Annotated in this window: 113 protein-coding genes and 1 tRNA gene; 44 read left to right on the top strand and 70 right to left on the bottom strand. The window is 39.2% G+C overall.

From position 1 onward, the window contains the following. Nucleotides 1–268: 268 nt before the first annotated feature. The 8 genes from AC106S_RS23435 to AC106S_RS23400 form a co-directional block, all read right to left on the bottom strand. Nucleotides 269–595: a VanZ family protein gene (locus AC106S_RS23435; protein WP_482442352.1), complete on the bottom strand. Its 327-nt coding sequence runs from the start codon at nt 593–595 to the stop codon at nt 269–271. Nucleotides 596–620: 25 nt separating this feature from the next. After that, nucleotides 621–998, bottom strand: a complete 378-nt coding sequence (gene gcvH / locus AC106S_RS23430; protein ID WP_482442350.1) for a glycine cleavage system protein GcvH — start codon at nt 996–998, stop codon at nt 621–623. 112 nt (nt 999–1,110) lie between these two features. After that, nucleotides 1,111–8,160, bottom strand: coding sequence for a T9SS outer membrane translocon Sov/SprA (gene sov, locus AC106S_RS23425; RefSeq protein WP_482442357.1), 7,050 nt, complete (start codon nt 8,158–8,160; stop codon nt 1,111–1,113). 57 nt (nt 8,161–8,217) lie between these two features. Then, entirely contained in the window at nt 8,218–8,802 is a 585-nt protein-coding gene (gene ruvA, locus AC106S_RS23420) for a Holliday junction branch migration protein RuvA (RefSeq protein ID WP_062701760.1), read from the bottom strand. A gap of 182 nt (nt 8,803–8,984) precedes the next feature. Then, a complete protein-coding gene (locus AC106S_RS23415; RefSeq protein ID WP_482442348.1) occupies nt 8,985–9,179 on the bottom strand; it encodes a bacteriocin-like protein in 195 nt (64 codons plus the stop codon). A 295-nt stretch (nt 9,180–9,474) separates the two neighbouring features. After that, nucleotides 9,475–11,763: an NADP-dependent malic enzyme gene (locus AC106S_RS23410; protein ID WP_482442347.1), complete on the bottom strand. Its 2,289-nt coding sequence runs from the start codon at nt 11,761–11,763 to the stop codon at nt 9,475–9,477. A gap of 16 nt (nt 11,764–11,779) precedes the next feature. Continuing rightward, the gene (locus tag AC106S_RS23405) at nt 11,780–12,631 is read right to left on the bottom strand and encodes a BadF/BadG/BcrA/BcrD ATPase family protein (RefSeq protein ID WP_482442345.1); all 852 of its coding nucleotides are present in this window, start codon (nt 12,629–12,631) and stop codon (nt 11,780–11,782) included. An 85-nt stretch (nt 12,632–12,716) separates the two neighbouring features. Next, the gene (locus AC106S_RS23400) at nt 12,717–12,980 is read right to left on the bottom strand and encodes a hypothetical protein (protein ID WP_482442344.1); all 264 of its coding nucleotides are present in this window, start codon (nt 12,978–12,980) and stop codon (nt 12,717–12,719) included. 477 nt (nt 12,981–13,457) lie between these two features. On the opposite strand from AC106S_RS23400, the gene AC106S_RS23395 reads away from it, so the two are divergent. The 11 genes from AC106S_RS23395 to AC106S_RS23345 all read left to right on the top strand — a co-directional run bounded on the left by AC106S_RS23395 (nt 13,458) and on the right by AC106S_RS23345 (nt 24,206). Then, nucleotides 13,458–13,916, top strand: a complete 459-nt coding sequence (locus tag AC106S_RS23395; protein ID WP_482442343.1) for a GtrA family protein — start codon at nt 13,458–13,460, stop codon at nt 13,914–13,916. 3 nt (nt 13,917–13,919) lie between these two features. Beyond that, on the top strand, nt 13,920–14,648 hold the full coding sequence (locus tag AC106S_RS23390) for a lysophospholipid acyltransferase family protein (protein WP_482442342.1): 729 nt from the start codon (nt 13,920–13,922) through the stop codon (nt 14,646–14,648). 39 nt (nt 14,649–14,687) lie between these two features. Continuing rightward, nucleotides 14,688–16,133 (top strand): MFS transporter, encoded by a 1,446-nt coding sequence (locus AC106S_RS23385; RefSeq protein ID WP_482442341.1) that lies wholly within the window; start codon nt 14,688–14,690, stop codon nt 16,131–16,133. A 91-nt stretch (nt 16,134–16,224) separates the two neighbouring features. Further along, nucleotides 16,225–17,187 (top strand): DUF3810 domain-containing protein, encoded by a 963-nt coding sequence (locus tag AC106S_RS23380; RefSeq protein WP_482442340.1) that lies wholly within the window; start codon nt 16,225–16,227, stop codon nt 17,185–17,187. 822 nt (nt 17,188–18,009) lie between these two features. Next, nucleotides 18,010–19,518 (top strand): thioredoxin domain-containing protein, encoded by a 1,509-nt coding sequence (locus AC106S_RS23375; RefSeq protein WP_482442338.1) that lies wholly within the window; start codon nt 18,010–18,012, stop codon nt 19,516–19,518. A 117-nt stretch (nt 19,519–19,635) separates the two neighbouring features. Next, nucleotides 19,636–19,830, top strand: a complete 195-nt coding sequence (locus tag AC106S_RS23370; RefSeq protein ID WP_482442337.1) for a bacteriocin-like protein — start codon at nt 19,636–19,638, stop codon at nt 19,828–19,830. 39 nt (nt 19,831–19,869) lie between these two features. Continuing rightward, nucleotides 19,870–20,034: a bacteriocin-like protein gene (locus tag AC106S_RS23365; protein ID WP_482442336.1), complete on the top strand. Its 165-nt coding sequence runs from the start codon at nt 19,870–19,872 to the stop codon at nt 20,032–20,034. Between the two features lie 85 nt (nt 20,035–20,119). Then, on the top strand, nt 20,120–22,312 hold the full coding sequence (locus AC106S_RS23360) for a peptidase domain-containing ABC transporter (RefSeq protein ID WP_482442334.1): 2,193 nt from the start codon (nt 20,120–20,122) through the stop codon (nt 22,310–22,312). 72 nt (nt 22,313–22,384) lie between these two features. Further along, nucleotides 22,385–22,588 (top strand): bacteriocin-like protein, encoded by a 204-nt coding sequence (locus tag AC106S_RS23355; protein WP_482442333.1) that lies wholly within the window; start codon nt 22,385–22,387, stop codon nt 22,586–22,588. A gap of 40 nt (nt 22,589–22,628) precedes the next feature. Next, on the top strand, nt 22,629–22,835 hold the full coding sequence (locus tag AC106S_RS23350; RefSeq protein WP_482442332.1) for a hypothetical protein: 207 nt from the start codon (nt 22,629–22,631) through the stop codon (nt 22,833–22,835). A gap of 72 nt (nt 22,836–22,907) precedes the next feature. After that, complete coding sequence (locus AC106S_RS23345; protein WP_482442331.1) at nt 22,908–24,206, top strand: HlyD family secretion protein; 1,299 nt, start codon at nt 22,908–22,910, stop codon at nt 24,204–24,206. A 67-nt stretch (nt 24,207–24,273) separates the two neighbouring features. Here AC106S_RS23345 and AC106S_RS23340 read toward each other — a convergent pair whose 3' ends face one another. From AC106S_RS23340 to greA, 9 genes are all read right to left on the bottom strand, one after another. Further along, nucleotides 24,274–25,080, bottom strand: a complete 807-nt coding sequence (locus AC106S_RS23340; protein ID WP_482442330.1) for a copper chaperone — start codon at nt 25,078–25,080, stop codon at nt 24,274–24,276. Further along, nucleotides 25,077–26,588 carry a tyrosinase family protein gene (locus AC106S_RS23335; protein WP_482442329.1) on the bottom strand — a complete coding sequence of 504 codons (1,512 nt, stop codon included), beginning with the start codon at nt 26,586–26,588 and terminating at the stop codon, nt 25,077–25,079. The genes AC106S_RS23340 and AC106S_RS23335 overlap by 4 nt, the downstream gene beginning before the upstream one ends. A 426-nt stretch (nt 26,589–27,014) precedes the next feature. Beyond that, nucleotides 27,015–27,088: transfer RNA gene (locus AC106S_RS23330), tRNA-Met, on the bottom strand. Nucleotides 27,089–27,132: 44 nt separating this feature from the next. Next, the gene (locus AC106S_RS23325) at nt 27,133–28,425 is read right to left on the bottom strand and encodes a TlpA family protein disulfide reductase (RefSeq protein ID WP_482442328.1); all 1,293 of its coding nucleotides are present in this window, start codon (nt 28,423–28,425) and stop codon (nt 27,133–27,135) included. A 61-nt stretch (nt 28,426–28,486) separates the two neighbouring features. Beyond that, complete coding sequence (locus AC106S_RS23320; protein WP_482442326.1) at nt 28,487–28,711, bottom strand: signal peptidase; 225 nt, start codon at nt 28,709–28,711, stop codon at nt 28,487–28,489. A 5-nt stretch (nt 28,712–28,716) separates the two neighbouring features. Then, nucleotides 28,717–30,702 carry a T9SS type A sorting domain-containing protein gene (locus tag AC106S_RS23315; RefSeq protein WP_482442325.1) on the bottom strand — a complete coding sequence of 662 codons (1,986 nt, stop codon included), beginning with the start codon at nt 30,700–30,702 and terminating at the stop codon, nt 28,717–28,719. A 75-nt stretch (nt 30,703–30,777) separates the two neighbouring features. After that, the gene (clpX, locus tag AC106S_RS23310) at nt 30,778–31,965 is read right to left on the bottom strand and encodes an ATP-dependent Clp protease ATP-binding subunit ClpX (protein ID WP_482442323.1); all 1,188 of its coding nucleotides are present in this window, start codon (nt 31,963–31,965) and stop codon (nt 30,778–30,780) included. 67 nt (nt 31,966–32,032) lie between these two features. Next, on the bottom strand, nt 32,033–32,422 hold the full coding sequence (locus tag AC106S_RS23305) for an HIT family protein (protein WP_482442322.1): 390 nt from the start codon (nt 32,420–32,422) through the stop codon (nt 32,033–32,035). Between the two features lie 76 nt (nt 32,423–32,498). After that, entirely contained in the window at nt 32,499–32,969 is a 471-nt protein-coding gene (gene greA / locus AC106S_RS23300; RefSeq protein WP_482442320.1) for a transcription elongation factor GreA, read from the bottom strand. 109 nt (nt 32,970–33,078) lie between these two features. Between greA and AC106S_RS23295 the strand changes: the two genes are divergently transcribed. Then, nucleotides 33,079–33,534: a hypothetical protein gene (locus tag AC106S_RS23295; RefSeq protein ID WP_482442318.1), complete on the top strand. Its 456-nt coding sequence runs from the start codon at nt 33,079–33,081 to the stop codon at nt 33,532–33,534. A gap of 43 nt (nt 33,535–33,577) precedes the next feature. Here the strand turns inward: AC106S_RS23295 and AC106S_RS23290 are convergent, their stop codons facing one another. After that, nucleotides 33,578–34,414 (bottom strand): GLPGLI family protein, encoded by an 837-nt coding sequence (locus AC106S_RS23290; RefSeq protein ID WP_482442316.1) that lies wholly within the window; start codon nt 34,412–34,414, stop codon nt 33,578–33,580. Between the two features lie 150 nt (nt 34,415–34,564). Between AC106S_RS23290 and dtd the strand changes: the two genes are divergently transcribed. Then, on the top strand, nt 34,565–35,014 hold the full coding sequence (dtd, locus tag AC106S_RS23285) for a D-aminoacyl-tRNA deacylase (protein ID WP_482442314.1): 450 nt from the start codon (nt 34,565–34,567) through the stop codon (nt 35,012–35,014). A gap of 326 nt (nt 35,015–35,340) precedes the next feature. Then, nucleotides 35,341–36,993 carry a S8 family serine peptidase gene (locus AC106S_RS23280; RefSeq protein WP_482442313.1) on the top strand — a complete coding sequence of 551 codons (1,653 nt, stop codon included), beginning with the start codon at nt 35,341–35,343 and terminating at the stop codon, nt 36,991–36,993. A gap of 64 nt (nt 36,994–37,057) precedes the next feature. Here AC106S_RS23280 and AC106S_RS23275 read toward each other — a convergent pair whose 3' ends face one another. The 15 genes from AC106S_RS23275 to AC106S_RS23205 form a co-directional block, all read right to left on the bottom strand. After that, entirely contained in the window at nt 37,058–37,570 is a 513-nt protein-coding gene (locus AC106S_RS23275) for a hypothetical protein (protein ID WP_482442311.1), read from the bottom strand. Nucleotides 37,571–37,622: 52 nt separating this feature from the next. Then, a complete protein-coding gene (locus AC106S_RS23270) occupies nt 37,623–38,162 on the bottom strand; it encodes a hypothetical protein (RefSeq protein WP_482442309.1) in 540 nt (179 codons plus the stop codon). Nucleotides 38,163–38,289: 127 nt separating this feature from the next. Beyond that, nucleotides 38,290–38,967: a DUF1361 domain-containing protein gene (locus AC106S_RS23265; protein ID WP_482442308.1), complete on the bottom strand. Its 678-nt coding sequence runs from the start codon at nt 38,965–38,967 to the stop codon at nt 38,290–38,292. Between the two features lie 7 nt (nt 38,968–38,974). Continuing rightward, nucleotides 38,975–40,345: a DUF4153 domain-containing protein gene (locus tag AC106S_RS23260; RefSeq protein ID WP_482442306.1), complete on the bottom strand. Its 1,371-nt coding sequence runs from the start codon at nt 40,343–40,345 to the stop codon at nt 38,975–38,977. Between the two features lie 25 nt (nt 40,346–40,370). Beyond that, nucleotides 40,371–40,661 (bottom strand): hypothetical protein, encoded by a 291-nt coding sequence (locus AC106S_RS23255; RefSeq protein ID WP_482442304.1) that lies wholly within the window; start codon nt 40,659–40,661, stop codon nt 40,371–40,373. Nucleotides 40,662–40,677: 16 nt separating this feature from the next. Beyond that, entirely contained in the window at nt 40,678–41,163 is a 486-nt protein-coding gene (locus AC106S_RS23250; RefSeq protein ID WP_482442303.1) for a Coq4 family protein, read from the bottom strand. Between the two features lie 11 nt (nt 41,164–41,174). Continuing rightward, on the bottom strand, nt 41,175–41,468 hold the full coding sequence (locus AC106S_RS23245) for a hypothetical protein (protein WP_482442301.1): 294 nt from the start codon (nt 41,466–41,468) through the stop codon (nt 41,175–41,177). A 16-nt stretch (nt 41,469–41,484) separates the two neighbouring features. Then, entirely contained in the window at nt 41,485–41,784 is a 300-nt protein-coding gene (locus tag AC106S_RS23240) for a hypothetical protein (RefSeq protein WP_482442300.1), read from the bottom strand. 6 nt (nt 41,785–41,790) lie between these two features. Beyond that, on the bottom strand, nt 41,791–42,630 hold the full coding sequence (locus AC106S_RS23235) for a metallophosphoesterase (RefSeq protein ID WP_482442356.1): 840 nt from the start codon (nt 42,628–42,630) through the stop codon (nt 41,791–41,793). Between the two features lie 61 nt (nt 42,631–42,691). Further along, a complete protein-coding gene (locus AC106S_RS23230) occupies nt 42,692–42,982 on the bottom strand; it encodes a hypothetical protein (RefSeq protein ID WP_482442298.1) in 291 nt (96 codons plus the stop codon). Between the two features lie 66 nt (nt 42,983–43,048). Beyond that, nucleotides 43,049–43,339, bottom strand: a complete 291-nt coding sequence (locus AC106S_RS23225) for a winged helix-turn-helix domain-containing protein (RefSeq protein ID WP_153397903.1) — start codon at nt 43,337–43,339, stop codon at nt 43,049–43,051. A 190-nt stretch (nt 43,340–43,529) separates the two neighbouring features. Continuing rightward, complete coding sequence (locus AC106S_RS23220; protein WP_482442297.1) at nt 43,530–43,859, bottom strand: hypothetical protein; 330 nt, start codon at nt 43,857–43,859, stop codon at nt 43,530–43,532. 23 nt (nt 43,860–43,882) lie between these two features. After that, nucleotides 43,883–44,515, bottom strand: a complete 633-nt coding sequence (locus AC106S_RS23215; RefSeq protein ID WP_482442296.1) for a hypothetical protein — start codon at nt 44,513–44,515, stop codon at nt 43,883–43,885. Continuing rightward, a complete protein-coding gene (locus AC106S_RS23210; protein ID WP_482442294.1) occupies nt 44,515–45,132 on the bottom strand; it encodes a hypothetical protein in 618 nt (205 codons plus the stop codon). The genes AC106S_RS23215 and AC106S_RS23210 overlap by 1 nt, the downstream gene beginning before the upstream one ends. A 152-nt stretch (nt 45,133–45,284) precedes the next feature. Then, entirely contained in the window at nt 45,285–46,049 is a 765-nt protein-coding gene (locus tag AC106S_RS23205) for an enoyl-CoA hydratase/isomerase family protein (RefSeq protein ID WP_482442293.1), read from the bottom strand. 282 nt (nt 46,050–46,331) lie between these two features. Here AC106S_RS23205 and AC106S_RS23200 point away from each other — a divergent pair, with 282 nt between their 5' ends. After that, nucleotides 46,332–46,880, top strand: a complete 549-nt coding sequence (locus AC106S_RS23200; RefSeq protein WP_482442292.1) for a phage tail protein — start codon at nt 46,332–46,334, stop codon at nt 46,878–46,880. A 36-nt stretch (nt 46,881–46,916) separates the two neighbouring features. Next, complete coding sequence (locus AC106S_RS23195; protein ID WP_482442290.1) at nt 46,917–47,738, top strand: T9SS type A sorting domain-containing protein; 822 nt, start codon at nt 46,917–46,919, stop codon at nt 47,736–47,738. 78 nt (nt 47,739–47,816) lie between these two features. Here the strand turns inward: AC106S_RS23195 and AC106S_RS23190 are convergent, their stop codons facing one another. Genes AC106S_RS23190 through AC106S_RS23180 form a run of 3 tightly spaced genes read right to left on the bottom strand, consistent with a single transcriptional unit; the run spans nt 47,817 to nt 52,004 of the window. Continuing rightward, a complete protein-coding gene (locus AC106S_RS23190; protein ID WP_482442288.1) occupies nt 47,817–50,504 on the bottom strand; it encodes a DEAD/DEAH box helicase family protein in 2,688 nt (895 codons plus the stop codon). Nucleotides 50,505–50,542: 38 nt separating this feature from the next. Further along, nucleotides 50,543–51,229 carry an SMUG2 DNA glycosylase family protein gene (locus AC106S_RS23185; protein WP_482442286.1) on the bottom strand — a complete coding sequence of 229 codons (687 nt, stop codon included), beginning with the start codon at nt 51,227–51,229 and terminating at the stop codon, nt 50,543–50,545. A gap of 4 nt (nt 51,230–51,233) precedes the next feature. Beyond that, the gene (locus AC106S_RS23180) at nt 51,234–52,004 is read right to left on the bottom strand and encodes a DUF4241 domain-containing protein (protein WP_482442284.1); all 771 of its coding nucleotides are present in this window, start codon (nt 52,002–52,004) and stop codon (nt 51,234–51,236) included. Nucleotides 52,005–52,187: 183 nt separating this feature from the next. On the opposite strand from AC106S_RS23180, the gene AC106S_RS23175 reads away from it, so the two are divergent. Then, nucleotides 52,188–52,889 carry a CPBP family intramembrane glutamic endopeptidase gene (locus tag AC106S_RS23175; RefSeq protein ID WP_482442282.1) on the top strand — a complete coding sequence of 234 codons (702 nt, stop codon included), beginning with the start codon at nt 52,188–52,190 and terminating at the stop codon, nt 52,887–52,889. Between the two features lie 309 nt (nt 52,890–53,198). Here AC106S_RS23175 and paaZ read toward each other — a convergent pair whose 3' ends face one another. The 22 genes from paaZ to AC106S_RS23065 all read right to left on the bottom strand — a co-directional run bounded on the left by paaZ (nt 53,199) and on the right by AC106S_RS23065 (nt 72,431). Then, nucleotides 53,199–55,694, bottom strand: coding sequence for a phenylacetic acid degradation bifunctional protein PaaZ (gene paaZ / locus AC106S_RS23170; protein ID WP_482442281.1), 2,496 nt, complete (start codon nt 55,692–55,694; stop codon nt 53,199–53,201). A gap of 8 nt (nt 55,695–55,702) precedes the next feature. Then, nucleotides 55,703–55,981, bottom strand: a complete 279-nt coding sequence (locus tag AC106S_RS23165) for a hypothetical protein (RefSeq protein ID WP_482442280.1) — start codon at nt 55,979–55,981, stop codon at nt 55,703–55,705. Continuing rightward, a complete protein-coding gene (locus AC106S_RS23160; protein ID WP_482442279.1) occupies nt 55,978–56,664 on the bottom strand; it encodes a DUF6624 domain-containing protein in 687 nt (228 codons plus the stop codon). The genes AC106S_RS23165 and AC106S_RS23160 overlap by 4 nt, the downstream gene beginning before the upstream one ends. A 12-nt stretch (nt 56,665–56,676) precedes the next feature. After that, entirely contained in the window at nt 56,677–57,504 is an 828-nt protein-coding gene (locus AC106S_RS23155) for an alpha/beta hydrolase (RefSeq protein WP_482442277.1), read from the bottom strand. 35 nt (nt 57,505–57,539) lie between these two features. Next, nucleotides 57,540–57,872: a transposase gene (locus tag AC106S_RS23150; protein ID WP_482442276.1), complete on the bottom strand. Its 333-nt coding sequence runs from the start codon at nt 57,870–57,872 to the stop codon at nt 57,540–57,542. 231 nt (nt 57,873–58,103) lie between these two features. Continuing rightward, entirely contained in the window at nt 58,104–58,697 is a 594-nt protein-coding gene (locus tag AC106S_RS23145) for an acyltransferase (RefSeq protein WP_482442275.1), read from the bottom strand. A gap of 100 nt (nt 58,698–58,797) precedes the next feature. After that, nucleotides 58,798–60,003, bottom strand: a complete 1,206-nt coding sequence (pcaF, locus tag AC106S_RS23140) for a 3-oxoadipyl-CoA thiolase (protein ID WP_482442273.1) — start codon at nt 60,001–60,003, stop codon at nt 58,798–58,800. A 45-nt stretch (nt 60,004–60,048) separates the two neighbouring features. Next, entirely contained in the window at nt 60,049–60,315 is a 267-nt protein-coding gene (locus AC106S_RS23135) for a four helix bundle protein (protein WP_482442355.1), read from the bottom strand. 50 nt (nt 60,316–60,365) lie between these two features. Next, complete coding sequence (locus tag AC106S_RS23130; protein ID WP_482442354.1) at nt 60,366–60,779, bottom strand: PaaI family thioesterase; 414 nt, start codon at nt 60,777–60,779, stop codon at nt 60,366–60,368. 5 nt (nt 60,780–60,784) lie between these two features. Beyond that, entirely contained in the window at nt 60,785–61,093 is a 309-nt protein-coding gene (locus AC106S_RS23125; protein ID WP_482442271.1) for a hypothetical protein, read from the bottom strand. 23 nt (nt 61,094–61,116) lie between these two features. Beyond that, the gene (locus AC106S_RS23120) at nt 61,117–61,344 is read right to left on the bottom strand and encodes a hypothetical protein (protein WP_482442270.1); all 228 of its coding nucleotides are present in this window, start codon (nt 61,342–61,344) and stop codon (nt 61,117–61,119) included. Nucleotides 61,345–61,368: 24 nt separating this feature from the next. Next, nucleotides 61,369–62,517: a 3-hydroxyacyl-CoA dehydrogenase NAD-binding domain-containing protein gene (locus tag AC106S_RS23115; protein WP_482442268.1), complete on the bottom strand. Its 1,149-nt coding sequence runs from the start codon at nt 62,515–62,517 to the stop codon at nt 61,369–61,371. 128 nt (nt 62,518–62,645) lie between these two features. Next, on the bottom strand, nt 62,646–63,446 hold the full coding sequence (locus tag AC106S_RS23110) for an enoyl-CoA hydratase-related protein (protein WP_482442266.1): 801 nt from the start codon (nt 63,444–63,446) through the stop codon (nt 62,646–62,648). A 136-nt stretch (nt 63,447–63,582) separates the two neighbouring features. Continuing rightward, nucleotides 63,583–64,047: a 1,2-phenylacetyl-CoA epoxidase subunit PaaD gene (gene paaD, locus AC106S_RS23105; protein WP_482442265.1), complete on the bottom strand. Its 465-nt coding sequence runs from the start codon at nt 64,045–64,047 to the stop codon at nt 63,583–63,585. An 82-nt stretch (nt 64,048–64,129) separates the two neighbouring features. After that, on the bottom strand, nt 64,130–64,879 hold the full coding sequence (paaC, locus tag AC106S_RS23100) for a 1,2-phenylacetyl-CoA epoxidase subunit PaaC (protein ID WP_482442263.1): 750 nt from the start codon (nt 64,877–64,879) through the stop codon (nt 64,130–64,132). A 105-nt stretch (nt 64,880–64,984) separates the two neighbouring features. After that, the gene (gene paaB / locus AC106S_RS23095; protein WP_002981782.1) at nt 64,985–65,266 is read right to left on the bottom strand and encodes a 1,2-phenylacetyl-CoA epoxidase subunit PaaB; all 282 of its coding nucleotides are present in this window, start codon (nt 65,264–65,266) and stop codon (nt 64,985–64,987) included. A 111-nt stretch (nt 65,267–65,377) separates the two neighbouring features. Further along, the gene (gene paaA, locus AC106S_RS23090) at nt 65,378–66,316 is read right to left on the bottom strand and encodes a 1,2-phenylacetyl-CoA epoxidase subunit PaaA (protein WP_047098169.1); all 939 of its coding nucleotides are present in this window, start codon (nt 66,314–66,316) and stop codon (nt 65,378–65,380) included. A gap of 85 nt (nt 66,317–66,401) precedes the next feature. Further along, nucleotides 66,402–67,487, bottom strand: a complete 1,086-nt coding sequence (locus AC106S_RS23085) for a 2Fe-2S iron-sulfur cluster-binding protein (protein WP_482442260.1) — start codon at nt 67,485–67,487, stop codon at nt 66,402–66,404. After that, complete coding sequence (locus AC106S_RS23080; RefSeq protein WP_482442258.1) at nt 67,487–68,803, bottom strand: phenylacetate--CoA ligase family protein; 1,317 nt, start codon at nt 68,801–68,803, stop codon at nt 67,487–67,489. Before AC106S_RS23080 ends, AC106S_RS23085 begins: the two co-directional genes overlap by 1 nt. Nucleotides 68,804–69,271: 468 nt before the next feature. After that, entirely contained in the window at nt 69,272–69,850 is a 579-nt protein-coding gene (locus AC106S_RS23075) for a TetR/AcrR family transcriptional regulator (protein ID WP_482442256.1), read from the bottom strand. Nucleotides 69,851–69,855: 5 nt separating this feature from the next. Beyond that, nucleotides 69,856–71,292: a hypothetical protein gene (locus AC106S_RS23070; RefSeq protein ID WP_482442254.1), complete on the bottom strand. Its 1,437-nt coding sequence runs from the start codon at nt 71,290–71,292 to the stop codon at nt 69,856–69,858. Between the two features lie 5 nt (nt 71,293–71,297). Continuing rightward, nucleotides 71,298–72,431, bottom strand: a complete 1,134-nt coding sequence (locus AC106S_RS23065) for an ABC transporter ATP-binding protein (RefSeq protein WP_482442252.1) — start codon at nt 72,429–72,431, stop codon at nt 71,298–71,300. Between the two features lie 278 nt (nt 72,432–72,709). On the opposite strand from AC106S_RS23065, the gene clpB reads away from it, so the two are divergent. From clpB to AC106S_RS23030, 7 genes are all read left to right on the top strand, one after another. Further along, on the top strand, nt 72,710–75,304 hold the full coding sequence (gene clpB / locus AC106S_RS23060; protein ID WP_482442250.1) for an ATP-dependent chaperone ClpB: 2,595 nt from the start codon (nt 72,710–72,712) through the stop codon (nt 75,302–75,304). A 148-nt stretch (nt 75,305–75,452) separates the two neighbouring features. Beyond that, a complete protein-coding gene (locus AC106S_RS23055; RefSeq protein WP_482442248.1) occupies nt 75,453–75,599 on the top strand; it encodes a hypothetical protein in 147 nt (48 codons plus the stop codon). A gap of 191 nt (nt 75,600–75,790) precedes the next feature. Beyond that, on the top strand, nt 75,791–76,336 hold the full coding sequence (locus AC106S_RS23050) for a hypothetical protein (protein WP_482442247.1): 546 nt from the start codon (nt 75,791–75,793) through the stop codon (nt 76,334–76,336). Nucleotides 76,337–76,364: 28 nt separating this feature from the next. Further along, complete coding sequence (locus AC106S_RS23045; protein WP_482442245.1) at nt 76,365–77,015, top strand: hypothetical protein; 651 nt, start codon at nt 76,365–76,367, stop codon at nt 77,013–77,015. Then, nucleotides 76,991–77,776, top strand: a complete 786-nt coding sequence (locus AC106S_RS23040) for a sensor histidine kinase (RefSeq protein WP_482442243.1) — start codon at nt 76,991–76,993, stop codon at nt 77,774–77,776. The genes AC106S_RS23045 and AC106S_RS23040 overlap by 25 nt, the downstream gene beginning before the upstream one ends. After that, complete coding sequence (locus tag AC106S_RS23035) at nt 77,773–78,414, top strand: response regulator (RefSeq protein WP_482442241.1); 642 nt, start codon at nt 77,773–77,775, stop codon at nt 78,412–78,414. The genes AC106S_RS23040 and AC106S_RS23035 overlap by 4 nt, the downstream gene beginning before the upstream one ends. A 259-nt stretch (nt 78,415–78,673) precedes the next feature. Then, a complete protein-coding gene (locus AC106S_RS23030) occupies nt 78,674–79,672 on the top strand; it encodes a zinc metalloprotease (RefSeq protein ID WP_482442239.1) in 999 nt (332 codons plus the stop codon). Between the two features lie 103 nt (nt 79,673–79,775). Here the strand turns inward: AC106S_RS23030 and AC106S_RS23025 are convergent, their stop codons facing one another. Next, nucleotides 79,776–80,186 carry a DUF1573 domain-containing protein gene (locus AC106S_RS23025; protein WP_482442237.1) on the bottom strand — a complete coding sequence of 137 codons (411 nt, stop codon included), beginning with the start codon at nt 80,184–80,186 and terminating at the stop codon, nt 79,776–79,778. 172 nt (nt 80,187–80,358) lie between these two features. Here AC106S_RS23025 and AC106S_RS23020 point away from each other — a divergent pair, with 172 nt between their 5' ends. The 3 genes from AC106S_RS23020 to AC106S_RS23010 all read left to right on the top strand — a co-directional run bounded on the left by AC106S_RS23020 (nt 80,359) and on the right by AC106S_RS23010 (nt 84,789). Beyond that, nucleotides 80,359–81,606 carry a sensor histidine kinase gene (locus AC106S_RS23020; protein WP_482442235.1) on the top strand — a complete coding sequence of 416 codons (1,248 nt, stop codon included), beginning with the start codon at nt 80,359–80,361 and terminating at the stop codon, nt 81,604–81,606. Nucleotides 81,607–81,625: 19 nt separating this feature from the next. Next, nucleotides 81,626–82,309, top strand: a complete 684-nt coding sequence (locus AC106S_RS23015) for a response regulator transcription factor (RefSeq protein ID WP_482442233.1) — start codon at nt 81,626–81,628, stop codon at nt 82,307–82,309. Between the two features lie 176 nt (nt 82,310–82,485). Next, the gene (locus tag AC106S_RS23010) at nt 82,486–84,789 is read left to right on the top strand and encodes a GH92 family glycosyl hydrolase (protein WP_482442231.1); all 2,304 of its coding nucleotides are present in this window, start codon (nt 82,486–82,488) and stop codon (nt 84,787–84,789) included. A 74-nt stretch (nt 84,790–84,863) separates the two neighbouring features. On the opposite strand, the gene AC106S_RS23005 is transcribed toward AC106S_RS23010, so the two are convergent. Continuing rightward, nucleotides 84,864–86,198, bottom strand: a complete 1,335-nt coding sequence (locus AC106S_RS23005; protein WP_482442229.1) for a dihydroorotase — start codon at nt 86,196–86,198, stop codon at nt 84,864–84,866. A gap of 206 nt (nt 86,199–86,404) precedes the next feature. On the opposite strand from AC106S_RS23005, the gene AC106S_RS23000 reads away from it, so the two are divergent. The 8 genes from AC106S_RS23000 (at nt 86,405) to ribA (ending at nt 93,427) form a co-directional block, all read left to right on the top strand. Then, entirely contained in the window at nt 86,405–87,865 is a 1,461-nt protein-coding gene (locus AC106S_RS23000; protein WP_482442228.1) for a lipopolysaccharide biosynthesis protein, read from the top strand. 96 nt (nt 87,866–87,961) lie between these two features. After that, nucleotides 87,962–88,978: a sugar phosphate nucleotidyltransferase gene (locus AC106S_RS22995; protein ID WP_482442227.1), complete on the top strand. Its 1,017-nt coding sequence runs from the start codon at nt 87,962–87,964 to the stop codon at nt 88,976–88,978. Nucleotides 88,979–89,082: 104 nt separating this feature from the next. Continuing rightward, a complete protein-coding gene (gene lolB1, locus AC106S_RS22990) occupies nt 89,083–89,928 on the top strand; it encodes a lipoprotein insertase outer membrane protein LolB1 (RefSeq protein ID WP_482442226.1) in 846 nt (281 codons plus the stop codon). After that, complete coding sequence (locus AC106S_RS22985; protein ID WP_482442225.1) at nt 89,925–91,490, top strand: murein hydrolase activator EnvC family protein; 1,566 nt, start codon at nt 89,925–89,927, stop codon at nt 91,488–91,490. The genes lolB1 and AC106S_RS22985 overlap by 4 nt, the downstream gene beginning before the upstream one ends. Before the next feature lie 31 nt (nt 91,491–91,521). After that, on the top strand, nt 91,522–91,734 hold the full coding sequence (locus AC106S_RS22980; protein ID WP_482442224.1) for a twin-arginine translocase TatA/TatE family subunit: 213 nt from the start codon (nt 91,522–91,524) through the stop codon (nt 91,732–91,734). 14 nt (nt 91,735–91,748) lie between these two features. Further along, nucleotides 91,749–92,363 carry a DUF4254 domain-containing protein gene (locus AC106S_RS22975; RefSeq protein WP_482442222.1) on the top strand — a complete coding sequence of 205 codons (615 nt, stop codon included), beginning with the start codon at nt 91,749–91,751 and terminating at the stop codon, nt 92,361–92,363. Next, a complete protein-coding gene (locus AC106S_RS22970) occupies nt 92,360–92,812 on the top strand; it encodes a hypothetical protein (RefSeq protein ID WP_482442221.1) in 453 nt (150 codons plus the stop codon). The genes AC106S_RS22975 and AC106S_RS22970 overlap by 4 nt, the downstream gene beginning before the upstream one ends. A gap of 18 nt (nt 92,813–92,830) precedes the next feature. Then, nucleotides 92,831–93,427, top strand: a complete 597-nt coding sequence (gene ribA, locus AC106S_RS22965) for a GTP cyclohydrolase II (RefSeq protein WP_482442220.1) — start codon at nt 92,831–92,833, stop codon at nt 93,425–93,427. A 466-nt stretch (nt 93,428–93,893) separates the two neighbouring features. Here ribA and AC106S_RS22960 read toward each other — a convergent pair whose 3' ends face one another. After that, nucleotides 93,894–94,445: a hypothetical protein gene (locus AC106S_RS22960; RefSeq protein WP_482442219.1), complete on the bottom strand. Its 552-nt coding sequence runs from the start codon at nt 94,443–94,445 to the stop codon at nt 93,894–93,896. Between the two features lie 116 nt (nt 94,446–94,561). On the opposite strand from AC106S_RS22960, the gene AC106S_RS22955 reads away from it, so the two are divergent. The 5 genes from AC106S_RS22955 to AC106S_RS22935 all read left to right on the top strand — a co-directional run bounded on the left by AC106S_RS22955 (nt 94,562) and on the right by AC106S_RS22935 (nt 99,681). Then, nucleotides 94,562–96,292: a glycoside hydrolase family 3 protein gene (locus AC106S_RS22955; RefSeq protein WP_482442217.1), complete on the top strand. Its 1,731-nt coding sequence runs from the start codon at nt 94,562–94,564 to the stop codon at nt 96,290–96,292. A gap of 4 nt (nt 96,293–96,296) precedes the next feature. Beyond that, a complete protein-coding gene (gene bshA / locus AC106S_RS22950) occupies nt 96,297–97,451 on the top strand; it encodes an N-acetyl-alpha-D-glucosaminyl L-malate synthase BshA (protein WP_482442216.1) in 1,155 nt (384 codons plus the stop codon). 187 nt (nt 97,452–97,638) lie between these two features. After that, on the top strand, nt 97,639–98,952 hold the full coding sequence (locus tag AC106S_RS22945; protein WP_482442215.1) for a DUF2851 family protein: 1,314 nt from the start codon (nt 97,639–97,641) through the stop codon (nt 98,950–98,952). After that, complete coding sequence (locus AC106S_RS22940) at nt 98,945–99,166, top strand: PspC family transcriptional regulator (protein WP_034725857.1); 222 nt, start codon at nt 98,945–98,947, stop codon at nt 99,164–99,166. Before AC106S_RS22945 ends, AC106S_RS22940 begins: the two co-directional genes overlap by 8 nt. Nucleotides 99,167–99,168: 2 nt before the next feature. Then, complete coding sequence (locus AC106S_RS22935) at nt 99,169–99,681, top strand: GNAT family N-acetyltransferase (protein WP_482442214.1); 513 nt, start codon at nt 99,169–99,171, stop codon at nt 99,679–99,681. Between the two features lie 92 nt (nt 99,682–99,773). Here the strand turns inward: AC106S_RS22935 and AC106S_RS22930 are convergent, their stop codons facing one another. From AC106S_RS22930 to AC106S_RS22915, 4 genes are all read right to left on the bottom strand, one after another. Beyond that, the gene (locus AC106S_RS22930; protein ID WP_482442213.1) at nt 99,774–100,508 is read right to left on the bottom strand and encodes an SIMPL domain-containing protein; all 735 of its coding nucleotides are present in this window, start codon (nt 100,506–100,508) and stop codon (nt 99,774–99,776) included. Nucleotides 100,509–100,580: 72 nt separating this feature from the next. Beyond that, entirely contained in the window at nt 100,581–101,396 is an 816-nt protein-coding gene (locus AC106S_RS22925) for a carboxypeptidase-like regulatory domain-containing protein (protein ID WP_482442212.1), read from the bottom strand. Nucleotides 101,397–101,427: 31 nt separating this feature from the next. Continuing rightward, nucleotides 101,428–102,237 (bottom strand): hypothetical protein, encoded by an 810-nt coding sequence (locus tag AC106S_RS22920; RefSeq protein ID WP_482442211.1) that lies wholly within the window; start codon nt 102,235–102,237, stop codon nt 101,428–101,430. A 5-nt stretch (nt 102,238–102,242) separates the two neighbouring features. Continuing rightward, nucleotides 102,243–102,989, bottom strand: a complete 747-nt coding sequence (locus AC106S_RS22915; RefSeq protein WP_482442210.1) for a hypothetical protein — start codon at nt 102,987–102,989, stop codon at nt 102,243–102,245. A 183-nt stretch (nt 102,990–103,172) separates the two neighbouring features. On the opposite strand from AC106S_RS22915, the gene AC106S_RS22910 reads away from it, so the two are divergent. From AC106S_RS22910 to AC106S_RS22895, 4 genes are all read left to right on the top strand, one after another. Further along, nucleotides 103,173–106,313, top strand: coding sequence for a UvrD-helicase domain-containing protein (locus AC106S_RS22910; RefSeq protein ID WP_482442209.1), 3,141 nt, complete (start codon nt 103,173–103,175; stop codon nt 106,311–106,313). Between the two features lie 162 nt (nt 106,314–106,475). Then, on the top strand, nt 106,476–106,877 hold the full coding sequence (tssD, locus tag AC106S_RS22905) for a type VI secretion system tube protein TssD (protein ID WP_482442207.1): 402 nt from the start codon (nt 106,476–106,478) through the stop codon (nt 106,875–106,877). 144 nt (nt 106,878–107,021) lie between these two features. Next, nucleotides 107,022–107,246 (top strand): hypothetical protein, encoded by a 225-nt coding sequence (locus AC106S_RS22900; protein ID WP_482442206.1) that lies wholly within the window; start codon nt 107,022–107,024, stop codon nt 107,244–107,246. A 121-nt stretch (nt 107,247–107,367) separates the two neighbouring features. Further along, entirely contained in the window at nt 107,368–108,615 is a 1,248-nt protein-coding gene (locus AC106S_RS22895) for an erythromycin esterase family protein (protein ID WP_482442204.1), read from the top strand. A 61-nt stretch (nt 108,616–108,676) separates the two neighbouring features. Here AC106S_RS22895 and AC106S_RS22890 read toward each other — a convergent pair whose 3' ends face one another. The 5 genes from AC106S_RS22890 to AC106S_RS22870 form a co-directional block, all read right to left on the bottom strand. Beyond that, nucleotides 108,677–109,186 (bottom strand): ferritin, encoded by a 510-nt coding sequence (locus AC106S_RS22890; RefSeq protein WP_482442203.1) that lies wholly within the window; start codon nt 109,184–109,186, stop codon nt 108,677–108,679. A gap of 126 nt (nt 109,187–109,312) precedes the next feature. After that, nucleotides 109,313–109,759: a hypothetical protein gene (locus AC106S_RS22885; protein WP_482442202.1), complete on the bottom strand. Its 447-nt coding sequence runs from the start codon at nt 109,757–109,759 to the stop codon at nt 109,313–109,315. A gap of 176 nt (nt 109,760–109,935) precedes the next feature. After that, nucleotides 109,936–110,910: a hypothetical protein gene (locus AC106S_RS22880; RefSeq protein ID WP_482442201.1), complete on the bottom strand. Its 975-nt coding sequence runs from the start codon at nt 110,908–110,910 to the stop codon at nt 109,936–109,938. A 140-nt stretch (nt 110,911–111,050) separates the two neighbouring features. Beyond that, on the bottom strand, nt 111,051–113,705 hold the full coding sequence (locus tag AC106S_RS22875; protein ID WP_482442199.1) for a 4-alpha-glucanotransferase: 2,655 nt from the start codon (nt 113,703–113,705) through the stop codon (nt 111,051–111,053). Between the two features lie 151 nt (nt 113,706–113,856). Further along, a complete protein-coding gene (locus tag AC106S_RS22870) occupies nt 113,857–115,023 on the bottom strand; it encodes a T9SS type A sorting domain-containing protein (protein ID WP_482442197.1) in 1,167 nt (388 codons plus the stop codon). Nucleotides 115,024–115,343 lie beyond the last annotated feature (320 nt).

The following is a 115,343-nucleotide window of genomic DNA, read 5'->3' as shown; positions in this document are numbered from 1 at the left end:
TCTGTGTGAAACGACTTTATGATAAGAAGGCTGGAGGATAGGTTTTGCTGCTATTGAAAAATAATTGAGAAAAGAGGTGCAGGCAGACTGATTATGATACAATATACCCTACCCTAGCCCCGATCGCAGCGGTTACCCCGCAGCCGGAACCGGAAAAGCAAAAGGAATGAAGGGGCAAAGCATGGCGTGAGGAGTAAGAGCGGAGAGCGGGAAAAAGCTCCTGATGAACTCAATTATTCAGAAACGGAGCAATCAGGGATCAAAGTCTTCAGAAAAACCGCCTGAGTAATGCTTTATATATATAGTACCCCAAAAGACAACCTATGGTATCGGCTACGATATCGAGGGTTTCCATAGATCTGCCCAGCCCCATTTCTTCCTGAAGGATCTCGGTAAGAAAGGCATAGATCAGCATGATCTGAATGTAGTAGGAAAATTTTATACGGGGAAAGGTGGCTATGAAACAAAAGCCCAGCGCTCCAAATATACTCAGGTGCAGAACTTTATCAATACCATTGAACATGAACCAGTATTCCTGGTTCTCCTGTCCGGGTTTGAGAAGCATATAAGTAAGAAATGCCCAATAAATGGGCAATATCTTACTAAATATTTTCGAAATTTTATCCAATGACAGCCTGGTATTCTTCTGCAGAAAGCAATTCAGACTGATCTGCTCCATCAGCAATTTCCAATTTGATGATCCATCCGTTTCCATAAGGATCAGAATTCAACAGTTCAGGCTGATCTTCAAGGTCTGAATTGAACTCAATCACTTTTCCTGCAATAGGCAAGAATAGATCTGAAACCGTTTTTACCGCTTCTACACTTCCGAAAACTGCTCCTCCTTCAAGATCGTCATCTACTGTATCTACATCTACATACACGATATCGCCAAGCTCTCCCTGTGCAAAATCTGTAATACCAATCGTAGCAACATTTCCTTCAATCCTGATCCATTCGTGATCTTTAGTGTACTTTAATTCTGATGGTGTGTTCATTTTTTAATTTTTATTTTGTACAAATGTATTCAAAATTATACTAGCTTCAAATATCCGGTATAAAAAATGTCCTTCAAAATTGAAGGACATCTGAGCTTAATTGATTTTCTTTCTAAAAACCGCCTGAATCGCCAAACGTAAACGTTGCGGAGAGTCCGGCTCTTATGGTAGACAGCGGGAACGCTGTTGAGATCTTATACTTTGAGGTCATCTGTTCGTAGAAGACTCTCAGGTTCAGGTTTTCAGAAACATTATAGTCTGCGGAAAGCTTGATATTCATGAGTTTTTGCCCTCCTGTTACCTGTGAGTCGTTCAGCAGGATATTCATAATGGAGGTTTTACTGTCCCTTAACGAGATATCACCCCTGATATTAAGGTCAGCACCTTTTCCTCTGCTTCCTCTGGTATTGGCCATTCCTAATCTGAAGTTTTTCACGATATAGCCAAGTCTTACGACATATTCCGTATTGGAGTCTTCAGTAAGGGTATGGTTTACCAGCCCCAGCGATAACATTCTGTTTTTGTTATACTGGATACCAAACTGCATATTATTTCTCATGGTAACATCTATTCCGATAAGCGGAGAGAATGATTCTACATAACCCACCTGTGAGAATGTAAACGGATTGATATAATCACGGTTCACATCAAATACTGCATTCGGATCGGTAAGTCTTGCAGTCAGGCTGTTAAAATAATCAATACTCGACTGAACTCCTGCCGCAGTATAGGTTGCCGTATAGCCGTGCTGTATATCAAACTTGGAAAACTGCCCGTTAATGATCGGAATATTTCTCAACCCTGAATAGGTCAGTCTCCAGTTTGGAATAGGAAGTCCTGCTTTTTTGGCATTTCCTATCTGTTTTACAGATTTTCCTTCAACAGCCGCTCTGAATGCCGGTATCAGCACATAAGCATTGGCGATACTGTATCCTTCCGCAAAGCCATCTGTTAATACGGCATCAGGACCACCCAGCTGCTGAGAAAGTTCTCTTGCATTTTCCCTGATCGCCTGATAAATAGCTTCACTCTGCTTGAATGAGGTTTTAAGAAGAACTACGGAATTAGAATAAGTCACCAGATCATTGGCAAATACATAATCATGATTTCTTGTTGCCAGATTATTCCTGTTATTGAATCCCGACTGGGAGAAATTTCTGTTATAATTATGCAATGCACTCAGATCTATTCTGAAATCATTGATCGGTACAATCTGTAAATTGGCTCTCAGTTCCCGGGTTGACATTCTTATATAAGGATCCGTCATGTAAGGAGAATCACTTACCCAACCATTCTCAAGAACTGTTCTTCTGATATCAGCCTGAGATCCCAATAGGAATCCAATACTTGGACCTCCAAGCGTTTGCCCGTAACCGTACCAGTTCGGCGCAGAAAGTAAGCCGGGAAGTACTGTTCCGTTATTTTCGGAATAATTAATATCCAGCTGTTTGAAAGAGGTCAGGAAGAATGCTGCACTCTGAAGAGGGGTCAGCTTATTCTTGAACTTATAGCTTTTATACCTGAACCTCTTTTTCTCCCACTGCTGGGTATACACGTTATTCAGGGAGTCGATCTCCTGCTTACGTTTCTGAAGTTTTGTATTGATATTTTTAAAATACTTGAACTGGCTGAAGAATTTCGGAATATCCGCAGTTGCTGTCGCCTGGATTACATTGGTATTCTGCCCTACCGATCCAAGACTTCCTTCAGGACTGGCAAGAAGTGCAGTAGACCTTGCATTCCAGTTATAGGTAAACCCATACCCCAGTTCCGCATTGATGAAATCAAGATACGGAAGATACTGGAACGGAAGTTTATAGTTCAGCTGTACCCTGTGGTTGTACAATACCGGTCTTCCTGCTCTGAATACATTTCCAAAGATGGATTTATCATCCATCGTATTCACATCAATATGATCGTTAAGAGTTCTTGTAGCGGAATTGATTTCCAGTTTCAACGATTTTGTGAAGTTGAATCCTAATCCGTACTGCCATCCAAAATAGAAGTTCCTGTTTTTGATCGCATCGAAGCTGCTTCCTGTATTACCGCTTAAGATTGCTTCAACATTTCTGAACTCCAGTTCGTTATAATTTCTGTCAATTTCCGTTCTGAAAGACAATCTTGTAGGTATTGGATTGAAGTTAAATTCTTTAGCCCATCTCAGGTATTTGGTTGATTTTGCCGTGTCGCTGATCATCTTATTGAAAGGTTTGATCACCCACGGTTTGAAGGTATAATTATAATCAACATATCCTCTCAGATACTGTCTGTAATTTCTGGATGTGTAAATATCCCTGAAATAATCATCGTTATATACGGCAGTTACAGAAACGTTTTCAATATCATAGAATTTCGGTTTCTTATTCGGGTTCATTCTTTCTTTATGCATATTCACCACCCCGATACTTCTCTGCTGCGTATAGGTTCTCGCTACTTTTTTCAGCTGCTCTTTATTGGCTGCCTTATTAAACGCTACATCGGTATCCAGAGGGTTATACTTAGGATCTTCAATAGTTTGTGAATAGGAGTAGTTTAAAGGAATCTTCATTCCGCTCTTCTCCGGAAGGAACTTATCTACATTAATTGCCGTATTGATACTGAAAGCCGATTGGGTAGACTGGGTTCTCTCCGCCGGTTTAGAATCGATATTTCCGAATCCAACCGAAGTATAAGAGGCACTGGTATTCACCGTTGCAAAGTCTCCAAGATTAAAGTTTAAGCTGGCATTTCCTGCATATCCGCCGTCATTTTCGATTTCAGAAAGACGGATTTCGTTAACCCACAGAACTCTCGTAATTGCAGTACCTCCTCTATCTCCTGCATTTCTTATCCCTATCATTATGGTGGTAATATTTCCTAAACTCGGACGCCCTTTGATATAAATTTTCTTAAACTCATCACCAAATGAAGGATCCAATATTCTGTCAATAATATTATTTGGCGAACTTTTATCTCTCCGAATTTTAGCATCAACAAAATTTTGTATTTCAAAATCTACATCATTTTCAAACGGCCAGATATCCATAGGTGCAGTTGCCGTCTTATCCGTTAATTTCAATGCTGCTTCATATTCATAGTAGTTATCCGTAGCATCACTACCAAAACGGATAAAGAATCTGGTTTTGGGATCTATCTGTCCGTTATTACTTCCTCCATTAGGGGAAGGATCATGAGCGTGTACAAAAAGTTTCAGTTTCTTGTATCTTCTCATATCCAGGGATGTATTTTTGAAAACCCCTCTGGCTTCATTACTTGCAAGCTGATCTGTTTTCAGATATAAAGATGCTTCATTTTGTCGCTGAGCTCCTGCATTTCCGCTTAATACCTGTCTGTCGATTCCAGGAGGCAATACATAAGGAGGTTGGTTTAATGCATTTTCCTCAATATTTACACTTCCTACATCAAAGCTGTTTGTGTTAACATCCATACTGCCTTCATTCGTTCCAGGATCAGGTACAGGAACAGGGCTAGTACTGGTTTCATCTACAAATTTTGCAATATTTCTAGGATACTTTCTCCAGTCTGATCTTACCAGATCCATTGTACCAAACCTTAAAGTAGAGGTCTGTTCAAATCCGGCCAGCATTAATCTGGCAAACCTTACATTGTTAAGCACTGATGGATCTTTTGCACCTTCAGCATTTGTTTCAGCATATTTAGAAACCGGGATTCTGAAAAGGTACCATTTTACATCTGAAGATTGCCCGTTCTGGAAGGTAGCTTTTACTGTTTTAACGTCTACGATATTGTTTTCTCCCAATGCAAGACTGGCCTGATCAAGTTTTACAACATACTCATTATAGCTTTCGGTCTGGTCCAGATTATAATCTTTGTTGATGTCTTCTGCATCCGGTGTCTGTGAAGCTACTTCCAGTGAATTGGCCTGAGAGTTTCCTTCCGGATTTCTGAAGTATTTATATCGCTGAACAACAGAGGCAGCCTGGCTTCCTGTGAATTTTTCAGACATATAGAATACAAAGTCATCTACCGCAGGATCTACCAGATTGGTTACCGGGTTTATGAAAGTATTTCCGAATTTTGAAGATTCCTGTTCTGAGCTTAAACCGTCATACCCAAGATCCTGTGCTCTCCTGTCGTCTCCTTCGCTGGAGAATGCATAAAGGATAGGTGGCTGTTTAGGCTGAATTCCCCAATTGGATGTAGTGGTTGTAGAAGGAGCCCCCGCTGTCGGAAGACCGTTCTCATACTGCATTTTTCCATCTTTCAGAATATCTTCGGAAACGTTTCCTAAGTGAAGTAAAAGCCTTGGCGGATTGGCTGGAGACGATCCTAAGGTATTTCCATCGGCATATGGATCCATCATCCAGAATTCCACATATTCTATATTGGAGGTGATAAAGTTCGGCACACTGATCGGTCTCATAATCCCTGCCCATCTGCTGGCCGGAGCTTCTGCATTAGGGTTCACGTTATACGGACCTTTTTCCTGCGGGAAGTAAGAAATATCCAGGGTATTGGTGAAGGTCTGCTCTCCGGCCACAAAATCCCTGTTATTATAAATTTCAGAATACTGAACCCTTCTGGATGCGTGGTTGGACATGGACTGTGCCGTGATCCCCGCCGGAGCCCTTCCTCCTACTCCCCAGAACCTCGGATCGATATTATACCAGGATAAGAGTCCTCTGCCGTACCCGGCAGATATATCATCACTGGCCGGAACCCCGTTAAAAGGAGGCAGTAAATTTTTCTCCGGCTTAGAGGCAAGGCTCCATGCTCCGGGTTCTTTTAAAGATATTTTGGAGGTAGTCTGTTCAAAATCGTCGATATACGACTGGTCGTTCGTTCCTTTATTTAATCCCGGAAGCAAATAGGCGGCTTCCATTTTGAAGTTAAGATTGGATGGGGCTTCGGTATTTACCAATGGGATCTTATCCGTTAATCTTGTAAGGAAAGGTACCTGATTGTTATACATCATATTGATACCTGCCATTGTATTATTAACAGCCTCCTGCCCGTAGTTGACCTTCTGGGTAAGCGGAGATTCCGAATAATTGACAATCGTTCCACCCAGGATGAAATTCTCACTGAATCTTCTTTCTAAATTTAATCCCAAAAATCTTTTTCTCTGGGTATTAAAGGTAAGCTGGTTTTCTAATGAAATATTGATTGCCTGCCCGGACTGTTTCACATTTTCATTAATGATAGTTACGGTACCGAGCATATAGTCTACGGTGTAATCTACCCCTTCTGTAAGCTGTACTCCGTTGGCAGAAACTTTTACAGATCCCTGTGGAACATTTACTGCTCCAAGAGAGATTCCCTGCCCCTGGGTTCCTTTATAACGACCTTCCATAGTATAACGCTGTGCAAGATTACTTGCAGTGGCAGTCTGTTTCTGCTGCTTATACAGATCTGTGAAAACAAATTGCGGATCATTTCCGACCTGGCTCTGCATGAAACTTCCGAAAGGCTGTACTTTGGTAAAGATAATTCTTCCGTTTTCAGGTCTGATGGTAATTCCGCTGACAAAGTCAAAAATACCGTCTCCCAAAACTCCGCCGCTGTTCTGAAGGTCACCATTCATATTGAGGCGATCCCAGTTTAGCAACTTTAACAAGTTTTTGTCTGCTACCGGTGTTCCCGGAAGGTAATTTACTTTACCTCCGGTTTTTGGATCTCTGTATAAAACGTTAAGAATAAATCCATCCTGTGCCACCTGTCCTGCATCAAGTGAATAAATATTCTTCATCATCAGGTCCCACATTGGAGAATTTACATTCACCCTGTTATTTACTCTCAGTACTTTAGTTACCAGAACGGGACTTTCTTCTGAAAATTCCCCTACTTTATATACTTTATTAGAACCGTCTGTATAGGAATAGGAAACCGCTAAAAGCTGGTTGTCATTTAGTTTCTGGTTTAATGAAATGTATCCCAGCTGAGGCTGCAGTGTATATTCGTTGGAATTAAGTCTTCTCGCTTTGGTATTGAAGATAAAATGTTCGCCATTGTCGTAAGCTTCTGTACTTCCCGGAAAAACCTGTCCCTGAAAGGTGGGAGCATAATTTTTCCCGGGATCTCTTGGAGTTCCGATGGCTGTGTTAATGTTTGTATACAATCCGTTTTGAGAATTGTCCGGTAAGCCTGGTCCATCTCCAAGATCCCTGATCCCAATGATACTTTTCTGATATGCCAGATTGCTGTTCCCCTGGTCAAGTACCCAGACCTCAAGTCTGGTAATATTCACCGTGGAATTGATCTGCGGATAGTTCATCAGGGCATCATCGTAACGGTTTAAGAAATAGTGTCCGAGGAAAAAGTGCTGGTTGTCTTCATAATCAATGGCATTGACTTTAAAGTTATTCATGACGCCACCACCCTGTACAACAATATTTCTGGCTTCTCCCTGCTGTTGGGAAAGCACAAGTGTTCCATAGGTTTTCCCAAGCTGGAACTCAGTTTTCATCCCGAAAAGAGACTGGGATCCTCTGATAAGACTTGTTGAAAGCGGCATGTTTACGTTACCGAATTCTACTCTTTTGATGATCTTATCTTCCCCTCCCGCACTTGGCTTGTCAACATCTCCCAGGCCTTTGGTCTGCAAATCTTTCCAGTTTCCTTTTGCCTGCCAGACAAGATTCATTCTGTTCTCGAATGCAAAACCGCTCTGGGTATCGTAATTGGCCTTCAGCTGAAGATTTTCTCCAACTTTCCCCAATAATCCGAGCTGTATTCTCTGATCAATATCAAAGGTAAAACTTGTCCTGTTCTGCGGTAAAATCAAAGGGTTGTCTATTTTCTGGTAGAGTCCTGCAAAATCCAGAGAAGCGTATCCCGAAGGAATGATTTCAATCTTATTGCTTCCGAAAATAGTTTCAAAGAGCTTATTATTAATCAGCAGGGATGGAATGAGCCCTTTTCTTCGGGCATCAGTCCTGTCTTTGCGGAAAAGCAGGTTGTATTTATCCGATTTCTCCTTGTAATAAGCCCTAGTCTGGGTTGCCATCATAAATTCTTTATACTCTTCCGGGGACATGGCTGTGGGAGGACCGGTGATTATATTTCCGATTTTCGGATATATGAAATACATCCCTGTTTTTATATCGTAATAGGCTTCATACCTTGTAGGATCGGCCAGCTGATACTCCTTTTTTATAATTGCTGTATCCCGTACCTGCTGCGCAAAGCCACTTACTGACATGCACAGGAACGACAGGAACAAAAATATCTTAAGACGCTTGTTATTAGTCACCAAATGTTAAATGTTTTTTAAAATTTGTTTTACCAGTTCTTCCACAGAAACCTCCGGATTCTGCTTCAGGATTCTGTCTGCAATTTTTTCACTCATCCGCTTAGGAATCCCTAAAACTTCTAATGCAGATAACGATTCTTCCTTGATTTTATTATCTGCAGGAGCAGAAATGTTTTCTTCCGGAAGGCTGAATTTCTGGACTTTATCTTTAAGATCCACAATGATTCTCTCTGCTGTTTTGGCACCAATCCCTTTTGCTTTCTGGATCAGTGCACTGTTGCGGGAAAGGATGGCAGAGGCAATCTCTCCCAGACTTAAAGTAGAAAGCAGGATAAGTGCTGAAACAGCTCCTACTCCGTTAACGCTTATTAACAGGTTGAACATCTCTTTTTCTGAACGTGTGTTAAAACCAAAGAGAAGATGTGCATCTTCCCGGATGATCTGCTGGGTAAATAAGAAAGCCGGCTGATTCAGGGCCAGAGCCTGGGAGGTCATTAAACTGATACCGACATAGTAACCAACTCCCTGTACATTGATCACTGCGTAGGTAGGCGTAAGTTCTTGAACGCTGCCTTGTAAAGAAAATATCATTATTAATTTTTAAAACTCCCAAATATAGCAATTTAAACTAATTAATATTTTTATTTCCAGTACGAATGAGTTTTAACTTAAATTTTGACTCCCTGTTCAATGAATTCACGGAAAGACAAAAAAACCCATCCGAGCGGACAGGTCTTTATACTATAAATAAAATACTTAAACTGATTAAAGATTTAGTATATGTCAAGGCACATACTTCTGTAACATGCTCCGTTTACGCAGGTTGGTGTACAGCCTTCCAGACATAACTGCCCCTGAGACGGAAGACAGTAATAAGCTCCATCCGGAGACTGAAGAGGTTTATCTCTTACTCCTCCGCCACCGATCTGTTTTAAATTTTCTCTTGAAAGTTTTTTGATGTTTTTCATGGTATTTTTTTTTAGTTCATGTAAATGTATTTATTTTTTTCATTAAATAAACGTATTTTATATAAAAAATATTAAACAAAAATAAACATCTATTGATTTTATTCAAAACCCAGCAATTGCATCTTTGATTAAGTCTGTTGTTCTTTTTCAAAGATAATTTAACTGTATTATTGTAATTCAAAATCAGCTAACAGCTTTTTAATCTTAACTTTATCTGCCCACGTTCTTTCAGCAATAAAAAAGCAGCACACCGGATTGGCTGTACTGCTTTTTATATTCTAAAGACGTATCTCTGTTATTTTTTGTTTTCTCTTCTTTGGGCATCCAGTACCGCAATCGTTGCCAGATTTACGATTTCATCTACACTGGAACGCATCTGAAGCACATGTACCGGTTGTTTTAATCCCATCAGGATTGGGCCGATCACCTGTGCCACTTTCATTCCTCTGATGATCTTATAAGACAGGTTCGCACTTTCAAGGTTCGGGAAAATAAATGTATTGGCCGGAGTTGTTTCTAATTTTGAGAACGGATAATCGCTCAAATGATCTGCATTCATAGCGAAATCAGGCTGAATTTCACCGTCTACGATCATTTTAGGATATTTTTCATGCAGAATGCTTACTGCTTTGGCAACTTTTTTAGAAGTATCCGAGATGGCTGCAAAGTTTTCGAAACCAAGCATTGCAATTCTAGGCTCAATAGCAAAAGATTTCACGGTAATTTCTGCCATTTTAGCAATATTCACCAGATCTTCAGCAGTAGGATTCTGGTTAATGGAAGTATCTGCGAAGAAAATAGGTTTCTTTTCAGACAGGATCATCATCATTGCGGCTACTTTATCTACTCCTTTGTCTTTTTCAATTACTTCTAAAACAGGGCGAAGCACTGAGGTATAGTTTTTAGAGAACCCTACAATAAGTCCGTCCGTATCTCCGTGTCTCAGCATCAGAGGTCCGAAATAGTCTCTCTGACGTACGTATCTTTTTGCCTTGTACTCGTTCATTCCTTTTCTCTGGCGAAGTTTCCAAAGTGTTTCTCTGTATTTTTTTCTGTTTTCCTTCTGATCGTCATCACTTGGATCAATGATCGGCACATCGAGATTGATTCCGTAACGTACCATCTGCTCCTGGATATATTTTTTATCTCCCAACAGGCTCGGGAAGGCAATTCCTTCTTCGTAAAGGATCTGGGCTGCTTTCAGAACGTTGTATTCTTCAGCATTTCCCAGTGTAATTCTTTTCGGATTGGATCTTGCACGGCTCTGCATCATTCTTACCAGCTTCTCGTCACGTCCCATTCTGTCCAGCAGCTGGTTTTCATATTCTTCGAAATCCGTGATTATTTTCCCGGCAACTCCGCTTTCGATCGCCGCTTTCGCCACGGCACTTGAAACTTTGGTAATCAACCTGTTATCAAAAGGCTTAGGAATGAAATATTCTCTTCCAAACTGCAGATTCTGTACATTATAAGCTAATATTACAGCCTCAGGAACGGGTTCTTTTGCCAGATCTGCAATAGCATGTACAGCTGCCAGCTTCATTTCTTCGTTGATTCCTTTTGCCTGCACATCCAATGCTCCACGGAAAATATAAGGGAATCCCAGTACATTATTTACCTGGTTAGGATAGTCGCTTCTTCCTGTTGCCATGATTACATCCTTACGGGTTTCCACAGCCAGGTCATAAGCAATCTCAGGATCCGGGTTGGCCAAAGCAAAAACAATAGGATTTTCGTTCATGCTCTTCAGCATTTCCGGAGTCATTACATTTCCTTTGGATAAACCGATGAAAATATCCGATCCTTTTACGGCATCTTCCAGGGTTTCAATATCGGTATGAGCGATGAAGTCTAATTTTTCAGGGGTAAGGTTTTCTCTTTTATGATTGATTACTCCTTTGCTGTCGCACATCAGGACGTTTTCTTTTTTCAGTCCCAGCGCAATGTAAAGTTTAGTACAGGCAATAGCGGCAGCTCCTGCTCCGTTTACGACCATCTTTACTTCGGCAATATCTTTATTGGCAATCTGAAGTGAATTAATTAATGCGGCAGCAGAAATAATTGCTGTTCCGTGCTGATCATCGTGCATCAAAGGAATATCCAGCTCTTCTTTGAGTCTCTGTTCGATATAGAATGCTTCAGGAGCTTTAATATCTTCAAGATTAATTCCTCCGAACGTAGGAGCAATTCCTTTTACTATCTGAATGAACTTATCCGGATCTTTTTCATTGATCTCAATATCAAATACATTAATGTCTGCAAAGATCTTGAAAAGAAGTCCTTTCCCTTCCATGACCGGCTTTGAGGCTTCTGCCCCGATATCACCCAATCCGAGAACAGCAGTTCCGTTTGAAATTACGGCAACAAGGTTTCCTTTTCCTGTATAATCGTAAACAGTTTCCGGTTTATCGTGGATCTCCATACATGGAACAGCCACTCCCGGTGAATAAGCCAGGGAAAGATCTCTCTGGGAGGAATGCGGCTTTGAAGGAATTACTTCAATCTTTCCTTTAGGTTCTGTTTTATGATAATCTAACGCGGCCTGATTAAAGTTCTTTTCGTCGCGATGGGTTTTACTTGACATAGAATTTTGTTTTTTATTAAAGTATATATTTAATATGGTAGTCTACTAAACTTTCAATAGGTTTCTGTACGACATGGCCCACATTTAAATGAAGTTCTGCCGCAACAGAACGTAGAATATTTTCGTAATAATAGGCAATGGAACCGATAAAATTGATCTCGGCATCTTTTGCTTCGGCATAAGGAATAACCTGGTATTCGAAAAAATTCTTCATTTCTTCGAAAACCATTTCCTTAAGATAAGGATGATCTTTTCGTTCGATCACAAATTTGTTGAAGTCTGCCAGATAGGCATTAGGCCTGGGGCTGTGATACATCTTTTTCAGAGCTTCTTCTACTGTAAGCTGATAGGTCTGTTCAAATTCGGAATGAAGATCTGCGGGAAGTTTTTTCATGAAGTATCTGCGCACCAGCTGTTTTCCGATTGCGCTTCCGCTTCCTTCATCTCCTATAAGGAAACCGAGGGAAGGCAGTTCTATCTTCAGGTTTTCACCATCAAAATAACATGAATTTGATCCTGTCCCCAGAATACATACCACAGCCGGCTTTCCGCTGTACGCGGCATAAGCTGCGGCCATAAGATCTTCCTTTACCACCATTTCAGCTCTGGTAAAGACTCTTTTAAGCTCTTCTTCTATTGTTTCGCAGTTCTTTTTCACACCACATCCTGATCCATAGAAGAAGATCTTGGTAACAGAGTTTTTGATTAATGTAAGGTTGCTGTTTTTTTCTATTTCGGGAACAATAAGTTCTCTGCTGATAAAGTTCGGATTGAAGCCGATTGTTTCTGTTTTTAGAAAAACTTTTTTGAAATCATCCAGAATCACCCAGTCCGACTTAGTAGAACCACTGTCAACGATAGCAACCATATTTTACATTTTAGTTTAAGGGTGCTAAAATATGAATTTATCTTTAATTAGCGTTTAAAAACACACTGGAAGCTGTTTAAAATCACTAATGTTTTATATCAGTTTTTTCGTTGTTAAACCGGATCAGCCAGTCTTCAATTTCATCTTCCAGATAAGAGGTCTGAAGAACCATGGCATTGATAAAATCATCAGGCACAGGTTCTCCGGTAGAGTTTTCAAGATTCCAGAGTTCATCTGCCATATTTTCATATTCGGAATACACTCGTTTGAAGCGGGAATTTTCTCTTTCAAGAGCTTCAATATTTTTTTGCTGAAGCTGGAATTTTCTGTATTTGTTTTGACGTTTCATACAAATATTATTATTAATTGAGGGTCATAAAAAATGGGGAAGTATGCTTTCAATCACGCATTACAAGATAGAAAAAACCATCAACACAAGAAGTTGAAAATGAATTTATTATCAGGTTATAATTACATCATTCAGAGGAATAAATTTAGAAATAATTTTGATTCAAAAAAATTTTTTAACAACTTTTTTCAGTGTTTAACATATCATTATCAAATGTCTAATCCCTGATCGCACATCTGTTATTTATTGTATTAAATTCAGCAGAATATGGGCAGTAAATATTATTTCTGCTCATAAGTTCATCCGCTCCTGTCCAGCTCACAGGTATTGTTTTCATTCCCTCTGATTCTCACTCTCCGGTCACCGATGAAGCAGAATCCGGTTCTGGCAGTTCCGGGAACGAAATCCTCAAGTGTGGAAATTTTTATTTCTCATATGTTAATATATAGTCCTAAATTTGCAGATCATATATTTTGAATGAAAGAGTTACTCATACGCCAGAAGCAGGTTCTGTTCTTCATTATTGCCGGAGGGCTGAGCGCCGTAGTAGAGATCGGAAGTTTTAAGGCATTCAGTACCTATCTTCCCCACATCTTTGCCAGGGAGGTTAATTTTCATGGTGTACACTATCCTTTAAGTAATATTTTCTCTACCAGCTGCGGAATCATCAGCAATTATTTTCTGAGTATCTGGTTTGTTTTTGAAAGAGGAAAGCATTCCAAAAAAAGGGAGTTTGCTTATTTTATGGCGGTTTCATTTGTTTCAACTCTGTTAAGTCTCGGTTTTTTCCAGATATTTTACAGTTTTATATTTAAGGATAATATCAATTTAATTTTTTATACCTTAAGCCCGGAAATGATCAGTAAGGTGGCAGCGATCCTGCTGGTCTCCATTCTTAATTATTCGGTAAAAAAGAAAGTAATTTTTAACGGCTAAACTGTGACAAAGATTTTAAATTACCTGTGGAGATTCTGGCTTCTTCTGCTGGCTTTTGTACTGACAGTTATTCTGGGAATTCCTGTTTATATTTTATCCTTCAGCAAAAAGCATTATAAATATGCTTATAAATTCGTAAGGCTCTGGTGTTTCGGCATGTTTTACGGCATGGGATTAAGGTATGACCTGATTAAACTTTCGGACCAGAAGAAGGATAAAAACACCCAGTATGTTTTTATTTCGAATCATACTTCCATTATGGATATTATGCTTACCTGTATTTTATTTCCGGACAATCCCATCTGTTTCGTAGGTAAAAAGGAGCTGGTAAAAATTCCGATCTTCGGAACCATTTACAAAAGAATATGTGTTATGGTAGACCGGAACAGTGCCAGGAGCCGTGCCGATGTTTACAGAAGATGTGCCGAAAAAATGGAGGAAGGCAACAGCATTGCCATATTTCCCGAAGGAGGTGTTCCGGATGACACTTCTGTTATTCTGGATGATTTTAAAGACGGGGCCTTCACTTTATCGTCCAAGCATCACTCTCCTATTGCCGTGTATACATTTATCGGACTGAAAGAAATTTTTCCTTTCGACAACTCAAAAGGATACCCGGGACGGGTAAAAGTATATTTTAATGGAATTATGGAACCTTCAGATTCTCCAAAAGACTTAAAAACAGAAGCTTACAGAGAGATAAAAAAAACACTGCTGGAACATTCTATTTAAAAGAAATAGTTATATTTGTTTGCGAAATTTCTAACAAATATGTCAAATTATTCTAAACAAACCAATTGGGGACAATTCATTCCTCTGGTTACTGTGTTTTTTTTCTGGGGATTTGTAGCGGCAAGTAATGACATTCTGATCCCGGTCTTCCAAAAAGCCTTTAAGCTGACCCAAACCGAAAGTATGCTCGTACAGATCTGCTTTTATGTGGCTTACACCGTGGGTTCTCTGATTTATATGGCTGTTTCAAAGAGTCTGAGACAGGACCTGATCAATAAAATAGGATACAAAAACGGCTTAATTTTAGGCCTTCTTATTTCCGCAGCCGGGACTTTACTGTTCTATCCTGCGGCCAATATGGGATCTTTCCCGTTAATGATTTCAGGACTTTTCATTGTAGGGCTCGGGTTCTCATTACAGCAGATTGTAGCCAATCCGCTGGCCATTGAAGTAGGACCGGTGGAAACAGGTTCCCAAAGGCTGACGATGGCCGGGGGAATTAATAATCTGGGTACAACCATAGGTCCCCTGATTGTTTCGTTCGCTATTTTCGGCTCTGCTTCGGCAGCCAATACAGAAGCGAGTATTGAAAGTGTAAAGATTCCTTACCTGATCCTGGGAGCAGCATTTGCTTTGGTAGCCGTAATGCTGAAGTTCTCTTCTCTTCCGGCAGTAACTCCTACCAATACAAAGGATACTGATGACATTGTTCCCGGTGATCACAAAACATCGGCCTTCCAATATCCTCAGCTGGTAATGGGAATGATTGCCATTTTTGTTTATGTAGGTGTAGAGGTTTCCACAGCAAGTAACCTTCCCGCTTATATGGAAAAGAGTTTAGGTTTCGAGACGAAAGAAGTTGCGCCTTATATTTCCCTGTACTGGGCATCCTTAATGATCGGCCGTTGGACCGGGGCGGTAGAAGCCTTTGACCTGAGCGCCGGATTCAAAAAGATATTAAGATTCCTTGCTCCTTATCTTGCATTCGGGGTATTCTTATTGGTGAATGCTATTGCCAAGCATGACCTTTCTCCATTCTATGTATATGCTGCGGTTATTATTGTAATGATTATCTGCGATATTATGAGTAAAGGAAATCCTGCCAGAATGCTTCTTATCTTTTCCGTAGCAGGTATTGCTGCATTATTAATAGGAATGTTTACTACCGGAATGACCTCCGTATATGCATTTACCAGTGTAGGACTGTTCTGCTCTACTCTATGGCCGTGTATTTTTGCACTTGCCATCAATGGTCTCGGAAAGCACACCAATCAGGGATCAGGCTATCTGATCATGATGATCATGGGAGGAGGTATTGTAAGTATGGTTCAGGGTTATATTGCTGATTTAACGAATATTCACTTCAGTTATATCGTAGGTGTTATCTGTTTTGCTTATCTTGCGTTCTATGCAGTGCGTGTAACAGGAATACTGAAGGCACAGGGTATTGATCTTGATAAAATCTCTAAAGGCAGTGGTCATTAACAGTAAAAAAATTATCCATAAAAAACGATTTTGGGCAGGTGTATTACTTGCCCAATTTCTTTTGTTCTATGGATTTTCGAAATCGAAGATAATGATCTCTTTTTTTGAACATTTCTTTGAAATTCAGAAAGGGATGCATCAGGGGCTTTTCAGCTGGATTCCTTTTTCTTTAGGAGATGTAATCTATATTATTCTTGGGGCTTTGCTTTTGTATTGTGTTATCAGATGTTTCAAAAAGGAAAGCCGGAATAATGCATTTCTTAAAATCCTGACGGGAATCAATATTTTTTATTTTACCTACCAGATCTTCTGGGGAATGCTGTATTTTCAGACTCCGGTCATCAAGAAGCTGGCTTCTCAGAAAGAACCTGATACTGACAAAGCAAAGGCATTAGCACTCCGATACCTTGAAAAATGTAAAGCGACCCGGACACTGGTTCATGAAGATCAGAACGGTATCTTCGTCATAACTGATCTGAAATCGGTACAGAATGAAATTCTTAAACAGCAGCAACGGCTTCCGAAATTTATTTCAGACAAAAAAGCTACGGGGATCCATGCTTTTAAACCGAGCCTTTTTAAAAAGATCATGAACTTTACCGGAATTCTGGGATATTATAATCCTTTTACCGCAGAAGCCCAGTACAACGGAGAACTTCCTCACACCTTCATACCGTTTACGTCAGCACACGAAAGCTCTCATCAGCTCGGTTTTGCACGGGAGCAGGAAGCCAATTTTATAGGTTACCTGACAGGTGTTCATTCAGACAACACTGATCTGAGATACAGCACGGAATATTTTACCCTTAAAAGCCTTTTAAGATTTATTGCTGAGAAGGATCCTGAATTTGTAAAAACGGTTCTTAATAATTACTCTCCCGCCATGAAAAGAGACAGAGCCTATGAAAGAGCTTTTATTTTCAGACACCAGGGCTGGCTGGATGATTTTTTCGGATTTACCAATAACCTTTTTCTGAAAAGCAACCAACAGGAGGGTTCTGTGACTTATTCCTACTTTATAGACCTTCTTTTAAACTATGAGAAACAGGACTAACATTCCTAAGCAGTATTCAGATACTTTAAGTTCCGGAGCTTATCCGTTCATCTCATTATAACCTTAATTTTTTTAATAGGCATAGCATAAAAAAAGAATCGTATCAGGCGATACGATTCTAAAAACACAAATGATGAAAAAAAATTTATTACCTTGACTTGTTCCCTCATTCAAGGCGATGTAAAAGTACAATATATTTCATAAATACAAAAACATTTCCCTCCTTTTTTTAAACTTTATGAAAACTTTATGATTTTTTAAGTTTTTTTGAGTTCACTCCCCGAAATAAATATTATGTTAAAATAACATTTTATCCAATCAAATTTCATTAAAAAAGCAATTAAAAATACGGAAAAATTATAAAAATCAATAATTAACCAAAGATATAATATTGCATATTTTTCTCATTTTTAAGAAATAAAAAAATTAGAGTTATTGTAAGAAACAGGAGAGAAACAGCACTTCGTTGTTCAGTGTTATTCCAAACGATCATTTTAATATATAAAGAACCGGAACCCCGGAATACCTTCCGCTTTTGTAAAAACGGAAAAACATAAAAGATTCCCCGGAACAGAATATTTTTTTTCACGACTCAAGGATTTTTAGCAGACAGAACCGATGACCTGGAGCATTGCAAAACACTAAAAAATATGCTGAACAATAGCCTGCCAACCATAAAAACATCCCGAAAAAGAGTCTGTAAAATCTTTAAAAATGCAGATTTACAATACAATAAAGTTATGCGAAAGCAATATATCACTCTGAAAAGAAAAAAAATTTGTTTATTTGAAATCTCTGCGTATTTTAGTTAAAAATATTAATATGATTTTTGATAAACTAATAAACTACCTGAAATTAGACAAACAGGAATTCACATTCCAGTTCAATTCACATCCGAATTATCCCTCGGCTCTTGCATTTAGTGATACGCTGAATTTTATGGGTGTAAAAAATGATGCCTATGAACTGGATAAGGAATATTGGGATGAACTTCCGGAAGAATTTATTGCCATTGTAGACAATTCTTTCTCTCTGGTAAAGAAATCAGGAAACAGCTATTCGGTTTATTCGGAAAAAGCCAAAACACTTAACAAGGAAGAACTCCATCAGAAATCTACGGATTTTGTATTGCTGTTTGAAAAAACGGAAAATGCAGAAAACAAACTGGCTTTCAATTTCAAGCCTGTTTTATATGCAATTTTTGCAGTCATTCTTATTTATTCTTTTCTGAGTCTGAGTATCTATGAAGCTATTTTCAATCTGCTGTCTCTTGCAGGTGTTTATATCTCACTGGAAATTTTCAATCAGAAATTCGGTAACACGTCTACTGTTATCGGAAGTATATGTGGTGATACTACGGCCAGCCAGGCTGCCAATTCATGTGATAAAATCATTAAACAGGATAAAACAAGTATTCTGGGGCTAAAGTTTTCAGACTTTTCCCTGATCTATTTTACCGGAATTGCTATCATGGGACTGTTCCTGCCTGCTTCTGCCTATCTTATTAAAGGATTCACCTTTGTTTCTGTAATTGCCATTGCTTATTCTCTGTATATTCAGGCTTTTGTAGAAAAAACATTCTGCAGGGTCTGTCTGTTGATCATTTCAATTCTTGCCGGGCAGCTGGTCATCAGCATTCTGTTTTTTCAGAATACAGCTTTCAGTATAGGAATGCTCTTACTGACGGCTGTTTTATGGTTGCTTATTTTCTCAGCCGTTCTGTATTCCAGCAATCTGCTTACCCAAAAAGAAAATCTTCAGAAGTCCAATGCCAAAAATCTCAGATTTAAAAGAAACTATGAGCTTTTCAAAAGCCAGCTTTTAGAAAATGAAAAAATAACATTCCAGGATACGCATACATTCTCTCTTGGAAGTAAAGAAGCCAGACTCCGCATCGCTATCGTTTCCAATCCTTACTGCGGTTTCTGTAAAGATGCCCATAAGATCATGGAGGAGCTCCTGGAAAAATATCCGGAAGATATTTCCGTACAAATCCGTTTCAATTATTTCCCGGACAGAGCTCCTGAAAAGTATACCCAGCTTCTTTCCGCGTTCAGCTATCTGTACCACAACAAACCACAGAAGGAATTCCTGCAAGCAGTAGAAGAATGGTTTGAAACAAAAGACGAAAGCAAAGCTGTGGCAAGAGCGGGTTCTGCTACCGTGGAAGATCTTTCGCCATTTACGGCAATGTCTTCTGATAACAGTAATGCGGGGCTTAACTTTACCCCTATATTTATTCTGAACGGCTATCAGTTCCCTGATAAATATGATCGTGAAGATATATGGTATTTCGTTGATGAATTAATGGAAGATGAAGACTTTCAATAAGATTTTCCAAAAGAAAAAACATTATTGAATATAAAAATTCACTATCTTAGGAAAAAATAAAAAGCGGATTCTGAAAAGCTTTAATAGAGTAAGAAAAACAAACTAAAACTAATTACTATGAAAAATTTGAAAAAAGTTTCACGTACAAACATGAAAACAATCGTTGGTGGAGACAGCGCTCCTATAAGTGACGGCATGGGAGGATGGTATTGCTCTCAGCGTTATGAGGTAATTTGTCTTGTAGGCTGCACCCCAATGTGTATGACCGGCAATAAGTGTAAACCATCATTCTGCCTTGATCCGCAATTTTAAATCAAGACCGGAATAACAACAACCAAAACAAAGACTACTATGAAGAATTTAAAAAAGCTTTCAAGAGAAAACCTAAGAACACTTAAAGGGGGCATTACCCAGGAGTGTGCACGTATTCAGGCTGTATCCGTATGCTATCCCATTGGCGGCTGTCCCATAGATGAAATCTGTACGAGGGTATGCAATAAGGTATGTATTCTGTAATAAGCCTTAAATCCCAATATTAAAAATAGTAGATAAATTAAAAATGTCGCCATTTCCAGGCGGCATTTTACAATGAGAAAAAGTTTTGAAGAAATTTCCTTTTTATAAACAGCCGGATGCCAAAGACTGCGGGCCTACCTGCCTTAGAATAGTAAGCAAATATTATGGCAAAAGCATTTCACTTCAGCAGATCCGGACACTTTCTGAAACAACCCGTGAAGGAAGCAGCCTTTTGGGGCTCAGTGATGCTGCAGAAAACCTGGGATTCCGCTCCCTCGGAGTTCAGATTGATTTCAATACCCTTACAGAAGAAGTCCCTTTTCCCTGTATTGTACACTGGAACAAAAATCACTTCGTAGTTGTTTATAAAATTGACAAAAACAATAAAGTTTATATTTCAGACCCCAGTTATGGACTCATTACCTATACACGGGAAGAATTCATTAAACTCTGGATCGGAGAAAATGCCAATGAAAATACGGAAGAAGGAATCGCCCTGATTCTGGAAACCACTCCTGCTTTTTTCCAGACGGAGTTTGATGCTGAAGAAAGTAAAGCCAGCTTTTCCTTTCTCTCCAAATATCTTTTCAAGTATAAATCACTTGTTATCCAGCTTGCTGTGGGACTTTTGGCAGGAAGCTTACTTTCGCTTATTTTCCCGTTCCTTACCCAGAGTATTGTAGATGTCGGGATACAGAATCAGGATCTTAACTTCATTTATGTTGTTCTTCTTGCACAGATCATGCTGTTTATGGGAAGAATGGGAATTGAAGTAATCCGAAGCTGGATCTTACTGCATTTGTCAGCAAGAATCAATATCTCTATTATCTCGGATTTCTTTATTAAACTGATGAGACTTCCTATCAGTTTCTTCGATACGAGAATGACGGGAGATATTATGCAGAGAATCAATGACCACCACAGAATTGAGCAGCTACTTACAAGTTCATCTTTAAATACCCTGTTCTCTCTGGTCAATCTTATTATTTTCAGTATCGTCCTTCTGTTTTATGATTACAGGCTGTTTCTTGTTTATCTGGTAGGAGCCGTGTTATATGTAGGATGGATCAGCTTTTTCCTCAAAAAAAGGAAAGAACTGGATTACAAAAGATTCTCTCAGGTTTCTCAGGAGCAAAGCAAAGTGATTGAACTGATCAACGGTATGCAGGAGATTAAAATGCACAATGCCGAAAAGCAGAAACGCTGGGACTGGGAATTTCTTCAGGTAAAATTATTTAAAATAAGAATTCAGTCACTCTCTCTGGAACAATGGCAGTCTGTGGGAGGAAATTTCATCAACCAGATGAAAGATATTCTGGTGAGCTTTCTTTCGGCCAAGCTTGTTCTGAGCGGTAATCTTACCTTAGGAATGATGCTTTCCGTACAGTATATCATCGGGCAGCTTAACAGTCCGCTGCTTCAGCTTATCGATTTTATCAAACAAACCCAGGATGCCAAAATCTCCCTTGAAAGGCTTGGCGAAATTCATGATAAAGAAGATGAAGAAGACAGGGATGAACAGTATGCAACTGAAGTACCACCGAAAGACATTGAGATCAGCAATATGTCATTCAGATATATAGGATCGGATGTTCCGGTATTTGAAGGCCTGAATCTCAGCATTCCTTATCAGAAAACCACGGCTATTGTAGGAGCCAGCGGAAGCGGTAAAACAACCCTTTTAAAACTGCTGATGAAATTTTATGATCCTTCGGAAGGAGACATTAAAATAGGGAATACAAAACTGAAAAATGTATCTCCGAGATTCTGGAGGGATCACTGTGGTGTAGTTATGCAGGAAGGCTACGTTTTCAATGATACGATCGCCAACAATATTGCCGTAGGTGAAGACCATATCGACAAACAGAAATTAAGACGAGCCGTGGAAATTGCCAATATCAAAGAATTCATTGAAGGTTTACCTTTAAGTTATAATACCAAAATCGGAAATGAAGGCGTAGGAGTAAGCGGCGGGCAGAAACAAAGACTTTTCATCGCCAGAGCCGTCTATAAATCTCCGGAATATATCTTTTTCGATGAAGCTACTTCCGCATTGGATGCCAACAATGAGAAGATTATTATGGAAAATCTTGAACAGTTCTTTAAAGGAAAGACTGCTATTGTCATCGCACACCGGTTATCCACCGTAAAACATGCTGACAAGATCATTGTGCTGGATAAAGGCCAGGTAGTGGAAGAAGGCAGCCACAGTGAACTTGTTGCTTTAAAGGGCGAATATTACAGGCTGGTGAAAAATCAGCTTGAACTGGGGAATTAATATCAACTCAAATGATTATACAGCGGAATCCGAAAAGCTTACAGAGTAGGAAAATTAAAACAAACTATTATCATGAAAAATTTAAAAAAGCTTTCAAGAAAAGAGCTTAGAACTTTGAACGGAGGAGGATTAGGAGACTGTGGTGCTTATTTCCCGGAAGAACCACCACTTCCAGGTGAGCCTTATACCTGTAACTGTAACCTGTACTGGTGTGAAAAAAAAGGAGCATGTGTTCACAAAAACATGATGACTCCTAAGAATTGCGATCCTCTGTAAAAGGCAATAGTTATAGTTTTTTAACTTAAATATTTCGGTTATGAAAAATGTAAAAAAATTAGCAAGACAGCATTTGAGAGAAGTTTACGGAGCCGGACCTATCCCTCCGTATCCCTGCAACTGCTTCTGCTACGTGGGCAGCACCAAAATCCGGAATGCCTGCAATCAGTATTGTCCGGGAGGCCAGGTTATTCCAGGAGTTGAACCGGGTAATGATCCGAAATGTGATTACAAACTGCCTTTGTAATAATTTATTTTAAAATGAAAAAATGAATCAGGGTCCTCTTATGAGGATCTTGATTTTCAACAGACTGCTTATATGGAAAAGGAAATTTTAGATACCATTGAACTTCGTTCGGAGAGTGTTCAGGACATTCTTACCCAGCCGCCGCATTGGATGATACGCTGGGGAAATACGCTTATATTTGTTATACTTCTGCTTATTCTCCTGATGAGCTACATTATAAAGTATCCGGAATTTGTTCCTGCTCCCATTATTGTTACCTCACAAAATCCACCTGAAAAAATAGAGGCCCGAACCAGTTCAAAAATTGAAAAAATATTCATTAAAAACCATCAGGAGGTTAAAAAGAATGATGTTCTTATGGTGATGCAGTCTGCAGCCAACTATAAAGATGTTCTGGAACTGAAAAAGCTTGTGGATTCTATTACACCTAATCAGCTACTCTCCTTTCCTATTGCTCAGGCTTCAAGATTTAAACTGGGAGAGCTTCAGGGGGATTATAATAATTTCGCAAAAGCATTCCAGGATGAAGAACTCTTCATCAGGCTCCAGCCTTATGCTCCGGAAAATATTGCCGCCAATCAGAGTCTTTCGGAATACCGTGTCAGAATAGCTACAACAAAACAGCAGAAAAACCTGGAACAGGCTAAATATGAACTGACGAAAAAAAACTATCAAAGATCACAGGAATTATTCAACCAGGGCGTTATCTCTTCCATGGAACTGGAAAACGAAAAAATAAAGTATATTCAGGCCCAGCAGAATCTTGAAAATATTACCATTTCTTTATCTCAAATGGAAGAAGGAATATCCAACCTGAATAAAACCAAAAGCGGCACAGCCATTAATACTGAAAAAGATAAAATTAACTATTCATCGCAGACGCTGCAGCTTTTCGAACAGCTAAGGAAATCTTTAAAACAATGGGAACAGACGTATCTTATCATCTCTTCTACGGATGGTATGGCCAGCTTTCAGCAGTTCTTCGGCGAAAACCAGTTTGTAAAAACCGGGGAACCTATTCTTTCCATTCTTCCTGCCAATAAAGAGAAGCTTGTAGGCAGGATGTCTGTACCTACTGTTAATTCCGGTAAAATCATTCCCGGGGAAAAAGTACTGATCAAGCTGGACAATTACCGCTTCCAGGAATACGGCATTGTAGAAGGAAAAGTACAGAATATCTCTCTTATTCCCGATGATAAAGGAAATTATTATGTGGATGTAGTCCTTCCCAAAGGACTGAAGACCAGCTATAACAAAAATCTTACATTCGATAAAGAGCTCAGAGGAAATGCAGAGATTGTCACTCAGGACCTCAGACTGATCGAAAGGTTCTTCTATCAGATCAGAAAATTACTGGGTTATCAGAGCTGATAACCGTTTAAAAATATAAAAACCGCAATCTGAGTCAGGCTGCGGTTTTATTTTATGTTTCAGGTTTTTAAAGGAGTTTCTCCGTTATATTTAAACGAACCGGATGCTGAATTTCTTCTTTTCTTTTAACCCGCATTTTCATTCTGGCTATCAGGATCCGGATGAGTTTCAAACGAACATCAAAATACCACCGCGGATATCTCGGATGCTCCATATGCTCGCTGATCATGATAACCGTAACCAGAACCATTGCCAGGTTATGCCCTTCCGGGAGCAGCATCGGAAACAGCATTAAGGCCCATCCTGAGCCGATACACCATAGTCCGTGGACAGCTCCGAACCTCAGTACATCCCGGTCGGCTGCCCATCCGAAAGCCGCAACAGAGCGGTGATCATGCCCGCGGTTCAGACAGCGTTGTTTTACCGGTGAAAACTGCCATATCAAAGCTATAATCCCTACTATCAAAGCCGGAATATACGAACCGCCGGGAAACAGCAGATTAAAGCCGAGGATAACGGCATTCATCATAACTCCCATTACTGTCCAGACGATGGTATAGCTTAATACAAAAAGCAGGCACAGCCAGAAGCGACGTCTTTTAAGACTTCTTGCATAAATGTACTGAACAGGCGAGATCAGTTTGGGAAGCATCATCGCCAATACCATAAGAATCCAGCCTGTCATCATATCTGAAAACGGATTCATCTGGAGCAGCATCCGCAGGGAAACATCCGAGGAACCGTCTGTTACCATATGACAGTGCTTTATTGCCATGATTCCTCCCGGATTCAGTAATAATACAATCCAGAATACAATACTTATGATGAGAATGGCGGCAGTGATGTAGCTGTCATCTCTTACTGAAGTTTTCATAATTTCTGCTGTTCACGGTATATGCTTACCCGGCCCACTGTAATTGCTTCGTCATCAGGAATTGCATTATCCGGTAAAATACTTACTTCCAGTGAATCTATATTAAGATGATCGCTCACAAACAGGTTGTCGATAATATCTGTAATATTCAGGATAAAAGTAAGTCCGGAGCCGCCGCTGTGTCCGTCTTTTTCAGAAGCTTTCCGCAATCCGAAAAGAGAAACATATCCTGCCAGCTGGTGATTCACCGAAACACTCAGCGTATTGGAATCGGCAGTTCCTTTCACGTTTTCCAGCTGAAGATAAACCTGGTCCGGCAGATTGCTTACTGAAGCTTTCATCAGGCTGCCGGATACATTTTTCCATGAACTTCCTTCCAGTCTTACACTGGTTTTTGTTCCCGATCCGTCTAATTGAACCTGTCCTGCATTGGCCCCCACAAGTTCTGAGTTACTTCCAAGATCCATATTTTTTTCCTGTATATTTTCAATAGGCATTGCACCTAATTTATTTAATCTCTGCGCAAGTGTCTTCTGAGGCAACGGTACCGTTGTCAGTGCAAGATCATCATAAGTATAATCCAGTGTATCTAAGTTACTCATTTCTTCCGGAGTATATACCCATCCTTTATTATTACCCGGCAAAGGCATGATAAACTCTCTTTCGCCTGATGCAGCAGGTCCGTTTAACCAATCCGGATCCGTAGGATTATCATTGCTTGTATTCCATGCCGCCCACATTCTGTCTATATTGCAATGATGCAGATAAAAAACAGGATCCAGTCCGGCAGAATCAGGATCCGACATCCATCCGTCCTTACCGCCAACCTTTACGTGCACCAGATTGTGTGGATTGCTTTCCAGATTTCCGCTCACATTACCGTCATGCGAGAATTTTGTTTTCGGGCCGCCATATCCGGGATGGGGCGTTGAAGTATTACTTCCTGTATAAATGGTATTTCCCTGGCAGACTTCTGAGATAGGCGGAATAGGAACATATACATTCCCATCACTGTTAGGCCCGTATCTCGCAGTAACATATAAAGGATTGGGAGTGCCGTCCGGCATTTTTTCCTGTGTAAAGGCAGGTGGAATCTTATACTCATCTCCCGGACCTAAATAATTCCAGTATGGAAGCGCCCAGTCTGCCGGCCCGTTCAAACTGATGATTGCCTGGCGTACCTGCTCTTCCAAAGCAATAAGGTAACCACGGTGCCACGGTGTAAAATACCAGCTTTGATGCTGACACTGGTTCCAGAATTTCTTTATAACATCCGGTGAAGGAAGCGGGCTTGTAGGAACTTTCGGAAACCCGGTAAGTATGTTCCAGTCGGGAAATTTCTTTCCGCCCATCTTTTCACCATGAATAGCGGCAAAGAACCACCAACTGTTTTCATCACTCAGAAGTCTTGAATGCAGAACTCCTACTCCTTTTGCATACCAGAAAAGATCAGGATTATCAAAGGTTCCTCCCTTTTCCCATGCATTTTTTCTTAAGAATTTAGCCATAGAATTAGTTTTTGTTTGATACATTTTATGTTAAACACAAATCTAAGCACCCTTCCTAAGAACAGATTACGTATTTATACCTAATTTATCCCTGCACCGTGATAATTTAACGCCGTAAAAACTGATTTTGAAAAACTATTACTGTAAATAAAAGCTGTACGAAGGATCCTGCAACGTAATTTATCTAACGTAGGTTCGCAATAAGGTTTGAAGCCGGAAGAAGGAAAAGGGAAATTATAAAATTAATGGAACAACCTTTCGTTTTAAATTTTATAATAAAGATAATACCTTAAAGTAAGTTCAGCTTTCAGTCTTTTTATTTTTAAATCCCTTAATCCGAACTCAGTTTTTTTTAAGTAAATAAAGATATGATAAAAACAACCTGATGGAAGTAAATAATAAAAGTCCCTAAAATTAGGGACTTTGTAGCGAAGACGGGAATTGAACCCGTGACCTCAGGGTTATGAATCCTGCGCTCTAACCAACTGAGCTACCTCGCCGTTTTGGTGGTGCAAATATAGAAAATATTTATTTACTACCAAAATTATTTTACCTTAAAATATTCCAAAACATCGCCTACATGGTCTGGTTTGCTGATTATCTTATTGTTAGCATCTAAAATAAAATAGGTAGGAGTTGCATGAACATTGTAAGTTTCGGTGTAACTGCTGTTCCATCCTCTTAATTCAGAGTCGTTGATCCATGGAAATGCGGCAATTCTTTTGGTATAGGAATTCTTGTCTGTATCAAGAGACAGACCTACAATCTGGATATTTTTTCCTTTCAGATCATTATACTTCTCCAGAAGTTTAGGCAGTTCTGTTTCACAGTGGGAACAGGTAGACGACCAGAATACCACAACTTTTTTATCTGCTTTTACATCGTGAAGTGATTTTACCGTTGTATTTACAGGCGACTGGAATTTATAATTCGGGAATACCGCTCCTATTTCCACATTGGCATTGGATTTTAATGTAGAGGCCAATCTGTCTGTGATTGTACATTTAAGGTTTTTTGCCAGGCTCAGGTATTTATTCTTAAACTCATCCATTTCATAGGCATCAAAAATATCGATAAGCTCAGAGAGAACAGCCTGTCCTCTTGGAGTTTCCACCTTCAGGCGGTCTAAAAGCTTATCCACAGAGCCTGTGACATTGGTGTTACCACCTCCATTAAGATATGCCACCAGAACGGGTCTCAATAAGGATGAAGATTCAAGCATATCATTAGACTTGTCCAGGAAATCTATGATATCATCCTGAGAAGCCTTTTTAGAAGAATCCGGCGAGTTACCCAGAAATTTGCTGTAATTGGTATTGTAGAAAGAAATAAACGGATGTTTTGCCGCATCTATGCTACCTGCGTTGCCTGAAAGTCTTTCGATTTCTATCTTCAGGGCCTTTCCAAAGTCCGTGTTATCTTTATAATATTCTTTAATTTGTGCCAAAGCCGGAAGAATAAGTTCTTTTTTCTGTGAACCTTCCTGCTGCTTACTCATCAGATCGTTCGCTTCATCCAGATAGGCTACATCTTTAACTTTATTATTCTGAGTTTCCAGTCTGATATTAACGTTTTTATTTTCAGAAATAAAGCTGACTGTATTGTTGGATGCCGGGAAATAAACTTTCATCATCCCCATATAATGATTGGGATTTTTGAAAGTCCATGTATTGTTCTTATTCTGTTCTTTAGTGACAATAACGTCCTTTGAACCGTTTAATGTATATAGAATGGCATCCTGATCTTTAAAATCTGCAGGAGCCTGAATAGTTACTGTGAACTGAGCCTGCAAAGAAAATGCAGCCAACACTGCGGATACTATATAAATCTTTTTCATAGGGTAAAAATAAAAAAACTCTCTGATTAATCAGAGAGTTTAATGTTATTTTAATAAAATTTTAGGCTTTTACGCTCTTATATTTTTTAGTATAATATACAATGAAGATGATGGCTACTACGGACAGTGCATAAATGTACATATCGATAGGAGAAGCCGGTTTTCCAGGACCTACGGTTCCTGACCCGCCATCACCAGGTATTGGCATATCATCAGGGTCTGCTGCCCTGACCAGTAATACGGCGAATAAAAAAAGAGCTGATACTAGTTTATTTATAATTTTCATAATGTTTATTTTAAGATTTTAGTACTAACAGTTATTCCTTTTTCTGAAACAATTTTTACAACATAAGAGTTTTTAAGAGCGCTGTTAAGCTCAATTACAAAATCTCTTGATGTGTCAACTGCTTTTTTAGAAATAACCAGTTTACCACTCATATCATAAACTTCAATATCTGCTTTTTTCCAGTCCGGATCAAATCTCACAATATAGTTGGTAATATCAGGATTATAAATTACCATTGTTCTTGATTGTGTAGCTTCAGTATCTTTTGTTCCTAGTGAACCTCTGTTTGGCTCACCATAATATAAATTATAAGATTTAGAGGTAAGAGAAACTATATCTCCCTGTTTTGCCTGCTGTACTGTACCGTTGGAAGCTTTATAATAGAAACCGATTCCTGAAGAAAGCTGGTGAGTTCCTGTCGGAACAAGTTCAGCATCTTCTCTGATTTCAAACTTATAGGATACAATCTTTCTGTTTGGCTTGTCATAGTCATAGTTCCAAAGTAAAATATCTTTCCCGAGGAAGTTATTTTCATTGGCTTCATTAATGTACAGCCAGTATTTGGCATTGTAGTTCGGATCATAACCTCCGCTTGGCAATTCTTCAAATGTTCCGATCAGATTGGAACTTGTATTCGTTGCCTGAACGGTAGTGGCAATTGAAGACTGAAACCCAGTAGTAGCAGTATTGGAAACCACATAATATGCTCTTGAAACTTCATCCCCGTTAGCATCCAGACCAATTACTCCAAGCTGTTTCATTGTTCCGGCAGTAGCTCCGTTTTTAGCAGCTGTTACACTGTAATCTAAATTCGCAGCTCTGGTTGTGGAATTAAATCGTCTAAGGGTATTAAAGTTTAAAGTCTGAGGGTTATTGTTTCTCAGTTTCAAAACAAATGCCTGCATCGGTTTGATGATAAGACCTACATCCCCTGCCGGAACTCCCGTTACAGGATTATAAGTCTGGATCTGAGCTCCCATACTGTATGCATTACCCGCAGAGGTAACTACAACAGTTCCGGGATCATATCTTACTCCCCAGATATTGGTAATATTATTTCCGTCGGTAACTCCTCCGTTTTCAACATATCCGATTCTTGAAAGGTCAAGATTGGTTAGGAAAGGATTTCCGAACTGATAGAAGTTTTTACCATATGTGGATGATACCCATGCTCCTGTTGAAAATTCAAACTGATCCTGAATATGAGAGTTATACATTTCCCCATATGGATTCAGGTTCGTACCGCCTGTCCCGAAATTTACATTTCCTCCATTCTGCAGTGTAGCATTAGGCAATGTCGCATTAGGACGTCCGTTAATAGTATAAACAGAACCTTGAGGGGTTGGGGCAATTGTTGGCATTGTAGCCGGCGGTGTACTGGTATTCAGGTTGTCGTTGCTTGATCCCAGCATGTAATATCCGGACGGATCGCTGGTTGTTGTCGCAAGACTGGTAATTGTTTCTGCAACATTGTTGGTATTGTTCAGCTTCAGGATTTCATTTTTACTGTATCGCTGCGTATTGAATACTTTACCGAATTCTGTGGATAAAGAACTTAAAGTCTTACCAAAAAACGGCATTGCCAATTGCTGGTAGAAATTACCGTTACCATGCTTTTTGCTTCTGAATTCTTTACTTACGATACCAGTGATGTCGCCCTGGTTTAACCCATTGATATATAACTGACCGTAAGTAGAAGTATCATAGCTGCCTGAATTATTGAGCCTTAATACAATATTACCACCATCGGTTTTATCTGACCCGGTGCCCGTAATTGTTTTTAAAGCATCTCCTGCGGCTCCTACAATCATAACGTTTCCGTGAACATCCAGAAGGCCACTGCCTTTTGTCTGTACACCTCCACCGCTATAAACCAGGGTGCCTTCGCTTACAAACATATTAGCGTTAGTGTCTATGTGACATAAAACATTCTGCGCCTGAACAGAATAGCTAACGGCTAAAAGACCTATAGCAAATAAACTTTTTCTCATTGTATAAATTATTTGTGTGTTAATACAATCTCACCCGCAAAGGTATGATTTTTATTTCTTAGAAAAAAATATATTTTATTTATTAACAAAAATATTATCTTCTGTCAATGTGATTTCCTTCTCTTCCCCTATTGAAAACATATAGTCTTCCAGAACCTTTTCGGTAGTTCCTCTTAACCCTCTGGCTCCTAAACCTTTTTCAATGGTTTCTTCTACAATCTTTTCAATAGCACCGTCTGTAAATACCAGATGGGTACCGTCCATTTTGAAAAGCTCCACAAACTGATTGACGATGGAGTTTTTAGGTTCCTTCATAATTCTTACCATTGTTTCCTTTGTGAGTTTATCAAGGTAAGTGATGATCGGAAATCTTCCCAAAAGTTCCGGAATTAATCCGAAAGAGCGAAGGTCAATCGCATTAATATTTGTTAATACATACTCATCTTCATCCACTTTATTGATTTTTTCAGAGCTGAATCCGATGGCCTGCTTGTTCATTCTTCTTTCAATAATCTCCTTGATTCCGTCAAAAGCACCTCCCGCAATGAACAGGATATTCTGGGTATTCACCTGAATGTATTTCTGGTCCGGATGCTTTCTTCCTCCCTGAGGCGGAACATTTACAATACTTCCTTCCAGCAGTTTCAAAAGTCCCTGCTGTACTCCTTCCCCGGAAACGTCCCTTGTAATGCTCGGGTTATCTGATTTTCTTGCGATCTTATCGATTTCATCAATAAATACGATTCCTCTTTCTGCTTTTTCCACATCATAATCAGCCACCATTAAAAGCCTTGAAAGGATACTCTCTACATCTTCTCCCACGTAACCGGCTTCTGTGAGAATGGTAGCGTCCACGATGCAGAAAGGTACGTTCAGTTCTCTTGCAATGGTTTTTGCCAGCAGGGTTTTCCCGGTTCCGGTTTCCCCGATCATGATGATATTTGATTTTTCCAGCTCTACTTCCCTGTTTTCATCCTTAGCATGAAGAAGTCTTTTGTAATGGTTGTATACGGCGATCGAAAGCTGTTTTTTTGCCTGATCCTGACCGATCACGTACTGATCAAGAAATTCCTTGATCTCTTTAGGTTTTTTTAATTCGTCTATATTTTCTGCCGGTGAATATCCTGTTTTGGCTACACTGTCTTTTACGATCACATGTGCCTGTTCTATACAGTTTTCACAGATAAAGCCGTTCTGCCCGGAAATCAGCATCTGTACTTCATTTCTTTTTCTGCCGCAGAAAGAACATTGGTTTGGGTTCATACTATATAATCTGTTGTATATGTTAAAGAAAATCGTAAAAAATTACTTTTTTACGATTGATGTTTTTTTAAGAATTAATAATCGAGTTTTTAATCTCTGTATATTCTTCGTCCGTTAATTTTAATCTTTCATTTCTGAAATTCATATCTTCCATCTTATTCAAAGGAATGAGATGGATATGGGCATGCGGAACTTCGAGTCCCACTACTGCCACCCCTACTCTTACGCAGGGAACGGCATTTTTAATCTTCTTCGCTACTTTCTGTGCAAATCCCCAAAGGTTTTTGTATTCCTCACTTTCCAGATCAAAGATCAGATCTACTTCTTTTTTCGGAACAACCAGTGTATGTCCTTTCACCAGGGGCATTGCGTCAAGGAATGCGATAAAATCCTCATCCTCTGCAATTGTATAGGAGGGAATTTCGCCATTGATGATTTTTGTGAATATACTGCTCATATCTTAGAAGTTAGGGTTAAATAATATAGTGTTTGGAATAAGAAATTAAGGAATAAGAATAAGAAGAGGTATCGGATTATAGAGAAATGTCCAATACTTCGAAAGACAGTTTGTTTCCGTTTGGCAGAACGATATCTGCGGTTTCGCCGATAGCTTTTCCAAGCAGTCCTTTGGCGATTGGCGTGTTTACAGAAATTTTTCCTGCTTTAAGGTCGCTTTCATTATCCGGCACCAATGTAAAAACCTGCTCCTGCTTGGTAGCATTGTTCATGAGTTTTACCGTAGTAAGGATAGAAACCTTTGAAGTATCTAATTGACTTTCATCTATGATTTTAGAACCAGCGATAGTATCTTTCAGCTTGGAAATCCTCATTTCAAGCATCCCCTGAGCCTCTTTGGCCGCATCGTATTCTGCATTTTCAGACAGATCTCCTTTGTCTCTTGCTTCTGCGATCTGCTGAGTAATTTTTGGTCTTTCCACAGTTTCCAACTGTTCCAGCTCAGCTTTCATTTTCTCTAGTCCCTCCTTGGTTACATAGCTTGCCATAATTTTCAAAATTTAGTTTTAGTATAAAAAAATAATCCGACATTTGCCGGACAATGTTTTCGTGTTATAATCGTTTAATTTTTACAAATATATAAAAATTTAAATTGAAATGAAAAAAACTTTTTCAATACTATTTATTTTCACCTTATTGATTTTCAGCAATTTAACCATAAACTCCTGTGGAAGCAGAGAAGATACGGTAAGCTGCTTTCCCAACAACCCTATTAATGTTACCTTAAACCTCAATCTTCCGGCTTACTATAATCTCACATACAGCGGAGGTTGGATCTATGTGGATGAACAGCAGTCCGGAACCAGGGGACTGATCATTGTACGTGTAGGTGATGCATTTAAGGTGTATGACCGTAATGCCCCTCATATATGTCCGGATTCCAATACAACTCTTGAAGTACAGAACAATATCAATATTCTGTGTCCAAAGGATAATACAAAATGGCTGCTCAATACAGGCCAGCCACTGGAGGGAGCCCAGACCTCCCTTCCTCCGAAAACGTATCCTTACAATTACGACCCGGTATCCAAAACCCTGAATATTTATTTTTAACTCCAAATAAAAACCGCAATTGACTTTCATTGCGGTTTTGTTATTAATGATCGGGATATTGAACAGCTTTATCCAGTTCTATCGGGTTATTAAAAGCCCTGATCTTTTTTCTCTCATTTTTTTCAGCAGGTTTCAATTCTTCCCTGGTCAGGATGGTACCGTCATCAAGCTGGAGTCTTTTACCTTCAGGGATACTCAGTTTTCCGTTAAAAACATATTTAAAAGGGCTCTGATACAGTTCCAGTTTCAGATCATTCAGTTTTTTCTGATTGATTTTTATGGCTTTGCTTCTGCGCTCTTTAAGGCTGTAACTCTCATAATCTCCGGGAATCTTTTCGCTTTTAATGAGCGTAAATACATAATCCTTCCGGCTGTCGTAGATTTCGGCAATCAGTCCCGGCAACCCATTGAATTTATAAGGTCCGTATGATAATGGAATTTCCTGGGTAAACCATGCGGTCCACTTTCTTCCTCCAAAATCGGTTTCTGCCTTCTGTACTTTCAGTTCACCCATCATCTTTGTGACGTCTGAGATCTTCCAGACAAGGTTCGCGGGGGTTTCCAGTTTATAAAAATTTACATCCCCGATATATTCATAATTTTCATAGAAAGAATTTCCCTTATTCTTGGTTAAAAAGGAGGTCAGCCGGTATCCTTTAAAACCTTCTTTTCCTGTCTTGGCCCATACAGAATCGTTAATGTAATAAATCCTGTTATAATAGGTTACGTCTTCTTTTGTAATATCCAGATGGAAATTTTCTCTCGTTATCTCAGTGGAAGTTGAGTCTTTTTTGAAACTGACCTCATAAATGAACCGGTCATTCTGGGAATACAGTAAACAGCCCGTCAGCATTAAAAATATTGCCGTTATTTTCTTCATTGCCATTAGTTTTTTAAATTTTTACAATTTTGAATATAAAAGACCGGCAATATATAAAATTATGTCTTTCCGTTCCACAAAATCTTTCTGAATTGTTGCCGCTTTCCTTTGAGTTTTCTATATTGGAAGTCTAAAAGTAAAATCAGTAATATGAAGATTGTTATACAGAGAGTCTCCGAAGCCGGTGTGAAAGTAGATGGAAAAATTGTGGGCGAGATCAGTACGGGCTTAATGCTGCTGACAGGAATAGAAGAAAATGATGAAAAAGCAGATGCAGACTGGCTGGTTCAAAAGGTATTGAACCTTCGGATCTTTGGTGATGAAGAAGGGAAGCTTAATCTTTCCGTAAAAGATATTTCCGGTGAAATTCTCTGCATCAGTCAGTTTACACTGATCGCTGATTACAAAAAAGGCAACCGCCCTTCCTTCATAAAAGCGGCAAAACCGGATAAAGCAGTCCCTCTTTTCGATTATTTTAAAGAAGAAATAGCCAGATCCGGATTAAAGACCGAAAGCGGAATCTTTGGCGCAGATATGAAAGTTTCCCTGATCAATGACGGGCCGGTAACCATCGTTATGGATTCAAAAACGAAAAGCTGATCCGGGAATTAATCAGACTCATAGAAATGGATGGCTCAGGAGAAAGAATCCCGTAACCCAGTTCATTTAACATTTTATAAAAAGCATCTTCCAGGATTACTGAAAGATGCTTTTCATTTCAGCCCTTCAAATACTGTTCTCATCAGGATGCCAGAAGTCACGGATTTAAAAAATTCACAAAAAAGTGATTTGTATTTGTTTTATTCTTATTTTTGATAGGGATCAGCCAGTAATATAGGAAGAGCGGATTCATTTATTTTTTTATCTCATTGAGCATTAAAAACACCCAATTATATATATGTTTCACAACCACTTAATACAATATTATGAGAACAAAAATTTCACTTTTCGCGTTACTTATTGTATGTTTTTCCCTTTCCTTCGGGCAAAATACAAACAACAAAGCAGAATTTCAGAAAGATCACATTTATGTCTGCTTTTCAAAAGGCATTCTTTCGGAAAAAGCAGCATTCAGTAAAAACCCTGAGCTGGAAAGATTTGCCACAGCCAACCAGATTTCATTTGCGTATGATCTAGGGTTCAGTGATCAGAAACTTGAAGAAATGATGAGAGACAGCAAAGCCAACGGACATTCGGGTGAATCTGTTGAAAAACTGAAACGGATATTCAGAGCTGAGCTTCCTCTGCAAAATGAAGTAAACACGGAAAAGCTGATCCGGACGCTTGAAAAATTTCCGGAAATAGAATACGTTTCTGTGATGAGCGGTACTCCTGTTGAGCCGCCTTTGGTAAAAATATACACTGTTACCCCCGATCTGGAAAGCCAGCAGACGTACCTCAACGATAATCCGGGAATTAATGCAAAATATGCATGGTCCAGAGGGATTACCGGGCAGAACATCCGCATCCGTGATGTAGAATACGGTTTTCATAAAACCCACGAAATGCTTTCCGCCCAGGCCTTCATACAGCTGGAGCCGGGATATACCCCAAACTCAGGGCTATCAGGTAATAATTATATGGATCACGGAACTGCCGTAGTAAGCATTATGGGTTCTGCAAAAGACAATATCGGGCTATCCGGAGCAGCATACGGTGCTTCCGAAATAAAAGGTTACCTGGAATGGACGACTTTGGGGTACAACAGAGCTTCGGCGGTAAGCAGGTCTATCAGTGCCTCCCAGGCAGGCGACATTATACTGTACGAAATGCAGACCGGCGGAAAAGACGGTTACTGTCCGGCAGAATACGACAGCGTTATCTGGGATATGACAAAAGCAGCCACAGATTCCGGCATCATTATCATTGCAGCAGCAGGAAACGGAAACCAGGATCTGGATGATCCTTTTTATGCCGCTTACCGGGCCAGAGGAAACAGCGGGGCGATTATTGTAGGGGCAGGTTCTCCCAATACCACTCATTCCAAACTCAGCTTCAGTACTTATGGAAGCAGGGTAGATGTGCAGGGCTGGGGAAGCAATGTACTGGCAGCGGGATACGGTTCTTACCAGAAATATGACAATGATAACAACAGAACTTATGCCTGGTTCAACGGAACAAGTTCTGCAACGCCTACCGTAGCCTCAGCCGCTGTTTTAATACAGTCTTTTTACCGCCAGAATACAGGGCAGTATTTAAGCCCGGCAGCCATGAAAAATCTATTGGTTTCCACAGGAATCCCTCAGGGCGGAACAGATACCAACAAGAAAATAGGACCGCTTCCCAATGTAAAAAATGCTATATTACAGCTAGAAGGAAGTCTGGCTGCTTCTGTGAAAAGTCCTCTTCCGCTGGAGGTAAAGATCTACCCTAATCCTGCCGGCAGCTATATTGCACTAAAAAGTAACGAAAGCAAAAAGCTTGATATAGAAATTATCAATATGCAGGGACGGTCTGTGATAAAAACTTCAGCCATGCAGGATGACAGAATTGATATTTCCGGTCTTCAGCCGGGACAGTACATCATCAACATTAACGACGGGCAACGACGGGTGATTGAGAAGCTCACAAAATTATAGGATTATACAAAAAACTCCTTTCAGGCATTCTGAAAGGAGTTTTTTAATCAGTGTGTATGATAAACTAATTCGCAGGAACACTGCTGAAATTAAGTGCAATTTTAATGTTCATATCAGAGCTGGTCTGATTTTTCAGTTCATAAACTGTTCTTACGGTAAGCCCTGAACTTTTTACGACCTCATCTAAGAATCCTGTATCATTGAGATCGAGATTCAGGCTGGAAGAATTCGCTGATATGTTGGAACGGGAAGCTACCAGTCTCTCTCCGGTTCCTCCTGATGATATATATACTTTGATGGTTTTGAAAGCACTCAGATTTCCTCCTGATGGAGAAACCACAGAAACTTTGGCATCAGAAATTCTTACGTCCTTGATTTTGGCATTGTTATTTCCTCCAAACCATGTCTGCACATTGGTCGCAGTAGAGGTTGAAGAAACTTCTTTATCAGCAGGTACTCCCGTAGAGACCAAAACATTGGCCGTATAAGGGAATGTATTCTGAACCAACGACTGCACTGTACCACAACTTACTGCTATCACAGAAACAGCTGCTGTCATTAAAAAGATATTTTTCATAATTTTAAACTTTAATGTTCAGGTTGCAGAAATTATACCAAAATGATTACAGCTACTCCACAGTTACGGTAAAACTGCCTTTGGTATTTCCTGAGGCCATATTACTTTTGCCAATGATGAGCCATACTTCACCTTTTTCCGGAATTTTATAGGTGATCTCTCTACCGAAAGGGCCGTCATAATCTCCGTTCGGCAGTCTGATCTGGTTAAAACGGATGTTAAAGTCCTTTTCATTGGTGGTGATCGTAGCCTTCAGATCTGATTTTTCATAATGTTTGAGTTTGAGGATAAGCTCCTGCCCTTCTTTTGTAAACTCCTCACCCAATGCAAAAGGAAGCTGTGACGTTTCGGCTGTTCTTATGATCTGACCGTTTTTCTCTTCTCTCATCATCCCTTTTCTGCCTCCCTCTCCTGTAACCGGAACATGATTCGCTCCCGAATCTTTATTTTTCATCACTGCGGAATCTGATTTCATCACAGAATCCGGCATTTCTGTAACCACGGCAGAATCTTTATCCTGTACAGTGGTTATTTTCGCTTCTTTTTTACACGAAAGAATGATCATTGGAATTAATAGCAGGCTCTTTTTCATAGTACTTTATTTTTGGCTGATGTATAAACTGCAGTTTAAACCCGGAAAAACAAACGTTCAATAATCTGGTTCTCCGGTCTGTATGATCTTTTCAATGCTAAAATTATTCCAATGATTTTTTAATGTATTATTTTTCAGGCTGCATGATTATTTCATCATCATTTTTTACCAGCTTAAATGTGAAATACATAAAATTAAGCAATATCCCCATTAAAACAGTGACTCCCCATGTCTTTGTATATTCCATAGGATAAATAAATCTTACGGCAATATCATTGAAAAGCCCAAACGGATTATTGAGTACATCCCAGCTGTTCCATCTTAGAAACCGTCCGAGATAAACCCCAAAACTGCTTATAAAAAGAAAGAAGACAACAATAGCATTGATTATATTCCTGCTGTAATACCGGGAAAGTCTTTTTTCTATATCACCGAGACTTATAAAGCCACAGACCAGCCCTGTCCACGCATAAGAAAGAATCACAATCAGGTCATACCAGACGGGAATAGTATTTCTTGCCTTCAGATGGAATAAATCTGTAAGGATATACGGTGAATTGGGAAAGAATAAAATCCATACTGCCACAATAAGAAACAAGGATATTTTACTTTTAATCCTGAAAGCCAAAATAAAGGTGGTAAGCAATAAAGGAATCCAGGCCAGGAACAGATTCCAGTTGAGAAATAAAAACACTTTTGTTTCGCTGATATAATACCGGAAAGCGGAAAGGCTGAAACAGAATAATGTCATGAATATAAGCAGCAGATTTATCCTGAAACGCGGAGATTCTATAAGTCTTTTCATGAGTTTATTATTTCAGGGTCTCGTAATACACGATTTTCGAAAGGAAAGGTCTTGATTTGCTATCCCTGATTTTATCCAGTACTTTCTTTCTGAGCTCAGGGTTATTTTTTTCATCCGCATATTTCAGCAGGGGTCTTTCACTGAAATTGATATTCCTGAAATGATAGTCTACAACAAAGTCTTTACGTTTCATATTCTGCGAGGTAATAAAACCGCCCCAGTTGATGTAGCTGCAGACCAGGATTGCTCCATAGAAATACCAGGCCATAGTATTGAAGAGGAATACATTTCTTTTTTGCATCCGGATTTTAATGAAAGTCATCGTAAGACCTGCCAGAGACAGCATCAGGAAAGCGAAAACACCCAGTCTTTTATAAGTGAACCCGTAACTGGCTATATATTCGTAGTTTTTCAGGGCGGCGGAGAGTACAAGAACCGCATTCAGAAATATCCAGACTTTGGCCAGAATCTTCATGAGTCTTGCTTTGGGATCAAAATTGAAACCGGATTTAAAGTAAAACATGATCACCAGAATCGCCATGATAATAGACATGATCACTGCATTCACCCTTTCATGGGTCTCTTCCGAAAGCTGTGAAGGACTCTTTGACACTTCATAAAACTGTTCGTAATTGTAGGTGATGATAAAAAAGACCAGTAAGATATTCAGTGAAAAGAAAGAAACTACTCCGCTGATCCTCTCGGCATCAAGATCCAGGAAAGAATAGGTGGATTTCTGGGGTTTCCTGTTCTCATCAAAATCATTGTCCAGCAGGTGATTCATCTTATAAACAGGTCTTTCTACCGTATAGTTCCAGTAATTGAATGCAATAAAAAAGCCTATGGCAGACAGGCACATAACCTGCCAGATATTCAGATCGAGTTCATAATCCCTGAAAAGTGCAGCAAAGTGATCACTTCCCACTGAATAGATCGCGAAAAAAACGGATAAAAATATCAAAGGGATAAGAACAAAAGCCAGGGTCTTCTGCCATGCGCCGGAAATATTTCTTTTCGGAAGCCATGCATCAAAGCTGAAGAACCGGAAAAAAAAGGTGATACAGTTGATGATAAAAACCGGAATCAGGAACAGCATCTTCAGTTTTCTGTTCCGAGACCGGAAATCGAGCATGAGAAGTGAACTTACAACCGCCAGAAACGAAGGAAAGTCTCCGTACCAGATAAAAGCAATACCGGACAGAATACCGGTAACAAAAAGTATCATGAATATCCTCGTTCTGTTCCGTTCCGGCGTTCTGAACAAAGTAAGTAAGGCATAGATAATACCGAGAATCCCCAGGTTCAGCCCGATATCCTGATCATAAAACAGGACAACAAACAAAGCGGCTGTAAGAAATATATAGTGATGTGTTTTCATTGTTGAAAAATTTAGAGATTAAAAATTACCAGTTAAAGACAATAAGGAGGTACACAGCTGCTACCGGAATATTAAGGAGAAGCAGCAATATGGAATTTCCTGAAGCCTTATGATCTGAAACATTCGTCAGAAATTCTATGAGCTCATATAACAGGACGATCAGATTGATGACCGCTGCGGTGACAACGTGATAAAATCCCAGTATGATCAGGAAATCTGCCCGGGTGATCAGGAAGCTGATAAAAATAAACGTCCCCGTTAAAAATGAAGTAAGAAAAACATTTCTGCCTAACGGACTGTATTTGATAGTCTTCATGGTTTGATCAGTTTAGTCAGTAAAGTACAACCGTTTCTTTCTGTTGGATATAATCTTTGAGGTGATCAAAATCCTGCCACAGCAGGCTTTCGAAATCCCAGTTGTAAAACGGCCTCATCCGCTGGCCTTTCCGGTAGGCTCTGAGGTACATTTTCAGATACTCCGGAAGGATCAGTGTTCCCAATACTACTGCGGCAAGAAGATGGGCATTAAGCTTTCCGTTTCCGAGGAGCAGATACTGCATGGCAATTTCATCTTCAAAATGGGTTCCGCAGCCTGTGATCAGATGGTGTACATCATGGTTTTCCATTTTCGGGATCATGGAGAATCCGTGTTTTTTATAGAACTCCCCCAGTTTCCTGCCTAAAGAGTCTTCTTTGAATTCCAGCAGCTGTTTTTCATTGAACTGCCACTGTCTTTTTTTCTTTTTAAAATAGGTTCTGTAAAGTTTCTGGGTTTTATCGTAGACAAAAAGCAAAAAGGCAACACGTATTTTTTTCATAGCTGATTATTTTAAATGATATTAATTCCGATAAAAGCATATACTACTGCAAGAGGAATATTGATGAGGAGTATTCCGATGGCCAGCAGGCAGGCTTTGATTTTTGAATGACAGATAAGCCCGTACACCAGCAGTGCGGATATTACTGCCAGGTTCAGTATGGATCCGAAAACAAGCAACATATAACCACCGGCCATAAAACGGTCATCCCTTGTGAACACATATCCGAAGAGGCATATATTTCCCAGCAGGAAGCACAGTCCGAACAGTACTCTGCCTATATTTATAATTTCATGGTTTTTCATAGTTTTATTTTAAATTTTATTGAAAAGTCAGCTGAATTCCGAGTATGATATACAGAAAAGCAAGCGGAACGTTGAGCAGAATCAAGCCGGCAGCTTTCAGACAGGCGTTCATTTTCCGTCTGTCGGCCGCTCCGTAAACCAGAAGCCCCGATATGATCAGCAGACTGATGAATACACTATAAAAGAAAATAATGATCCATGCTTCCATAAACCAGGTGCTTCCTGTGATAAAAAATCCGAAAAAGAACAGGCTTCCCAACAGGAAAAAAAGTCCAAAAACGGATTTTCCTATATTGATAATGTGATTATCTTTCATCCTGTCTTAAGCCTGGGTTAAGGTAAAAACCGTTATTTCCGGACGGACCATAAAACGAATCTGGAAAGAATGCCCTATTGCCCGGTTGATGTAAAGTCTTCTTCCATCCTGAAGATCGATCTCGCCGGAAACATACCTTCTGTTCTTTACCGGAAGAAGCGGGGTAATCACACCGGGAATCCGGCATTGCCCTCCATGAGTGTGTCCGCTCAAAATCCAGCCCTGATAGCCGTTCCAGATATTCATATCACAGGCATCGGGATTATGACAGAGCACGATGGAAGCCTGGGAAGGGTCATAATTTTTCATCACCTCAGAAAATCCGAAATTAGGGGACCACAGATCTTCAAAACCGATAAAATTCAGTCCGTGGTTTTGTTCACTTCTGTTTTTCAGCATGGTGATTCCGGAGTTTTCAAGAATTCTGCAGATACTTTCTGAGCATGGTATATCTTTCCAGTCTGTTCCGTAATCGTGATTTCCCAATATCCCGAAAGTGGCAAGGTTGCCGAGTACGGCATGTGCCATCACTTTTTTCAGATCCTCCTGTTCTTCTGCATTTCCGTGATTGACAAAATCTCCGGTATAAACTACAAAGTCAGGGTTGAAATGTTTAGCCTTCTGAAAAGACTCAATGAGAAAATTCCAGTCGAAACGGTTTCCGACATGAAGATCGGAGATCTGCATCAGTATTTTACCTTCCAGCGACTCCGGAAGGTGTTTAACCGGAAGCTTTCTCTGCACAAACTCTACCCAGAAAGGTTCTATCTGCCATGAGTACAGGGCAGGAAATGCTCCGATCACTGAAAGCTGCATCAGTCTTTTTATGAATTTTTTCCTTGTCATTGAGATCTGTAATATTTGAATGATATTTTCCGGTTTCTGAAGAGCGAATGCCATCAGAGAATCAGTTTCCTGCAAACGGGCTTCCGAAAATTCCCACGGCCAATTCACCCCAGATCAATGCAAGAGCCAATAAAATAGAAATGCAGATCAGGATTTTCCGGCCCTTATTTCTGATTTTGCTTCTTACAAGGTTGATCAGGAAAGCTGTGATAAAAAGCAAAATTCCCGCTATCATAAAATCTGAGGGCGACCAGTGAACCTCATCAGAAATGATATTCCCGAATAGCGGAATACACAGCAAAGCCGGCGGAAGGGCATAGATCGCAAATGTTGTTTGTTTTTGTGTCATCATATTATTTAATTTTATTTTATAAAGTACTTTGAATTGCAAAGTATAATTTCAAAAAAAATACAGGAATTATCTCCCCAATAATTTTTCCAGGGCATTCAGGTGCTCTGTGAAAGCCAGTCGCCCGCTCTGGGTTACCCTATAAGACGTTTTGGGCTTTTTGCCAACGAATTCTTTTTTCACTTCAATATATCCTGCTTTTTCCAGGGCGTTGCTATGGCTTGCCATATTCCCATCTGTGATTTCCAGCAGGGCCTTCATTTCAGAGAAATCAACCCAGTCATTCACCATCAGAACGGACATGATGCCCAATCTTACACGGCTTTCGAATTCTTTATTGAGCTGATTTATTTTGATCATTTTAATTTTATCTTATCTATTCTGAAATAGTCGTATAATGCGGGATCTACGGCTATTAATTCTTTTGTTTTCCTGTTTTTAATGATCACAAAATCATGATCTTTAAAAAACTCTGAGGTGAAATACTGATTGATATTTTCATTCAGAAAATAAATCTTTCCAACCACATGAACTGCTTCCCAATCATCACTTAATCCGCTTTTTTAAGCTTTTCCCGAACTGAAGATGCCATAAAAGCTGAATATCCTATACAATTGGCCTTTTTTGTTTTCAAAAGCAGACTGGGATCATTTTCACAGGGACCAAAACTGAATGCCAGTACGGATGAGGTCTGTTTCAGGCTGTTCTTAATCATCTCTTCTACTTCCCCGGCATCTTCATCATCTTTAAAGTTTTCACTTTCAAAGGGATGAAGTTTTCTCTCTTTGATCACTTCATAACTGAATAAACTGCTGAACAGAAAATTCCTGCCAAAAACAGCTGCAAAAATAACAATTAAAAACAGGATCCATTTCTTCACGATTATAATTTCTATTTTCCAGCTTATTTTTTTCTGAAAACTTTAAAAACAATCTTCTTCAAAAGGGATACTGCGCCTACACTTCCCATGAAAGACAAAATCCCTATCCAGATTGGCCACGTACCCATTATTTTACTTTTCCTGGCTGAATAGAAATCATAAGCATCTGTAAGCTCAGGTTTCTTATTTCCAATTGAAGTGCTCAGTTCTTTTTCGGTACTGAATTCTTTAACTTCACCGGTCTTTGTATCGTAAGAAAAATACTTGCCGTCAAGCATCTTTCCCAAGATCAGATTTCCGCTTTCTTCAATTTCTGATATTTCCGAAACCGGTAATTCCCCGTTTTCTTTTGCAACAGATGCCTGCTCGGGAATATCAATGAATAACAGCTGATGCTCATTTTTTAATGGTACGTACCATGCATCTCCGATTCCAACATCCACTTTCTTCTTATCTGCCACAATAGACATTCCAATAAATCCACAGATAAAAAAAGTATAAAAACCTGCAAAAGGGGCTATTATCGCCAATATCGTATTTCTGCTTTTTCCCTCCCTACTTGCAAAATAAGTAATGACCCCTCCTATTACTGCACAAATTAAGCTTAAAATAAAGAGTATGAAAAGATATATGAGTATGACAAAGCCTATTCCCATTATTTATACTTCTTATGCATGATTAATCCATATACAATATGCAGTACTCCAAAGCCAAATGCCCAGAATACCAATCCCCAGCCCAGGAAGAATAATGAAAACAGTCCTAAAATAATTTCAAGATATCCTAAATATTTTATGTCTGTGAGGGTATATCGCTCTGCGCTTACCAGTGCAATCCCGTAAAAGATCAGGGTAGCCGGAGCAATCCACACATACAGGTGATGGAAGATGAGTGCCAGACAAAAAATACCGCCAGCCACCAAAGGAACAGCAAAGGTTACCAACAGGCGTTTTGCTGTCGCATCCCAGATTTTAAGTCCTTTCTTTTTACTTTTATTGGCTGTAAAAACAGATCCGCTAACCACCGCTACTATCAGGATGACAAATCCGGTTATCACCAGTTCTTTCACCAGTTCCGGGCTGAAAAAATTCCTTTCGCCCTCAAAATAATCGATTCCTTCACGCTGAAGTACAAAAAATACATATCCAGCCCCGATTAAGGCTGCTAGTCCTGCAAATACACCGGACAAACCGCTCAGTGAAATAAACCGGGAAGACCGCTCCATCATGGAACGGATGTGGGACAGGTCTTCGTGATAATTTTTCGAATCCATAAAAAGAACTTTGAATTACAAAGTTATAATTTATTTTGATCCTGCAAAACATTTTTTAGAAAAAGTGTAAAGAGTAAATCTGTTCGACAATACATAACCAATAAAAAAGCCGCTGAATACATCAACGGCCGTATTTTTGGAAAAGCTGATTTTTACTTAGCTCTTAGTCTTTCCTTAATGGCTTCAATATTTTTCTTGGCAGAATCTTCCAGAATAAGGCTCGCGCTCATATGAATTCTGGCGGGCATCAGTTCACTGAAATGATCTGTTCCTTCCCATGATACTTTTTTGATGAGTGCTAAAGCATCACTGCTTCTGGAAGCCAGAGTCTGCAGGAATTTCTCAAGTTTTTCGTCCATTTCTGCAATGCTGTCTGAAACGGAGTGGTAAATATTATGCTGTTCTGCCCATGCTGCCGATCTGAAATCCGCATCAATAGCCATTGCTGAAAACTGTGATTTCCCGATCTTTCTTTCCACATAAGGGCCGATGACAAAAGGTCCGATCCCCAGGTTGATCTCCGTTAATGCTAACGCAGAATCTTTTGTAGCAAAACAATAATCAGCTCCACACGCTATTCCTACTCCTCCACCGGTTGTTTTTCCCTGAACTCTTACTACGACAATCTTTCCGCAGTTTCTCATCGCATTAAGCACTTTGGCAAATCCTCCGAAAAATTTTGTGGAAGCTTCCAGTTCTTCAATGGCAAGAAGCTCATCAAAGCTTGCTCCCGCACAGAATGCTTTTTCGCCTTCGCTTTTTACCAAAATAGCTTTTACTTCATCTTTTGCGCCTTCATCCAGAATGGTCTGGGCCAGTTTTTCAAGAATGGCTCCCGGAAGTGAATTGCTTTTAGGGGTTCCAAAAGTAATTTCGGCGATATTATTTTTAATTTCTGATGCTACAAATTCGTTCATTTTTATTTTAAATTGGATTCTTACAAAAATACTAAATACTGGTCTTTCAGAGAAAATAATCCTTTACAAATTGTTGTTTTTGTTACCGCTCCGGAACAATATAAATTCTTTTCCTCTTCAAAAAATTACGTATAAATACGTAGTCCTCAATTTGGTATTTTCTACGCTAGTCTTGCTTTCCGGGAAATCGTTCCTTTGGCCTATCAAAACAACTGATCAACTGAGGCGGAATCCGAAAAGCCCTATACGAGTAGGAAATTTAATCACTGAAAACTATTTATTATGGACGAGTACATTGGAATCGTAAAATTATTTGCCGGAAATTTCGCACCCAGAGGCTGGATGTTCTGTGACGGGAGCTTATTGAGAATCTCACAAAACAGTGCTTTGTTTTCAATTTTGGGAACCACTTACGGAGGAAACGGAATTGATACTTTCGCTTTACCTAATCTGAAAGGACGTATGGCCATCGGAGCAGGAACGGTGAACTCTAATGAAAATTATCCTTTGGGAGTTCAGGCAGGAACGACTCAGAATACACTTTTATCAGCCAATCTTCCAAGCATAGGAGGAGGTTTTCAGCTGAGAGTAAAAAATCAGAATGCCAACAGTGCAACTCCTACGGCCACCTCTGCACTTGCTATTTCAGGAATTCCAAACGGGAGAAACTTTGACCCGGTACCAAGTTTTATTGATGCTGATCCGGATACGACTATTAATACAAAGTCTATTATGTTCACCGGGCAGAATATTCCTGTGAATAATATGCCTCCATATCTCGGACTGAACTATATCATCTGTGTTGAAGGAATATACCCTTCCCGCAGTTAATATTCAATCAAAAATCTAATATTTAATACAAAAATCATGAAAAGCACTACCTTTTTAACAATATGTAGCCTGCTCATTTCAATTCTTTCATTTGGGCAGACCAGTACAGAATCTTTTGAAACGGAATCTTCTGGAAGCACTACTTTTACAGATAATGGCGTAGTTTTTAAAATTAACTCGCATGTATCTATTTTTAATGTTGTAAATTTCCCCAATACGGGATGGTCTGGTACAGCTAATGATAACAGATACATTGATAATACGTCTAATGTAAGCCCGGCCAATCCGTCATTCAGTATCAAGACAACCTCCAATCTGTTTAAAGTAAACAGGTTTTGGGTATATACTGCTGATAAGTTAAGCAATCAGAATGCCACAGGAACACTCACTGTAACCGGAAAACTAAGTGGTGTCACTAAATTTTCCACCATAAAAAACGGGAATTTTGCCACATCACTGGGTACAACGAACGGATATACCCTGATTGATATGACCAATCTGAACGGCCAGAACTATTCCAATATTGTTATTGATGAACTGCAACTCACCCTTGGCGGAAACTATTACTACATGGGGGTTGATGCATTCACCTGGGTAAAAGACAGCAATATTGTCCTGGCCACCAATGAAACCAAAGCCACCCAGAAAGGGATCAGTATCTCCCCTAACCCAACCGACGGACTGGTTTCCATTGAAACGGAAAAGGATATGAAAGCTGAGGTTTACAGTATGGAAGGAAAACTGATGAAGACTATGGATATTAAGAAAGGTACTCAAAAAGCTGATCTTTCAGAATTTCCAAGCGGAACATATATCATTAAAACTCCGTCCGGATCTTCTAAGGTCATCAAAAAATAACATTTTTTCATAAGCCGTTGGGCTATAAAGATTCTAATTCATAAGTGATAAATCCCCTGGAATGTCCGGGGGAATTTTTTATCTGGTCCATTTATGAAGGTGCTCTATTCTTGCATCCGTTTTCAGGAGAGCCTTAAATCTTAACTTTAAGAGAATCTTACGCCCTTCGATGGTTCTGGTAAAAAGCAGTTCTGATTTTCCAATTTTCCCGCTCCATATTCTGGCAAAAAAATCTGCACTCTTTTTATTTTTCGCGAAAACTTCGGGTACAGGATAGTACATTTCTTTTTTTGTGAAGAAAAACCGGGTTTGCTGTTTCAGCAGGTACTTTGGATTATCCACTTTTGAAAGCACCTCCTGAAGCACCTGAATGAATTGTGATTTTTCATAATAAGTGCCTCCTTTCAGATAACAGAATACATCTTTATCTTTATTGCCGGAACTTATCACCTTCATCTTTTCAGGATCTGTGGTAATAATCCTTTGATGCACTAAGCCCTCCAAAACGGTTTCCCCGATAAGACCTATCTGCTTCCCCGTGTTTTTATATTTCATGTACTGCTGCAAGGCACGATAAAACTTTCTGCCATACCTTATGATTCCCCCCACTCCTAATATAAAAGTAATCCAGAGAAAGGCTTTCATAGAATTGATGGAATCTGCATTTTCAAGTATTCCCAGCAGAAGATCTTTTCCAAAAAGCAAAACGGATGAAATCAGAACCCCGGAAAGATCACTTATCATGGTTTTTACATAGTTCATTTTCATATCCTGAATTTCCTTCATATCCGCAGATGGGACTTTGATTTCTTCAATGAGGATATTTCCCTTATCTAAAGCTTCTTTCCAACGTGCCGACTGTTCTTTTCTGTTTCCGGCTCTCGAAAATATTTCTTCATTAACCGCTGAGATGTATTCCGGTCTTTCAATAGATCCCAGATGAAGCCTGTCAAAATTATTTTCAATGGTGGGTTCTTCTTTACTGGAAATTCCCACAAAGGTTTTAAATCTCTTTTTCACGATATTCAGGTCCTGTCCTCCATCTTCGCTTTGAGGGTCAAAACATATAAGATGCCATATATTTCCGCTTTTACCGGGATTATCTTTATCCACTCTTATTACCCGTCCTCTCATCTGATTAGACAGAACGAAAGAACTCACAAAACTGGCTAGGATTAAAGTATTCATTTTAGGGGCATCCCAGCCTTCTCCCAGCAAAGATTTGGTCCCGATAAGAATATGGATCCCACCTGATTGAAAAACCTCAGTCACGATGTGTACAATATCGTGTTTGACCTGTTCGCTAAGATTGATCCGGATATATTCCGGGTCATAGGTAATTTGTGAAAATGAGATTCCGGAGATTCCTTTCTTAAGGCACAAAGTATCTATCTGATCTTTTGCAGAAACCGGAATGATAACCAGGCTTCCTGTAAGAACACCTATTTTTTTATTCTGAATATTTTCTCTTCTCAGTTTCTCAAAAATGGGCACTGCTCCAATTTTGTCCAGCAGAAGATTGTTTTCCGCGCCGCTGCTAAGGTATTCCTTTTTTATAAAATCGGTAAGGATAACCATTCGCAGCTCTTCTTTCAGGATTGAAAACTCAAAGTCCGCTATATCTTTAATACCCTGAAGTTTTCCGATACTGGAATTCAGGATCTGGCTTAACTGTTTATTATTATTAAAAAAACTTATAGTCTTTTTCTCAAAAAATCCCTGCCGTTTGAGTCTGTTTCCAAGTGTAGTGCGGTGTTCTTCTTCTTTTTTAAAATTAATTTCATCTACAATTAAATAAAAATCGAGCAGTTCTTCGAGCCAGAAAAAGTCAAATTCCGGAATATATTTCTGGTGATCTCCTATGATTTCAAAATGGATTTCAGGGATTTCTTTCTGTCTGAAATGCATATATACAAGTCCGGAAGTATAGGACGATATATTGTCATAGATCCAGTCCAGATATTTCAGCGGATTCAGATAAACAGGGTGATGCTCCAAAGCATTCAAAAGAATATCATCAGTACTGATTTCTTTAAAAAAAGCGGCTGCCCGGGTATGATAATGTTCTATTTCCTGCTGTTCTTCATAAGACGGCAGTGTAAAACAGACCAGATCCTGATGCGGACAGAGATCTCCTTCTATCATCAGTTCAGGAACAGAAATTTCCGCATCAACAGGCCCGTTCAGCTGGATATATTTCTGCCATTCGAGACCCGAAACATCAAAAGGCGGTGTTGCAGTAAGGGAAACTATGGCAGGCTCAATCTTCGATTTCAGCTCCATTAAGCTTCTCCACCAGGCACTTTTCAGATGGTGGGCTTCATCAAAAATAAAGGTTTCCACGTTCTGTTTTTTTAGTTTTTCAATGATCTCTGCCAATGAAACTCTTGATGATTTTTTACCGGTATCCTCTTCATCATCCACATAGCCGGATGCGGCATGAATTCCCTGGTAGGTGGTTACAGTGATAAGTCCCGGGTTTTTAATATCTCCGGATATCCAGTCCGGAACCGTTTCCGTATCCAGGAAAAGTTCGCAGAATCTCTGTATCCATTGATTTTTCACAGCTAAAGTGGGGGCAACGATCAGAGTGGGTCTGTTAAGTCTCAGCATAATTTCCAGCCCCAGCACCGTTTTGCCTGAGCCGGGTGGTGCAGTCACGTGAAGGTGGCCGTTATGAAGATATTCCTCCATATTATTGAGAAAATTCTTCTGATAGGTACGCCAGGTGTACTTAAATTTTGCTTCCGCAGGAAAAATGGTCATAGGTTATTAGATTTAGCAGAAAATCATAAAGCCGGCATTTAGTTTTTTAACGCCAGAATATATTTGTCGATGTACAGTTGTTTTTCTTTGGATTTATACTGCTGGATATAGCGGGGATGCTCCAGAACGGTCATTTTCCCGAACAGTCCGGCTTCTTTATTGAGTTTTGAAATGAACTCCGCATTTTTTTTGCCCAGGATAAACACCTCTGAAGTATCCAGATGAAGACTGATATGTTTTTGCAATGAATCGATCATAAAATCTTTTACTGACTCAAACAAGGCTTTGTCGTCATAATAATTGGCATTCAGCCAGCCGTTTTTGGTCTTCCGGACGATTGCCAGCGGAAACGGTGAGTTGATATAAATATCTTTGTAAAACCGCTCCGGACCGCCATAATCTGCAATCATGTCATAAATGAAAACAGAGGACACCTCATGGGTATTTGCCGACTTCATGGTTATACCGCAGACTGATTCCAGCCGTTTGGTATCGGTAAACGGCACTCCCGTAACGCCCGCTCCATGCCTGCCCGGATTGATCCCGATGATGAATTTCCTTTGCAATGAATCGTTGTAATATTTATGGTAAAACTCTTTCATCACCACCATAGTTTCCGGGTTATCCAGGTACGGATTCAATACCTGAAATCCCTCGGGAAGCTTTCCGGAAAACTTCAGATTTTCATTAAATTCAATAACCTTACCGGCAAAAGTCTTACTCATAAATTTATTTCAAAAACACTAAATTATCCGGCGGCACATCAGAATCGTCATCCTTCTCTTCATCTTCTCCGGAGAATTCCAGTTCAATATCTATAAAATGAATATAAAGTCCACAGATTTTTTCCTGAGCATCATAAGCAAAATAAACAGGATATAGGCCATCTCCAAAACCGCTTGCAAACATCGGAATCTGATAGTCTGTTCCCGGAACCGTCCAGTTGATCCAGTCTCCCAGCTCTCTCTGATTCTCAGGATGATCATGATGGCTTTTTGCAAACAGCCCGGCAAAATAATCGTCATAAATATTATCTACATCGAGTTCTTCAATAAACTTATCCACAAAAGGAACCACTTCCGCATCGGTAATACACCCCAATCCTGCATCTACTGCAAATCCGAAATAATCTCCTTCATGAATTCCCTCAAGATTTTCTGCTCCGGTTAACGCTTCCCTGTAAATCACAGGCTCTTCTTTTGTAAACGCCACTTTTACAACCGCATAACGGTCTCCCCATTCTTCCAGTTTGGCTACCGCTATTTTTACGGGAAAATCTCCTTTCGGAACTTCAACAGTATAAGGGCTTTCATTTCCGTTTAAATAAACCAATGGATCTCTTACGATTACTTTTCCGGAAGGTAATGATACATTTCCTATATCCATCACTTCTATTTTCCGTTCCATTATTTCGCCTGAAGTAAAATACCTTTCTATATCTACGGGAGATACAAGGATATTTTTTACCTGCTCCCATTGTTTCATCCAGCTTTCATTCATTATTTTGGTGTTGTTTGGGTTTGAAATCTAAAAATACAATTTATTTGGCCGAACGCCAATTCCCCGCAGATTTTTAATCTGTTAGCTGCGTATATAATTTTATAAAAATGATTTTGAAGTCTTATTTTTCATTAATTTTGTTTTTATCAGAATGCAACGTTCTGATATTAAAACAAATAACCTATGATCGGAATCATTGCTGAATTAATTATTTCCTGGCTTTTGCTTTGGTTTATTGTGAAAAAAAATCTGAGTGTTCTGGGATTTAAACCTTCCCGAAACAGGATTATCCAGCTATTTGCAGGAATACTCCTGGCGGCCATCTGTTGTATTATTTATCACGTAACGTCTAAAATCTCAGCCAATAACAGCTGGGAGCTGAATCAACAGATTTCATTCCGGGCACTACTGCCGGGATTATGGTGGGTTTTAAAGTCGGTGTTGTTTGAAGAACTTATTTTCAGGGGCGCTCTGCTGTATATTGCCATAGAGAAATTAGGAATAAAGAAAGCATGCTTGTTCTCCGCAATCTGTTTTGGAGTTTATCACTGGTTTTCTTACAATGCTTTCGGCAATCCTTTTCAAATGGCCATTATTTTTGTAATGACTGCTGTTTTCGGGTATATGCTCGCTTATGCTTTTGCCGTAACAAAATCACTTTATCTGCCAATCGGACTTCATCTCGGATGGAACCTTTTCAATATCATCGTGTTTTCCAATGGGCCGCTGGGGAATCAGATCCTGATAAAAGCCAATGAAAATAAACCTGAGGGGATTTTATCTTTGGTTATTTTCCTGTTTCAGATTTTTGGGCTGCCTCTTCTGGCTTTCTGGTATCTGCGATATTTAAAAGCAAAAGATGAAATGGAGCATAAAAAGTTGTAAGAACTAGCTTAGATGTTTTATATTTTTTCGAAACGCAAAGACTTCAATTTTGAAACTGTTGATTTTAGGGTGCAAAGAGTGGAATCAACGGAGTTGATTCGATGAAGCGGACGTATAATTAGCCAGCAAGTGGCATAACTTTGTGGTTTAAAGAAATATAAAAATCTGCTGAATCTGCCAGATCAGCGAGCAAAATAAAATACATCTGTAAAATTTTCTTCAACGCAAAAAATACGCAAAAGAATGCATAAAACAAAACAGCAGTCCGATAGGAACGAACTGCTGTTTTTATCAGATATTCTGTTGGAATTAAATCAATCCGAATTGTTCAAAATGATGGGTAAAATGTTTTTTGTGCATCAGTTCCCACATTTCCTTGTTGAGTTTTCCGAAGACAAAATTCATATGTTCAGCCTGAGGATTTTCTCTGTAATAAACAGTAAATCTCTTCATTGTTTCGATGAAAGATTCTTTTGCTTTTTCCAGGCTCTTATGAGCAGGTTCCGGAAGGGAGCCGTCCTGCGGAAGGAAAGGAGCGGTAAAATCTTTCGGCATTTTTCTATGGGTGTATAGTGAATCCTGCCATTTTTCAAGATGTTCTTCCGGAGTGAAACATTTTTCGGCTTCCGGTTCTCCCAAGCTTACCAAAACACCCTGTTCCAGATGCTCGATCATCTGCTGTGGAGACATTTTACCCCATAATGCCGGAGTATTTTCCGTTAAACCGTTCAGGATTTTCTGAAGATTCTTCACATTCAGATCGATGAAAGGAGACTGTTTCGCCACCAATGTAAGAATGGTTGCCACACAAACGATCTCGTCTCTCTGGTTCACGACTTCTACCAGCCATTTAACGACTCCTGAAGGGATATTTCTTCCTTTTACCCCTCTGTTGATTTTTTCTTTTGCCGTAAGGTATACGGTGATGGTATCTCCGGCATATACCGGTTTGAAGAAACTGCAGTCTTCCAGTCCGTAGTTGGCAATAACCGGACCTTTTTTACCGGAAACAAACAGTCCTGCCGCCGCGGAAAGGATGAAATATCCGTGGGCTACGGTTTTATCGAAAATAGTTCCTGTTAAACTTGTAGCATCGGTATGGGCATAGAAATGATCCCATGAAACGTTGGAGAAGTTCACAATGTCGGCTTCTGTAACTGTTCTTCCAGCTGTTTCCAGGGAGTCTCCTACTTCTACTTCTTCAAAGTATTTCCGGAACGGATGTTTGTCTGAGAATTTCTTTTCTGCTCCCTGCTGATAAATTTTGGTAATGGCTTTCAGTACGTCCGGAGACCCCTGAATGGCTGTTTTCTGTAAGAAGAAGTGAAGGCCGTTCAGCCCGCCCATTTCTTCGCCTCCACCGGCTCTTCCCGGACCTCCATGCATAAGTGTAGGAAGTGGCGAGCCGTGACCGGTACTTTCTTTGGCACTGTCTCTGTTCAGTACAAAGATTCTGCCGTGCTGGGAAGCCATTTTCCATGAAGTTTCTGCAATAAAGTTCTCATCGTGAGAGATGATAGATCCTACCAGACTTCCTTTGCCTCTTTTTGCCAGGGCTGCCGCTTCTTCTGCATCTCTGTACGGCATCAGCGTGGAAACAGGTCCGAAAGCTTCTACATCATGAGAGATATTTTTCTCAAACGGCTTATCGTTCAGGAAGAGTTTCGGGCTCATGAATGCTCCTTTTTCGTAATCGGCATCTACCAGCTCATGTTTTCCATCGTATACCAGTTCTGTTTCTGCTTTCAGCATATTTACTTTTCTCAGTACCTCATCATACTGTTGTTTTCCTACTAATGAACCCATTCTGGTTTCTCTGCTCAGCGGGCTTCCGATTTTGGTCTGATCCAGGGCTTTAGATAAAGCATTCTGAACGTCTCCGATCAAATGTTCAGGAACGATAATTCTTCTGATTGCCGTACATTTCTGTCCTGCTTTGGTGGTCATTTCGTTGCGTACTTCCTTGATGAACAGGTCGAATTCAGGAGTTCCCGGCTTTGCATCCAATCCGAGGATGGAACAGTTCAGAGAATCTGCTTCCATATTGAAACGGACTGCATTTCCTGCCACTGAAGGCAGTGATTTCAGTTTTCTACCTGTGGATGCAGATCCTGTAAACAAAACGGAATCTCCGTCCTGAACATAATCAAGGATATTTCCCGGTTCTCCGCACACCAGCTGTATGGCTCCTTCCGGAAGAATACCGCTTTCGATCATATCCTGGAATACTGCATTGGTAAGGTATGAACCGAATGGGGAGGGCTTAACGATGGAAGGAACTCCTGCCAGCAATGAAGTGGACAGTTTTTCCAGCATTCCCCACACGGGAAAGTTGTAAGCGTTGATCTGTACGGATACTCCTTCACTCGGTGTAAGGATATGGGTTCCCAGGAAAGTTCCGTTAGCAGAAATTTTCTGAGTATCTCCATCCACCCAGAACGGTGTATTCGGAAGCATTCTCTTGGCCAGCCCTGAATAGGTGAAGAAAGTTCCGAAACCTCCTTCAATATCCACCCATGAATCTACATGAGTAGCTCCTGTTTTGTAGGAAAGGTCATAATATTTTTTCTTTCTTTCTAAAAGGTAAAGGGCGACTTTCTTCAGCATTTCTCCTCTGTCGTAGAAGGTCATGGAAGAAAGGTTTCTGTATCCTACTGTTCTTCCATAGTCCAGGGCCTGTTCAAAATTAAGTCCTTCGGTATCTGAAACAGCGACCTGCTCACCGGTAACGGCATTGTATAAGGGAACTCCGTTTCCGGCACCTTCTATCCATTCGCCGTAGATATAGTTTTTCAGTTTTTCCATATGATTTTTTACTTATTATATTTTCTGTTTTTATTTTTAATCAGATTCCTGATCACCAGATAAGGAATAAAAAGGATAAGTGAGAAGTCCAGGATCAGGATGGCATCTATCAAAAGGGTATAGAAAAAATCTTTCTGTTTTAATTTTTGTATAACCTTCTCCGAATCTACATGCTCCAATGCATCCGAAATACCTATTGATTCTTTAATCAGGTAAAAACCTAAAAAATTGACTGCAACCGCTGCAACCAATATCAGAACCCAATATTTTTTCAGGAAATTTCTCATTGACCTTTCGTAAGCTTCAGGGCTTCTTTTAATGTATATTTTTTATATTCTCCTCCTGTAAGATCTTTTGCATATTCCTCTACTGTTCCGCCAATTCCGGCTTCCTTTCTGAGTTTATTAACTTTGCCTGGATTTTTTATTGGCCAGATTAACCATACGAATTCCTCTTTTCCATCTTTGGTTACAGTATAGGAGCGGGCCTGTGTTCCGTAGATCTGTTCTTTATTTTCCTGCATCAGTTTTCTGTCCAGCATCATGGCATACAGTCTGAAGGGCAGTTCTTTTTCTTCAGCCGCTTTTTTGATCATCGGGAAGAATTTTTCAATTTCCGTCGAATGCTGTATCACATACCAGGCAGCTTTATTTTCAGGCTCTCCTACTAATGATTTTCCCGGATAACCATATTCTCTGATGATCTTTTCCACCTTAGCAAGGTTCTTACGGTCCTGTTCATCCATAAGTTTGGGCAGTGCTGCTCCCATATCAGCCTGGGTAAGATTTTTCTCCGCCATAATTTCTTTTCGTCGTTCAGGAGTAATCGGAGTCATCAGTTCACGGTAGATCTGGTCATCTTTATAGATTTGTGCCAGTTCTTTTTTAAGTTCTGTATTAATAGGTTTTACTTCAGTTTTCTGACCGGTTAATCCTATTGAAATAAAAGCTGCAATGAAAAGGTATCTCATATCTTAGGATTATTATTTAGGCTCTTTATACGGAAATATCTTTACCAGCCCTTCATACAGGCTTCTATGTAAAATCGTAGCGTGATTATCCGTTTCCATTAATTTGTATTCCACTGTCCAGTTTTTCTTTCCTGTTTTTTTCAGAATATCATAGAGATCTCCTGCGTCTTTTACCATCACAGGGTGTTCATCTTTTCCTACTGAAACATAGACAAATTTCTTTTTATCACCCGATTTTGCCAACATTGGGGGAGCCAATTTCAGAAGACTCTGGTCATCCCACCATAAGCTCGGGCTGATGATAAAATAATGATCAAACATTTCCGGTTTCTTTACCAGAATTTCCGTAGCCAGAAGACCTCCCAATGACTGTCCGAAGAGATATTTATCTGTTGTTTTATACTGGCTTTCGATATAAGGTTTCAGTTCTTTTTCCAGAAAACTGATGAACTGATCCGAATGTCCTGTTGTAGGATAATCTTTCTGAAGATCTTTTAAATCCGTGTGAAAGGTAAAATCTCTCTTTCTATCTATGTTTGCGATCCCAACAACAATGGTTTCGGGCATAGCATACATCAGGTTGAAAAACTGAACCAATCCTGAAACGTGCATAAAATCCTCATTCATTGAGCCATCCAAAAGATAGATCACCGGATATGATTTTGTTTTATCAAAATTCTGAGGAAGGTAGATATTTAAGATCCTGTCTTCGTTTAAGACTTTAGATTTTAATGTTCTTACTTCTCCTATGGTGAGCGGTTTTACTGTTGCAGTCTGCCCCAACATCATAAAATTTACAGCCCAAAGAATACTGCAAAAAATAAAAGCTTTTTTTATCATATATAAAATTTATAAATCCGATACATTGTTTACTACTACTCTACATCCATAAAAAGTGCCCCTTTTCTGTTATACATCTTATTATAAGCTTTTGCATAAGCATTCAGCAAATCACTGAAAGGTTTCATTAAAAACTGGTGTTCATTTTCATTATTCATATCATCAAAGTTTTTAAATCTTAATAATAAATGAAAATGATTGGGCAAAAGACAGTAAGCATAGATATCAGCTAGAGGAAGAATATATTTCTCTAATTTTTCCAGAAAATATCGATAGTTTAAAGTTTCACGAAAAATATTTTCCGTCCCATTAACATGGGAAAAAATATGATAGACTCCTTCAAATTCAAAATTTTCTGTATTGATCATTTTTTATCTGATTCTTTATTTGTTGAAACCTGACAGGTTTAGATTTACACCCAGCTACTTCACATATTCCCTATTTGAAGGTCCATGAAAGATAGTTTTGGACTCTTCAGCCGGGGAAAAAATATGACGGATTTCTTCAAATTTAAAATTTTCTGATCATTTTTTTCCGGTGCTTTATTTTTTGAAACCTAACAGGTTTTGGAAACCTGTTAGGTTTAGATTTACACCCAGCTACTTCACATCATCCCAAATGCTGTAATCAACAACTTTTGTAGGGATCTGCTGCACATATTCTGTAAAAGGTTCACATGGAAGTATGGCTTCTCTGCCCTCTCTTGCCAGTTCCTGATACAGTTTTGTACCTTCTGTTTTCCAGCGGATCATTTCATCAGAAACGTCACGGATGATCTTTGCCGGGCTTCCTACGATCAGTTTTCTAGGCTCACATTTAAAATTAGCGGGAACAAAGGCCAGGGCACCGATGATACATTCGTCTCCGATAACCGCTTTATCCATCACTACGGAATTCATCCCTACGAGGCAGTTCTTTCCGATATGTCCGGAATGAATAATGGCTCCGTGTCCGATATGCGCGGATTCTTCAAGAATGGTTTCTATATTCGGAAATACATGAAGGGTACAGTTTTCCTGAACATTGGCTCCGTCTTTAATGATAATCTTTCCCCAGTCTCCGCGAATCACTGCGTTAGGCCCGATATAGACCTCTTCACCAATTTCTACATTTCCAATGATTACAGCCTGCGGATGGATGTAGGCTGATGGTTTTATAACGGGGCGTATGCCGTGGTATGAATAGATGTTCATAAAATTTAAATTAATGTACCTATTTAACAATGTAACATTCTAGCAATAGATGAATATTGTTATATTGGTAAACTGTTATATTGTTACATTATTGAAAAAATTATACTTTTTCAATCACCATTGCATATCCCTGCCCTACACCGATACAAAGGGTACACAATGCGTATTTTTTATCCTGTTTCTGAAGTTCTATGGCGGCAGAACCTACAATTCTTGCTCCTGAAACACCCAGAGGATGTCCGATGGCAATAGCTCCTCCGTTCGGGTTTATCCTTGCGTCGTCATCTTTTAAACCTAAGCTTCTTGTTACGGCTAATGCCTGGGCCGCAAACGCTTCGTTCAGTTCGATGATATCCATATCTTCTAAAGACAGGTTGAGTCTTTTCAGTAATTTCTGTGTGGCTTCCACAGGTCCTATCCCCATAATTCTCGGCTCTACACCGGCTACGGATGATCCCAGAATCTTAGCTTTTGGTTTTAATCCGTATTTTTTCACGGCCTCTTCGCTTGCAAGGATTAGCGCTGCTGCTCCGTCATTCATTCCGGAAGCATTTCCGGCAGTTACAGTTCCGTCTTTTCTGAATGCCGGACGAAGTTTTGCCAGACCTTCCATAGATGATGAAGGTTTGATAAATTCATCTTTTTCAAAAACAATCGGATCTCCTTTTCTCTGTGGAATTTCCACTTTAACAATTTCTTCTGCCAGTCTTCCGCTTTCCTGAGCTTTTGATGCTTTCTGCTGGGACCAAAGGGCAAACTGATCCTGATCTTCTCTGCTGATCTGATGAATATCTGCAAGGTTTTCCGCAGTTTCTCCCATTCCGTCAACTCCGTACATTTCTTTCATTTTCGGATTGATGAAACGCCACCCGAACGTGGTATCGAACATCTGGCTGTCTCTTCCGAAAGCTGCACTTGGTTTTGACATTACATACGGCGAACGTGTCATATGCTCTACTCCTCCTGCAATATAAAGTTCTCCTTCTCCGGCTGCAACAGAACGGAATGCATTGGCTACGGCCGACATTCCGGAGGCGCAGAGCCTGTTAACAGTTTCACCTCCTATCTTATAAGGAAGACCAGCCAGTAAAAGTCCCATTCTGGCTACGTTTCTGTTATCTTCTCCCGCCTGGTTGGCACATCCGAAGATCACATCTTCAATTTCTTCAGCAGGAACTTCGGGATTTCTGGCTACGATTTCTTTAATTACAATGGCCGCGAGGTCATCGGCCCTTATTTCTGATAAACCTCCCTGCAGTTTTGAGATGGGAGTTCTGACATAGTCTATGATGTATACGTTGTTCATAATTATTTTAATATAACAATTTAGCAATGTAACAGGGTAACAATACTAGATTGATTGATTTTTATTTAAACTTGTACTTAATATTTTATATATTATCTTTCCAATCTCTGTAATTTGAACTTCTAATTTTTCTTCAAAAGGATAAGTTTTAGAATTCTTACACAGATATAGCCAATATTTGGTTTCTTCTAATTCTTTAGCTGCAATTTTAATTTTATTTACAAAATCATTCTTACTGTGAGGATTTTGTGCCTCAAAAGCATTTGCACCTATACTTGTTCCGGAACGTAATAGTTGTTTGCTATAACAAATTTTCTTTTATTATTGGTACATTGTTATACTGGTATATTATTACATTGAACTTATAGTTCAGTTACTTTTTTTCCTATTTTATATACTGTTCCTACGAATTTTGCGATCAACTCGTTATTCTGGTTGGTGATCTTAATATCGTAAACAGCTGTTTTTCTGGTATCATTTACCAGAACACTTTCTGCCCTGAAGATATCACCTTCTTTTCCGGCTTTGGTAAAATTGATGATACAGTTTAATGCAACCGCTGCATCTCCGGTATTGTTGGAGGAAAAGGCCAGAGCAGAATCTGCAAAAGCAAAAGTTACCCCTCCGTGTACTGTTTTCAGCCCGTTGATCATTTCTTTTTTGACGGGCATTTCTATCAGACAGTAATTTTCTTTCACTTCAATCAGGCTGATATTCATCCACTGGGAAAAATAGTCCTGATTGAGCATATAATCTGCTACCTGTCTTGGGTTCATTTCTGTCATACGTTTGTTATTTCTTCATATAATTCATCAGATAATCTATCGTAAACACTCATGGTTTTGCCGAGAATAATCTGTTCGTAGGTAAGGTTTTCCGATTCAGACGGGGCTTCAGACTGGAAAGGAGCATTCAGGTCGATACCTTCCTCACCTGCCAGTCTTCTGATCAGGTCCCTGTATTTTCCGTTAAATATTCCTAATAATTCAAGCTTTTCCTCATGATCTACTGAAGATATCTCCTGAATCAGGTACTCTTTTTCGATGATAAGCCTTGTTTCCAGTTCAGTTTTGAATTCTTCTATATTCATGAAAATATTGATCTCTTAACCTTTTACTTCCTTAAATCCTTTTTATCCGGTGCTTTCAGGTATTTTTTACCATCCTTGTCAAATCCCCAGACATCCGATATTTCTCTTAACTGAAAGAAATCATACTCTTTCTTATGAATTTTGATCCTGTTCAGTCTTCTCAATTTCCGGTTAGCTTCTCTTTTATTCTCTTTTTCTGTCACAGCAGTAGTAGTTCCCGTTATGGGTGTTTTCTTTCTTGACCTGCTCATTTCAAATAAATCAGCTAACAGTATTTATAATTTCCTCAATAAAGGGCTTTGTCTGTATCTTTCTTCCTGATATTCTCCGTAAAGATTCTGCAGTGTTTCTGAAATTTTTGCGTATCCGATCTCTTTTCCCCAATCTAATAATCCTTTCGGATAGTTGACTCCTTTCTGCATGGCCAGTTCGATATCCTCATCATTAGCTACCCCTAATCTTTTAGCTTCAACGGCTTCATTAATCAGCATTGAAATAATTCTCAGAAAGATCTGCTGGTATAATGCATCATTTTTCTCTGCAACCGAATTTTGACTCTCTCTGGCCGTCGAATCTCCTTCACTGTAATCATAAAAGCCTTTTCCGGTTTTCCTGCCGTGAAGTTTGGCTTCAGACATTCTCTGCTGAAGCAAAGACGGCTTATACTTAGGATCATAGAAATAATCTTTGTAAACTGTGGTAGTTACTGCAAAATTGACATCAACCCCGATAAGATCCATTAATTCAAACGGCCCCATTTTGAAGTTTCCGAGGGTTTTCATAGCTTCATCTACCTGTTCAGGAGCGGCAATATTTTCCTCCACAATTCTTAATGCTTCTCCATAGTATGGACGGGCGATCCTGTTCACGATGAATCCCGGAATATCTTTAGCAATAACCGGTGTTTTCCCCCAATCTTTCATAAGGATATACATTTTTTCCGCTAATGTTTTTTCGGTCAGTAAGGATGGGATAATTTCCACTAAAGGCATCAGAGGTGCCGGATTGAAAAAGTGAATTCCGATGAAACGCTCCGGCTTCTTTAGTTCTGCACCCAGAGAGGTGATAGAGATGGAAGAGGTATTGGAACTGATGACACAGCTTTCTGAAACATAGGTTTCAAGTTCTGTGAATACTTTGGTTTTGATTTCTTTGTTTTCGATGATGGCTTCAATAACAAGATCTGAATCTTTTAAATCCTGAAGCGCCTCACCTTTAACGATATTATTTCTGATTTCTGCGGCTTTTTCCCGGGAGATTTTACCTTTTTCAGACAGTTTCTGAAGGGTCTTTTCCAGGCCTGCTAGCGCTTTATCAATCTGCGGGGCATTGGCATCAAATAACACAACTCTGCATCCCGCTGTTGCAGCTACCTGGGCAATTCCTACACCCATAGTTCCTGCACCGATAATTCCGATATTCATATTTTAAAAATAATGTAACAATGCATCAGTTTACCAATGTAACAATTTTGTCAAAAATTGGATTTCTGCCGCAGCTTTATGATTATTGGTAAATTGTTACATTGATCAATTGTTATATTAATTTAATTTTATTTTCCTTTATAATCAGGTTTTCTTTTCTGTAAAAATGCATTGACTCCTTCTATGAAGTCTTCTGTTTCTGCGGCTTCCTGCTGAAGATCTCCTTCTAATTCAAGCTGCTCTTTCAGGGTATTGGTGTAAGAGTTTGCAAACGCTTTCTTAGTTAATTTGATCGCTGCAGTTGGCATATTGGCCATTTTTTCAAGGATCTCCATTGATTTCGGAGCAAATTCTTCTTCTGTAAACACTTCTGCCACAAGACCATACGATCTGGATTCTTCCGCTGATAGTTTCTTTCCTGTAAAAGCCAGATAATTAGCCAATTGTCTACCTAAAAGTTTCGGTAAGAAATAGGTTCCTCCTGTATCAGGGATTAATCCGATATTGGAGAATGCCTGTGAAAAATACGCTTTGTTGTTTGCCAGTACAAAATCACAGATCAGGGCCAGCATAGCTCCTGCTCCTACCGCAGGACCGTTTACCAGAGCAACTACCGGTTTTTTACAACGGGTGACTTCCATCACTAAAGGATTGTAGTAGTCTACTACGATTTTTCTGATAATATCATTGTCCCGATGCTCGTTTCCTTGTACAAAAGCATCATCCAGGTTCTGTCCTGAGCAGAAAGCTCTTCCTCTTCCTGAAATGGCAACACATCTTACGGTTTCATCTTCGCTGCATTCTTTAATAAAATCTTTCAGATCTGATAAAGACGGCTTTGTAAGAGCATTCATTGTTTCAGGCTGATTGAGGTAGGCTATTTTGAGCTTCCCGTCAAAATGCGTTTCGATATCGAGTTGTGTATACATAGTTTTTAATTTTATTATTTAACAACGTACTAATTTACTCATAATGTAACAATTTACCATTCTAACAATACAAGAATTATAATGTCATACTGAACATATTGGTAAACTGCTACATTGATACGTTGCTAAATTAATTTTAATGACATTTAAAATAATCAAACGGCTCCAGGCAGTCTAAACACTGATAAGATGCCTTACACAGAGTAGACCCGAACCTGCTGATCTGTTTGGTATGCTCTGAACCGCATCTCGGGCATTTCTTAGGTTTCCCGATGTGATGTTCATCCGCTCCTTTTTCCGGAGGTGTAATTCCGTAGGCACGGAGTTTTTCTCTTGCTTCATCCGTTAACCAGTCTGTTGTCCAGATGGGAAACATTTTGGTTACCACCTTCGCATCCCAGCCGTTTTCCTTCATCATTTTGATAATGTCCTCTTCAATGGTGAACATAGCAGGACACGCAGAATAGGTAGGCGTAATGATCACTTCACAGGTGTTTTCTCCTGTAATCTGTGCATCTCTTACGATTCCCAATTCCACAATATCGATGACCGGGATTTCCGGATCCGGGATTGTTTTTAATAAATCTAGTAAGCTGTTCAATTTCTTCGATTTAACAATTCAGCAGTATAACAGGTACCAATGATTGCTACATTGTTATACTGATACATCAATCTGACATTTTCTACCACGTACACCCCGGATATGCTCTCTGCATATACTGAAGCTCACAAAGGATATACCCGAAGTATTCTGTATGATACCCTGTTCTTGATTTCGGCTGCATGAACGGATTGGTTGGATATTCTAATCCGAAATTCTGGAAATCTTTTTCTGTAATGGCAATAAATTCTTTGTATAGTTCATCAACATTCGGAACGATATTCAATACAGCAAGATCGTCTTCACCTTCTGATTTGGCAAAAAGTCCTTTGGTGTACTCCCAGATATTTTCAATAGCATTCTCTAAACGGGTACGGCTTTCTTCTGTTCCCTGAGCAAAGATCTTCATCCAGGAAGAAGCGTGGGTATAGTGGTATTTTACTTCTTTCAGTGATTTCTGGGCAATTGCAGAAAGTTCTTCGTTCGCAGAATTTGACAATGCTTCATACATCAGTTTCTGATATACGGAAAACACATATACTTTAAGGATGGTCTGTGCATAATCTTCATTGGGAAGCTCTGTCCAGTGAGCATTGATATATTCGTGCTCATATCTTAAAAAGGCAATATCATCTTCACTTTTACCATTATCAATGACTCTTGAAGCATACACGTAGAAGTTATTAGCCTGTCCCAATTCATCCAATGCAATATTGGTCAATGCAATATCTTCTTCCAGGTAAGGACCTTCACCGCACCACGCAGACAAACGCTGCCCCATAATGAAGCTGTCGTCTGCCAGTTTTAATAAATAATTATATAATGGGTTCATTGTTTTTCAATTTAAAGACGGATAGATAATAGATGGATAGAAAATAGATAGGCGGACCTTAAAGTCTTTTATCTATTTGTCTATTATCTCCAGGTCTTATTCTTATTACATATTTTTTACGTCGTTAGGAATTTCGTAGAAAGTGGGGTGACGGTATAGTTTATCGTCAGCAGGATCGAAGAATGCTTCTTTATCCACTCCCTCTGAAGTCACAATATATTTACTTGGAACTACCCAAACAGAAGTTCCTTCTTTTCTTCTTGTATAAACGTCTCTTGCGTTCTGTAAAGCCATTTCTGCTGTTGGCGCCTGTACAATTCCAACATGTTTGTGGGATAATCCCGGTTTAGTCTGAATAAACACTTCCCACATATCTAAATTTGCCATAGTCAAATTAATTTAACAATGTATCAATGTACCATTTTACCAATGAAATGCTTCGGCAAGCTCAGCATGACAATGATTGTTACATTTTTACATTGGTATATTGTTACATTATTATATTACTTCTTTTTGTTGTTTTTCTGCAAAAGCTATCGCCGCTTCTTTTACCCAGGAATTTTCTCTTTGAGCTTTTCTCTTCGTTTCAATACGCTTTTTATTACAGGGACCGTTTCCTTTTAAGATTGCCATGAATTCATCCCACGGAAGCTCTCCGAAATCATAATGCTGTCTTTCTTCATTCCATTTCAGGTCTTTATCAGGAATAGTTAATCCTAAGAATTCAGCCTGAGAAACGGTAACATCAATAAATCTCTGACGAAGACTGTCATTACTTTCTCTTTTAACTCTGTAATTCATAGAGATTTTAGAGTTGGGCGAACTGTCATCATTCGGGCCAAACATCATCAGAGCCGGCCACCAGAAACGGTTCAATGAAGCCTGGGCCATTTCTTTCTGCTGTTTGGTACCACGGCAAAGCGCCATCAGAATTTCATATCCCTGTCTCTGGTGAAATGATTCTTCTTTACAGATCTTCACCATTGCTCTTGAATACGGTCCATAAGAGTTCCCCATCAGCATTACCTGGTTCATAATAGCAGCACCGTCTACCAGCCAGCCGATCGCTCCTATATCTGCCCAGCTCAAGGTAGGGTAATTGAAAATACTTGAGTATTTTGCTTTTCCTTCCAGCATATCGTCATAGGTAGCATCTCTGTCTGCTCTGATGCTTCCGTCTCCTAATGTTTCTGTTGCAGAATAAAGGTATAAACCATGTCCTGCTTCATCCTGAACTTTAGCCAAAAGCGCCATTTTTCTCCTCAATGAAGGGGCTCTTGAAATCCAGTTGGCTTCCGGCAGCATCCCGACAATTTCAGAATGGGCGTGCTGTGAAATCTGACGAACCAATAATTTCCTGTAATCATCAGGCATTACATCTTTTGGTTCTACTTTATTTTCTTCGTGAACGTATTGAACAAATTTTTCTAAGTCCATAATTTTTTCAATTTAGCAATGTATCAGTCTAACAATGTACCAATGATTGTTACACTGGTAAATTGTTACATTGTTACATTAATTTTTAAACATCATAATTAAGCATCACCACATTCGTTGTCGGGTGACACTGACAGGTCAGAACATAACCTCTGGCCACTTCTTCTTCGGTAAGCGCGTAGTTTTTCTCCATGAATACTTCTCCTTCCAGAACCTGCGCTTTACACGTACAGCACACGCCTCCTTTACATGCGAAAGGAACCGGAAGCTGGTCTTTCAATGCCTTATCTAAGATACTCTCTTTTTTGGAATTTAAGTGGAACGAATATTCATCATCATCGATGATAACCGTTACCATACTTTCAATATTGGCAATCGCCTTAAACTCTTCACTCATTTCCTCAGAATTTTCTTCATCAGGAGCCGTGAAGTATTCAAACAAGACCTGAATGGCAGGTACTTTTTTATCTTTCTTTAAATAATCGGCGATTCCTTTGATCATTTCTGCAGGTCCGCAGATGAAATAAGTTGCTTCTTTAACATCAATATCTGCGTATCTTTCAAACAGCTGCTCCAGTTTTTCCGCAGAAATACGTCCTTCAAATACAGGATCTTCGTGCTTTTCGCGGCTTACCAGATAGATTACTTTAAGTCTTCCGTTGAAGTGTTCTACCAGCTTATCGATCTCCGCTCTTTTCATCACATGATTCATGCTTCTGTTGCTGTAAAAAAGATAAGCGTTGCTGTTAGGCTCCTGATAAAGACTTTCTTTAATATTTGATAAAACCGGACTGATTCCGCTTCCCGCTGCCAAACCAACATAGGTTTTTACGTTCGTAGGATGATAAGAGGTATTGAAACCTCCCATCGGAGGCATTACTTCCAGAAGCTCATCCATATGAAGATGTTCGTTGAAATATCCTGAAACTTTACCGCCTTCCAGGAGCTTCACCAATACTTCCAGTGTATTGCTTTTCTCGCTCGGAGCATTGCAGATGGAATAAGAACGTCTTTCTTCATTCCCGTTGATCATCATCCGGAAATTAAGATACTGCCCCTGCTTGAACCTGAATTTATCTTTCAGCTCTTCAGGGATTTCTACCGCTACATTTACTGCCTCGGGAGTATCTTTCTGAACTTTTACAGTCTTAAGTTTATAAAATGAATTCATTATTTTTTAAGTATTCTATTAATTTTTCCGCCTTCACACTTGGGTAAGCTGTCCTGTGTGTGAATTTTTACTTTTGTGGTGATTCCTACGCGTTTTTTTATTTCGTTTTCTATGATTTTTCCAAAGTTTCCGACAAAATTAAAATAATCATCGGTACCGGCCAGTATTTTCTGTTCTTTCACCCATTCATCTCCTATTTCCACATCAATATCCAGGGCTACACACATCTGTTCTTTTTCAATGGGTGTCAGGTAATAATTCGGGACCACTCCTTTTACATGGGAAAAGGCTTCTTCAATCTGGCTCGGATAAACATTTACCCCTCTTACGATCAGCATATCGTCTGCTCTTCCTTTGATCGGTCTCATTTTCACCATGCTTCTTCTACCGTTTTCATCGTAATACAGGCTGGTGATATCATTGGTCCAGTAACGTAAAAGCGGCATTGCTTTTTTTGTTAATGTAGTAATTACCAAAACCCCTTCTTCCCCGAAAGGAACCGGCTGCTTGGTAACCGGATCTAAAATTTCCGGATAGAAATGATCTTCCCAGATATAGGAACCTCCTTTTTCCTCAAAGTCTTCCATGGAAACCCCGGGACCGATAATTTCGCTTAACCCGTAAATATTCGTGGCGTGAAGACCCAATCTTTCTTCAATATGTCCTCTGATAATTTCCGTCCACGGCTCAGAGCCTAAAACCGCATATTTCAGACTGATTTCTTCCGCAGAAATACCTCTGTTGGCAAATTCATCGGCAATCGTCAGTGCATAGGATGGTGAGCAGCAGATCACTTCCGGTTTGAAATCCATGATCAGATCTACCTGTCTTGCTGTCATTCCTCCGGAAATCGGAAGAACGCTCATTCCTAATTTTTCAGCTCCGTAATGAAGTCCCAGTCCTCCGGTAAAAATTCCGTATCCGTAGGCATTGTGCAGCTGCATTCCAGGTCTGGCACCGGCAGCACTCAATGATCTTGCCACGACTTCACTGAAAAGATCTACATCTTCTTTGGTGTAGCCCACCACCGTTGGTTTTCCGGTTGTTCCGCTTGAACAGTGAATTCTCTGCAGCTCGTTTTTCGGAACGGTAAACAATCCGAACGGATAGTGATCTCTCAGATCCTGTTTGTAAGTAATCGGAAGTTTCGCAATATCTTCTATCGACCTTATCTCTTCCGGAGCAATTCCCGATTCATTAAACTTTCTTCTATAAAATTCTGATCGCTCTGCAAGATAGGTGACTAAAGCCGCCAACCGGTCAGACTGAAGCTGTCTCAACTGGTCGAGCTTCAAATATTCAACTGAAAAATCCATACCTTAACTAACTAACATTTGTTAGGTGTAAATTTAAAAAGATTTTGCCATCTGACAAAATTTTTATGACTTTCGTCATATTTTGAACAATTCTAAATAACTGAAATTCTGATGAGATAAGGATGGAAGCCGGGAGCAAGAAGATGGAAAGTATAATTGTACTGAATTATAACGGTTCTCCTTATTTTTAACATAACGAGATCAGACCTTCTAAAAAATCTGCTCAATCTGCCGGATCCGCGAGAATTAAAATCATAAAATCGGTGAAATCCGTACAATCTGTGGGAAATTTGTATTTATGTTTTTTTTAAACGCAAAGTTCGTTGACAGGTAATGCTGATTTAGAGGGAGCAAAGAGGTAAAATCAACTCCGTTGATTCGATGAAGCGGTCCTATAACGATGTGTTTACTATCTGCAGGTATTATAAAAGCTATTCTGTGAAAATTACTGTTCAAAAATGCACTCCATCAATATTTCTGGTTTCCGAGCAGACCAAAAAGGATTTTATCTCTGATTTCCTCAGTAATTTCATCCGTGGAATCGCTGTTTCTTTTGAACCAGAAGTAAGAGTTATTTAAAGTATGAAGGATGAATCTTGTGGTAAAAGATGGTGATTTAAGTTCCCATTCCTCAGCCCGATAAATCTCAGAAATCAGTTCTTCCACTTCCTGCTGATAATTTTTCCGGAGTTCTACAAACTCCGGCAGCCTGTCTTCAAGGTGCTTCCATTCATTGGAATAAATGTGGGTAACATCACGGTTTTTAAGTACTACGGACAGATGTTTATCAATAAACAGGTTCAGCTTTTCCTTTGGGGCAGCTTCCGTATTTTTCACTTTCTGAAGTTCATCAAAAAATTCCCGGGCAATACCAAAACATATCCATTCCAGAATTTCTTCTTTGGAACGGATATGGGCATATAAAGATGCCGCTTTAATATTGAGTTTCGTAGCCAGATCTCTTACCGAGCTTCCCATATACCCTTTCTCCTTGAAAAGTTCTACGGCTACGTCTAGTATTTTTTTCTGTTTTTCTTTAAGTTCCATATTTCTCAGTTACCCGGAAGTGCTTTTCGGCTGCGTACCCATCTTAATAAAAGAAGCATCACAATCCCTGTCAAAATAAGATTTCCTGCTGCTGCATCACTAAAAAAACGATCTAACGTATAGGATTCACTTTCAGTATAAAAACCAAACTGGTGTGACCGCATACTCCAAAATGCATTGCGAAACACAGCTATTACGGAGGGGATTATGAAAGTAAAGCCTAAAATAATTACATTTAATGCTATTGATGACAGGTTTTTCCTGTATCTGCTCATTAAAGCAAGCAACAGGAAAACAATTAATTCCGCGAGCAAAGCTATCAAAAAAATCTGAAAACCTACAACACGGTCGCTAATAAATCCCAGCAAAGCGGTATTGATGATGATCAGTAAAATAAACGTTACAACAGAAATAAACCATTGCAGAAGAGAAGATACCCTGAATGTAATCACAACCATTGATAGGGCAACCGCCAGATACAGCAATGCCAGAAAAACATCATCATCCAATACTTTAACATCTCTCGCTATTATCAGGTTGCCATAATACTCTTTCAGGATATAGGAGTCTGCATAAAGTCCTTTTTTATCGTGAGGGTATTCAGGAAGATCATAGGCATTCCCTCTTCTGTCACCAATGAAAACATCAGAAACAAATTCCTTATTATAAAAATATTTAAACCACAATGCAGGGGTTACATTGGTTTCCAAATGGTGTTCTTTAAGCAGACCAGAATATTGATCCAGGATTTTTCGCAGCCTGACAGAATCATTTTTATAAAAGAGCTGTCTGACCTCATCTGTATATACGGAATCTAATTTGTTATCATAGTAAAATGTTTCCCCGTCCTGATTGGCTATCATACTTTTCCAGGGATACTCTTTGTCTTTATATTTAAAAAACTCACTGTCAATGGTATGATATACAGAATCAACAGGATCTATATAGGAACTTTCGGGCTGCCTTTCCTTATTGTATTCGTCATTAAGCATCAGCAGTCTGCCTTTATAGGTAATTTCAGCATTCCGGTTCAGCTTCTCTGTCGAAAAAACAGTTCTTGCCGCATATCTGCTCCCATAATTTACAGAGAAAAAGGCCATTGAAAAAAACACGAGAATTCCCAGTACAATCAGCCATTCTTTAAAAAGACCGTCTTTCTTTTTAGGGTAAAATGATTTGAAACCATTATTCCTGATATAAAACAGAAACCATACAAGAACAATAACACTTCCTGTAATCCCAATTCCCAATGCTGTAAGATCTCTGTTTTTATAAAAATAAACCTCTTTATGATAAAGATCTTTTCCAAAATCATTAAACCAGAAGCCAGCCAGAAATGCCAGTATATGAAACAGTATTCCCACAATCATCATATAAGGAAATCTGGTATTCCACAACAATGGAAACCGAAGCAGTAATTGAGTATCAAATTTTTTCAACATAAGATCTATTTTAAAAAGAAAACCCGGCTTGATTTTGAAATATCACGGAAATAAACCAGATTAATTTCCTGGTCCAAAGAAAATTTTATAAAATCTTCTCTTTTCATATCTCCGTTAAAAGTGGCTATAAATGTACTTCCGTTCTGCTCAAGAGAATGCATCGGCAGCATAGAGAGCTTACGCTTAAGTTCTGCAATCCCTTCATCAGTTTCGAATTCTATAATAAGAGATCCGGCTTCGTGCGCATCCAGATTCTGCTGTCTTCCTTTTTTCAGAAAGATAATCTGACCGGAATTTTTCTCTACTTCATACAGCTGCTGTGAACTGAGAACTACTGCCAAAGGACGGAACGGTGAATCTGCAATCTGTCTGAGATCCTCCAGAACAGTTTGCTGGGCAATAATATCCAGATTGGCGAGCGGCTCATCAATGAGCAGAATTTTAGGCCTCCTTAACAGCATTCTGGCAAGTTCAAACCTCATTTTATATCCTGAGCTGAGATTTTTCCAGGCATAATCCCTGAATTCCCTTAATCCCAGTCTTGCAATAACCAGTTCTGTAATCTCAACTGCTTCTTCAGGAGAATACCCGTATGATACTGCCGTAAACAGAAGGTTCTGAATAAGACTTCCCCTCCATGAAGGAGTCCGCTGCGGAATATAAATAAGTTTGGAGCGGAGATCATAGGTATCTGTATACGGGAACAGATAATAAAGCTCTCCTTTATCTGATTTCAGTTCTCCGCACAGAGAGCGCAGAAGAGTGGTTTTTCCGTTTCCGTTTTCCCCTACCAGACCTGTTATTTCTCCAGTCCTGAGTTCAAGGCTGACAGGTCCTAATGTAAAAGATTGGGAATATTTTTTCTCCCACCCTATCATCTTGGTAAGAATATGCCGGTCCACAGGCTCCTTATGCTGAAGCTCTTCTGTAATTTCAGAAAGCAGGACATTCAGTTTTTCAGGAACTTCTTCCGAATGCTGCCGGCCGCAGAACCACTTCAAAAACAGGTTGACCTTCCTGTATAATCTGACCTGTTCAGTATCCAGCGTAAAATCTATGATCCGTTTCAGTGCCTGATCATAGTTTCCGGAACTGATCTGCTCTGCTGTTTCCTCTTTCTGTTTCTGAAAAGTATTCATGGTTTTTTATTTCGTCCTAAAAGGTATTAAATATTTTGTTTTCTCCGGATAAAATTAAAACCGGAAATTTTGTCAAGTTAATTTTACGTTAAAAATAACAAATCCGGAAATTTTGTCCATATTTTTTATAAATTTAATAATTGAACAGTTTTTGCGATAAGGTAATCGATTAAATGATTAAATAACTGATGGCATTAAGAAACTAAGCCTTAAAATTTAGTTTCTTGATGTTTTTAAAAAATTAAACCTGAACTTATCATTACAAAAAATATAAAAATATGAACTTAAACCAATATACTGTAAAATCACAGGAAGCCATCCAGGCTGCACAACAGACTGCCATGGAATTTGGCAACCAGAGTATTGAACCTCAACACATTCTGGAAGGAATTTTCCAGGTGGATGAAAATATATCGCCTTTCTTACTGAAAAAATCTGAAGCAGATGCCAATCTGGTAAGAGAACGCAACCGTGAAAATTTGGAAAAACTTCCTAAAGTACAGGGAGGAAATATTTACTTATCACAATCTGCCAACAAAGTATTATTAGATGCTCCCAACATCGCTAAAAAAATGGGTGACGAATATGTAACGATTGAGCATTTATGGCTTTCTCTTTTAGAAACATCTTCGGAAGTTTCCAAAATGCTTAAAGACATGGGGGTAACCAAAAATCTCTTAGAAGGTGCGATCAAAGAATTAAGAAAAGGAAGTAAGGCTACTTCTGCAAGCTCGGAAGAAACTTATCAATCCTTGAATAAATATGCAAAAAACTTCAACGAATTAGCAGCAGAAGGAAAACTGGATCCTGTAATCGGACGTGATGAAGAGATCAGAAGAGTACTTCAGATCCTTTCCAGAAGAACAAAGAACAACCCTATCCTTATCGGGGAACCGGGTGTTGGTAAAACAGCAATTGCAGAAGGAATTGCACACCGTATCATCAGTGGAGACGTACCGGAAAACCTGATGGACAAAACCCTGTACTCACTGGATATGGGAGCCCTGATTGCCGGAGCCAAATACAAAGGCGAATTTGAAGAGCGTCTGAAATCCGTAGTCAATGAAGTAATCAAATCAGACGGACAGATCATTCTTTTTATTGATGAGATCCACACCCTTGTAGGAGCAGGGGGCGGAGAAGGTGCCATGGATGCTGCCAACATCCTTAAACCCGCTTTGGCAAGAGGTGAACTGAGAGCTATCGGTGCCACTACCCTGAATGAATATCAAAAATATTTTGAAAAGGACAAAGCACTGGAAAGACGTTTCCAGAAAGTAATGGTGGAAGAGCCGGATACAGAATCCGCCATTTCCATCCTTCGCGGAATCAAAGACAAATATGAAGCCCACCACAAGGTAAGAATCAAGGATGAAGCTATTATTGCGGCTGTGGAAATGTCACAGAGATATATTTCGGACCGTTTTTTACCGGACAAAGCGATCGACCTTATTGACGAGGCTTCTGCCAAACTGAGAATGGAAATCAATTCAAAGCCTGAGGAGCTTGATGTACTGGACAGAAGACTGATGCAGCTTGAAATTGAGCTGGCAGCTATTTCCAGAGAAGGCAACCAGACCAAGATTGATCATCTGAAAGAAGATATCGCCAAAATCTCCGAAGAGAGAAACGAGATCAATGCCAAATGGCTGAAAGAAAAACAGAAAAGTGAGGATCTTACCCAGATCAAAAAAGATATTGAATCTCTGAAACATGAAGCAGAGAGAGCTTCAAGAGCGGGAGATTATGCAAAAGTAGCAGAGATCCAGTACGGAAAACTCCGCGAGAAAGAAGAAGAACTCAGTACGATGGAACTTGAAATGCAGAACCATCAGAACGAGCTGATCAAGGAAGAGGTTACTTCTGAAAACATTTCTGAAGTGATTGCAAAATGGACAGGAATTCCTGTTACCAAGCTGTTACAGTCAGAAAGAGAGAAACTTCTTAACCTGGAAACCGAACTTCATCACAGGGTTGTAGGTCAGGACGAGGCTATCCAGGCGGTTGCAGATGCTATCCGCAGAAACAGAGCCGGCCTGAGTGACGAGAAAAAACCTATCGGATCATTCCTGTTCCTGGGTACAACCGGAGTTGGTAAAACTGAGCTGGCAAAAGCTTTAGCCGAGTTCCTGTTTGATGATGAAAACAATATGACGAGGATTGATATGAGTGAATATCAGGAACGCCACAGTGTTTCCAGATTAGTGGGAGCTCCTCCGGGATATGTAGGTTATGATGAAGGTGGGCAGCTTACTGAAGCGGTAAGAAGAAGACCATATTCCGTGGTTCTTCTGGATGAAATTGAAAAGGCACATCCGGATGTATTCAATACCCTGCTTCAGGTTCTGGATGACGGACGTTTAACTGATAATAAAGGACGTGTGGTGAATTTCAAAAACTCCATCATTATCATGACCTCGAATTTAGGTTCACACCTGATCCAGGAGAATTTTGAAAATATCACAGATGAAAACCAGGATGAAATTGTAGATAAAACCAAAGACCAGGTTTTTGATCTGCTGAAACAGACGCTCCGTCCGGAATTCCTGAACAGAATTGACGAAGTGGTACTGTTCCAGCCTTTAAGAAAAAAAGAGATTGGAAAAATCGTTCAGTATCAGCTGAGAGGCTTCAACGATATGTTGGCAAAACGCAACATCATTATGACCGCCACTCAGGATGCCGTGGATTATCTGATGAACAAAGGTTATGATCCTGCTTTCGGAGCCAGACCTTTAAAAAGGGTGATCCAGCAGGAAGTTCTCAACAAACTGTCCAGAGAAATTCTCGCAGGAAACGTGAATGACGGAGACCGGATCACTTTGGATTATTTTGACGAAACAGGTCTTGTTTTCAGACCGTCTGAACAATAAAGTAGTTTTTTTCATATATATTATTTTTGTAAGTAAGTGCTGCAGCCCAATCTGCAGCACTTATTTTTTTACCACATATTTATCAAAACAATGTGAAATATTACTATATTTACCATACAGACAAATTATTAACTCAAACAAAATCAGTATGAAAAAATTAAAAAGAAATGAATTAAAGAAAATCAGTGGCGGTGCACCAATTACAGAATGTGATATCGACATGAACTGCCCGCAGGGGCTTTGCTGTTCAACCGGAAATATCTGCAGGGACCCCAGAAGATATCCATGTATCTAAACTGAAACGGAGAAAAATAATTCTCCGTTTTTCATTCTCTCTTCCGTTGAAGTTTTCCATTCCGTTTTTAGAATAATTCAAATCGACAATCCGTAAAAACCCGGTAAATAAACAGGGAAAACCCCATGTGTTTAACCTGTTTTTTTACGAGATTTGCAGTAACAACTAACATTCTACTATAAAACTACGTTATGAAAACAAAAACTACTCTGGAAGACGGAGCTTTAGAAGCCGCCCGTGGGACCAATACCATTGCTTCAGATCTGATTCAAAAACTTATTGACAATTACAGAAACAACCAGATGAATGCGGTTAACAAAGAATTAGGCATTACCGATTCCAATTCAATCTGGTTTGATCTTCCCAAGCTGAAAAACTTCATCGCTGCCATAGAAGACGAAGCAAGAAATATCAATCCCGATGTTTCGGATAAAGATATGGGCATCAGGTTTTATTACGCTGCCTATCCAAAAGCGGAGGACTGGGATATCATGGCAGATCATCCCGTAGAAAGGGAATATGCAGAGAGACATACGCTGGTAATGATTCCTACCCTGAAAAAGGCTGATGAAAACGGTGAAATGCTTGATTACGATTTTGATCCTTCCAGCGGTACTTCCGGAAAATCAACGGCTTTACTGTCCAGATCAAAAGGCGGCCCGATTCCTGATCCAACCCTTGCAGAAAATCATGGAACCCTGGCTCCTCCGTCGGATCCTAAAGTACAAAATTATTAATTGAGCTACATTTTCCTCAACATCACATATGACTGACTTTCAGAAAATACTTCAGGAATCTTTAATCTGGACAGAAGGATTTGCTGCCCTTATTTCTCTTTTTTACTACAACCGCGGAAAAGAACGTTACTGGAGATTCTTCTCTTTGTACCTTATTATGATGTTCCTCTGTGAGGTGATGGGAAAATGGGGGCATTATCTGATAGAATATGATAAACCAAAGTTTTTCAACTATTTTGTCATCCCTCTGGAATTCATCTTTTTCTACTGGCTGTATGCAGCAAAGTCTTTTGGAAAACCCAGGCTGTTTTATGTTTTATCACTTCTGTATCTGTTCTCCTTTTTACCCAGTGAATTTTTCTTTACCAGTAAAAAAATAATTTTCTCATTCAATTATACTTTCGGCTGCCTTATTCTTATGGTATTGGTAATTATGGAATATTATAAACAGGTCAACTCCTCTGAAATTTTAAATTTCAGCAGAAATAAAATGTTCTATATTAATCTGGGAGTCACTTTATTCTATATCGGAACATTGCCATTCTGGACTTTTTTCAGCCTTATCAGCGAGTACAAGGAACTCTGGAGTCTCTATTTTAATTATTTTCTGATTACGGGAATTATTATGTACCTTTTATTTTCAATTTCTTTCATATGGGGAAAACAGAGCTCATCATAACTATTATTCTTTTTAATATCTTTTTTGTGCTGTTTGTTGTGGCTGTGATTATTTACATCCGAAAATACAAACAGCGCAAAAGAGAATATATAAATGAAATTGAAATAAAAAACGAAATCCACAAACGTGAACTTCTGGCTACCCAGCTGGAAATTCAGCAGGCTACGATGCAGCAGATCGGGCGAGAGCTTCACGATAATATCGGACAGAAGCTGACACTCGTAAGTCTGTACACCCAACAGCTTCTTTATGAAAACAAAGTACCTGAAGTAAGTGAAAGAATTGACCAGGTTTCCCAGATTGTCAACCAGTCGCTCCAGGACCTCAGAAGCCTTTCAAAAACCCTGACAGATGACAATATAAATCAAAAGGAAATTGTTACTCTGATTCAGGAAGAAGTAGATAATACCAATGCTTTTAAAAGATGTCTCATCACGTTTGAACATAATTTCGAACATCTGGATCTGGGATTTGTGCATAAAAACGTATTGCTGAGAATTACCCAGGAATTTATCCAGAACAGTATAAAGCATGCCGGCTGCAAAAATATTTTCATCAATCTGAATACTTCCGAAGATAATCTCTGGGAACTCAACCTGAGAGACGACGGCATCGGGTTCGACAGTACTCAGGTGACATCAAACGGTATTGGCCTTACCAATATGAAAAACAGGGCAGCTATCATTGGAGCAGATTTTAAATTTGAAAGCCACGAAAATAACGGCACTTCTCTCAACATTATTTTAAAGAAAAAGTCATGAAAAAAAATATAGTGATCGTTGACGACCATATTCTTATTGCTAAAGCCCTGGAAGGAATTATAGGCAATTTCAGCGAATTTGAAGTAATCTATGTATGCGAAAACGGCAAGGATCTGATTCAGAAGCTGGAAAATAACAGCCAGGTTCCGGATATCATCCTGCTGGATATCAGCATGCCGATCATGGACGGCTTCGAAACAGCATCATGGCTCACCAGGCATCATCCCGATATCAAGGTAATGGCGCTCAGTATGCAGGGTGACGACAACAGCGTGATCAAAATGATCAGAAACGGAGCAAAAGGATATTTACTGAAAAATACTCATCCGAAAGACCTGGAAACAGCTCTGATAAAATTAAACTCCGAAGGCTTTTTTTATCCTGAATGGGCCTCTAAAATCATTTTCTCCAATATCGGAAAAGAAACGGATACTGAAAATTCAGTACGAATTTCAGACCGTGAAAAAGAATTCCTGAAATACACTGTAACCGAACTGAGCTATAAAGAGATTGCAGATAAAATGTGCTGCAGTCCCAGAACAGTAGAAACCTACCGTGACCAGCTCTGTGATAAATTAGATCTCAAAACCCGGGTTGGACTTGCTGTTTTTGCTATTAAGAATGGTTTCGCCAATTAACCTAAAAATACATTCCCAAAAAAAACATTTCTTTTTTTATACAATCAACAATATATCACTCTATAAAGATAAATTTTTGGTTAAAAAATTCAGTTATTATTATTTAAAATGAATTTAAATCAATAAAAAACCGGATTAAATAAATAAAACCCAATAAAAAAGGCGATAATATGCAATATATACAAATATTTATAAATTTGTTTTGTATATTAATTTTTTATAATATAATTTAGCAGTTCAAACCACTTAAAAATATATTATGAAAAAAGTTCTATTAGGAGCCGGAATATGCTTTCTGGCCTCCTGCAGCAACGACATGAATTCAACAGGCGGATCTCCTGAAGCTGAACCGCAAACCACACAAGCCACCGGCAAAAGAACCTGCCCTTCCGACAGAATGAGGGATGAAATTTTAAGCAAAGACCCTTCAGCCCGCGCCAGGGTAAATGCCATTGAAAAATATACCGAAGACCACATCAACGACATTAAAGTGGGCAAGGTACTGGCAGACGGTACCGTAGAAATTCCCGTTGTATTCAATGTTGTCTATAAAACAGCCTCCGAAAATGTTTCCGATGCCAGACTTCAGACTCAGATTGATGTCCTGAATAAAGATTACGGAGCAACAAACTCGGACATAAACAATACACCCGCTGAATTTGTTCCCGTAAAAGCAGGAGATACAAAGATCAGGTTCAGACTGGCAAAAGTGGTCAGAAAACAGAGCAACACTACCCTATGGAATCCGGACCAGAACAAAATGAAAGCAGCAAGCACAGGAATTGCAGCCACATCTCCGGACAATTATCTGAACATCTGGATCGTTAATCAGATGACTGACGGTACACTTGGATACGCTTATTATCCGGGAACTATTTCTTCATCCCTGGATGGAGTTGTAATTGCCGCTCCTTATATCGGAACCGGATCAGGAACCTCCGCACCGTTCAATCTGGGAAGAACCGCCACTCATGAAGTGGGACATTACCTGAACCTTCCTCATCTCTGGGGCTCTTCCAATACAGGATGTCAGACAGATTACTCCAACGACACCCCGGTTTCCCCCGGCCCGAATTACGGAATTCCGTCCTACCCTCTCAACCGTGTATGCAGCGGGGTAAGCCGTTCACAGATGTTCATGAACTATATGGACTATGTGGATGATAAAGTAATGCATATGTTCACAGCCAATCAGAAGCAGAGAATGCAGGCTGTTGTAGCAGCTTCCGGCCCAAGATCAGGATTAAGACTCTATTAAAATCACTAATCCCAATAATTTGCTTCAAAAACATTCTGAAGCAAAACATGAAAAAGCCGTTTCCTTATTGTGAAACGGCTTTATTCATTGTTTTAAAGATTAATTATGAAACAACCACTCCTTTAAACGTAAGTACTTTAGGAGTTTTGCTGTCGCTTGTCGTTACAGTCACATTTTTTACAAATGGTCCCACCGCTGCTGCATTATAACTGGCTTCTACAAATCCTTTCTTACCAGGCGCAATAGCTTTTTTGGAATAATCCGCAGTGGTACATCCGCATGATGGTGCTACATTTTCAATAATGATCGGTTCTGAGGAGGTATTGGTAAATTCAAACCTGATCAGTTTTGGTTTTCCCTGAGGAATATTTCCCACATCAACAGATTCTGATTTCCACTTAATGGCAGCTTTGATCGTTTTTACTACGGCCGGATTCTCAGTAGCCGATACATTAGCATAAAACGGAGAGAAGGCAAAAACAGCCAGAAGTGCAGAGATAGTCAATTTTTTCATGAGTATAAATTTTAACAGTTAAAAGATGAAAGAAAATCGTTATTCTTTTTTTTGATATGACAAATGTAAAGGGGAATATCCGCATAAGTTGTTAACCGTTATCAAACATTTGTTAACGAGTTGTTAATGATAAAAGATTAATAAATATTTTTGGATAATATTGTTTCAGGAAATGGAAATAAAAAGACTTAATATTATTATAACGCTCGGGTTTGTAGCTATTATCGGAATTCTGATAGCCCAGCTCCTCTGGACCCGCCAGGCGTATAACCTTGAAGACAAAAAATTTAATCAAAAAGTAAATATTGCCTTACTGGAGGTTGTGGAGAAATTATCCGGAGGAAAAAACTCTTTCACAGAGAATCCGGTACAGAACATTGCCAACGACTATTATGTCGTGAATATTAACAATGAATTTCACCCTGTGGTTCTTGAACATTACCTGAAGACAGAATTCAACCGATTTCAGATCAATACCGATTACGTATACGCCCTATACAACTGTCATAGTGATAAAATGATCTACGGAAAATACATTCCCAAAAACCAGGAGGACACCCATAACAAAGCAATTAATTTCCCGAAACACAAAAACCTGACCTATTATTTTTCGATCCGTTTTCCTGACAAAACCACCTACCTGATCAGTTCTTTAAGATTCTGGTATTTACTCACATTTGCCCTTATCATCATTCTTCTGGTGTATGTTTATTCTATCTACACCATTATTCAGCAAAAAAAATTCTCTGAGCTTCAGCGGGATTTTATCAATAATATGACCCATGAGTTCAAAACTCCGCTATCATCGATCCTCCTGGCTTCCGAAGCGCTTGACAAACAGGCCGCCATACAGGAAAATTCCAAACTTCAGACCTATACTTCCATTATCATCAACCAAAGCCACAAACTCAACAGCCATATTGAAAAAATACTGAATATTGCCAGAACCGACACCTCCGGACTGTCATTAAAACCCCAGAAGATCATGCTGCTTCCTTTCATACGGGAAATTGCCGACACCCTGCTTCAGAAAAACGAAAACCTCAGCATTCATATAGATATTGAAAACAACACCTCTGTAATGGCAGATGAATTTCACTTTACCAATATCGTTTACAACATTTTAGACAATTCTGTCAAGTATTGTGAAACCCACCCTGAAATTTTCATTTCTTCCGCTAAAGATTCAAAAGGCTTATATTTAAAGTTCAAAGACAACGGAATGGGAATCCCTGTTAAAAATATTCCTCATATTTTTGATAAATTTTACAGGATCAACACACAAAAAAGCGATGAAGTTACCGGGTTCGGGTTAGGATTATTTTATGTAAAAAAAATCGTTCAGCAGCATGGCTGGAAAATTTCAGTTGAAAACAATGCAGACCGGGGAATTACAGTCACGATCTTTTTCCCTTTTTAAATTAATATAAGCAGGAATAATGGAGAAATCTAAAATTTTATATGCCGAAGATGACAAAACAATCGCTTTCCTGATTCAGGACAGCCTGGAAAGTTATTATGATATCCACTGTTATCCGGATGGTAAATCTGCACTGGACGCATTCAACAGCCAGAGTTTTGATATTTGTCTTCTGGATATTATGATGCCGGAACTCAGCGGATTCGAGCTGGCTCAGTATATCCGCAGCAAAAACTCGGATATTCCTATTATTTTCATTTCTGCAAAAGCTTTAAAAGAAGACAGAATCAAAGGACTGAAGATTGGTGCGGATGATTATCTCGTAAAGCCATTCAGTATTGAGGAATTAATCCTGAAGATTGAAGTTTTCCTGAAGCGTACAAAGAAAACAGAACATTATCCCCTGAAATACAGGGTCGGAAAATACGACTTCGATCCCAGAAATTACACTTTACAGCATTATGACAGCAGCATCACCCTTACCCAAAGAGAATCTGAACTGCTGCTATACTTTATCCGCCATAAAAATACGGTTGTAAAAAGACAGGATATTCTGAAAGCGATCTGGGGGGATGATGATTATTTTATGGGTCGAAGCCTGGATGTATTTATTTCCAGATTAAGGAAAGTTCTTGCAGACGAGCAGAATATCCTGATTGAAAACCTCCACGGAATAGGCTTCCGCTTTTCCGAAAAGATATAACCGGAGAACCCCGCAGAGGAAAATAATGAATCTTCCGGAACCTTCATCCGGTTTAAATAATCATACATCCCGCAACTTCCGGCTTTCTTATGGCGGCTCCTGCCCTATTCATTCTAATTTTAAAACAGTTATTCTCTGTTTTTTAATTAATTTTAATCTCTGAAAATTTGTTATTAATGAAAAACCACAGAATCATCACACCTTCTTTAATATTTCTTGTATTGCTCAGTGTAAACCTGACTGCCCAAAAATTTGAAAAACTAACCCAATATGTCAACCCGCTCATCGGTACTGAAAAAATGGGACACACCTATCCCGGTGCCACCGTGCCTTTCGGAGCTGTACAGCTGAGCCCTGAAACAGATACCATTTCTTATGAACTGAATGGGAAATATAACGGGGAGGTTTATAAATACTGTGCAGGATACCGGTATGAAGACAAAACCATTACAGGCTTCAGCTCTACCCATTTCAGCGGAACCGGGCACTCTGATCTCGGAGATTTCCTGATTATGCCAACGGTTGGAAAACTTCAGCTGAATCCCGGTACCGCTTCAAACCCTGAAAGCGGATACAGAAGCAGATTTTCCCATCAGAATGAAAAGGCAGAAGCCGGCTATTATAAAGTAAAACTGGATGATTACAATATCCTGGCGGAACTGACGGCCGCCGCAAGAACCGGAGTTCACCGCTATACTTTCCCACAATCTGACCAGGCACACATTATTTTAGACCTTACAGCCGGAATTTATAATTATGACGGTAAAAATATATGGACGTATGTACGGGTAGAAAAGGACGGCACGGTAACCGGCTACCGCCAGACCAACGGCTGGGCCAGAACCAGAACCGTTTATTTTGCCATGAAGTTTTCAAAACCTTTTAAATCTTACGGACAGAAAAATTATGACGGAAAACAGCCGTATAACGGATTCTGGAGAAAATTTGACCAAACCAGAAATTTTCCGGAAATCGCAGGAAAAAACCTGAAAATGTATTTTGATTTTGATACCCGGGAGCAGGAATCCATCGAAATCAAACTGGCTATCTCACCGGTAAGCCAGGCCAATGCCCTGGAAAACCTGGAAAAAGAAACCGGAACATTATCCTTTGACCAGGTGAAATCCAAAGCACAGGACGAATGGAACAGGGAACTGAATAAAATCATCATCAAAGGCTCCGAAACGGAAAAAGTCAATTTTTATACGGCTATGTACCACACTTTCATCAGCCCTACCACCTATATGGACATCAATGGAGAGTATAAAGGACTGGACCAGAACATTCACCAAGCAGAAGGATTTACCAACTACACGACTTTCTCCATCTGGGATACGTACCGTGCCCTCCATCCTTTATTCAATATTGTTCAGCCAAAACGGAACAATGACATGGTAAAATCCATGATGGCCCATTACAATCAGTTTTCTATGAAAATGCTGCCGATATGGTCGCATTATGCCAACGATAACTGGTGTATGAGCGGCTATCACAGTGTAAGCGTTGTTGCAGATGCTATTATCAAGGGAAATTACAGCGGTGATCCCAAAGAAGCATTAAAAGCCTGTGTTGCCACGGCCAGCAAAAGAGACTATGAAGGAATAGGCTTTTATATAGATAAGGGATATATTCCTGCAGAAAAGAACGGAACATCAGTTTCCAATACACTGGAATATGCCTATGACGACTGGGCCATTGCACAACTGGCAAAACATCTGGGAGAGACCGAAATTTACAATCAGTTCATCAGACGGTCTGAAAACTGGAAAAATAATTTTGATTCCGGTGTAGGATTCATGAGGCCCCGCCTGGCAGACGGAAGTTTCAAAAAAGATTTTGATGTACTGAGCACACACGGCCAGGGCTTTATTGAAGGAAATTCGTGGAATTACAGTTTCTTTGTCCCTCAAAATCCCGATGAGCTGATCACTGCTATGGGTGGAAAGAAAAAATTTGCCTCAAAACTGGATGAGCTGTTTACCATGCATCTTCCTGACGAGTTTTTTGCAGATACGGAGGATATTACCCGCGAAGGAATCATCGGCGGTTATGTTCACGGCAATGAACCGGCTCATCACGTAGCTTATCTTTATAACTGGGCAGGACAGCCGTGGAAAACGCAGGCCCAGATCAGACGTATCCTGGAAATGCAGTATAAAGCAACTCCTGACGGCCTCGGCGGGAACGATGATGCAGGGCAGATGAGCGCCTGGTATATCCTGAGTTCGCTTGGTTTTTATCCCGTAGCTCCGGGTTCGGAAAATTATTCAATCGGGAGTCCGGCAGTGGATCATGCTGTGCTTAACCTGGAAAATGGAAAGACCTTTGAAATTGAAGCCATCAATCAGAACAAAAAAAATGTATATGTTCAGAAGATCCTTCTGAATGGCAAGGAAATCAAAGATTTTACGCTCAGACATTCAGACATCATGAATGGCGGAAAACTTATATTTTATATGAGTTCCAAACCAAAGAAATAATTTTACAGCAAAACATGAAAAGGCCGGTCTGCAATATACAGACCGGCCTTTGTTATACTTTTAGCTTCTTGATATTATTCCACTTCAAAAAGAAGTCTTTCTCCGAATTTCTCTTCGGCTATCTTTCCATTCTCATAAACAGGATGGCCATTCACAAAGGTATGGGTTACTTCAGAATGAAGATTCATTCCTTCAAGCGGGCTCCAGCCGCACTTATACAGGAGATTGTCCTTAGCTACCGTCCAGTCTGCATTTAAATCTACCAGAACAAGGTCTGCCTTATAGCCTTCCTTAATAAATCCTCTTTTTTCAATCCGGAAGAGAATAGCCGGATTGTGGCACATCTTTTCAACGATTTTCTCCAGAGATATTTTACCGTTTCTGTAATTCTCCAGCATCACAGGCAGAGAATGCTGTACCAGAGGGGCTCCGGACGGACATTTTAAATATTTGTTCTGCTTTTCTTCTGCTGTGTGCGGCGCATGATCGGTTGCAATTACATCAATTCTTCCGTCCAGAAGCGCTTCCCAAAGACCATCCCTGTCCTGTTGGGTTTTTACAGCCGGATTCCATTTGATTAAACTGCCTTTCGTTTCATAATCCTCATTGGTAAATGTTAAATGATGAACACAAACCTCTGCCGTGATCTTTTTATCTTTCAACGGGATATCATTTCTGAAAAGAGCGGTCTCTTTCGCTGTTGAAAGATGGAAAACGTGAAGTCTTGCGCCCGTTTTCCGTGCCAGCTCTATTGCTTTTGAAGATGATTTGTAGCAGGCTTCCTCACTTCTGATCAGGTGATGGAATTTTACAGGGATATCTTCTCCGTATTCGTCAATATATTTTTGGGTATTCGCTTTAATGGTTGCCTCATCTTCGCAGTGAACAGCAATCAGCATTTTCGTACTGCTGAAAATATTCTCGAGGGTTTCAGGATTATCAACCAGCATATTTCCTGTGGAAGAGCCTAAAAATAATTTAATCCCCGGAACGTTTCGCGGGTTGGTCTTTAACACCTCTTCAAGATTATCATTGGTTCCTCCCATCATAAAACCATAATTGGCATAGGCCTTTTGGGAAGCAATCACGTATTTATCTGCCAATAATTCCTGGGTAACAGCATTAGGAACGGTATTCGGCTGGTCGATAAAACTGGTTATCCCTCCGGCAATGGCAGCTTTTGATTCGCTTTCGATATCTCCTTTATGAGTCAGTCCCGGCTCTCTGAAATGTACCTGGTCATCAATAACACCCGGGAGAAGGTATTTTCCGGAACCGTCAATAATCCGGTCTGCATCTTCGGAAATAGCTGAATCTATTTTGGAGATGAGGTCGTTTTCTATTAAAACATCGCCATCGGAGATCCGGCCCTCGTTAACGATCTTTACATTTTTAATTAGGATTTTCATTATACTTTTAGAAATTAGATATTACATAAAGGAAGCAGGAAAAGTCTTGTACTGACAATATCAATGATGCATCAACAGTAAATACGGATTTCCAGTCTCAACAATTCAGCTTCTATAAAAAACAAAATTAAGATTTATGAATGAATTTAAGGGCAGCCGGTAAAAATCAATTTCTAAATATTTACATTTGCATAAAAATTTCACATTTGTATAAGAAACTTTTAGGGCAGACTGCGTTATACGGTTTGACAACGGTGGTCATCCGTTTATTCCCTTTTATTATCAATCCCTATATCACACAAGCTTTTGGCCCTGAAGCTTATTCTCCATTTGCAGATTTCTATTCCGTAGCCGGTGTTATTGCCGTACTTCTGACTCATGGAATGGAAACCACATTCTTCCGTTTTGCATTAGATGAAAAGGATGATAAAAAACTCATTTCCACGACATTTTTCAGTGTCCTGATGGCTACTCTGGCTTTCCTTATTTTTTCTCTTGGCTTCAGAGAAGAACTGGCCATTGCATTTAAGACCCCAACACAGGTAAACCTTCTTACCATCCTGGTCATTGTTCTGTCTCTGGATGCTTTCTGTGCAATGCCTTTCGTATTATTAAGGAAAAATGAAAGACCCGTAAAATATGCCTCTGTAAAAATTGCGAACGGGGTGGTCAATTTTTTGCTTGTGATCTTCTTTTTACAGATATTGCCTCGGTTCCCGAACGGAATTCTGGGTTTAAAATACAGTCCCGAATTTGGTATAGGCTATGTTTTCGTAGCGAATCTGGCCGCAAGTGCTTTAACATTTGTTCTTTTATTCAAGGAAATCTTCATTGCCAAAATAAGATATTTCTCCTGGGAATTATGGAAAAAAATGATGAAATATTCCTGGCCGATCACCATTGCCGGGCTGGCTGGAATCATCAATGAAACTTTCGACCGCCAGTTTCTTAAATTCCTTCTCCCTGATGAACTCGGCAGGCATGAGCTGGGAGTATACGGTGCAGTCGCCAAGATCGTTACTTTCGTTGTTCTCTTCAGGCAGGCTTACGTTCTCGGAATTGAACCTTTCTTTTTCAGCCATTCCAAAAATGAAAATGCAAAGAAAACCTACGCCAAGCTTTTAGACGTATTTATTACGGTAAACTGCCTGATCGTTCTTTTTCTTTGTGCCAATTTAGGCTGGATTTCCAAATTTTATCTTAAAAATCCGGAATATTATGAGGGAATTGCCATCCTTCCGGTATTGTTCTTCGCAAGTTTATTTCTGGGCATCTATCTTAATCTCTCCATCTGGTATAAGCTTTCGGATAAAACCGTAGTGGGGGCTTATATTTCTGCCATCGGAGCGGTCATTACAATCGGAATCAATTATTATTTCATTCCCCGATATGGTTACTGGGCTTCTACGTGGGCTACAATCAGTTCTTATTTTGTAATGATGGTGGTGTCCTATATCTGGGGGCAGATCAAGTATCCCATTCCTTATAATCTCTATAAAAATCTGGTAGTAATACTTGTTACCATCATATTCTCGCTGGTAAGTTATCAGTATCTGGGAGAAAATTATCTGCTTACCAATATTCTGTTCATTATTCTGGCCCTTATTTTGATTAAAACACAAAATATTATTCCTCAACGTTTATTGCAAAAATTAAAACTTAAATAAAACATTAAAGATATAAATCATATTCCTTGGAGTATTTTAATTGCTATCTTTAACCTTATCAAACGAACTAACATAAAAAACATTCTTACATAGTCTATGAAAATAATTGTTCCTATGGCTGGACGCGGTTCCAGATTACGTCCACATACCCTTACCGTTCCCAAACCTCTTATTCCGATTGCCGGAAAACCGATTGTACAGAGACTTGTGGAAGACATTGCCAAAGTAGCGGGAGAGCCGATTGAAGAGGTCGCATTTATCATTGGAGATTTCGGGCCTGAAATAGAAAAATCTTTAATCCATATTGCAGAAAAACTGGGAGCCAAAGGAAGCATATACTATCAGAATGATCCGCTGGGAACGGCTCACGCTATCAAGTGTGCAGAAGAATCCATGCAGGGAGATGTGGTGATTGCTTTTGCAGATACGCTGTTCCGTGCAGATTTCCAGCTTGATAAAAATTCGGATGGGGTGATCTGGGTGAAAAGTGTAGAAGATCCGTCCGCTTTCGGTGTCGTAAAACTGGACAATTACGGTTTTATTACCGATTTTGTAGAGAAGCCTCAGACTTTTGTTTCCGATCTTGCCATCATCGGGATCTATTATTTCAACAGTGCCGAAAAACTGATGGACGAGATCAATCATATTATTGATAACGATATTAAAAACGGAGGTGAATACCAGCTGACTATGGCTTTGGAAAATTTAAGAGCCAAAGGAGCCAAATTCACTTTAGGAAAGGTAAACGACTGGATGGATTGCGGAAATAAAAATGCCACCGTAGAAACCAACAGCAAGATTCTGGCCTACGAAAAAGAAGAAATGATGAATTATCCGGCTTCTGCGGTCATCGAAAACTCTCTGATCATACAGCCATGCTTTATCGGAGAAAATGTAAAAATATCCAACTCAAAAATTGGGCCGGGTGTTTCGCTGGGAAACAATACGGTAATTGTGAATTCCAATATTGAAAATTCCCTGATCCAAGAAAATACCAGAATCAATCACGGAAATCTTTCCAATTCTATGATCGGAAATTCTGCACAGTATTTTGGTGTTGCCAGAGAGATTTCTTTAGGAGACTATTCCGTACTGGATTTTTTATCCAAATAAACTAAAAACTATTATTCCTGAACAGGATAATCAAACCACACAAAATCTTTTGTGTGGTTTGGCGTTAATATTGCAAAGTATTCTTTAATTTGAAAGATAAACACATGAAAAACTGTATCCTCATACTTTTAGTACTTCTTACTTTATCATCGTGCAAAACAAGAAATGCCGCAAAAAACAGCAACGGTAATGTGCAGGACAGCACAGCAGTTTCGGAAGACGGTGGAAAATCCAAAGAAGGCGGTGAATATGTGAGAGATAAATATACCTTTTTTGAACATGTGATTATTCCTCCGAAATTTGACCAGATCAAAATCAACAGTAAAGTAAACGTACAGACCGGAAGCTTTATTCCTACCCTTGATGCCACCATTTATATTGAGAACAATAAGAAAGTATGGATGAATCTGCAGGCTCTTTTATTTAATGTAGCCAGAGGAATTGCCACCCCGGAGGGTATTAAAGGACTGGACAAAACAAGTAAAACCTACATCGATTCAGATTTCGATTATCTGAATAATCTGCTGAATGTAAACTTTATTGATTACAAATCCCTGGAAAAGATTCTGATGGGCAGAACTTTTGTGAAAATCAACGATTCTAATTTTACCCTGACTCAGAATTCACAGGGCTTTAAAATGGTCTCCAATGCCAATCAGAAGATTGTTACCGACGAGAAAACAAGGGAATATAAAATTGTTCTGCTGTATGATACCAACTATGATTTGCTGAGTGTTAATCTGAAAGATGTCCTGTCTTCCGATGAACTGGAAATTTCTTACAGCAACTGGAATGAATACAGCGGAATCCGTCTTCCGAAAAATGTTAAAATAATTATAAAAGGCTCAAAATCTAGTCAGATTTTACTGGAAAACACGAAATTTGACTTTTCGAGGATGGAAACACCTTATTCTGTACCATCCAGTTACAAGAAAATTGAGATTAAATGATTAGAAAATTTAGCTTTTTAATAGGTATTTTCATGTTCGGACTGCATCAGGGGCAGCAGAACAAAGAACAGCTTCAGAAGCAGAATGCCGAACTTAAAAAACAAATTGCACAAATAAATACGGATTTAGCTAAAACAAGAAGCGAATCCAAACTTTCAGTAGCCTATCTTACCAACGTCAATAAAAAATTATCTTTAAGAGAAAAGGTATATACCAATACTCAGAAGGAAAAAAGATTTATTGAGGACGAGATCTATCTCCGACAGCTGGAAATCAACCGGCAGAACAAAGAGCTGGCCGTTCTCAGAAAGAATTATGCAGAAGTTCTGGTGAACGCCTATAAAAATAAAGGGGTACAGAATAAAGTAACCTTCATTCTTTCTGCAAAAAACTTAGGGGAAGCCATCAGAAGAGTACAGTACCTGAAACAATACTCTGATTACCAGGACAAAAAAGCAGCTGAAATTACTAACGCTGCCAATCAGATCAAAAAATCAATTGCCCAGAAGCAGACTTCTGTTAAAGAAAAAGAAAACCTTCTGGTAAACCAGCAGAAAGATCTTACGACGATTAATGCGGAAAGAGCCCAAAAAGAACAGCTGGTAGAAGAATTTAAGAAAAACGAATCAAAACTTACCGCTGAGCTGAAACAGAAACAGGCTCAGAATAAAGTGATTGAAGGCCAGATCAGAGCTATTATTGCAGAAGAGATCCGCATCGCAAAAGCGGAAGAGGAAGCCAGAAAGAAGGCAGAAGCAGAGAAAATACGTCTGGCTAAAATTGCTGCTGAAAGAGAAAAAGCAAGAATTGAAGCTGAGGCCAAAGCAAAAGCGGAAGCACTTGAACGAGAAAGAAAACTGGCAGAAGCAGAAGCGAAAAAAGCAGCCGAACTTGCCGCCAGAAGAGCTGAAGAAGAGAAAAAACGAAGCGAAGAAGCTGCAAGAGCAGAAGCCAATGCCAAAGACGAGGCCAGAAGGGTTGCTGCTAAAAAAGCATATGATGAAGCCAATGCCAAAGCGAAAGAAGCAGCCGAAAAATTAGCCGCAGCTAAAGCAGCGGAAACAGCCCTTGCCAAAAGAAAAGAAGAGGAGAAAAAAGCCGCTGAAACTAAGGCTATGACCAATTATGGTGTTTCTGCAGCTCCTGCCGGAAGTAATTTCGCAGAGAGTAAAGGCAGGCTGGGATATCCCGCAGACAGAGCAGGACAGATTACCCACAGATTCGGAAGACAGCCACACCCGGTTTTCAAAAATATCACAGAAGAAAATAACGGTGTTAAGATTTCTGTTCCTTCAGGAACACGTGCAAAATCGGTATACCCGGGATCTGTTTCTTCTGTAATGGCTAACAGCGACGGGACAAAAACCGTTATTGTGAAACACGGAACCTATTTTACCATCTATTCCAACTTAGGAAGTGTAAGCGTCTCCAAAGGACAGCAGGTTTCAGCCGGTACGCCGGTGGGTACCGTTGCCCAGGATTTTGATGGTGCCTACACCCTTGATTTCCAGGTATGGAGCGGAAGTACACCAGTTGATCCATTAGGTTGGATTTCATATTAAAAAAAGCGTAACTTTGCAAAAATTTTAAGAGATGAATACACTAACAATACTTGCCTTATCTTGGCAGCACATTCTGATCGTAGCCATACTTCTGGTTTTACTTTTCGGAGGAAAGAAAATTCCGGAATTAATGAGAGGAGTAGGTTCAGGGATCAAAGAATTTAAAGATGCGGTAAAGGAAGAAGACAAACCTGGTTCAGAAAAAACGTCTTCCAACACAAACAATAATTCTTCCAGCAACTAAAAAGCCCAGAATTAATGAATTTTACTGAGACTGCATGGAAAGTCTTCAATCAATCTATTGAAGACTATCACGTGTCTGATGACGTTAACGCTCTAATTAATAACCCGTTTGAAAAAGACAGTTTGGAACGGATTTTGTATGCAAAGAACTGGATTGATACCGTTCAATGGCATTTAGAAGATATTATTAGAGATGAAAATATTGATCCTGCTGAAGCTCTTCAACTGAAGAGAACAATTGATGCTTCCAACCAGAAAAGAACTGATCTGGTAGAATTTATCGACAGCTGGTTCCTTAGAAAGTTTGAAAATATAACTCCTGAACCTGATGCAAAAATCAATACGGAAACTCCCGCTTGGGCAGTAGACAGGCTATCAATTCTTGCATTAAAGGTTTATCATATGTCATTAGAAGCCAATAGAGATTCTGCTTCTGAAGAGCACCGTGCAAACTGCCAGGCCAAACTGGATGTACTGCTTACCCAGAAAGAAGACCTATCCACTTCTATAGATCAGTTGCTTGCTGATATTGAAAACGGTAACGTTAAGATGAAGGTATACAAACAAATGAAAATGTATAACGATGAAAGTCTTAACCCAATCCTTTATCAAAAGGGGCAACAGAAATGAAAAAACTATTTTTTTTTGGAGTACTAATCATCATCACTTCCTGTGCAACGGAAAAGCTTAATCTTTCTCCGCTGTCTAATAATTTTTATAGCGAAACCAAAGGATCTGATTCAGACAGAGGCTCTAAGAAGAGCTTTGATATCAACATCAAAGAAAACGTTAATGCCTCTGAAATCTCAAACCTTATTTCTACCTTTCCAAAGTTTAAGAATAATGGTCTGAATGAAGAGATTACGAGCCTGAAATACAGCCTTCAGAATTATCTGTATGCTATTGATGCCAATAATTTAAACGGGAAGAAAAGAGCGATTAAAAGCTTCGAAAAATCATATAAAAAAATTCAGAAACTCAGACAGAATATTGATAAAGACGACAATGAAGTCCTGAACAGGTATCTGGTCCGTCTGAAAACCAATATTTCTGTGATCGAAGATTCTTTGAAAAATTAATAATTAACTGCAGTATTAATGATTAAAATTCAGGCGGAAGCCAATGTTCCCACAGAACACGGTACTTTCCGAATGATTGCTTTCTCTGAAAACGAAAACGACTGGATGCCTCACATGGCCATCATAGCAGAAAATACAGATTTCACAAAACCGGTGAACGTACGTTTTCATTCTGAATGCATTACCGGAGAAGTTTTTCACTCTAAAAAATGCGAATGCGGGCAACAGCTGGATGCCGCTATGAAATACATCCATGAGAACGGAGGAATCATTATTTATCTCCGTCAGGAAGGAAGAAATATAGGAATCATCAATAAGCTGAAGGCTTATTCACTTCAGGAAAAAGGACTGGACACTGTACAGGCTAACCTGGAACTGGGACTTCCTGCCGATGACAGAAACTTTGGGGTAGCTATTGAGATTCTTAATCTGTTGGACGTTAAAGATGTCAATCTGCTGACTAACAACCCTGAAAAGGTAAAATATGTTACAGACAGCAATGTTCATCTCAACTCAAGAATTCCTTTACAGATCCCGGCCAACGAAATAAGCAAAGGCTATCTGAAAACAAAAAAAGATTTCTTCGGGCATCTTTTGGATGATAATGATAATTAAATAAAAATAAATACAAGCTTCAGAAATCTGAAGCTTTTTTTGTGGCCATTTCTAAAAGCTGTATTTCAAAAGGTAAATTAATAACCGTCAGGGGTTAAAGAGTTGAAGTATACAAGGCGGGAAGTGAGCCTGAAAACCATTGTAAAATCAAATCACCCTAAACCTTCATAAACTTTCCTTGTCACGGCTTCAAACCAGTCTGAATCGGATATTTTTGTCCCAAACTTGGTTATTCAGGATACTGTAAAATGTTTTCAAATTTTATCCGTATTAAAGTTCTATCAGAACAATATATTAATCATTTTCTATTTCCTCCGGCCTCCTAAATTCATTCAAAAAAAATAATCTGCTGTATTATCTTGCATGCATGCTGCGCTCTGTTCATTCAATAGGATCAAAAAATCAAAAGCCCCGGAATCGCTCCCGGGGCTTTTTTAATTATAAAAAACTGAAAAGATATTCTTAATTAATTCACTTTAATGCTTTTAACTTTAGATTCATCTAAATTATAATATTTAACTACTGCATTGTAATCACTATAATCGATATTCGCTTTTTTATTTTTAGCTCCTCCAATACCTGTTCCGTTAGCAGGAATAAGTACGATTCTGAAAGTCTGGTTATTTAAGTAAGCCGCAATTTCTGCTGATGTAAGATCCCCAGGTACATTAAAATTCGGATCATCAATTCTGATCTCTACGTTTTGAGAATTGAAAACGAAATTGTAGTCAAATACCCTGTTGGTAGGTTTACCTGATACATCCGGCAAATAAATTGATTTCGGGATCTGCTGCCAAACGTTACCAACTCCCAGTCTGTAAACTAAAACAACATCTGTGCTTGGAATATTAAGCCCCTGAGAGATCGTATAATTGCCCGTACTTGAAAAGCTACCTGTAACATCCTTCATTTGAGCAATCGTATCGTAATCTACTGTCTGAACAGAGTCATCATTATCACAACTGTAAGCAGTAAAGCCGATAACGCCCAGGAATAAGAAGAGAAGTATTTTTTTCATTTTTATAAAAGTTTAGTTATTATTTATATAGCGTATTCAAATCATATACCAAAAATTTCAAAAACTTTGTTTTTCATCATTTTTTTAATTGTATTTTTGTTCTTATAGAAAAGATCATGAAGAAATTAATATATACTTCCCTCTTTATTTGTGCATTAATAGGTTCTTCTGCCAAAGCACAGTACCAACCTAAAAATCTTTCCAAAGATGATCTGAAAAAGGCTCAAAACTGGGTAGACAAGACTTACAGATCACTCTCCCAGGACGAAAAGCTGGGACAGCTGTTTATTGTAGCATTATACACCAATAAAGGCGAAGATTATATTGAACAGGTAAGAAATATTGTTGTTAAAGATAAGATCGGCGGTCTGATCCTGATGCAGGATGATGCGGCAAGAGAGATTAGTCTGGTGAATGAATTTCAGCAGAAATCCAAAGTTCCCATGATGATCGGAATGGATGCTGAATGGGGATTGTTCCAGAGGATTGCTACGGCCCATAAATTTCCGTGGGCGATGACTCTTGGGGCTATTCAGGATAAGAGCCTTATTTACCGGATGTCTGCCAAAATTGCAGAAGACTGTCACAGAATGGGAATTAACTGGGATTTTGCTCCTGTTGTAGACGTGAATACCAATCCGAACAATCCAATTATCGGAAACAGAAGTTTCGGGTCGGAAGTAGAAAATGTCATCAGCTCTGCCCTATCCTATTCCAACGGCCTTCAGGACAATACTATTCTTGCAGCCATCAAACATTTTCCGGGGCATGGTGACACCAGTACAGACTCTCACCTTGATCTGCCTCTTGTTTCCCACAATTTAGACAGGCTTAATACGGTTGAACTGGCACCTTTTAAAGCTTTAATGGATAAAGGAATCGGGGGAGTAATGGTTGCCCATCTGTATGTTCCGAGCCTGGAATCCGGAAAAGGAATTCCTGCTTCGGTTTCTAAAAATATCATTACCGGATTACTTAAAGAAAAATTGGGATATAAAGGCTTAATTATTACTGATGCCTTAAATATGGGCGCTGTGGCCAACAAATACAAACCCGGTGAGCTGGATGCGCTGGCTTTTAAGGCTGGAAATGACATTATGTTATTCTCCCAGGGCGTTGCCGAAGGAAAAAAATTGATCCAGAAAGCGATTGACAAACGGGAAATTTCACAATCCAGAGTGGAAGAGAGTGTAAAGAAAATATTAATGACAAAATATTTCCTCGGCCTGGATCAATACATCCCAAAAAATCCTGAAAATATCAACAGCGACCTGAATAACGATTCGCATAAAACCCTTGTTCAGAATCTTTATGCCAATGCACTGACTTTATTAAAAGACGACAAAAAACTACTTCCTGTTACAGGAAAACAGATATATTATGTACCTCTGGAGGAAGCTCCGTACCAGACTTTTGCCAGCCAGCTGGGATCAAATGTAATCATTAAGAAATCCGGTGAAATCAATACAATTCCTGAAGGTTCAACGGTAATCGCAGGTTTCCATAAGGATAATTCAACGGCATATAAATCTTATAAGATTTCAGCAGAATCAAAAAAAGTACTTGCTGAACTTACCAAAAAACAGAATGTTATTTTAAATGTGTTCGGAAGTGCCTACGCCCTTAAGGACATTGATATCTCCAATGTTTCTACTGTTCTTGTAGCTTACGAAAACAATGACGACTCAATGACAGCTGCGGCAAATGCCCTGAACGGAAAGACCAGAATCTGGGGTCGACTTCCTGTTCTGGTGAACGACCAGCTTAAAGCAGGCATGGGTATGGATCTCAACACCGGAACATCCGGTATGAACACAGCAGTTTCATCAACATCAAAACAACAATAATCCAATGAAAATAGGCATACTTTGCTATCCCACCTACGGAGGAAGCGGAATTGTAGCAACAGAACTCGGAATGTCTCTTGCCAACAAAGGCTATGAAGTACATTTCATCAGCTCCGCACTTCCCGCCAGATTAGATATTACCAATCCCAATATTTTCTTTCACAGGGTAAATGTTCAGACTTATCCGCTTTTCCAGTATCAGCCTTATGATATTGCATTAAGTTCGATGATCTACCGTGTTGTAAATCTTTATAAACTGGATCTGCTTCATGCCCATTACGCGATTCCCTATGCATATGCTGCATTCACGGCCAAACAGATGCTGAAGGAAGACTGCAATGATATTCCTCTGGTGACTACGCTCCACGGAACGGATATTACCCTGGTAGGACAGCACCCAAGCTATAAACATGCGGTGGAATTTTCGATTAACCAGTCTGATGCTATTACTTCGGTTTCTGAAAGTCTGAAAAAAGATACCCTTCAGTTCTTCAACATCAAAAAAGAAATCCAGGTTATTACCAATTTTATTGATAATTCTGAATTTGATGACTGTTCGGAATGCCAGAGAACCCAATTTGCCAATCCTGATGAAAAAATTCTGATCCATGTTTCCAATCTGCGTCCGGTAAAGCGCGTGGAAGAGGTACTTCAGATCTTCAAAAATGTAGAGAAAAAGGTAAAATCAAAGCTCATTATCATTGGTGAAGGCCCGGATATGGAAAAGGTCAACCAGTTTCTGGAGGAAAATCCTGAACTGATCTCAAAGATCCGTCTTTTAGGAAAAGTAAATGACCTGTATAAAATTCTGCAGCTTTCCGATGTGTTTCTTCTCCCTTCGGAGCAGGAAAGTTTCGGTCTGGCTGCTTTGGAAGCGATGGCAGCTTATACTCCGGTCATCAGTTCCAATGCCGGCGGGATTCCTGAAGTAAATATTCAGGGAGAAACCGGATTCCTGGCAGAGATCGGTAATGTGGAAGCGATGAGCAATTATACGATCAAGCTCTTGAGCAATGACGAGCTTTTAACCCAAATGAAACAGAATGCCAAAGATCAGGCGATCAAGTTTGACCTGAAAAATATTCTTCCGATCTATGAGGAAATGTACAGAACAACGATAGAAAATTTTAAAAATAAAACGGTGGCAGATATCAGCTGATGATCTGATAATATCCCCCCATGACTATCTCCTGCTTTCACAGGAGATTTTTTTTGCTCCATTGTATAATTTTCATTTAAAACCTGAATATGGCGAAAGAATAAACTGAAAAATAAAATCCGGAAACCATTCCTGCTACTTATAGAACAATATTCAGAACAGTTCCTGAAAACTTTAAAGATCAGTCATGAAATATCTTTTATTTATCGTACTTTTAAGAGTAACACTTATGACAGAAAAACTCCTTCAATATCTTTGGAACTATAAAATTTTCCGGCATTTTGACTTCAGGGACACTGAGGGTAATGCTGTTGAGATCATCCATTTCGGAAAATGGAATACCGATGCAGGACCCGATTTTTCAGATGCCCGGATCAGAACCAAAGAACTGCTGATCTCCGGGAATATAGAACTTCATGTAAAAACATCAGACTGGATCTTCCACAATCATTCCGTGGATCCCAATTACCGGAATATTATTCTTCATGTAGTTTTCCATCACGATACCGAAATTGACGACCTCAGCTACCGGAATGTTCCCACCCTGGAGTTAAAAAATTATATTGATGAAAATATCCTGTGGAAATACGAAAAGCTGGTAAGCGGCAAAACCTTCATTGCCTGTGAAAACATTTTCAATCCCGCTCAAATACCGGTGATGTTTCATGAAGAAAATCTTCTGAAAAAACTGGATGAAAAATCCCTGGAACTGGAAAGAAGCCTGGACCTCCATAAAAATAATTTTGAAGCGGTACTTTTTCACAGCCTTGCTTACTCTTTCGGACTTAAAGTAAATGCACAGATCTTCAGGCAGATCGCAGAAAGCATTGATTTCAGCATCATCAATAAGATACGGCAGAATGAAGCACAGCTTGAATCCTTGTTTTTCGGAATCTCAGGATGGCTTGACAAACCTTTAGACGGGCAGATGATTATCTGGAAAAGGGAATTTGAATTTATCAGGAAAAAATTCAACCTGACCGGGCTGACATTCCATCCGAAGTTTTTACGGCTCCGCCCTCCTAATTTCCCCACCATACGCCTTTCTCAGCTGGCTGATCTTTATTACCGCCATCAGAATTTATTTTCCAAACTCATTAAAGCAGAAAGTGCAGAAAAACTTTACCGGGTATTCTCCCCTGTCAAAGCATCAGAATACTGGGACTGTCATTTCAATTTCGGAACAATCTCCAAGGTTATGCCCAAAAGTCTTAGCAGGGATTTCATCGAGCTGGTTATCCTGAATACTATTTTACCTTTAAAATATACCTATCACAAATACCATAAAGAAGAAGCGGCAGAGGAAGTTCTCCAGTTTTACCGGAATATAGCCGCTGAAAAAAATACAGTAACTTCAGGATGGAAAAAATTAGGAGCAGACTGCAAGAACGCCCTGGAAAGCCAGAGCCTGATTTATCACCATAAAAGCTCGTGTACCGAAAAAAATTGCTTAAATTGCAGTATTGGATTTAAACTTTTAAAAGACTCTTCAAATGTTTGATAATATCCGCCATAAGATGGAAAGAGAATGGTTCGGAGTTCTTACGAGAACCGGGGCTAAATTGGGAATTCCTGTATCCAAACTAAGGATATTCTTCATCTATTCCACTTTTGCCACTGCCGGTTTTTTCTTTCTGATCTATCTTGGGCTGGCTTTCACCCTTTGGATCAAAGATATTTTTATTACCAGAAGACCAAGCGTTTTTGACTTATAATTATGGAATTTTTACCGATTACCACTGCTGATGATTACAGGGTTCAGGAAATCTATACTTCCTATACCTCAACTTTTCCTGAAGATGAAAGAAGAGACCGGGAACAGTTTACCGCTCTTTTTTCCAATCCACATGTAAAAGTAATATCTGTACTGCACGATTCGCAGGCTATTGGCTACCTGATTATCTGGGAGCTGAGTTCTTATACTTTTGTAGAACATTTTGAAGTTTTTGATGCGTTCAGAAGCCAGAAACTGGGTTCGCACATTACAGGGTATCTGTTTAAGACTTACCCCAGAATAGTTTTGGAAATAGAACCGGACCATCTGGGCGATGATGCTAAAAGACGCTATGCTTTTTACCAGAGAAACGGATTTACCCTCATCGATGAAATGTATGTACAGCCCAGCTACGGGGAAGGGAAGAATTCCCTGGATCTGTGGCTGCTCGCCAACTACTCCCCTGAAAGCCTGAAAGAGGTAAAAGAGGAAATTTATGATGTAGTATATCATTAAAATATAAAAACGCCGGATTTCTCCGGCGTTTTCAGTGTATGTCCTTTTAAGTTCTTTTGTGATCTTTTTAATTTATTTTCAGGATTGGAGTTCTAATTCACCTGATATTCAAGCTTGATCGTGATACTGGCCTCTTTTTCTTTGGATGAAGTATTGAAAGTTCCGCCATAGGAATAGTCTTCATTAGAATTCGGTGCGGTAATCTGAATCACTCCCATTGTTGCTTTTTTAAGGCTTCCAAGACTGCTTCCTGAATTTTCTGCAATCTTTTCGGCTCTCTCTTTTGCATCTTTTGTAGCGCTTGCGATCATTTCCTGCTTTACTGTTGCCAGCTTGGTGTAGAAATAAGAAGGTGAAGATGAAGTGAACTCAATGCCGCGGTTGATGATCTCGGTAATATTCCTGGAAAGATTTTCAATATTGGCCACATCTTTACTTTCAATAGAGACTTTCTGCGTCAGGTTATAGCCTGAGAATTCCCCCTGTACATAATTCCCGTTGGAATCGTTATAGCTTCTGAACTGTTTCTGGATATCCACAGAAGAAAACACGATCTCGTTCTCTTTTACTCCTTTTGAAAGAAGATAATCATGGATGACCTTACGGTCCAGCGCCAGTTCGTCATATGCTGATTTTAAATCCATATTGTTTTTGGAAAAACTTCCGGACCATGTGATAAGGTCGGATACGAACTGTTTGGTACCCAGTCCTGTTACAGAAATCGTATTTTCAGATTTATTCCTGTTTTTTACAGCGTTGCCTAAGAAAGCAAGCCCGATAACAAAGCCAAGAGCCGCTATTGCTACCGCGATAATGTTCTTATTCATAAAATATTGATTTGATGCATCTTTAAAGAATATTCACATCAATTTTCATTCCTTTTTTAAGAATCTTTAACATTATTCCTGATTTTTACGCTGCCTGAGACGTTCAACATAAACAGGAACCAACTCTTCCATTTTCAGCAGCGTTCCGGATATATTTCCGGCTCTTACGTACGTACGGATTAAAGGCTGTGCGGCAAATGAGAATTCTATAAATTCCGGGATTTTATCCGGAGGAATTCCCACATTCGAAAAATAATCCTTATCCACCCTGTCCCTTACCCAGGTAATATCCGCCTGAAGATCATCATACCGGTACTTTCTTTTCTGTCGCCTTGCTTTACCGCTGATCAGATCAAAGGCCCCCTGCACATCCAGCGATCCCAAAAGTATCGGCAGCAAAACTTTCTTTACTTCGGCAGGTTTTTCCCTCATTTTCCCCACGGGTTCAGGAAGTCCCACCGCCTGTTTAACCTTTTCCGCCTTATTTTCTCTGGCTGCCATTCTGGAATCTACTGAAAGGTCCCCTGTTGGCTTTCTCACTACTTTTACCTCTCCAACATCTGTGGGTATGGGAATAAGGGTAATCATGAGTTGTGAATTAACCCCGTCAGTAAGTACTTTTTTTGAAACCCTGTTGAAACCTTCTTTTACAAACCTCAGCTCATCACCGGGAAAAGCTTCAATAGCAAACATTCCGGCTGCATTGGAAAAAACCTTCCGGTCAGTAGACATATTGATCACAATCACAGAGCTAATACTCTCACCGTCGTTATCTGTGATACGGCCTGTAACCGTCTGCTGGGAAAAGAAATTATTGAACAGAAAAATAATGAAAAGAAAAACCTTCTTTCCTCTGAAAAATTCAATATTCCTGTATATATACTCCACTCTTTTTTCAAATATAATAAACTCAGAATTGTTATTGGCTATCCAGTTTGTTTAATTTACTGTATTCGCTAAAAGCCACCTGCAATTCCATTAGGATCACATCTTTTCTAAAATCTTTTCTGTATTTCTTTGCCATTGTTCTCGTATCATTGGCATAAATGAGAAAACGATCTATCTGTTCATCTTCCATTCCATATTTTCTGAGAAACCCTAAATCGATATCCGTTTTAATTCTTCTGATAAAATCCTGTGTTTCCGTAAAATTGGCTTTGGTAATTTTGGGATTCTTTGATTTCTTAATGAAATTGGCCGCCACTTTAAGAACACTGAAAACATTGACGTAACCTGCTTTAAAATCATGACCGGTAAAGCTCTTTGAAACAGAATGATCCGGCAAAGGCTCTTTCAGCGGGCTTTTTATATAATCTCCCAATTCCGATTTCAGAGCACCGATTTTTCTTGATTCATTGAGATATTTGTTGTCCTTTTCCAGATTTCCTGTGGGAGTATAGGTAATTTTCACTTCAGGAATCTCTATTTCTGTTCTTGTAAGGTTTACGGATAAAGGAGTATTGAAATCTCCTTTTGAAACCTTTTTATCAAAGCGGTAATATCCTTCTTTTACAAACCTTATTTCATCATTTTCCGAGGCATCAATGGTAAAATCTCCTGAAGTACTGCTTAAAGTACTTTTCTGACTGGAAATATTGATAACCAGAACAGGGTTGATCTCTGTACTGCCGTTATCCGTAATTCTTCCTGTCACTTTTTGCTGTGAAAAGACCGTAGCAGACATTAGAATCAGAATACCACAGAAGTATTGTCCGGTATACGTTTTCATAAAGGTTATCGTTGCGTTTGCGGAGCCCTGTAAGAAGAGACTCTCATCATTACAGCACGTTTAAAACGGTTCAGGTCTGCATCGCTGCAGAATCCGTATTTCAGAATTGTTTTTCTTTCGAAACCGCCGGCCAGAACATAGCTTATAAAATGGTCAATCTGGGCTGGTTCTATTTTAAGATCAGAAAAATATTCTGCGCCAAGAGCTGTTTTCAGATAGCTACCCAGATCAATATCATCCCATTTGTTTTTTATTTTTCCAATGGAGAATCCCTCACCTTTAGGCTGTACAAACTCTCCTGGTTTTGCCGCAAGTATTCTCGGATCAGATTTCTGGGCAATATAACGGTCTATATCTTTCACCAGCTTCTCTACCTTTTTGGGTCTGTTGAGATTTTTGGAATCAATCTTCAGATCTCCGGTAATTCCCTGCTTAACTTCAACTTCGGCAATCTGGATTGTTTCCCTTTCCAGAATGACATTGATGGGAGCTTCGATGTTTTCTTTGGTTACTTTCTTTACAAGCCGTACATATCCGGATCTTATAAACCGCAGCTCATCTCCTCCCCTTCCGGAAATCATGAAATGCCCGTCTCTGTTGGTGACCACTCTTTCGTCCGTTCTTATGTTGATAACTGTTACATCCTGCATTTCGGTTCCTTCTTCAGAAGATACTTTACCAAAGATGTAGTTCTGGGCATGCGCATAAATGGAGAAAAGAGTGAATAAAATAAAGAATAGTTTAATTTTCACGGGCAGTTTTTTATGCAACAAATCTAAAATTATTTTTAAAGCAAACTACAAGTTTAACCACAGTTAACGTGTTTTAGGATTTCTTTTTAAATTTTGCCTCTAAAAGTGTTAAAGACCTCATTATAATTGTTAAAATTTCACTTAAATTTTAGCTAACTTGCAGTCTCAATTCTAAAATCAGTAATGCACAATTCTTACACGGTTATCAATGCTTCTGCCGGCTCGGGAAAAACGTATGCCCTTGTCCAGCGGCTTCTGATGATCTGTCTCCGGTATCCTAATCAGCAGCAGTCGATCAGGAATATTCTGGCGCTCACCTTTACCAACAAGGCAGCCAACGAGATGAAAGAAAGAATTCTGTCCTGGCTGGGGAATTTTACTGCGGATAATTTTGCAGACAACGCAGATCTTAAGAATATCCAGCGGGCATTTGAAGCGGAAGGTCTGAAGATTACCATTGATGAACTTCATGTGCGCTCCAAAAGATTACTGGATTATGTGCTTCACAATTATTCAACCCTGAACATCGGAACGATAGACCGTTTCAACTCCAGGCTGGTAAGAAGTTTTTCTTATGAACTGGGGCTGGCGAAAAATTTTAATCTTGAAATAGAGGCTGAACCGTTCCTTATTGAAGCTGTTGATAAAATGCTGGATCAGATCGGAGAAAATGATGCCATCTCCAGTTCTTTCATGGATTATGTGGATTACAGCCTTGAAAACAATGAGAGGATCAATCTCAACAAAAACCTTTACGATTCGGCCAAAGAGTTTGTAAAAGACATTCATTACGAGCATCTGAAAAGCAACAGGGATTTTGATGATACCAATTATGAAAACATCAAAAATACGCTTCGGAAAGAAATTGTTCAGAACAAAAAAAAATCTGCTGAACTGGCTGCAAAATCGGTGGAACTCTTCCGTTCCAGAAATATAGAAGTTGAAGATTTTGCTCAGGGTAAAAACGGGATCGGAGGTTTTTTCACCAAAGTCATTGATTTTTACCAGCAGAAAAGACCCGGATTTCCGTTTCCTACGACCCAGGAAGAGTCTGTTGTTAATAATTACAGAAAAGGGGCTTCCTCCAAATCAAAGAATAAGGAATCTGAGATTTTTGAGATCCTCGATCAGCTTCTTGAAAACCGTATGCAGCTGATTCTTTTGTATATTGAGACTCAAAAGAAAGAAAAGATTCTCTCTGCCCTGCTTCCTTTAAAGGTTAATAAAGATATTCAGGATGAGCTGAGGAAAATTGAAGAGGAAAATGACCTGGTGCTGTTATCCAAATTCAATATTCTGATCAACGAAAATCTAAGGAATGAGCCGTCCGCTTTTATTTATGAGAAAGTGGGTTCCCAGTTTCAGCATTATTTCTTTGATGAGTTTCAGGATACCTCGGAACTTCAGTGGCAGAATTTTGTTCCCCTGCGTGATCACAGTGTTTCCTCGGAATATACTTCCTTTACGCTGGTAGGAGATCCCAAGCAGAGTATTTACAGGTTCCGCGGCGGGGAAAGTAAGCTGATGCTGGATATCATCAACAAAAAAGAATTTTCTCCGAGACAGGCAGATCTTCTGGTACTGAAAGACAACTGGCGGAGTGCTAAAAATATTGTTCAGTTCAACAACGAACTTTACCGCTATCATTCTGAGGGACTGGAAGAGGAACACCGGAATATTTTCGGTACGGATGCGGAACAGAATCCGAAATCCAGGATCGACGGCCGGGTGAAGGTAAGCCTTATTGAAAATCTTACCAATGAGGATTTCTACAATGATACTTCCGAAAGGATGCAAAAAGATATCCAGGAATGTCTTGACAACGGTTTTAAGTTTTCTGATATCACTATTTTATGCCGTGGGAATTTTGATATTTTCAGCTATTCACAGAAGCTGGGAAATCTGAAGGTATATTATCACGGCGAAGAAACCAATATCAAAACCATTTCGGATAAAGGCCTCACCCTTGAACTTTCCAATACCCTGAAGGCTGTTATTGAATTCCTGAGATGGGAGATCAATCCCAAAAACCGGACTAACCTGATCATGCTGATGTATTATCTGAATACTCTGGGCAGGATTCATATGGCTGATTTCACTCTGGAAATGAAAGAAATCCTGGAAATTGAAAAACATGAGGACATTCTTCAGTTTATCCAGGCAAAATACGCCCTTAAACTGAAGCAGGATCATTTTCCCAGATTCAACCTGTATAATTTTGTGGAATATTACATCAATGAATTTTCTGTTGAAAATAAAGAAACCGATTTTCTGATGAATTTCCTTGAAATGCTTTTCAATTTTACACAGAATGCCGGAGCCAGCACAAAAGAGTTTCTGAAATACTGGGATGAGGAAGCTTCTGCCTACACCATTCAGGCTTCAGAAAATATCGATGCTGTGCAGATCATGACCATCCATAAGTCTAAGGGACTGGAATTCCCGGTTGTATTTATTCCGATGATGAATAAGAACCGGGACGGTGAGTTTACCAATTGGTTTGATACACAGAATGATGATGCTCTAAAATCCGTTAATATCAATCAGTTCAGTAAGACGCTGGAAGTCTACGATGAAGAAATTGAAAAATTCAACAAAAAGAATTCTTACAAAAATCTTATAGACAGGCTGTGTCTGCAGTATGTAGCCACAACCCGTCCTGTTGAACAGCTGTTCTTTTATCTTCAGAAAGCCAGCAAAACATCCAACAATCTTGAGCTTCTGGAATTTTTCAATGGTAAAAATACTGATCAGGCAGATGAATTTGATCTGTATGAAACCTCTCCTGAAAGTCTCAGAAAGCATTCAAAGGATAAGGCATCTTCTTTTAAGACCAAAGATATCCAGCATCTGAAAAATGTGAATGAAAAGACGACTTCCATCAGGATCGCAACGCCTTCCAAAAACTATCAGGTACGGAATGAAAAGGTAAGAATCGGGCTTTTCGTTCACGAACTGCTCTCAAAGATCAATACAAAAAAAGATACCGCCAAAGTACTGGAACGTTACGTAATGGAGGGACAGATTACGCTGGAAGAAAAAAACAAAATTGAGGAAACGCTGCTTCATATTATCGAAAAATACGCTGAATTCTTTGATGAAAGCTGGCAGGTCATCAATGAAAAAGATATTATGATCTCTGAAAACGGTGAAAGCCATCTGTTCAGGCCCGACCGTATTTTAAAAAATGATGAAGGCTATATAATTGTAGACTTCAAAACCGGAGAACCCACAGAAAAAGATCAGCTTCAGATTGAAGGATACAGAAATATTCTGGAAAAACTGGGAAGAAATGTTTTGAAAATACAGCTGATCTATCTTTAATTTTTTTATATTAGCTCTTATCGTAAAAATACGACATCAAATCGTAGAAGTACTACAAAATGTGAAAGTTACTGTGAAAAATTTTCTAAATAATTTAAAGTATTTTACATTTGCCGTACAATCACTGATGCAAATATTATTAACCATTAAAAATTTATTATCATGGCAGCAAACTCAAGAGGAATTTTAAAATTCAATGGCGGTGAAGGTCAGAAATTATTAAAACTGAATTACAGCGTATCCAGAACCACAGATGTTTCAGGACGTGTAGCTTCGGATCCCTCTAATGCACTTATCAAAATTACAGTAGAAGCAACTGAAAAATCAGATATCCTGGAAAGCTTACTGAACGGAAAGTATAAGCCTACAACAGGAGAAATCACCTTTAATAAATCTCACGAAGAAGGTACTCTTATTACTTTAAGCTGGGAAAACGGCTATGTAATCCAGCATCAGGTAGAATTTGATGCAGTGGATGAGAACAGTATGCTGATCAGTTTTATCGTGAGTGCAGAAACTATTGATTACGGTAACTCCAAATACTACGGTTTCTGGCCGTCTTAATTCCTGCTTACTACCTTATATGAAGATCATCTTATAAAGGTGGTCTTTTTTATTTTAAAAGTTTAAATAATCCGTCATCCCTTTTTTATTTCTAATCCGGATAACATTCTTATTTTTAAGGGATAAACATGAAAACGTTATTCCATGAAAATTTATCTTATTTCATTTCTGATAAGCATTGCCATTCTGATTGCCGCGATCCTTGCCGTTTATGAAATTGCAGATTATACCAATCCGCCTGTAACAGCAGAAGGAAAGCGGTATATGCCCACAGAAAATGTTTTTATTGCTCTGATATATGGGTTTTTCTCTGCTATTTTATCTTTTTTCATTTCGGTAAGAATACTGAGACGAAGACTGGAAAAGTAAGACTGATCCATATCAACCGTTTCTTTTTTTAACTTTTCACAACAAAATTTAATACAATTTTATATCCGGATTTTTTTAATGATGATATTTTTGATTTTGTTTTGCCGGACAAAAATATACCATGAAAAAATATCATTACAGAGCTGTTCTTAGTCTCCTTACTTTTCTAATGTTCTTTAATATCCCGGCACAGAAAAAAAATCTTACGGAAGACGAGAAAACTTATCTTAAAAAATTTATTTATCCCCTACAATCCGTTGAACCCGGTTATCCTGAAACTTCTGATCTGAAAATACTGGACAGATTAATTGGAGATTCTAAAATTGTTGCATTGGGAGAGGTTTCTCATGGTTCCGGCGAGATTTACAAAATGAAAGACCGTGTGCTGAGATACCTGGCTGCCCATAAAAATTTCAGTATTTTTTCGCTCGAAGCTTCTATGCCGGAATCCTACATGATGAACGAATATACTATGAACGGAAAAGGAGATCCTAAAATTTTCCTGGATAAAATGGGGTTCTGGACATGGCAGACCGAGGAAATGCTGTCAATCATCAACTGGATCAAAAAATACAACGAGACAGCTCTCCATAAAATACAGTTTACAGGATTTGATATGCTGTACACCGGAGGTGCAGCAGAAGAAATAAAGAAAATCTGTACGGCCGGCAGTATTTCACAAAATGAAGCCGTACAGCTTTCTGAAATACTTGCACAAGGTAACGGAAAACCTGGAAAGAATGACATTACCGGCAGCGAAAAGGCAACTCTGAAGACCCTTCTTGAAAAACTTAAAATATCTTCCCAGTCGATAAAGGATGAGAAAGAAAAGAACTGGTTTCTCCAGAATCTCCGTATCATCGAGCAGAATATTGATAAATCGGCTGCGAAGAGAGATCTTTATATGGCCCAAAATATTGAGTGGATCATCTCACAGAATCCGGATGCCGGAATGATTGTTTCAGCCCATAACGGACATATCAGCAGCCACCGGGCAAAGATGGGAGAATATTTAAGGCGGGATCTGAAAAATGATTATGTTACTTTCGGGTTTGCCTTTTACAGCGGAAGTTATACTGCATTTGAGCGGAAGTCTAAAGTAACCGGGCCTTTTCCGGCACAGACGGCCTATGAAGGTACAGCGGAGCACCTGCTGAATTCACTGGATATCCCGATTTTTATTCTGGATCTTAAAAGCCTCAGAAAGGAAAACAATGATGCGGCAAAGTGGATTACAAAGGATGAAATAAAATTCAGAAGAACAGGTTCTACGGTAGTTCCGGAAGAATTTAAGGAAACCAATATCTCTGCTGATTTTGATTATCTGATCTTCATTAAAGAATCTACCCATTCCAGGCTTTTAGAATAATAAAATAACCCCGCCGTTCTCCACGAACGGCGGGGTTTATCTTTTTAGCGTATTATAGAGATTAAGCGGTAGTATCGGGTGTAAAAACTCTCTGAGCCAGCTCCTGATCAAAAAGATACAATGCGGAAGGATTATCGCATACCATCTTGATCTTCGTTACATACTGTGAAGCACTTGCTTCTTCTTCTACCTGTTCATTTATGAACCACTGCATAAAGGATGTTGTTGCAAAATCTCCTTCGTCATTAGCATTCTTTACAATATTGAAGATACTTTTCGTTACTTTTTTCTCGTGTTCCAATGCTTTCTCGAAAATATCCGTTGCATTTTCAAACTGATGGGGAGGTTTTGCAATTTCCCCGATAATGATCTCTCCTCCTACATCGTTCAGATAATCGAACATTTTATCTGCGTGCATCAATTCTTCTTTGCTCTGAACTCTGAAATAGTTGGCAATTCCGTCCAGGTCTTTTCCTGAAAACCAGGCAGACATGGAAAGATAGTATTGAGCGGCATATTGTTCGTGAGCGATCTGCTCGTTAATTAATTTTGCAATTTTTTCGCTGATCATAAGTATAAATTTATATTCAAAAATAGGGAATAAAAGCCCGAAATCAAAAGTTTTAATGAAAATTAATACGAAAAGGATGGGAAAAATCCCATCCTTCACACATTAAAAAATCAAAATTATGAACGTTTATTTTGCATCGGGAACAGCCGTGTTCATCGGCTTTTTCATCATTTTTCTATCCTTCATAGCCATTCGTCTTTGTTCCATTTTCGCTTTTCTGTCGGCCTGCCATTTATCATATTGTTCAGGCGTAAGGATTTTTTTCATATCTGCATCCATCTGAGCTCTTTTAGCCTTCATTTCTTCCATTTTAGCCATTCTCTCTTCTTTATTTTTTTCAAAATTGGCCTTCGTTTCAGCTTTTCTCTGTTCCTGAAGAGCTTTAATCTGAGCGACCTGAGATTGGTTCAGGTTAAGATCTTTCTGCATCTGTGCCAGACGTTCCTGTTCTTTCTGCTGCATTTTCTGTTTCATTTCAGCGGCTCTTGCCTGTCTGTCCTGAGGAGTAGTCTGTTGTGCCATTGCCAAGCCACTCATTCCCACTATTGCTATTGCTAAAACTAATTTTTTCATCTTAAAAAATATTTAATTAATTGTTATACATCTTTTTGATTATAAGTTAAAACAGAAGTTAAATGGAAATATTCATAAAAATTGTTAAATTATATTATTAAAACAATAATTAAACAAAAAAAAAGGACAGATCCTAAAATCTGCCCTTCACACCACTTAAATATAATATATGAAAATTAATTATTCGCCAGTCTGCTTCGGAAACCTCCGGTATTACTATTGTTGTTGTTCTGTGGTCTCGGTGCTGAGTTTTCAGATCTGAAACCACTGTTATTCCCTCTGAATCCACCGCTGCTTTCTCTTCCCGGAGCTTCTCTTTTTATTTCACTGTTTCCTCTGAAACCGCCATTATTACCAAATCCGCCTCTGGTTCCGCTATTGTTGTCGGATTCTCTCCGGAACCCTCCGTTGTTTCTCACACCGTTATTATCGTTACGGAAACCGTTGGAGCTCTCCGATCTGCTTCTGTTGTCTGCCCGGAAACCTCCGGTATTGCTGCCGTCTCTCACAGAACCTCTGAATCCGCTATTCGGTCTGGCACTTGCCCGGAATCCGTTAAAGCTTGGATTATCCATTCTGTGGAATCTTGACCGGTCCACACGGTAAATATTGATATTAACATTTCTGTATCGGGGCATTACCGCATATCTAGGAGCATAATAGGTTCTTCTGTAATTCTGGAAATAAACAACAGGGCTTGCTCCGTGATAGTAATTATTCTGGAATACCACAAATACTCTTGGTCCTAAAATTCTTTCCAGTGCATAGAATCTGTCATAATACCATCGATCCGGATTGTAGCGGTAGAAATTATCCCAGGCTGAAAAACTTACATACAGGTTATTCAGTCTCAGAATCTGATCGATCTGCCAGCGGTTTAATCCGTTTTGCCTGAAGAAAACATTCCAGTTTACATTGACGATACTGTTCCGGTAGTCGTTGTAATAATTCTGGTAGTAATCGCTTGGATAGTAATCCTGAGGATAGTTGTAATAATAATCATCCGGGAAATAGTTTCTGTCATCTTCATCAGAATAATAGCCATTTCCGTTCTGATAATTTCCATCGTCTCCCCAGCCGTTATTTGGATATTGCTGGGCGGAAGTCAAAGCTGCCAGTCCCAAAGCCAATCCAAAAAGTATTTTTTTCATCTCTATAATCGTTAATTGGTTAATATATAGTAGAATATCCCTATTCTACTTCTTTGATATAAATAAAAAAAAGAAGTTAAATCCTGAGATAAAACTTCTTTTCAACTTATCATTAATCAACTGATAATCAGATGTTAAATTTATACTCTTCCACTGTCTATGATCCAGTGTTTTATCTTTTCATTGAAGTATTTCTTTTTTTTCAGATCCTCCAGTTTCAGATGCATTCTGTAACGCCAGTAGTGTGGAAATACAGCGGGATCATTGATTCTCTCATGATCCATATTTTTATTGGTAAGCTCCGGATCCGTTGCGAGGAACTCCTGAATCGGGAAAATAGCAAGCATTGCATCATTATAAAGATGCTGTTTCATGATTATTTCCGCCAGGTGAGCATCCATTTCCTCAGGAGCTTTTCCGTACTGGATCAGCTGCTGATTAAAGTATTTCTGTGTAAGTGCAGGATCTTCCTTCCACCATTGCCGTAAAGTAGAGCTGTCATGGGAAGAAGCCGTTACTACGTTCATATATCCTGCATTTTTAGGATTATAGAACGGAATATTCTCCGAAGGCATACGCTGTACTTTAAGGGCTACAATAGCCAGTTCATCCATGACAACAGGCACACAGGCGGGAACCATTCCCAGATCTTCACCACAAATCAGCATTTTGGTTGCATTCAGGATCACCGGAAGTTTTTCCATTGCTTTTTCCTGCCAAAGATGATCCTGTCTCCTGAAGAAATAATCATGATAAAGATCGTAGATCGCTTTCTGATCCCATTCGGACAGGTATTGATAAGATTCTGTATGATAAACATTGAATCTCGGATGATAAACCGTTTCCCCGTTTCTCTCTTCTGTAAGGAACAGTACGTTGGCACACAGTGAAATGAGCTTTTCTTCTATGAAACATCCCGGATTCTTTTTAAAGAAGTCGGACAGTTTTCTCTGGGTGTCAAATTCTTCTTTAAATGAGTAGGTCCCGTCACTGTTATGGTCTATATATTTTAATGCTTCGGTTGTATTTTCACCAAAATAATCCCACAAGATCTTCTCATTGATAAATGGCTTACAGTATCTGTTAAAGTCAAACGATATGTTCCATGCTTTAAATTCTTCTGCCACAACAGGAACTGCCGGATAAAAATAGCCTAAGATCCCCTGTACGGCAGAAACCGGCATTCTCCAGATTCTGAAGAACCCCAGGATATGATCAATTCTCATCGCATCAAAATACTGTTCCAATGCTTTGAACCGGTTTTTCCACCATCTGTAATCGTCCGCCTTCATGGCTTCCCAGTTATACGTCGGGAATTCCCAGTTCTGTCCTAATTCTGTAAACTGATCAGGAGGTGCCCCTGCCTGGAAATCCATTCCAAACAGTTCGGGTTCCGTCCATGCTTCCACAGAATACCTGTAAATCCCGATCGGAAGGTCACCTTTTAAAGAGATCCCCAGACTGTGTGCATAATCAACAGCATCTTTCAGCTGCAGATGAAGCTGGTACTGTACCCACGCGTGAAGCATTGAAGCATCATAATCTTTGCTTTTGGCGGTAAAAAACGGGGCTATTTTCCCTGCGATGTATTTTTTATGGGTTTTCCACTCGTTGAAATTCGGAGTTTTATATTTATCCCGTAACACACAAAAGGCAGCATAGGGAACCAGCCAGTGATTATTTTCTTTTATAAACTTCTTAAAGCCTCTGTCTTTATAAATCTTATCTTTCTCTGCATTGAAAACGGCTTTCAGATACTTCCACTTTCCCTCGATCATTTTTTCATAATCAATCAGATCAAGTGCATTTAATGCCTCTTTATCAGACTGATATTCTGAAACTAAATCTTTCGGTATAGAAAAATCAAGATTCTCCAGTGAGATATATTGCGGATGAAGTGCATATACGGAAACTGCTGCATAAGGATATGAATCTGTCCATGAATAATTTGCGGTAGTATCATTAACAGGCAAAATCTGTATAATACCCAGATTGGTTTCCTTATTCCAGTCTGCCAGTTCTTTGATATCAGAGAATTCTCCTACACCGAACCCGTTTTCACTTCTCAAGGAAAACACGGGAACTGCCACTCCTGCATCATGATACATCTGGTATGCCTTGAATCTGAAATAATGATTGGAAACCACCTGAAGAACATCTTCCTGAGGATTGGAAAGTGTAAATCTGTTCTCCCCCGTTTCCACATCAATGATCTTTCCTTCCTTAGTATCATAAATACAGTATTTAAACTGAATAAATTCATTTTCCGGAATTTCAACAGAGGTTTCCCAGACTCCGAAATCGGTCTGCTGAAGATGGATAGCCTTATCATAATTCCAGTTGCCGAGTGATGCGGTGTTTCCGAATAATACTATTTTCCAGTCGGGATGATAAACAGGCGCTTCAATTCTGAAAAGATGGGTATGCTTTTTCAGGACCGTTACTTTTTCAGGAACAAACTGATTGAGCTTATTGTAAAGAATTTTATTGTTTAAATAGTTTTCCGGAAAGTTTTTGTTATTCCATTCATCAAAAATCACAAACTCTTTATAATTGTGAGGGAAATTAAGATGATGCTGAACAAATTCTTTTCTCAGAATATTGCCTTTTCCATCGATAAGCTGATATTTATACGAAATGGTTCTTGAGAAATAATCCACTTCACATTTCCACAATCCGTTTTCAGCGTAAAACATCGTATAGGACTGTACGTCTGCTCCTTCCTGATCTACGGTTACCAGCTGAAGATTTTCTCCCGCTCTGGCATTATATCCTACATTAAAGTATAGCTTCATCCTAGATTTTTTATAAAAATACATTTTAATATCGAAAAATAAAACTTATTGAATATCAAATAATCATTAAAAACCCTCTTCAAAAATTAATTGAAAAGGGTCTTAATTTTTCCGCAAAGTTAACCAGAATTCTGCGTACTACAATTGTGACTTATTCTGTCACGAGAATTTTTTTGTTCAGTAATATTTTTCCTGCCTCATTGGTTATATTGACCATATAAGCTCCGCTGACCAGATTTTTCAGATCAACCTGCTGATTCATAGAGCCGTCTTTTACAATAAGGTCCTGTTTCATTACACTTTTACCTGAGAAATCAAAGACGGTAAGTTTAATTTTTCCTTTTACTGTTTTATCATTCACATTAATATGGATAAAATGTTCATCTACTCTTGTCGGATAAACATCAATTCCGGCTAATGTACCTGATGATGTAATTCTGTCATTAGCAAAATATTTACTGGCCAGATCATAGATATGCGGCTTTTCTTCACCAGGAAGAAGTTTTGCCTGAAGAGACTTTAAATCTACTTCGTATAATCCTGCTCCTTTTGCACTTGCAACCACAACTTTACCCTTTGCATTCACAGCAGAACCGTTTACTGAATAGTTTTCAGGAAGACCTGCAATCTTACCTACAAATTTCGCTTTCAGCTCTTTCGTTGTAATTTTAAAGACATTTCCGGAGGCTGAGAATACGTAGAAATTATTATCCGAATCAGCGATCATATCTCCTCCAAAACCTGTTTCCATCACTGTAAATGAGTTTTTCCCATTGGAAGCGTCATCTTTTACGATCCCAAGATCACTTACCGTGTATTGACCATTCTTTTTACTGATCTGAAGAAATTGTGTTCCTGCATTATTCATTGCATAGATATTTCCGTCATATCCGGCAGACATTCTTGTTATATGAGAATTAATGTCACAGGAAGTCACTCTTACAGCCGCATTTTCCACTAAAGTAATTTCCTGGGTGTTTGGATTCAGAATATAAATATTGGAAGAAAACATCGGCATATATACCAGATTATTATTGGAAGCATCATATGCCAGAGCCGCCATTGTAACCGCCTGTGAATGGGCATATGTACTTTTATCTTCCGTTACCGGGCCTTTTCTTGACTGAGAAAATACTTTCGCCGGAGAATCCACAGTAAAGACTTTCTGTCCGGAGGTTCCGTTTGTTGCATCAATCGTTCGTAAATCACTGAAGACAATACCTGGAGTCTCTTTTCCTGCAATGGCAAAAATATCCTGCTGTGCCTGGATATGTACACCTGATAACAGCAGAAATAGAGGGAATAAATGTTTTTTCATAATTGGTAGAATTTAGATTCGTAAGCGTTTTAGTATGACTAAGTTACGTAATTTACCAATTAAAATCACAAAAAATATCATTCATTTCAATAATATTTACAATAAAACAACCAAAACTATGATATTATGATAAATGAGAATTACAGAAAAGCTATATCTTATTGTAAGGCTTATAATCAATTATCAATAATCTTTTTCCGGAGCTTTATCCCGCTATCCGCTCTTACTCCTCGCGCCCTGCTTTGCCATAGCCAAATCCTTCTTCTTTTCCTTTTATGCTGTGGGGTAACCGCTGCTATCGGGGCTAGGGACAATAGTAA

This window comes from Chryseobacterium sp. FR054, assembly GCF_056844565.1.
This window is presented reverse-complemented; position numbering and strand designations above follow the sequence as displayed.

What these genes read in the sequence shown, in the direction of transcription:
- AC106S_RS23275 (WP_482442311.1), bottom strand. Translation starts at nt 37,570, where the DNA reads ATGAAAAATATCTTTTTAATGACAGCAGCTGTTTCTGTGATAGCAGTA.
- AC106S_RS23205 (WP_482442293.1), bottom strand. Translation starts at nt 46,049, where the DNA reads ATGAACGAATTTGTAGCATCAGAAATTAAAAATAATATCGCCGAAATT.
- paaB (WP_002981782.1), bottom strand. Translation starts at nt 65,266, where the DNA reads ATGGCAAATTTAGATATGTGGGAAGTGTTTATTCAGACTAAACCGGGA.
- AC106S_RS23230 (WP_482442298.1), bottom strand. Translation starts at nt 42,982, where the DNA reads ATGATGACACAAAAACAAACAACATTTGCGATCTATGCCCTTCCGCCG.
- AC106S_RS22935 (WP_482442214.1), top strand. Translation starts at nt 99,169, where the DNA reads ATGGAATTTTTACCGATTACCACTGCTGATGATTACAGGGTTCAGGAA.
- AC106S_RS22930 (WP_482442213.1), bottom strand. Translation starts at nt 100,508, where the DNA reads ATGAATAAGAACATTATCGCGGTAGCAATAGCGGCTCTTGGCTTTGTT.
- AC106S_RS23315 (WP_482442325.1), bottom strand. Translation starts at nt 30,702, where the DNA reads ATGAGAAAAAGTTTATTTGCTATAGGTCTTTTAGCCGTTAGCTATTCT.
- AC106S_RS23240 (WP_482442300.1), bottom strand. Translation starts at nt 41,784, where the DNA reads ATGAAAGATAATCACATTATCAATATAGGAAAATCCGTTTTTGGACTT.
- AC106S_RS23050 (WP_482442247.1), top strand. Translation starts at nt 75,791, where the DNA reads ATGAAAACAAAAACTACTCTGGAAGACGGAGCTTTAGAAGCCGCCCGT.
- AC106S_RS22985 (WP_482442225.1), top strand. Translation starts at nt 89,925, where the DNA reads ATGATTAGAAAATTTAGCTTTTTAATAGGTATTTTCATGTTCGGACTG.
- AC106S_RS22940 (WP_034725857.1), top strand. Translation starts at nt 98,945, where the DNA reads ATGTTTGATAATATCCGCCATAAGATGGAAAGAGAATGGTTCGGAGTT.
- AC106S_RS23195 (WP_482442290.1), top strand. Translation starts at nt 46,917, where the DNA reads ATGAAAAGCACTACCTTTTTAACAATATGTAGCCTGCTCATTTCAATT.
- AC106S_RS23075 (WP_482442256.1), bottom strand. Translation starts at nt 69,850, where the DNA reads ATGGAACTTAAAGAAAAACAGAAAAAAATACTAGACGTAGCCGTAGAA.
- AC106S_RS23120 (WP_482442270.1), bottom strand. Translation starts at nt 61,344, where the DNA reads ATGAGCAGGTCAAGAAAGAAAACACCCATAACGGGAACTACTACTGCT.
- AC106S_RS23250 (WP_482442303.1), bottom strand. Translation starts at nt 41,163, where the DNA reads ATGAAAAAAATACGTGTTGCCTTTTTGCTTTTTGTCTACGATAAAACC.
- AC106S_RS22975 (WP_482442222.1), top strand. Translation starts at nt 91,749, where the DNA reads ATGAATTTTACTGAGACTGCATGGAAAGTCTTCAATCAATCTATTGAA.
- AC106S_RS23165 (WP_482442280.1), bottom strand. Translation starts at nt 55,981, where the DNA reads ATGAGAAATTTCCTGAAAAAATATTGGGTTCTGATATTGGTTGCAGCG.
- AC106S_RS23290 (WP_482442316.1), bottom strand. Translation starts at nt 34,414, where the DNA reads ATGAAGAAAATAACGGCAATATTTTTAATGCTGACGGGCTGTTTACTG.
- AC106S_RS23210 (WP_482442294.1), bottom strand. Translation starts at nt 45,132, where the DNA reads ATGGATTCGAAAAATTATCACGAAGACCTGTCCCACATCCGTTCCATG.
- AC106S_RS22870 (WP_482442197.1), bottom strand. Translation starts at nt 115,023, where the DNA reads ATGAAAAAACATTTATTCCCTCTATTTCTGCTGTTATCAGGTGTACAT.
- AC106S_RS23395 (WP_482442343.1), top strand. Translation starts at nt 13,458, where the DNA reads ATGAAAGAGTTACTCATACGCCAGAAGCAGGTTCTGTTCTTCATTATT.
- AC106S_RS23055 (WP_482442248.1), top strand. Translation starts at nt 75,453, where the DNA reads ATGAAAAAATTAAAAAGAAATGAATTAAAGAAAATCAGTGGCGGTGCA.
- paaZ (WP_482442281.1), bottom strand. Translation starts at nt 55,694, where the DNA reads ATGGAAAAACTGAAAAACTATATCTACGGCGAATGGATAGAAGGTGCC.
- AC106S_RS23130 (WP_482442354.1), bottom strand. Translation starts at nt 60,779, where the DNA reads ATGAACCCAAGACAGGTAGCAGATTATATGCTCAATCAGGACTATTTT.
- AC106S_RS22875 (WP_482442199.1), bottom strand. Translation starts at nt 113,705, where the DNA reads ATGAAGCTATACTTTAATGTAGGATATAATGCCAGAGCGGGAGAAAAT.
- AC106S_RS22960 (WP_482442219.1), bottom strand. Translation starts at nt 94,445, where the DNA reads ATGAAAAAAATACTTCTCTTCTTATTCCTGGGCGTTATCGGCTTTACT.
- AC106S_RS23065 (WP_482442252.1), bottom strand. Translation starts at nt 72,431, where the DNA reads ATGAATACTTTTCAGAAACAGAAAGAGGAAACAGCAGAGCAGATCAGT.
- ribA (WP_482442220.1), top strand. Translation starts at nt 92,831, where the DNA reads ATGATTAAAATTCAGGCGGAAGCCAATGTTCCCACAGAACACGGTACT.
- bshA (WP_482442216.1), top strand. Translation starts at nt 96,297, where the DNA reads ATGAAAATAGGCATACTTTGCTATCCCACCTACGGAGGAAGCGGAATT.
- AC106S_RS23025 (WP_482442237.1), bottom strand. Translation starts at nt 80,186, where the DNA reads ATGAAAAAATTGACTATCTCTGCACTTCTGGCTGTTTTTGCCTTCTCT.
- ruvA (WP_062701760.1), bottom strand. Translation starts at nt 8,802, where the DNA reads ATGATATTTTCTTTACAAGGCAGCGTTCAAGAACTTACGCCTACCTAC.
- AC106S_RS23085 (WP_482442260.1), bottom strand. Translation starts at nt 67,487, where the DNA reads ATGAATTCATTTTATAAACTTAAGACTGTAAAAGTTCAGAAAGATACT.
- AC106S_RS23110 (WP_482442266.1), bottom strand. Translation starts at nt 63,446, where the DNA reads ATGTATACACAACTCGATATCGAAACGCATTTTGACGGGAAGCTCAAA.
- AC106S_RS22970 (WP_482442221.1), top strand. Translation starts at nt 92,360, where the DNA reads ATGAAAAAACTATTTTTTTTTGGAGTACTAATCATCATCACTTCCTGT.
- AC106S_RS23125 (WP_482442271.1), bottom strand. Translation starts at nt 61,093, where the DNA reads ATGAATATAGAAGAATTCAAAACTGAACTGGAAACAAGGCTTATCATC.
- clpX (WP_482442323.1), bottom strand. Translation starts at nt 31,965, where the DNA reads ATGAACCCAAACCAATGTTCTTTCTGCGGCAGAAAAAGAAATGAAGTA.
- sov (WP_482442357.1), bottom strand. Translation starts at nt 8,160, where the DNA reads ATGTCAGTAAGTGGCTTTGCGCAGCAGGTACGGGATACAGCAATTATA.
- AC106S_RS23155 (WP_482442277.1), bottom strand. Translation starts at nt 57,504, where the DNA reads ATGATAAAAAAAGCTTTTATTTTTTGCAGTATTCTTTGGGCTGTAAAT.
- AC106S_RS23410 (WP_482442347.1), bottom strand. Translation starts at nt 11,763, where the DNA reads ATGTCAAGTAAAACCCATCGCGACGAAAAGAACTTTAATCAGGCCGCG.
- AC106S_RS23200 (WP_482442292.1), top strand. Translation starts at nt 46,332, where the DNA reads ATGGACGAGTACATTGGAATCGTAAAATTATTTGCCGGAAATTTCGCA.
- paaC (WP_482442263.1), bottom strand. Translation starts at nt 64,879, where the DNA reads ATGAACCCATTATATAATTATTTATTAAAACTGGCAGACGACAGCTTC.
- AC106S_RS23150 (WP_482442276.1), bottom strand. Translation starts at nt 57,872, where the DNA reads ATGATCAATACAGAAAATTTTGAATTTGAAGGAGTCTATCATATTTTT.
- AC106S_RS23040 (WP_482442243.1), top strand. Translation starts at nt 76,991, where the DNA reads ATGGGGAAAACAGAGCTCATCATAACTATTATTCTTTTTAATATCTTT.
- AC106S_RS23320 (WP_482442326.1), bottom strand. Translation starts at nt 28,711, where the DNA reads ATGAAAATTATAAATAAACTAGTATCAGCTCTTTTTTTATTCGCCGTA.
- AC106S_RS23405 (WP_482442345.1), bottom strand. Translation starts at nt 12,631, where the DNA reads ATGGTTGCTATCGTTGACAGTGGTTCTACTAAGTCGGACTGGGTGATT.
- AC106S_RS23190 (WP_482442288.1), bottom strand. Translation starts at nt 50,504, where the DNA reads ATGACCATTTTTCCTGCGGAAGCAAAATTTAAGTACACCTGGCGTACC.
- AC106S_RS23355 (WP_482442333.1), top strand. Translation starts at nt 22,385, where the DNA reads ATGAAAAATTTAAAAAAGCTTTCAAGAAAAGAGCTTAGAACTTTGAAC.
- greA (WP_482442320.1), bottom strand. Translation starts at nt 32,969, where the DNA reads ATGGCAAGCTATGTAACCAAGGAGGGACTAGAGAAAATGAAAGCTGAG.
- AC106S_RS23160 (WP_482442279.1), bottom strand. Translation starts at nt 56,664, where the DNA reads ATGAGATACCTTTTCATTGCAGCTTTTATTTCAATAGGATTAACCGGT.
- AC106S_RS23145 (WP_482442275.1), bottom strand. Translation starts at nt 58,697, where the DNA reads ATGAACATCTATTCATACCACGGCATACGCCCCGTTATAAAACCATCA.
- AC106S_RS22955 (WP_482442217.1), top strand. Translation starts at nt 94,562, where the DNA reads ATGAAGAAATTAATATATACTTCCCTCTTTATTTGTGCATTAATAGGT.
- AC106S_RS23015 (WP_482442233.1), top strand. Translation starts at nt 81,626, where the DNA reads ATGGAGAAATCTAAAATTTTATATGCCGAAGATGACAAAACAATCGCT.
- paaA (WP_047098169.1), bottom strand. Translation starts at nt 66,316, where the DNA reads ATGGACTTAGAAAAATTTGTTCAATACGTTCACGAAGAAAATAAAGTA.
- AC106S_RS23305 (WP_482442322.1), bottom strand. Translation starts at nt 32,422, where the DNA reads ATGAGCAGTATATTCACAAAAATCATCAATGGCGAAATTCCCTCCTAT.
- AC106S_RS22920 (WP_482442211.1), bottom strand. Translation starts at nt 102,237, where the DNA reads ATGAAAACGTATACCGGACAATACTTCTGTGGTATTCTGATTCTAATG.
- AC106S_RS23225 (WP_153397903.1), bottom strand. Translation starts at nt 43,339, where the DNA reads ATGATCAAAATAAATCAGCTCAATAAAGAATTCGAAAGCCGTGTAAGA.
- AC106S_RS23020 (WP_482442235.1), top strand. Translation starts at nt 80,359, where the DNA reads ATGGAAATAAAAAGACTTAATATTATTATAACGCTCGGGTTTGTAGCT.
- AC106S_RS23280 (WP_482442313.1), top strand. Translation starts at nt 35,341, where the DNA reads ATGAGAACAAAAATTTCACTTTTCGCGTTACTTATTGTATGTTTTTCC.
- AC106S_RS22995 (WP_482442227.1), top strand. Translation starts at nt 87,962, where the DNA reads ATGAAAATAATTGTTCCTATGGCTGGACGCGGTTCCAGATTACGTCCA.
- AC106S_RS23245 (WP_482442301.1), bottom strand. Translation starts at nt 41,468, where the DNA reads ATGAAAAACCATGAAATTATAAATATAGGCAGAGTACTGTTCGGACTG.
- AC106S_RS23235 (WP_482442356.1), bottom strand. Translation starts at nt 42,630, where the DNA reads ATGACAAGGAAAAAATTCATAAAAAGACTGATGCAGCTTTCAGTGATC.
- AC106S_RS23255 (WP_482442304.1), bottom strand. Translation starts at nt 40,661, where the DNA reads ATGAAGACTATCAAATACAGTCCGTTAGGCAGAAATGTTTTTCTTACT.
- AC106S_RS23175 (WP_482442282.1), top strand. Translation starts at nt 52,188, where the DNA reads ATGATCGGAATCATTGCTGAATTAATTATTTCCTGGCTTTTGCTTTGG.
- AC106S_RS23400 (WP_482442344.1), bottom strand. Translation starts at nt 12,980, where the DNA reads ATGAAACGTCAAAACAAATACAGAAAATTCCAGCTTCAGCAAAAAAAT.
- AC106S_RS23415 (WP_482442348.1), bottom strand. Translation starts at nt 9,179, where the DNA reads ATGAAAAACATCAAAAAACTTTCAAGAGAAAATTTAAAACAGATCGGT.
- pcaF (WP_482442273.1), bottom strand. Translation starts at nt 60,003, where the DNA reads ATGAACAACGTATACATCATAGACTATGTCAGAACTCCCATCTCAAAA.
- AC106S_RS23215 (WP_482442296.1), bottom strand. Translation starts at nt 44,515, where the DNA reads ATGGGAATAGGCTTTGTCATACTCATATATCTTTTCATACTCTTTATT.
- gcvH (WP_482442350.1), bottom strand. Translation starts at nt 998, where the DNA reads ATGAACACACCATCAGAATTAAAGTACACTAAAGATCACGAATGGATC.
- AC106S_RS22885 (WP_482442202.1), bottom strand. Translation starts at nt 109,759, where the DNA reads ATGAAAAAATTAGTTTTAGCAATAGCAATAGTGGGAATGAGTGGCTTG.
- AC106S_RS23005 (WP_482442229.1), bottom strand. Translation starts at nt 86,198, where the DNA reads ATGAAAATCCTAATTAAAAATGTAAAGATCGTTAACGAGGGCCGGATC.
- AC106S_RS23365 (WP_482442336.1), top strand. Translation starts at nt 19,870, where the DNA reads ATGAAGAATTTAAAAAAGCTTTCAAGAGAAAACCTAAGAACACTTAAA.
- AC106S_RS22895 (WP_482442204.1), top strand. Translation starts at nt 107,368, where the DNA reads ATGAAAAAATATCATTACAGAGCTGTTCTTAGTCTCCTTACTTTTCTA.
- AC106S_RS23030 (WP_482442239.1), top strand. Translation starts at nt 78,674, where the DNA reads ATGAAAAAAGTTCTATTAGGAGCCGGAATATGCTTTCTGGCCTCCTGC.
- AC106S_RS23010 (WP_482442231.1), top strand. Translation starts at nt 82,486, where the DNA reads ATGAAAAACCACAGAATCATCACACCTTCTTTAATATTTCTTGTATTG.
- AC106S_RS23265 (WP_482442308.1), bottom strand. Translation starts at nt 38,967, where the DNA reads ATGAAAAGACTTATAGAATCTCCGCGTTTCAGGATAAATCTGCTGCTT.
- AC106S_RS23035 (WP_482442241.1), top strand. Translation starts at nt 77,773, where the DNA reads ATGAAAAAAAATATAGTGATCGTTGACGACCATATTCTTATTGCTAAA.
- AC106S_RS22945 (WP_482442215.1), top strand. Translation starts at nt 97,639, where the DNA reads ATGAAATATCTTTTATTTATCGTACTTTTAAGAGTAACACTTATGACA.
- AC106S_RS23045 (WP_482442245.1), top strand. Translation starts at nt 76,365, where the DNA reads ATGACTGACTTTCAGAAAATACTTCAGGAATCTTTAATCTGGACAGAA.
- AC106S_RS23340 (WP_482442330.1), bottom strand. Translation starts at nt 25,080, where the DNA reads ATGAAAACTTCAGTAAGAGATGACAGCTACATCACTGCCGCCATTCTC.
- AC106S_RS22890 (WP_482442203.1), bottom strand. Translation starts at nt 109,186, where the DNA reads ATGATCAGCGAAAAAATTGCAAAATTAATTAACGAGCAGATCGCTCAC.
- AC106S_RS23070 (WP_482442254.1), bottom strand. Translation starts at nt 71,292, where the DNA reads ATGTTGAAAAAATTTGATACTCAATTACTGCTTCGGTTTCCATTGTTG.
- AC106S_RS23185 (WP_482442286.1), bottom strand. Translation starts at nt 51,229, where the DNA reads ATGAGTAAGACTTTTGCCGGTAAGGTTATTGAATTTAATGAAAATCTG.
- AC106S_RS23295 (WP_482442318.1), top strand. Translation starts at nt 33,079, where the DNA reads ATGAAAAAAACTTTTTCAATACTATTTATTTTCACCTTATTGATTTTC.
- AC106S_RS22880 (WP_482442201.1), bottom strand. Translation starts at nt 110,910, where the DNA reads ATGAAAAAAATACTTTTTGGATTGGCTTTGGGACTGGCAGCTTTGACT.
- AC106S_RS22980 (WP_482442224.1), top strand. Translation starts at nt 91,522, where the DNA reads ATGAATACACTAACAATACTTGCCTTATCTTGGCAGCACATTCTGATC.
- lolB1 (WP_482442226.1), top strand. Translation starts at nt 89,083, where the DNA reads ATGAAAAACTGTATCCTCATACTTTTAGTACTTCTTACTTTATCATCG.
- AC106S_RS23260 (WP_482442306.1), bottom strand. Translation starts at nt 40,345, where the DNA reads ATGAAAACACATCACTATATATTTCTTACAGCCGCTTTGTTTGTTGTC.
- AC106S_RS23115 (WP_482442268.1), bottom strand. Translation starts at nt 62,517, where the DNA reads ATGAATATCGGAATTATCGGTGCAGGAACTATGGGTGTAGGAATTGCC.
- tssD (WP_482442207.1), top strand. Translation starts at nt 106,476, where the DNA reads ATGGCAGCAAACTCAAGAGGAATTTTAAAATTCAATGGCGGTGAAGGT.
- dtd (WP_482442314.1), top strand. Translation starts at nt 34,565, where the DNA reads ATGAAGATTGTTATACAGAGAGTCTCCGAAGCCGGTGTGAAAGTAGAT.
- AC106S_RS23325 (WP_482442328.1), bottom strand. Translation starts at nt 28,425, where the DNA reads ATGAAAAAGATTTATATAGTATCCGCAGTGTTGGCTGCATTTTCTTTG.
- AC106S_RS23370 (WP_482442337.1), top strand. Translation starts at nt 19,636, where the DNA reads ATGAAAAATTTGAAAAAAGTTTCACGTACAAACATGAAAACAATCGTT.
- AC106S_RS22910 (WP_482442209.1), top strand. Translation starts at nt 103,173, where the DNA reads ATGCACAATTCTTACACGGTTATCAATGCTTCTGCCGGCTCGGGAAAA.
- AC106S_RS23380 (WP_482442340.1), top strand. Translation starts at nt 16,225, where the DNA reads ATGATCTCTTTTTTTGAACATTTCTTTGAAATTCAGAAAGGGATGCAT.
- AC106S_RS23350 (WP_482442332.1), top strand. Translation starts at nt 22,629, where the DNA reads ATGAAAAATGTAAAAAAATTAGCAAGACAGCATTTGAGAGAAGTTTAC.
- AC106S_RS23385 (WP_482442341.1), top strand. Translation starts at nt 14,688, where the DNA reads ATGTCAAATTATTCTAAACAAACCAATTGGGGACAATTCATTCCTCTG.
- AC106S_RS23270 (WP_482442309.1), bottom strand. Translation starts at nt 38,162, where the DNA reads ATGAAAAAGAGCCTGCTATTAATTCCAATGATCATTCTTTCGTGTAAA.
- AC106S_RS23375 (WP_482442338.1), top strand. Translation starts at nt 18,010, where the DNA reads ATGATTTTTGATAAACTAATAAACTACCTGAAATTAGACAAACAGGAA.
- AC106S_RS23335 (WP_482442329.1), bottom strand. Translation starts at nt 26,588, where the DNA reads ATGGCTAAATTCTTAAGAAAAAATGCATGGGAAAAGGGAGGAACCTTT.
- AC106S_RS23180 (WP_482442284.1), bottom strand. Translation starts at nt 52,004, where the DNA reads ATGAATGAAAGCTGGATGAAACAATGGGAGCAGGTAAAAAATATCCTT.
- clpB (WP_482442250.1), top strand. Translation starts at nt 72,710, where the DNA reads ATGAACTTAAACCAATATACTGTAAAATCACAGGAAGCCATCCAGGCT.
- AC106S_RS23080 (WP_482442258.1), bottom strand. Translation starts at nt 68,803, where the DNA reads ATGGATTTTTCAGTTGAATATTTGAAGCTCGACCAGTTGAGACAGCTT.
- AC106S_RS22900 (WP_482442206.1), top strand. Translation starts at nt 107,022, where the DNA reads ATGAAAATTTATCTTATTTCATTTCTGATAAGCATTGCCATTCTGATT.
- AC106S_RS23345 (WP_482442331.1), top strand. Translation starts at nt 22,908, where the DNA reads ATGGAAAAGGAAATTTTAGATACCATTGAACTTCGTTCGGAGAGTGTT.